The 112,962-nt window shown below is 71.5% G+C and carries 107 protein-coding genes and 3 pseudogenes (1 of these 110 running past the window's edge); 72 read left to right on the plus strand and 38 right to left on the minus strand.

The features are described from left to right. From AB0O15_RS07385 to AB0O15_RS07395, 3 genes and pseudogenes are all read right to left on the minus strand, one after another. Positions 1–487 (minus strand): annotated as a pseudogene (locus tag AB0O15_RS07385) (hypothetical protein); the annotation flags it as partial. Continuing rightward, a complete protein-coding gene (locus tag AB0O15_RS07390) occupies positions 484–1,986 on the minus strand; it encodes a DUF3492 domain-containing protein (protein ID WP_364315277.1) in 1,503 nt (500 codons plus the stop codon). The pseudogene AB0O15_RS07385 and the gene AB0O15_RS07390, both read right to left, overlap by 4 nt. A gap of 125 nt (positions 1,987–2,111) precedes the next feature. Continuing rightward, positions 2,112–2,915 (minus strand): CAP domain-containing protein, encoded by an 804-nt coding sequence (locus AB0O15_RS07395; protein WP_364315280.1) that lies wholly within the window; start codon positions 2,913–2,915, stop codon positions 2,112–2,114. A gap of 455 nt (positions 2,916–3,370) precedes the next feature. Between AB0O15_RS07395 and AB0O15_RS07400 the strand changes: the two genes are divergently transcribed. The 14 genes from AB0O15_RS07400 (at position 3,371) to AB0O15_RS07465 (ending at position 20,808) form a co-directional block, all read left to right on the plus strand. Next, the gene (locus tag AB0O15_RS07400) at positions 3,371–3,565 is read left to right on the plus strand and encodes a hypothetical protein (RefSeq protein WP_127497323.1); all 195 of its coding nucleotides are present in this window, start codon (positions 3,371–3,373) and stop codon (positions 3,563–3,565) included. Between the two features lie 284 nt (positions 3,566–3,849). Then, on the plus strand, positions 3,850–7,431 hold the full coding sequence (gene smc / locus AB0O15_RS07405) for a chromosome segregation protein SMC (protein ID WP_364315283.1): 3,582 nt from the start codon (positions 3,850–3,852) through the stop codon (positions 7,429–7,431). 5 nt (positions 7,432–7,436) lie between these two features. Continuing rightward, positions 7,437–8,048 carry an HAD-IA family hydrolase gene (locus tag AB0O15_RS07410; protein WP_364315286.1) on the plus strand — a complete coding sequence of 204 codons (612 nt, stop codon included), beginning with the start codon at positions 7,437–7,439 and terminating at the stop codon, positions 8,046–8,048. 53 nt (positions 8,049–8,101) lie between these two features. Continuing rightward, positions 8,102–9,790 carry an alkaline phosphatase D family protein gene (locus AB0O15_RS07415; RefSeq protein WP_364315288.1) on the plus strand — a complete coding sequence of 563 codons (1,689 nt, stop codon included), beginning with the start codon at positions 8,102–8,104 and terminating at the stop codon, positions 9,788–9,790. Between the two features lie 44 nt (positions 9,791–9,834). After that, positions 9,835–10,356 carry a DinB family protein gene (locus AB0O15_RS07420; protein ID WP_364315291.1) on the plus strand — a complete coding sequence of 174 codons (522 nt, stop codon included), beginning with the start codon at positions 9,835–9,837 and terminating at the stop codon, positions 10,354–10,356. Positions 10,357–10,378: 22 nt separating this feature from the next. Beyond that, positions 10,379–10,897 carry a DinB family protein gene (locus AB0O15_RS07425; RefSeq protein WP_364315294.1) on the plus strand — a complete coding sequence of 173 codons (519 nt, stop codon included), beginning with the start codon at positions 10,379–10,381 and terminating at the stop codon, positions 10,895–10,897. A gap of 219 nt (positions 10,898–11,116) precedes the next feature. Next, positions 11,117–12,295 (plus strand): signal recognition particle-docking protein FtsY, encoded by a 1,179-nt coding sequence (gene ftsY / locus AB0O15_RS07430; RefSeq protein ID WP_364315297.1) that lies wholly within the window; start codon positions 11,117–11,119, stop codon positions 12,293–12,295. Between the two features lie 22 nt (positions 12,296–12,317). Next, a complete protein-coding gene (locus tag AB0O15_RS07435) occupies positions 12,318–13,142 on the plus strand; it encodes an aminoglycoside phosphotransferase family protein (RefSeq protein ID WP_364315300.1) in 825 nt (274 codons plus the stop codon). A 211-nt stretch (positions 13,143–13,353) separates the two neighbouring features. After that, positions 13,354–14,721 (plus strand): ammonium transporter, encoded by a 1,368-nt coding sequence (locus AB0O15_RS07440; RefSeq protein ID WP_364315302.1) that lies wholly within the window; start codon positions 13,354–13,356, stop codon positions 14,719–14,721. A 29-nt stretch (positions 14,722–14,750) separates the two neighbouring features. Next, positions 14,751–15,089: a P-II family nitrogen regulator gene (locus AB0O15_RS07445; RefSeq protein WP_364315304.1), complete on the plus strand. Its 339-nt coding sequence runs from the start codon at positions 14,751–14,753 to the stop codon at positions 15,087–15,089. Between the two features lie 4 nt (positions 15,090–15,093). Continuing rightward, positions 15,094–17,304 carry a [protein-PII] uridylyltransferase gene (locus tag AB0O15_RS07450; RefSeq protein WP_364317111.1) on the plus strand — a complete coding sequence of 737 codons (2,211 nt, stop codon included), beginning with the start codon at positions 15,094–15,096 and terminating at the stop codon, positions 17,302–17,304. A 44-nt stretch (positions 17,305–17,348) separates the two neighbouring features. Next, entirely contained in the window at positions 17,349–19,439 is a 2,091-nt protein-coding gene (locus AB0O15_RS07455) for a glycosyltransferase (RefSeq protein ID WP_364315307.1), read from the plus strand. Next, entirely contained in the window at positions 19,436–20,398 is a 963-nt protein-coding gene (locus AB0O15_RS07460; RefSeq protein ID WP_364315310.1) for a class I SAM-dependent methyltransferase, read from the plus strand. The genes AB0O15_RS07455 and AB0O15_RS07460 overlap by 4 nt, the downstream gene beginning before the upstream one ends. Further along, positions 20,368–20,808: a hypothetical protein gene (locus AB0O15_RS07465; protein ID WP_364315312.1), complete on the plus strand. Its 441-nt coding sequence runs from the start codon at positions 20,368–20,370 to the stop codon at positions 20,806–20,808. Before AB0O15_RS07460 ends, AB0O15_RS07465 begins: the two co-directional genes overlap by 31 nt. Positions 20,809–21,242: 434 nt before the next feature. Here the strand turns inward: AB0O15_RS07465 and AB0O15_RS07470 are convergent, their stop codons facing one another. Next, on the minus strand, positions 21,243–21,728 hold the full coding sequence (locus AB0O15_RS07470; protein WP_364315315.1) for a CAP domain-containing protein: 486 nt from the start codon (positions 21,726–21,728) through the stop codon (positions 21,243–21,245). 173 nt (positions 21,729–21,901) lie between these two features. Further along, positions 21,902–23,512 carry a glycosyltransferase family A protein gene (locus AB0O15_RS07475; RefSeq protein ID WP_364315317.1) on the minus strand — a complete coding sequence of 537 codons (1,611 nt, stop codon included), beginning with the start codon at positions 23,510–23,512 and terminating at the stop codon, positions 21,902–21,904. A gap of 62 nt (positions 23,513–23,574) precedes the next feature. On the opposite strand from AB0O15_RS07475, the gene AB0O15_RS07480 reads away from it, so the two are divergent. Genes AB0O15_RS07480 through AB0O15_RS07490 form a run of 3 tightly spaced genes read left to right on the plus strand, consistent with a single transcriptional unit; the run spans position 23,575 to position 26,281 of the window. Beyond that, positions 23,575–24,519, plus strand: coding sequence for a glycosyltransferase (locus tag AB0O15_RS07480; protein ID WP_364315319.1), 945 nt, complete (start codon positions 23,575–23,577; stop codon positions 24,517–24,519). Then, positions 24,516–24,875: a hypothetical protein gene (locus tag AB0O15_RS07485; protein WP_364315322.1), complete on the plus strand. Its 360-nt coding sequence runs from the start codon at positions 24,516–24,518 to the stop codon at positions 24,873–24,875. The genes AB0O15_RS07480 and AB0O15_RS07485 overlap by 4 nt, the downstream gene beginning before the upstream one ends. Before the next feature lie 14 nt (positions 24,876–24,889). Beyond that, entirely contained in the window at positions 24,890–26,281 is a 1,392-nt protein-coding gene (locus tag AB0O15_RS07490) for an FAD-dependent oxidoreductase (protein WP_364315324.1), read from the plus strand. Here AB0O15_RS07490 and AB0O15_RS07495 read toward each other — a convergent pair. Further along, on the minus strand, positions 26,240–28,252 hold the full coding sequence (locus AB0O15_RS07495; RefSeq protein ID WP_364315327.1) for an acyltransferase family protein: 2,013 nt from the start codon (positions 28,250–28,252) through the stop codon (positions 26,240–26,242). The genes AB0O15_RS07490 and AB0O15_RS07495 overlap by 42 nt on opposite strands. Before the next feature lie 186 nt (positions 28,253–28,438). Here AB0O15_RS07495 and AB0O15_RS07500 point away from each other — a divergent pair, with 186 nt between their 5' ends. The 3 genes from AB0O15_RS07500 (at position 28,439) to AB0O15_RS07510 (ending at position 30,938) form a co-directional block, all read left to right on the plus strand. After that, complete coding sequence (locus AB0O15_RS07500; protein WP_364315329.1) at positions 28,439–28,678, plus strand: hypothetical protein; 240 nt, start codon at positions 28,439–28,441, stop codon at positions 28,676–28,678. Between the two features lie 30 nt (positions 28,679–28,708). After that, the gene (gene ffh, locus AB0O15_RS07505) at positions 28,709–30,262 is read left to right on the plus strand and encodes a signal recognition particle protein (protein WP_364315331.1); all 1,554 of its coding nucleotides are present in this window, start codon (positions 28,709–28,711) and stop codon (positions 30,260–30,262) included. 61 nt (positions 30,263–30,323) lie between these two features. Continuing rightward, entirely contained in the window at positions 30,324–30,938 is a 615-nt protein-coding gene (locus tag AB0O15_RS07510; protein WP_364315334.1) for a Uma2 family endonuclease, read from the plus strand. 59 nt (positions 30,939–30,997) lie between these two features. Here the strand turns inward: AB0O15_RS07510 and AB0O15_RS07515 are convergent, their stop codons facing one another. Continuing rightward, the gene (locus tag AB0O15_RS07515; RefSeq protein ID WP_364315336.1) at positions 30,998–31,408 is read right to left on the minus strand and encodes a hypothetical protein; all 411 of its coding nucleotides are present in this window, start codon (positions 31,406–31,408) and stop codon (positions 30,998–31,000) included. Positions 31,409–31,509: 101 nt separating this feature from the next. Here AB0O15_RS07515 and AB0O15_RS07520 point away from each other — a divergent pair, with 101 nt between their 5' ends. From AB0O15_RS07520 to AB0O15_RS07585, 14 genes and pseudogenes are all read left to right on the plus strand, one after another. Then, positions 31,510–32,586: an amidohydrolase family protein gene (locus AB0O15_RS07520; protein WP_364315337.1), complete on the plus strand. Its 1,077-nt coding sequence runs from the start codon at positions 31,510–31,512 to the stop codon at positions 32,584–32,586. 21 nt (positions 32,587–32,607) lie between these two features. Beyond that, complete coding sequence (gene proS, locus AB0O15_RS07525; RefSeq protein ID WP_364315338.1) at positions 32,608–34,014, plus strand: proline--tRNA ligase; 1,407 nt, start codon at positions 32,608–32,610, stop codon at positions 34,012–34,014. Then, entirely contained in the window at positions 34,014–34,661 is a 648-nt protein-coding gene (locus AB0O15_RS07530) for a DUF402 domain-containing protein (protein WP_364315341.1), read from the plus strand. Before proS ends, AB0O15_RS07530 begins: the two co-directional genes overlap by 1 nt. Positions 34,662–34,820: 159 nt before the next feature. Beyond that, positions 34,821–35,342 carry a 30S ribosomal protein S16 gene (gene rpsP / locus AB0O15_RS07535; protein WP_364315344.1) on the plus strand — a complete coding sequence of 174 codons (522 nt, stop codon included), beginning with the start codon at positions 34,821–34,823 and terminating at the stop codon, positions 35,340–35,342. Next, entirely contained in the window at positions 35,320–35,577 is a 258-nt protein-coding gene (locus AB0O15_RS07540; protein ID WP_014447131.1) for an RNA-binding protein, read from the plus strand. Before rpsP ends, AB0O15_RS07540 begins: the two co-directional genes overlap by 23 nt. A gap of 17 nt (positions 35,578–35,594) precedes the next feature. Next, positions 35,595–36,092, plus strand: a complete 498-nt coding sequence (rimM, locus tag AB0O15_RS07545; protein WP_364317113.1) for a ribosome maturation factor RimM — start codon at positions 35,595–35,597, stop codon at positions 36,090–36,092. 9 nt (positions 36,093–36,101) lie between these two features. Beyond that, complete coding sequence (gene trmD, locus AB0O15_RS07550; protein ID WP_364315347.1) at positions 36,102–36,866, plus strand: tRNA (guanosine(37)-N1)-methyltransferase TrmD; 765 nt, start codon at positions 36,102–36,104, stop codon at positions 36,864–36,866. Between the two features lie 123 nt (positions 36,867–36,989). Beyond that, on the plus strand, positions 36,990–37,349 hold the full coding sequence (gene rplS, locus AB0O15_RS07555; protein ID WP_364315350.1) for a 50S ribosomal protein L19: 360 nt from the start codon (positions 36,990–36,992) through the stop codon (positions 37,347–37,349). 204 nt (positions 37,350–37,553) lie between these two features. Further along, the gene (gene lepB, locus AB0O15_RS07560; RefSeq protein ID WP_364317116.1) at positions 37,554–38,414 is read left to right on the plus strand and encodes a signal peptidase I; all 861 of its coding nucleotides are present in this window, start codon (positions 37,554–37,556) and stop codon (positions 38,412–38,414) included. Further along, entirely contained in the window at positions 38,411–39,058 is a 648-nt protein-coding gene (gene lepB, locus AB0O15_RS07565) for a signal peptidase I (protein ID WP_364315353.1), read from the plus strand. The genes lepB (AB0O15_RS07560) and lepB (AB0O15_RS07565) overlap by 4 nt, the downstream gene beginning before the upstream one ends. 47 nt (positions 39,059–39,105) lie before the next feature. Next, positions 39,106–39,561, plus strand: coding sequence for an NUDIX domain-containing protein (locus AB0O15_RS07570; RefSeq protein ID WP_364315356.1), 456 nt, complete (start codon positions 39,106–39,108; stop codon positions 39,559–39,561). Next, the gene (locus tag AB0O15_RS07575) at positions 39,561–40,370 is read left to right on the plus strand and encodes a ribonuclease HII (RefSeq protein WP_364315359.1); all 810 of its coding nucleotides are present in this window, start codon (positions 39,561–39,563) and stop codon (positions 40,368–40,370) included. Before AB0O15_RS07570 ends, AB0O15_RS07575 begins: the two co-directional genes overlap by 1 nt. Further along, positions 40,367–40,690, plus strand: coding sequence for a DUF2469 domain-containing protein (locus AB0O15_RS07580; protein WP_285682857.1), 324 nt, complete (start codon positions 40,367–40,369; stop codon positions 40,688–40,690). Before AB0O15_RS07575 ends, AB0O15_RS07580 begins: the two co-directional genes overlap by 4 nt. Positions 40,691–40,820: 130 nt before the next feature. After that, positions 40,821–41,192, plus strand: a pseudogene (locus tag AB0O15_RS07585) (peptidoglycan DD-metalloendopeptidase family protein); the annotation flags it as partial. 20 nt (positions 41,193–41,212) lie between these two features. Here the strand turns inward: AB0O15_RS07585 and AB0O15_RS07590 are convergent. The 3 genes from AB0O15_RS07590 to AB0O15_RS07600 all read right to left on the minus strand — a co-directional run bounded on the left by AB0O15_RS07590 (position 41,213) and on the right by AB0O15_RS07600 (position 44,110). Then, entirely contained in the window at positions 41,213–41,656 is a 444-nt protein-coding gene (locus AB0O15_RS07590) for an AAA family ATPase (protein WP_364315361.1), read from the minus strand. Positions 41,657–41,972: 316 nt separating this feature from the next. Beyond that, positions 41,973–43,154, minus strand: a complete 1,182-nt coding sequence (locus AB0O15_RS07595; RefSeq protein WP_364315364.1) for an aminotransferase class V-fold PLP-dependent enzyme — start codon at positions 43,152–43,154, stop codon at positions 41,973–41,975. A 17-nt stretch (positions 43,155–43,171) separates the two neighbouring features. After that, entirely contained in the window at positions 43,172–44,110 is a 939-nt protein-coding gene (locus AB0O15_RS07600) for a tyrosine recombinase XerC (protein WP_364315366.1), read from the minus strand. A gap of 54 nt (positions 44,111–44,164) precedes the next feature. On the opposite strand from AB0O15_RS07600, the gene AB0O15_RS07605 reads away from it, so the two are divergent. Further along, complete coding sequence (locus tag AB0O15_RS07605) at positions 44,165–44,602, plus strand: DUF6636 domain-containing protein (protein WP_364315368.1); 438 nt, start codon at positions 44,165–44,167, stop codon at positions 44,600–44,602. 325 nt (positions 44,603–44,927) lie between these two features. Here AB0O15_RS07605 and AB0O15_RS07610 read toward each other — a convergent pair whose 3' ends face one another. Together AB0O15_RS07610 and AB0O15_RS07615 are read right to left on the minus strand one after the other, a co-directional pair. Next, the gene (locus AB0O15_RS07610) at positions 44,928–45,332 is read right to left on the minus strand and encodes a winged helix-turn-helix domain-containing protein (RefSeq protein ID WP_364315370.1); all 405 of its coding nucleotides are present in this window, start codon (positions 45,330–45,332) and stop codon (positions 44,928–44,930) included. A gap of 569 nt (positions 45,333–45,901) precedes the next feature. Further along, on the minus strand, positions 45,902–46,156 hold the full coding sequence (locus AB0O15_RS07615) for a hypothetical protein (protein ID WP_364317118.1): 255 nt from the start codon (positions 46,154–46,156) through the stop codon (positions 45,902–45,904). A gap of 909 nt (positions 46,157–47,065) precedes the next feature. On the opposite strand from AB0O15_RS07615, the gene AB0O15_RS07620 reads away from it, so the two are divergent. Next, positions 47,066–47,251, plus strand: coding sequence for a DNA-binding protein (locus AB0O15_RS07620; RefSeq protein ID WP_364317120.1), 186 nt, complete (start codon positions 47,066–47,068; stop codon positions 47,249–47,251). A 19-nt stretch (positions 47,252–47,270) separates the two neighbouring features. Here the strand turns inward: AB0O15_RS07620 and AB0O15_RS07625 are convergent, their stop codons facing one another. The 3 genes from AB0O15_RS07625 to AB0O15_RS07635 are packed head-to-tail and all read right to left on the minus strand — an operon-like array spanning position 47,271 to position 50,545. Continuing rightward, complete coding sequence (locus AB0O15_RS07625) at positions 47,271–48,533, minus strand: DNA-protecting protein DprA (RefSeq protein WP_364315372.1); 1,263 nt, start codon at positions 48,531–48,533, stop codon at positions 47,271–47,273. Positions 48,534–48,535: 2 nt separating this feature from the next. After that, positions 48,536–50,128, minus strand: a complete 1,593-nt coding sequence (locus AB0O15_RS07630; RefSeq protein ID WP_364315375.1) for a YifB family Mg chelatase-like AAA ATPase — start codon at positions 50,126–50,128, stop codon at positions 48,536–48,538. Between the two features lie 57 nt (positions 50,129–50,185). Continuing rightward, positions 50,186–50,545: a YraN family protein gene (locus tag AB0O15_RS07635; RefSeq protein ID WP_364315378.1), complete on the minus strand. Its 360-nt coding sequence runs from the start codon at positions 50,543–50,545 to the stop codon at positions 50,186–50,188. A gap of 146 nt (positions 50,546–50,691) precedes the next feature. On the opposite strand from AB0O15_RS07635, the gene AB0O15_RS07640 reads away from it, so the two are divergent. From AB0O15_RS07640 to AB0O15_RS07675, 8 genes are all read left to right on the plus strand, one after another. Continuing rightward, the gene (locus tag AB0O15_RS07640; protein ID WP_364315381.1) at positions 50,692–51,285 is read left to right on the plus strand and encodes a hypothetical protein; all 594 of its coding nucleotides are present in this window, start codon (positions 50,692–50,694) and stop codon (positions 51,283–51,285) included. A 213-nt stretch (positions 51,286–51,498) separates the two neighbouring features. Continuing rightward, positions 51,499–52,479: a 30S ribosomal protein S2 gene (gene rpsB, locus AB0O15_RS07645; protein ID WP_364315383.1), complete on the plus strand. Its 981-nt coding sequence runs from the start codon at positions 51,499–51,501 to the stop codon at positions 52,477–52,479. A 36-nt stretch (positions 52,480–52,515) separates the two neighbouring features. Beyond that, positions 52,516–53,346, plus strand: coding sequence for a translation elongation factor Ts (gene tsf, locus AB0O15_RS07650; RefSeq protein WP_364315385.1), 831 nt, complete (start codon positions 52,516–52,518; stop codon positions 53,344–53,346). A 96-nt stretch (positions 53,347–53,442) separates the two neighbouring features. Continuing rightward, positions 53,443–54,219 (plus strand): UMP kinase, encoded by a 777-nt coding sequence (gene pyrH, locus AB0O15_RS07655; RefSeq protein WP_364315387.1) that lies wholly within the window; start codon positions 53,443–53,445, stop codon positions 54,217–54,219. A gap of 32 nt (positions 54,220–54,251) precedes the next feature. Beyond that, entirely contained in the window at positions 54,252–54,809 is a 558-nt protein-coding gene (gene frr / locus AB0O15_RS07660) for a ribosome recycling factor (protein WP_364315390.1), read from the plus strand. Continuing rightward, positions 54,809–55,855 carry a phosphatidate cytidylyltransferase gene (locus tag AB0O15_RS07665; protein ID WP_364315392.1) on the plus strand — a complete coding sequence of 349 codons (1,047 nt, stop codon included), beginning with the start codon at positions 54,809–54,811 and terminating at the stop codon, positions 55,853–55,855. The genes frr and AB0O15_RS07665 overlap by 1 nt, the downstream gene beginning before the upstream one ends. 44 nt (positions 55,856–55,899) lie before the next feature. Further along, positions 55,900–57,078 carry a 23S rRNA (adenine(2503)-C(2))-methyltransferase RlmN gene (rlmN, locus tag AB0O15_RS07670; RefSeq protein WP_364315395.1) on the plus strand — a complete coding sequence of 393 codons (1,179 nt, stop codon included), beginning with the start codon at positions 55,900–55,902 and terminating at the stop codon, positions 57,076–57,078. Positions 57,079–57,115: 37 nt separating this feature from the next. Beyond that, on the plus strand, positions 57,116–58,192 hold the full coding sequence (locus AB0O15_RS07675; RefSeq protein ID WP_364315398.1) for a DivIVA domain-containing protein: 1,077 nt from the start codon (positions 57,116–57,118) through the stop codon (positions 58,190–58,192). Between the two features lie 39 nt (positions 58,193–58,231). On the opposite strand, the gene AB0O15_RS07680 is transcribed toward AB0O15_RS07675, so the two are convergent. After that, on the minus strand, positions 58,232–58,489 hold the full coding sequence (locus tag AB0O15_RS07680; protein WP_364315401.1) for a hypothetical protein: 258 nt from the start codon (positions 58,487–58,489) through the stop codon (positions 58,232–58,234). Between the two features lie 102 nt (positions 58,490–58,591). Between AB0O15_RS07680 and AB0O15_RS07685 the strand changes: the two genes are divergently transcribed. Next, a complete protein-coding gene (locus AB0O15_RS07685) occupies positions 58,592–60,142 on the plus strand; it encodes a Rieske 2Fe-2S domain-containing protein (RefSeq protein WP_364315404.1) in 1,551 nt (516 codons plus the stop codon). A 112-nt stretch (positions 60,143–60,254) separates the two neighbouring features. Here AB0O15_RS07685 and AB0O15_RS07690 read toward each other — a convergent pair whose 3' ends face one another. Beyond that, positions 60,255–61,853 (minus strand): NAD(P)/FAD-dependent oxidoreductase, encoded by a 1,599-nt coding sequence (locus AB0O15_RS07690; RefSeq protein ID WP_364315407.1) that lies wholly within the window; start codon positions 61,851–61,853, stop codon positions 60,255–60,257. A 73-nt stretch (positions 61,854–61,926) separates the two neighbouring features. Between AB0O15_RS07690 and AB0O15_RS07695 the strand changes: the two are divergent. Then, positions 61,927–63,894 (plus strand): annotated as a pseudogene (locus tag AB0O15_RS07695) (MMPL family transporter); the annotation flags it as partial. A 6-nt stretch (positions 63,895–63,900) separates the two neighbouring features. Here AB0O15_RS07695 and AB0O15_RS07700 read toward each other — a convergent pair. Next, positions 63,901–64,770, minus strand: a complete 870-nt coding sequence (locus tag AB0O15_RS07700) for a YhjD/YihY/BrkB family envelope integrity protein (protein WP_364315410.1) — start codon at positions 64,768–64,770, stop codon at positions 63,901–63,903. A 59-nt stretch (positions 64,771–64,829) separates the two neighbouring features. Between AB0O15_RS07700 and dxr the strand changes: the two genes are divergently transcribed. The 3 genes from dxr to ispG are packed head-to-tail and all read left to right on the plus strand — an operon-like array spanning position 64,830 to position 68,474. Next, entirely contained in the window at positions 64,830–66,038 is a 1,209-nt protein-coding gene (gene dxr, locus AB0O15_RS07705; protein ID WP_364315413.1) for a 1-deoxy-D-xylulose-5-phosphate reductoisomerase, read from the plus strand. Continuing rightward, on the plus strand, positions 66,038–67,294 hold the full coding sequence (locus AB0O15_RS07710) for a site-2 protease family protein (protein ID WP_364315415.1): 1,257 nt from the start codon (positions 66,038–66,040) through the stop codon (positions 67,292–67,294). Before dxr ends, AB0O15_RS07710 begins: the two co-directional genes overlap by 1 nt. Positions 67,295–67,301: 7 nt before the next feature. After that, positions 67,302–68,474, plus strand: coding sequence for a flavodoxin-dependent (E)-4-hydroxy-3-methylbut-2-enyl-diphosphate synthase (ispG, locus tag AB0O15_RS07715; protein ID WP_364315418.1), 1,173 nt, complete (start codon positions 67,302–67,304; stop codon positions 68,472–68,474). Here ispG and AB0O15_RS07720 read toward each other — a convergent pair. Beyond that, the gene (locus tag AB0O15_RS07720) at positions 68,461–68,601 is read right to left on the minus strand and encodes a hypothetical protein (protein ID WP_364315420.1); all 141 of its coding nucleotides are present in this window, start codon (positions 68,599–68,601) and stop codon (positions 68,461–68,463) included. The two genes, ispG and AB0O15_RS07720, sit on opposite strands and share 14 nt — an antisense overlap. 134 nt (positions 68,602–68,735) lie before the next feature. After that, positions 68,736–69,575 (minus strand): GNAT family N-acetyltransferase, encoded by an 840-nt coding sequence (locus AB0O15_RS07725; RefSeq protein WP_364315423.1) that lies wholly within the window; start codon positions 69,573–69,575, stop codon positions 68,736–68,738. Between the two features lie 124 nt (positions 69,576–69,699). Between AB0O15_RS07725 and AB0O15_RS07730 the strand changes: the two genes are divergently transcribed. The 3 genes from AB0O15_RS07730 to AB0O15_RS07740 all read left to right on the plus strand — a co-directional run bounded on the left by AB0O15_RS07730 (position 69,700) and on the right by AB0O15_RS07740 (position 71,675). Next, on the plus strand, positions 69,700–70,302 hold the full coding sequence (locus tag AB0O15_RS07730; RefSeq protein WP_364315426.1) for a PadR family transcriptional regulator: 603 nt from the start codon (positions 69,700–69,702) through the stop codon (positions 70,300–70,302). Between the two features lie 157 nt (positions 70,303–70,459). Further along, on the plus strand, positions 70,460–71,050 hold the full coding sequence (locus AB0O15_RS07735) for a DUF998 domain-containing protein (RefSeq protein ID WP_364317123.1): 591 nt from the start codon (positions 70,460–70,462) through the stop codon (positions 71,048–71,050). Positions 71,051–71,165: 115 nt separating this feature from the next. Further along, complete coding sequence (locus tag AB0O15_RS07740; RefSeq protein WP_364315428.1) at positions 71,166–71,675, plus strand: ArsR family transcriptional regulator; 510 nt, start codon at positions 71,166–71,168, stop codon at positions 71,673–71,675. 77 nt (positions 71,676–71,752) lie between these two features. On the opposite strand, the gene AB0O15_RS07745 is transcribed toward AB0O15_RS07740, so the two are convergent. The 4 genes from AB0O15_RS07745 to AB0O15_RS07760 form a co-directional block, all read right to left on the minus strand. Continuing rightward, positions 71,753–72,670, minus strand: coding sequence for an NAD(P)-dependent oxidoreductase (locus tag AB0O15_RS07745; protein WP_364315430.1), 918 nt, complete (start codon positions 72,668–72,670; stop codon positions 71,753–71,755). Between the two features lie 170 nt (positions 72,671–72,840). Then, positions 72,841–73,431 carry a TetR family transcriptional regulator gene (locus AB0O15_RS07750; RefSeq protein WP_364315433.1) on the minus strand — a complete coding sequence of 197 codons (591 nt, stop codon included), beginning with the start codon at positions 73,429–73,431 and terminating at the stop codon, positions 72,841–72,843. Between the two features lie 9 nt (positions 73,432–73,440). Continuing rightward, a complete protein-coding gene (locus AB0O15_RS07755) occupies positions 73,441–75,567 on the minus strand; it encodes a YhgE/Pip domain-containing protein (RefSeq protein ID WP_364315435.1) in 2,127 nt (708 codons plus the stop codon). Further along, positions 75,564–76,301 (minus strand): ATP-binding cassette domain-containing protein, encoded by a 738-nt coding sequence (locus tag AB0O15_RS07760; protein WP_364315437.1) that lies wholly within the window; start codon positions 76,299–76,301, stop codon positions 75,564–75,566. The genes AB0O15_RS07755 and AB0O15_RS07760 overlap by 4 nt, the downstream gene beginning before the upstream one ends. A gap of 133 nt (positions 76,302–76,434) precedes the next feature. Between AB0O15_RS07760 and AB0O15_RS07765 the strand changes: the two genes are divergently transcribed. Further along, positions 76,435–77,400, plus strand: a complete 966-nt coding sequence (locus AB0O15_RS07765) for an LLM class F420-dependent oxidoreductase (RefSeq protein ID WP_364317125.1) — start codon at positions 76,435–76,437, stop codon at positions 77,398–77,400. Positions 77,401–77,415: 15 nt separating this feature from the next. On the opposite strand, the gene AB0O15_RS07770 is transcribed toward AB0O15_RS07765, so the two are convergent. From AB0O15_RS07770 to AB0O15_RS07795, 6 genes are all read right to left on the minus strand, one after another. Continuing rightward, positions 77,416–77,997: an SMI1/KNR4 family protein gene (locus AB0O15_RS07770; RefSeq protein ID WP_364315439.1), complete on the minus strand. Its 582-nt coding sequence runs from the start codon at positions 77,995–77,997 to the stop codon at positions 77,416–77,418. A 72-nt stretch (positions 77,998–78,069) separates the two neighbouring features. Next, positions 78,070–79,143 (minus strand): ABC transporter permease, encoded by a 1,074-nt coding sequence (locus AB0O15_RS07775; RefSeq protein ID WP_364315442.1) that lies wholly within the window; start codon positions 79,141–79,143, stop codon positions 78,070–78,072. Continuing rightward, positions 79,140–80,036 carry an ATP-binding cassette domain-containing protein gene (locus AB0O15_RS07780; RefSeq protein ID WP_364315445.1) on the minus strand — a complete coding sequence of 299 codons (897 nt, stop codon included), beginning with the start codon at positions 80,034–80,036 and terminating at the stop codon, positions 79,140–79,142. The genes AB0O15_RS07775 and AB0O15_RS07780 overlap by 4 nt, the downstream gene beginning before the upstream one ends. A 61-nt stretch (positions 80,037–80,097) precedes the next feature. Continuing rightward, positions 80,098–80,754: a response regulator transcription factor gene (locus AB0O15_RS07785; RefSeq protein WP_364315447.1), complete on the minus strand. Its 657-nt coding sequence runs from the start codon at positions 80,752–80,754 to the stop codon at positions 80,098–80,100. Continuing rightward, positions 80,751–82,040 (minus strand): sensor histidine kinase, encoded by a 1,290-nt coding sequence (locus tag AB0O15_RS07790; protein WP_364315450.1) that lies wholly within the window; start codon positions 82,038–82,040, stop codon positions 80,751–80,753. The genes AB0O15_RS07785 and AB0O15_RS07790 overlap by 4 nt, the downstream gene beginning before the upstream one ends. A gap of 10 nt (positions 82,041–82,050) precedes the next feature. After that, complete coding sequence (locus AB0O15_RS07795; RefSeq protein ID WP_364315452.1) at positions 82,051–82,422, minus strand: MerR family transcriptional regulator; 372 nt, start codon at positions 82,420–82,422, stop codon at positions 82,051–82,053. Positions 82,423–83,059: 637 nt separating this feature from the next. Here AB0O15_RS07795 and AB0O15_RS07800 point away from each other — a divergent pair. From AB0O15_RS07800 to AB0O15_RS07830, 7 genes are all read left to right on the plus strand, one after another. Then, positions 83,060–84,589 carry an amino acid permease gene (locus AB0O15_RS07800; protein WP_364315455.1) on the plus strand — a complete coding sequence of 510 codons (1,530 nt, stop codon included), beginning with the start codon at positions 83,060–83,062 and terminating at the stop codon, positions 84,587–84,589. Between the two features lie 18 nt (positions 84,590–84,607). Continuing rightward, entirely contained in the window at positions 84,608–85,954 is a 1,347-nt protein-coding gene (locus AB0O15_RS07805) for a glutamine synthetase family protein (protein ID WP_364315456.1), read from the plus strand. 1 nt (position 85,955) lies between these two features. Then, positions 85,956–87,311, plus strand: a complete 1,356-nt coding sequence (locus tag AB0O15_RS07810; RefSeq protein ID WP_364315459.1) for an aldehyde dehydrogenase family protein — start codon at positions 85,956–85,958, stop codon at positions 87,309–87,311. A 1-nt stretch (position 87,312) separates the two neighbouring features. Beyond that, positions 87,313–88,077: a 3-oxoacyl-ACP reductase gene (locus tag AB0O15_RS07815; protein ID WP_364315462.1), complete on the plus strand. Its 765-nt coding sequence runs from the start codon at positions 87,313–87,315 to the stop codon at positions 88,075–88,077. A 224-nt stretch (positions 88,078–88,301) separates the two neighbouring features. After that, positions 88,302–88,991: a gamma-glutamyl-gamma-aminobutyrate hydrolase family protein gene (locus AB0O15_RS07820; RefSeq protein WP_364315465.1), complete on the plus strand. Its 690-nt coding sequence runs from the start codon at positions 88,302–88,304 to the stop codon at positions 88,989–88,991. Positions 88,992–89,009: 18 nt separating this feature from the next. Then, the gene (locus AB0O15_RS07825) at positions 89,010–89,759 is read left to right on the plus strand and encodes a gamma-glutamyl-gamma-aminobutyrate hydrolase family protein (RefSeq protein WP_364315467.1); all 750 of its coding nucleotides are present in this window, start codon (positions 89,010–89,012) and stop codon (positions 89,757–89,759) included. 71 nt (positions 89,760–89,830) lie between these two features. Then, positions 89,831–93,487, plus strand: a complete 3,657-nt coding sequence (locus tag AB0O15_RS07830; protein WP_364315469.1) for a SpoIIE family protein phosphatase — start codon at positions 89,831–89,833, stop codon at positions 93,485–93,487. Here AB0O15_RS07830 and AB0O15_RS07835 read toward each other — a convergent pair. After that, the gene (locus AB0O15_RS07835) at positions 93,444–93,758 is read right to left on the minus strand and encodes an STAS domain-containing protein (RefSeq protein ID WP_364315472.1); all 315 of its coding nucleotides are present in this window, start codon (positions 93,756–93,758) and stop codon (positions 93,444–93,446) included. The genes AB0O15_RS07830 and AB0O15_RS07835 overlap by 44 nt on opposite strands. 98 nt (positions 93,759–93,856) lie before the next feature. Between AB0O15_RS07835 and map the strand changes: the two genes are divergently transcribed. After that, positions 93,857–94,714, plus strand: coding sequence for a type I methionyl aminopeptidase (map, locus tag AB0O15_RS07840; RefSeq protein ID WP_364315475.1), 858 nt, complete (start codon positions 93,857–93,859; stop codon positions 94,712–94,714). 3 nt (positions 94,715–94,717) lie between these two features. Here map and AB0O15_RS07845 read toward each other — a convergent pair whose 3' ends face one another. Genes AB0O15_RS07845 through AB0O15_RS07855 form a run of 3 tightly spaced genes read right to left on the minus strand, consistent with a single transcriptional unit; the run spans position 94,718 to position 96,291 of the window. After that, positions 94,718–95,419 carry a nucleotidyltransferase domain-containing protein gene (locus AB0O15_RS07845; protein WP_364315478.1) on the minus strand — a complete coding sequence of 234 codons (702 nt, stop codon included), beginning with the start codon at positions 95,417–95,419 and terminating at the stop codon, positions 94,718–94,720. A gap of 51 nt (positions 95,420–95,470) precedes the next feature. Further along, a complete protein-coding gene (locus tag AB0O15_RS07850; RefSeq protein ID WP_364315481.1) occupies positions 95,471–95,893 on the minus strand; it encodes a ferritin-like domain-containing protein in 423 nt (140 codons plus the stop codon). Further along, on the minus strand, positions 95,890–96,291 hold the full coding sequence (locus AB0O15_RS07855) for a hypothetical protein (RefSeq protein WP_364317127.1): 402 nt from the start codon (positions 96,289–96,291) through the stop codon (positions 95,890–95,892). Before AB0O15_RS07855 ends, AB0O15_RS07850 begins: the two co-directional genes overlap by 4 nt. Before the next feature lie 243 nt (positions 96,292–96,534). Here AB0O15_RS07855 and rimP point away from each other — a divergent pair, with 243 nt between their 5' ends. From rimP to infB, 4 genes are all read left to right on the plus strand, one after another. After that, complete coding sequence (gene rimP / locus AB0O15_RS07860; RefSeq protein ID WP_364315484.1) at positions 96,535–97,134, plus strand: ribosome maturation factor RimP; 600 nt, start codon at positions 96,535–96,537, stop codon at positions 97,132–97,134. Next, positions 97,131–98,147: a transcription termination factor NusA gene (gene nusA / locus AB0O15_RS07865; RefSeq protein WP_364315487.1), complete on the plus strand. Its 1,017-nt coding sequence runs from the start codon at positions 97,131–97,133 to the stop codon at positions 98,145–98,147. Before rimP ends, nusA begins: the two co-directional genes overlap by 4 nt. Further along, the gene (locus tag AB0O15_RS07870; protein ID WP_364315489.1) at positions 98,125–98,511 is read left to right on the plus strand and encodes a YlxR family protein; all 387 of its coding nucleotides are present in this window, start codon (positions 98,125–98,127) and stop codon (positions 98,509–98,511) included. The genes nusA and AB0O15_RS07870 overlap by 23 nt, the downstream gene beginning before the upstream one ends. A gap of 106 nt (positions 98,512–98,617) precedes the next feature. Further along, entirely contained in the window at positions 98,618–101,692 is a 3,075-nt protein-coding gene (infB, locus tag AB0O15_RS07875; RefSeq protein ID WP_364315492.1) for a translation initiation factor IF-2, read from the plus strand. Between the two features lie 84 nt (positions 101,693–101,776). On the opposite strand, the gene AB0O15_RS07880 is transcribed toward infB, so the two are convergent. Next, a complete protein-coding gene (locus AB0O15_RS07880) occupies positions 101,777–102,799 on the minus strand; it encodes an SAM-dependent methyltransferase (protein ID WP_364315495.1) in 1,023 nt (340 codons plus the stop codon). 52 nt (positions 102,800–102,851) lie between these two features. On the opposite strand from AB0O15_RS07880, the gene AB0O15_RS07885 reads away from it, so the two are divergent. From AB0O15_RS07885 to fliQ, 5 genes are all read left to right on the plus strand, one after another. After that, entirely contained in the window at positions 102,852–103,145 is a 294-nt protein-coding gene (locus tag AB0O15_RS07885; protein ID WP_364315496.1) for a DUF503 domain-containing protein, read from the plus strand. Between the two features lie 110 nt (positions 103,146–103,255). Continuing rightward, the gene (rbfA, locus tag AB0O15_RS07890; protein WP_364315498.1) at positions 103,256–103,723 is read left to right on the plus strand and encodes a 30S ribosome-binding factor RbfA; all 468 of its coding nucleotides are present in this window, start codon (positions 103,256–103,258) and stop codon (positions 103,721–103,723) included. Beyond that, a complete protein-coding gene (locus AB0O15_RS07895) occupies positions 103,720–104,760 on the plus strand; it encodes a bifunctional oligoribonuclease/PAP phosphatase NrnA (protein WP_364315501.1) in 1,041 nt (346 codons plus the stop codon). Before rbfA ends, AB0O15_RS07895 begins: the two co-directional genes overlap by 4 nt. Positions 104,761–105,112: 352 nt before the next feature. Continuing rightward, positions 105,113–106,441, plus strand: a complete 1,329-nt coding sequence (locus AB0O15_RS07900) for an MATE family efflux transporter (RefSeq protein ID WP_364315502.1) — start codon at positions 105,113–105,115, stop codon at positions 106,439–106,441. Positions 106,442–106,627: 186 nt separating this feature from the next. Then, on the plus strand, positions 106,628–106,897 hold the full coding sequence (gene fliQ, locus AB0O15_RS07905; protein WP_364315505.1) for a flagellar biosynthesis protein FliQ: 270 nt from the start codon (positions 106,628–106,630) through the stop codon (positions 106,895–106,897). Positions 106,898–106,907: 10 nt separating this feature from the next. Here the strand turns inward: fliQ and truB are convergent, their stop codons facing one another. Continuing rightward, positions 106,908–107,789, minus strand: coding sequence for a tRNA pseudouridine(55) synthase TruB (truB, locus tag AB0O15_RS07910; protein ID WP_364315508.1), 882 nt, complete (start codon positions 107,787–107,789; stop codon positions 106,908–106,910). Positions 107,790–107,866: 77 nt separating this feature from the next. Here truB and AB0O15_RS07915 point away from each other — a divergent pair, with 77 nt between their 5' ends. Next, on the plus strand, positions 107,867–109,417 hold the full coding sequence (locus AB0O15_RS07915) for a glycoside hydrolase domain-containing protein (protein ID WP_364315510.1): 1,551 nt from the start codon (positions 107,867–107,869) through the stop codon (positions 109,415–109,417). Positions 109,418–109,439: 22 nt separating this feature from the next. Here AB0O15_RS07915 and AB0O15_RS07920 read toward each other — a convergent pair whose 3' ends face one another. Further along, a complete protein-coding gene (locus AB0O15_RS07920; protein ID WP_364315512.1) occupies positions 109,440–109,832 on the minus strand; it encodes a response regulator in 393 nt (130 codons plus the stop codon). Next, entirely contained in the window at positions 109,829–112,465 is a 2,637-nt protein-coding gene (locus AB0O15_RS07925) for a response regulator (RefSeq protein WP_364315514.1), read from the minus strand. Before AB0O15_RS07925 ends, AB0O15_RS07920 begins: the two co-directional genes overlap by 4 nt. A 55-nt stretch (positions 112,466–112,520) precedes the next feature. Between AB0O15_RS07925 and AB0O15_RS07930 the strand changes: the two genes are divergently transcribed. Next, on the plus strand, positions 112,521–112,962 hold the start of the coding sequence (locus AB0O15_RS07930) for a bifunctional riboflavin kinase/FAD synthetase (protein WP_364315517.1). 491 nt of this gene lie beyond the right edge of the window; only the first 442 of its 933 coding nucleotides appear in the window; the start codon lies at positions 112,521–112,523; its stop codon lies off the right edge, out of view.

Consider the following 112,962-nt stretch of genomic DNA (forward strand, 5'->3'; position numbering starts at 1 on the left):
CCGGCGAAGCGTCAGGCGGGGAGGCACGTGTCGGAGCGGCGCCAAACGGCGAAGCGTCAGGCGGGGAGGCACGTGTCGGAGCGGCGCCAAACGGCGAAGCGTCAGGCGGGGAGGCACGTGTCGGAGCGGCGCCAAACGGCGAGGCGTCGGGCAGGGAGGTGGGCGACGCGGTAGGGGAGACGTCCGTTCCCCGGTCGCCGAGAGCGGGCGGGACGGGGGCCGCGTCGAGCAGAGCCGGGTCGGCCTGCTCGGCCTCGACCGCGGCCAGATGCTCGGCCAGCAGGCTGCCCAGGCTGCGCCCGCCGCGCCGCTCGGCGGAGAGCCGCTCGGCGTCCGCCACGATCGCCTCTTCGGCCGGGAAGGGCGCGGGGGATGAGGTGGCGGGGAACAGCGCGGAGGGTGAGCCCGGCGGGAAGGGCGCAGGAGATGAGCCGGCTGGGGCGGGCGGGCCGGAGCTGGGGAACGGGTGTGGCGGTGAGAGTGTCATGAATCCTCCCGGACCAGCCAGCGCATGGTGGCCGGCAGTTCGGTGCGTGGGGCCGGCACCGACAGCGCCAGCTCGAACGCCGGCGGGGGCGGGGGTGCGGCCAGGTCGGTGTAGAGGGCGCGGTAGACGCGGAGCACCCGGTCGGTGGTGAAGTGGGTCAGGGCGCGGCGCCGGGCGGCCTCGCCCAGGGATCGGCGGCGGGCCGGGGCTCGGAGCAGCGCCACGACGGCCCGGGCCAGCTCGCCGGGATCGCCGGGCTTGACCAGCACCCCGGTGTCGCCGAGGGTCTCGGCGGCGGGGCCGATGTCCACGCCGACCACGGCCCGGCCGGACATCATGGCTTCGACCAGGCGGTACGGCGGGTCGGCGGGGCCCGGCAGGTGGATGACGACGTGCGCGGCCGCGTACCGCTCGCCGGGGTCGGCCGGCAGCGGGTGGAGCCGGACCGCCCGGCCCAGGCCGCTGCGTTCGATCTCCTCAGCGGCGTGGTCGACGTGGGCCGCGGTGACGCCGACCAGGTGCAGCACCGTGCCGGGGACCTGGGCCACGACGGAGCCGAAGGCGTCCAGCAGGTGGGTCAGGCCGCTGTCCGGTCCGCCGCTGCCCGACCACACCAGCGCGGGGTCGGGACTGGTGACCTCCAGGACGCCGACGTCACCGGGATCCACCCCGGCGGGCACGGACACCAGGCGCGACGGCGTGGCGCCGTGCTTCAGGGCCCAGCCGTGGTGGTACGAGCTCAGCGGCGCGATCAGCGACGCCTCGGCGTACCCGGTGCGGGCCACCGCCCGCCGGAACCGGCGCAGCACCGTGCGTACCGCCGGCGACAGCCTCTCCTCGGCCGGCCGCAGCCGGGCCACGGGGGCGCGCGCCTCGGTCAGCAGCAGCGGGGTGCCGCTGCGCCACCGCCCGGCCAGCGCGGCCAGCAGCGGCGTCGTCCCGCCCACGCAGTGCACCAGGTCGGCGGGCGGCGGCTGGACGGCCAGCGCCTTGACCGCGTGCCGCAACAGCGTGGTCGCCGTGCGCGCGTCGCGGACGCTGAGCCGGGGCAGCGGCAGCCGATCATTCGCGGTCATCAACTGCCCGGTCCGCCAGGCGTCGAGGAGCACGTCGGCCAGCGTGACCCCGGCCAGCGGCGACGGCGATTCACAGGGCAGGGGGTCGATCATGGTGGCGAGCCGGCTCAGCCCGTCGGCGAACATCTGGTCGGCGTTCTCCTGCTCGCCGAGCAGCCCGCGGCACAGCAGCACGGCCGCGGCGGTCGCTCCGTCGTCGGGGGCGCCGGCCCGGCGGGGCTCCGGCAGGTGCGGCGCGATCGCGCTCGCCGTTCGCACATTCCGGGGCAGTGGGTACGCCGGACCGCCCGCCGGCTCCCGGTCAACCACCGTGAGCAGGTCGAACGTGACCTCGGGCAGCCCTTCGACGACGGTCCGGCACCAGCCGCCGAGCGCGTCACGACGGAACGGATACCCACCACCGGTGAGCAGACAGATGCGCATGCGCCGGGCTCAGGTGCGCGTCGTGGTCGGCGATATCACGCAGGGCGCAACGAGACAGCAGCGAAAAGTTACGGGAACCTGTCACCCGGACGACACAACTCGCACTATTTGTACGATTTGTGGGGTTAACTGCGGCCGAAGATCTGGCCCCACACGATCGTCCCGTCGGACGACGCCTTGACCGCGCCGACCCCGATCGCCTTGAACGAGCAGTTGAGGATGTTGGCCCGGTGCCCCTCGGAGTTCATCCACGAGTTCATGACGTCGGCCGCGTCGCGCTGTCCCCGCGCCACGTTCTCGCCGCCCGGGTCGTCGTACCCCTGCGCCTTGGCCCGGTCGACGAACGACCGCCCGTCGTCGCTCACGTGGCTGATGTAGAGATTCCCGTGCTCGCCCAACTCGGTCACGTGCAGGCGCATGGCCGTACGCAGCTCGGTGTTGAGCGTGACCGGCCGGCAGCCGGCCTTGCCCCGCTCGACGTTGGTCAGCCGGATGACCTCGGCCTCCTGCCCGGTGAGCCCGGCCGCCACCTTCGGCGCCGAGGTCGTCTTCCTGGTGGTGACCGTGGGCTTCCGGGTGGTCGGCTTGACCGTGGGCTTCCGGCTGGGCGTGCTGCTGGCCGACGCCTTGGCCGGCGGCGAGGTCGGAGCGGGAGCGGGGGCGGCGGATGACGTCGCGGGCGCGGGCGGAGCCGCCCGGACGCCGGGTGCCCCGCCACCGGCACCCGGCGCCAAGGCGTCGGCACCGGCTCCGGCCGCCTGGAGAGGCATGCCTGAGCCGGTGAAACTCGCGGGAAGCAGGGCGGCGCCGCCACCGAACACGGCCAGCAGCCCGATCACGGTCAGTCCGAGGGCGACCGGGGCCGGCGGCGTGCGCCGTCCGCGGTGATGACGCCCATGGCCGGCGTTGACGGCGATCGGCTGGTACACGCGACTTCCTCCGGGTCCTTCGCCTGACCGGGCGAAACCTCGCTCCGTGAGCGCCGGGCGAGGTAGGTCGTGCTGACGGATCGAGAGGACTCGACCCGGGGCACCGTAGGACGCGAAAAAGTAAAGAATCCAGCCGGCTAAGAAAGATATAAGCCTGCCGAAAGGCGGGTCGGGTGGCGAGATTCACTGCCGAACGGCAGGTCGAGCCCGTGTCCTCCGCTTGACGCAGCGTGCGTCTCGGCGGACTATGGAGGAGTCGCCAGTCGCGCCCATCCGTGTCCAGGTAACCCTTGGGCATGGGCGATCTGCACCTCAAGCATTACCTCCGCGGTGCAGGATTCTGTGCTCACGCGTGCCCGTGAGCGTGGTGTGCGCCTCATGCTGGGCGTGCGACGGCCGGCCGTTCCCGGCATCACATTTCACAAAGAGACAGCCAGTCTCACTAGGAGTTCATGATGGCGAAGGCCCTCTTCGGCCACGTAGGTGCGGCGCCCGATCGGCGTCTGCTCGACGAGGTCACCCGACTGCGTTCCCGGGTGCAGGCTCTGGAGTTCGAGGTCACCCGTCTTCGGGCGGAAAACGATCGTCTCGCGGCGGCCGCCGCCGAGGCCGACGATTTCGCGCGGCTGACCGAGCCCGCGCTGACCTGAGAATCTCGCTGAGTGATCGGGGCCGCTCAGGCCCCACCCAGCACCAAGGAACCACCCCCCAAACAGCGCGCCTCCACTCCTGTGGCGGCGCGCACCTTTTTGCCCAGCGCGCCCGCCGGCCGGGAAACGGCCCAGGGGGCGGTTGCAGACAGCCGCCCGCGGGGGTGGTCGGGGACGGCCCGCGAGAGCGGTCAAAAACGGCCTGCGACGCGCCGAAACCAGAGGTCCGGGCCGGGTGCGGGTAGCCTGCACCCCAGCAGACGACAACCGACCCTCGGAGATCCGTGCACCTCAAGAGCCTGACGGTCAAGGGCTTCAAGTCCTTCGCCTCCGCCACGACGCTGCGGCTGGAGCCGGGAATCACCTGTGTGGTGGGTCCCAACGGCTCCGGCAAGTCCAACGTCGTCGACGCCATCGCCTGGGTGCTCGGTGAGCAGGGAGCCAAGGCGCTGCGCGGCGGCAAGATGGAGGACGTCATCTTCGCCGGCACGGCCGGTCGGGCCCCGCTCGGCCGGGCCGAGGTGACGCTGACCATCGACAACGGCGACGGCGCCCTGCCGATCGACTACACCGAGGTGTCGATCACCCGCCGGATGTTCCGCTCCGGCGAGAGCGAGTACGAGATCAACGGCAGCTCCTGCCGCCTGCTCGACATCCAGGAGCTGCTCAGCGACTCGGGCATCGGCCGCGAGATGCACATCATCGTCGGCCAGGGCCGGCTCGACGCGATGCTGCACGCCAAGCCGGAAGATCGTCGCGCCTTCATCGAGGAGGCGGCCGGTGTCCTCAAGCACCGGAAGCGGAAAGAAAAGGCGATCCGCAAGCTCGACGCGATGCAGACCAACCTCAACCGGCTCAACGACCTCACCGCCGAGCTGCGCCGCCAGCTCAAGCCGCTGGGCAAGCAGGCCGAGGTGGCCCGGCGCGCGGCCGGCATCCAGGCCGACCTGCGCGACGCCCGGCTCCGGCTGCTCGCCGACGACCTGCACACGCTGCGCACCACCCTGGACAAGGAGATCGCCGACGAGTCGGCCATGCGGGACCGCCGCCAGCAGGTCGAGGCGGAGAACCGCGAGGTCCAGCGGATGCTGGCCGACCTCGAGCTGGCCCACGCCGAGGACGCGCCGCTGCTCCAGGCCGCCCAGGACACCTGGTACAAGCTGTCCGCCCTGCAGGAGCGGTTCCGGTCGACCGAGCAGCTGGCCGGCGAGCGCCTGCGGCACCTGTCGGCGGCGCCCGAGGACGAGCGTCCGGGCCGCGACCCCGAGCAGCTGGTCGCCGAGGCCGAGCGGGTCCGCGAGCAGGAAGAAGAGCTGCGCGAGGCGCTGACCGAGGACCAGATGCGGCTGGCCGAGGCGGTCGAACATCGGCAGGAGCTGGAACGGCAGCTCGCCGCGGCGGAGAACTCCCTGCGTACCGCCGCGAAAGCAATCGCCGACCGGCGTGAGGGCCTCGCCAAGCTGACCGGGCAGGTGAACGCGTCCCGGGCCCGGGCGAGCAGCGCCGGCGAGGAGATCGAGCGGCTCGCCGCCGCCCACACCGACGCCTTGCAGCGGGCCGAGGCCGCGCAGGCCGCCGTCGACGAGGTGTCGGCCGAGTCGACCGAGGCCGATCGGGACAACGCCGACCTGGACGCCCGGCACGACGAGGCGGTGGCCGCGCATGATCGCGCCGCCGCGGTGGTCAAGGAGCTGTCCGACGCCGAGCGGGCCGCCGAGAAGGACGCGGCCAGCTGGAAGGCACGGGAAGAGGCGCTCGCGCTCGGGTTGAAGCGCAAGGACGGCGCCGGCGCGCTGCTCGGCAAGGCCGACCAGGTCCCGGGCCTGCTGGGCAGCCTGGCCTCGATGCTGACCGTGCGGCCCGGACATGAGGCGGCGCTGGCCGCGGCGCTGGGCAGCCTGGCCGACGCGGTCGCGCTGGCCGGTGTCGACGAGGCCGTCGAGGCGATGCGTACGCTCAAGATCGCCGACGCCGGCCGGGCCGCGCTGGTGGTCGGCGGTCCCGCCGCGCCCGGCATGCAGGGGTCGCTCGACTCGCTGCGCCCGGCCCTGCCCGATGGCGCGATCTGGGCGCCGGACGTCATCGGGTGCCCCGACTCCATCCGCCCCGCGCTCAACCGCACGCTGCGTGACGTCGTGATGGTGCCCGACCTGGCGGCGGCCACCGCGCTGGTGGCGGCCAACGCCGAGCTGCGCGCGGTCACGCCGGACGGCGACGTGCTGGGCGCCTACTCGGCCGCCGGTGGCTCCGGCAAGCAGACCAGCTACATCGAGGTGCAGGCCGCGGTCGACGAGGCCCGCGCCAACCGGGAGGCCGCCGAGCAGTCCATCGGGGAGCTCAAGGACCGGCTGGGCGAGGCCCGGGCCGAGGTGGCCGAGCACAAGGAACGCGTGAACGTGGCGGCAGCCGCCAAGCGGGCCGCGGAAGGCGAGCGCAACGCCGCCGCCCGCCGCCTGGCCGAGCTGGGCGCGGCGGCCCGTTCGGCGAAGGCCGAGACCGAGCGCCTCGGCTCGTCCCTCCAGCGCGCGCAGGCCAACCGCGATCAGGACCTGGCCGGGCTGGACGAGCTCGAGGAGCGGCTGCGGCTGGCCGAGGACTCCCCGATCGACGAGGAGCCGTCCACCGAGGAACGCGACATGCTGGCCGGCATGGTTCCGCAGTCGCGGCAGAACGAGATGGAGGTGCGGCTGGCCGTCCGTACCGCCGAGGAGCGGGTCGCGTCGATCTCCGGCCGCGCCGACTCCCTGCTCCGCCAGGCCAACCAGGAGAAGCAGGCCCGGGAACGCGCCGCGGCCCGCCGGGCGGCACGGGCCCGCGGCGCCGAGATCGCCAAGGCCGTCGCGATCGGCGCCGCCCACGCGATGCGCCGGGTGGTGGTCTCGCTGGAGGCCGCGGTCGAGGTGCGCGACGAGCTGGCCCGCGCGCGGACCCAGCGCGAGGCCGAGCTCCAGGAGGTCCGGGCCGGCGCCAAGCGCCTGGTGTCCGAGCTGGAGCGGCTCACCAACGAGGTGCACCGCGACGAGGTGGCCCGCGCCGAGCAGCGGATGCGCATCGAGCAGCTCGAGGCCAAGGCCGCCGAGGACTTCTCGCTGGACGTGGACACGCTGGTCAGTGAGTACGGGCCGGACCAGTGGGTGCCGCCGACCCAGGCCGAGGTGAACGCGGCCGAGTCGGCCGGCGAGCCGATGCCCGACCCGGTGCCGTACCACCGGCCGACGCAGGAGAAGCGGGCCAACAAGGCGGAGCGCGAGCTGGCCCTGCTGGGCAAGGTCAACCCGCTGGCGCTGGAGGAGTTCGCCGCGCTGGAAGAGCGTTTCAAATTCCTCTCCGACCAGCTGGAAGACCTCCGGGCCACCCGCAAGGACCTGCTGACCGTGGTCAAGGACGTGGACGACCGGATCCTCGAGGTGTTCACCACCGCGTTCGAGGACACCGCCCGCGAGTTCCAGGTCGTCTTCCAGGTGCTGTTCCCGGGCGGCGAGGGCCGGCTGGTGCTGACCGACCCCGAGGACATGCTGGCCACCGGCGTCGAGGTCGAGGCGCGGCCGCCGGGCAAGAAGATCAAGCGGCTGTCGCTGCTCTCCGGTGGCGAGCGCTCGCTGACCGCGGTGGCCATGCTCTGCGCGATCTTCCGGGCCCGCCCCTCGCCCTTCTACATCATGGACGAGGTCGAGGCGGCCCTGGACGACGTCAACCTCGGCCGCCTGATTACGCTCTTCGAGCAGTTGCGGGAGAAGAGCCAGCTGCTGATCATCACGCACCAGAAGCGCACCATGGAGGTCGCCGACGCCCTCTACGGCGTGACCATGCGCGCGGGTGTGACCCAGGTGATCAGCCAGCGGCTCAAGAAGGAAACCGAGGAGTAGTCAGCGTGCTGCGCAAGCCGGCCCAGGCCCTGCTCATCGACCTGGACGGCGTGCTGCGCCACTGGGATCCGGCCGTGCCCCGGGCGGTCGAGGAGAAGTACGGCCTCGAACCCGGGTTGCTGCTGCGCACCGCGATGACCTGGGAGCTCTATCGCCCCGCGGTGGCCGGCGAGATCATCGACGCACAGTGGATGGAGCTGGTCGCGTCCCGCCTCCCGCTCCCGCCGGCCGAGGCCGCCGTGGCGGTGGCCGAGTGGCAGACCCACCGCGGCGCCGTCGATCAAGAGGTTCTCGATTTCGTACGCGAGGTGCGAGCCGCCGGCCGCCCGGTCGGCCTGGCCACCAACGCCACCGACCGGTTGCGTGCCGACCTGGCGTCGCTCGGGCTGGCCGACGAGTTCGACGTGATCCTCAGCTCGTGGGAGCTGAAGATCCACAAGCCGGCCCCGGAGTTCTTCGCCCAGGCCGCCGAGGCCCTGGCCACCGAGCCGCCGTGGGTGATGGTGGTGGACGACGACGACCGCGTCATCCGAGCCGCCCGGGCGGCCAAGATGGTGGCGTTGCGCTGGACGGCCCGCCGGGACTTCGGCTACCTCCGCCCCGCCCTCGGCCTCTGACGAACCCGATTGCCCGCTGGCGGAAATCAAGATCGATAGGAAGACTGGGGCCCGTGACGGCGCACCTGCTCATCGGGCCGGTCCTCCGACGGGTCGTGGGCAACCGCGCGACCGTCTGGGTCGAGACCACAGAGCCCTCGTTCGTGCGGGTCGAGGCCGAGGGCGGGGCTTCCGGCTCCGCGCCGACCTTCTCCGCGTACGGCCACCACTACGCGATCGTGGTGGTCGAGGGCTTGCTCCCGGACGCCGACCACCCGTACACGGTGACGCTCGACGGGCGCGAGGTGTGGCCGCTGACCGACTCGCCGTACCCGAAGTCCTTCATCCGCACCCGCCCGGCCGACGACGCCGAGCACCCGGTCAGGCTGATCTTCGGGTCCTGCCGCGAGGCCACCCCGCACGCGACCGCCCGCAAGCTGCCGCCGGACGCGCTCGACGCGTACGCCCGCCGCCTGATGACCGACCCGCTGAACCCCGAGCTGCGACCGGATCTGATCGTGCTGCTCGGCGACCAGGTGTACGCGGACAAGCCGACCGCCAAGGTCCGGAAGTTCCTCAAGCGCCGCCGCGCGGCCGGCTTCCACGGCCCGGACGACGAGGTGGTGTCGTTCGACGAGTACACCAAGCTCTACCTGGAGTCGTGGCGCGACCCCGAGGTGCGGTGGCTGTTCGCGACCGTGCCGAGCGTGATGATCTTCGACGACCACGAGATCATCGACGACTGGAACACGTCCTCGTCGTGGCGCGCCGAGATGGCCGAGGAGGGCTGGTGGCGGGAGCGGATCTCGGCCGGCCTGGCGTCGTACTGGGTCTATCAACATCTCGGCAACCTGAGCCCCGACCAGTTGGCCGCCGACCCCCTGCTCCAGAAGGTGACGACCGTCGACGACGCCACCGACCTGCTGCACGACTTCGGGCTCGCGGTGGACCAGCCGGATTCGGCCGACAACACCGACCGCCCGTACCAATGGAGCTTCGCCCTTGATCTGGGTCGCACCCGCCTGGTCATGCTCGACAACCGCTGCAACCGGGTGCTGGTCCGCGGCGGGCGCGAGATGCTGCCGGCGCCGGAGTGGAACTGGTTCGTCGACCAGGCCCACGGCGACTACGACCACCTGGTCGTCGGCTCGTCGCTGCCGTGGCTGATGCCGCCGGCGATCCACCACCTCGAGGCGTGGAACGAGCAGAGCGCCGACTCGCCGAACCGCCGCCGCAGCGGCGCCGCCGAGCGTCTGCGCCGGATGGTCGACCTGGAACACTGGGCCGCCTTCCAGAAGTCGTTCGGGGCGCTGGCCGAGCTGTTCCGGCGGCTGGGCGAGGGTGGCGAGGGCGCGCCGGTCCACCGGGTCGGGCTGAGCGGGGCCTACCGCGCGCCCGAGACGATCAGCGTGCTGTCCGGTGACGTCCACCACTCGTACGTGGCCAAGGCCGACCTCGGCCCGCGGGTGACCACGCCGGTCCACCAGCTCACCTGCTCGCCCATCCACAACCAGGTGCCGGCCTTCATGCGCCCACTGATGCGGTTCAGCTGGTCCCGGGCCGCGGCGCGGAGCACTCGCGGCATGGCCAAGGGCGCCGGGGTGGCCGAGCCGGCGCTGAGCTGGGCACGGCTGGCCGGGCCGTACTTCGGCAACGCGGTGAGCACGTTGCGGCACCGCGGCCGGCACGCCGAGATGACCATCGAGGGTACGAGTCCCGACGGCACCCTCTTCGAGGTGGCGAGCGTCGAGCTACATCGCTGAAACTCGGTCGCCCGCCGCCGTGGCGAGCGGCACGATGAGCCGCGATGACTAACTGGATCGCACCCCCCGTTGATCGACAGTCCGAGCCGATGACCGGCGACGAGCGCGCCATGCTCGAGGGCTGGCTCGACTGGCACCGCCAGACCCTGCTGGGCAAATGCGCCGGCCTGACCGCCGACCAGCTGAAGCAGGCGGCGGTCGAGCCCTCCAACCTGACCCTGCTGGGCCTGGTGCGCCACATGGCCGAGGTCGAGCGCAGCTGGTTCCGCACCCGCGCCGCCGGCCAGGACGTGTCCAGGCTGTTCGGCACCGAGACCAACCCGGACGGCGAATTCGACGACGTGGGTGACGCCGATGCCGAGTCCGACTTCGCCACCTTCCAGGCCGAGGTCGACCTGGCCCGGCAGGCGGCGGCCGGGCTGCCGCTGGAACACGAGTTCGCCACGAGCCGGGCGCCCGCGATCAGCCTCCGCTGGGTCTACCTGCACATGATCGAGGAGTACGCCCGCCACAACGGCCACGCCGACCTCCTGCGCGAGCGCATCGACGGAGTGACCGGCGACTGACCTTGGCCATAGGCTGGCGGTCATGACCACCTGGACGGCGCCGGTTGTGGACCGGCAGCACAAGGCCAAGGCCGGCGACGAGCGCACGATGCTCGAGAGCCTCCTCGACTACCACCGTGCCACCCTGCTGACGAAATGCGCCGGCCTGACCGCCGACCAGCTCAAGCAGCACGCGACCGACCCGTCCAGCATGTCCCTGCTCGGCCTGATCCGGCACCTGACCGAGGTCGAGCGGGGCTGGTTCCGCCGGGGCGCGGCCCACGAAGACCTCGACATGTTCTACTGCTCCGAGGCCAACCCGGACGGCGACTTCGACGACGTGGGCGACGCCGACGCCGAGGCCGACTACGCCAACCACCTGGCCGAACTCGACAAGGTCCGCGCCGTGGCGGCCGGCCTCTCGCTCAACCAGACCTTCACCCGCAACGACACGACCTTCAACGTCCGCTGGGTCTACCTCCACCTGATCGAGGAGTACGCCAGCCACAACGGCCACGCCGACCTGCTGCGCGAGCGCATCGACGGCGTGACCGGCGAGTAGGGCGCCGAGGCGTCTGCCGATGCCGGCATCCAGCTGGGCGACGATCACCTAACAGCGCGGACGTCGTCACGTGGGGTGATGGAGGATACGGCGCCCTGCGCTGTCTTCCGGCCGATCTTCGGGATGTGCTTCTCGAGTGGGGATTGCCCGCTCGGCCAGGAAGCGGGTCAGCGGTGGGGGTGTGACACGCGGCGGTCGCGGATCTGTCAGGCTTTGGGCATGGAATACGTGATCGTCGCGGTGATCTTGCTGGTGGTGCTGGTTGTCGGCGCGGTGGGGCTGGTCGTGCCCCGGATGCGGCGCAAGCAGATGCCGCCGCCGCAAGCGCCGACGATCGCCAAGCCCGACACGCAGGTGATCACCAGGCCGGCGGAGGGCGAGTCGGCCGAGACCGGGCCGGTGGAGACCGCGCCGGTGGAGGCGCCCGTCGAGGCGGAGACGCCGCCGGCCGCCGTGGTGGAGACGCCGCTGCCGACCGCGGGGCGGCTGGTGCGGCTGCGGGCCCGGCTCAGCCGCTCGCAGAACGCGCTCGGCCGCGGCCTGCTGGCCGTGCTGTCCCGCGACCACCTGGACGAGGACGCCTGGGAGGAGATCGAGGACAGCCTGATCACCGCCGACGTCGGTGTCGAGGCGACGCAGGTGCTGGTGGCCCGGCTCCGCGAGCGGGTCCGCGTGCTCGGCACCCGGACCGTCGCGGAGGTCCGTCAGCAGCTGGTCGAGGAACTGACCGACGCCCTCGAGCCCGACCTCGACCGCAGCCTGCGGACCGCCCCGCACGACGGGCGCCCGGCCGTGGTCCTGGTGGTCGGCGTCAACGGCGCCGGCAAGACCACCACCTGCGGAAAGATCGGCCGGGTGCTGATCGCCGACGGCCGGACCGTGCTGTTCGGCGCGGCCGACACGTTCCGCGCCGCCGCCGCCGAGCAGCTCGCCACCTGGGGTGAGCGGGTCGGCGCCGAGACGGTCCGGGGGCCCGAGGGCGGCGACCCGGCCAGCGTGGCCTTCGACGCGGTCAAGCGGGGCATCGACTCGGGCGTCGACACGGTGCTGATCGACACCGCCGGCCGGCTGCAGAACAAGGTCGGCCTGATGGACGAGCTGGGCAAGGTCAAGCGGGTGGTGGAGAAGCACGGGCCGGTCGACGAGACCCTGCTGATCCTGGACGCGACCACCGGGCAGAACGGCCTGGAGCAGGCGCGGGTGTTCACCGAGGTGGTGGACGTCACCGGAGTGGTGCTGACGAAGTTGGACGGTACGGCGAAGGGCGGCATCGTCATCGCCGTGCAGCGCAAACTGGGCATCCCGGTCAAGCTCATCGGTCTCGGCGAGGGCCCGGACGATCTGGCGCCGTTCGAGCCGGCGGCGTTCGTCGAGGCCCTTCTTGGGAGCGACGGGTAGTCTCGAATCTTCAGGTGGACGGATGTCGGACAAGGGCGGGAGGTCGTGGGTGACGCAGGATCCCGTGCGTGAGATCCCCCTGCACGGCGGGAACGTCAGCACGGTGTCCCGGGCCGGCGACACCGTCCGGCGCAACGCGGGCCCGTGGACCCCGGCCGTGCACTCCCTGCTCAATCACCTGCAGCGGGTCGGCTTCACCGGCTCACCGCACGCGCTCGGCATGGACGACCGTGGTCGCGAGGTCCTGTCGTATCTCGACGGCGAGTGCGGCGAATACCCGCTCGCACCCCACTGGGTGACCGACGAGGCGCTGACCACCGTGGCGACCATGTTGCGGATGTTTCACGACGCTCAGTACGGCTTTCAGCCGCCGCCGGGCTCGGTGTGGCGCTCGTTCGGGCCGCCGCCGCCCGACGCCGAGGTGGTCTGCCATCACGACGCCGCCCCGCACAACGTGGTCTGGCGGCCCGACGGCACCCTGGCGCTGATCGACTTCGACCTGGCCTCGCCGGGCGCCCGGATCTACGACGTGGCCTACGCCGCCTGGACCTGGGTGCCGCTGTTCAGCGACCGCGACTCGTACACGCTGGGCTGGAAGCGGCCGAACCGGCCGCGCCGGCTGCGGATGTTCGCGGACGCGTACGGCCTGATCCCGCGTGACCGGCACCGCCTGGTCCGCACCATCCGGAAGCGGATCGTCGACCACGTCGAGGGCATCCGGCGGATGGCCGCGGCCGGCGACCCGGCCTTCGTGCGCATCGTTCACAAAGGTCATCTGCGCCGTCCGATGCGCGATCTGCGTCTGCTCGATTACGAGCGACACACCCTCGAGTACGCCCTGCGTTAACCCCCGAGCGGCCGGATTATGCCAGTAGCATCCGATTTGCCGCAGTACCTGTGAGGGTTTCTTCACACGCCGGAAACAACCCGTCACACCCCGGAAATCGCGGGTTGACCGTGCTCGAAACAGCCCCCCGGAAAGCTTCCGCCCGAACCGGCACACGCGGCGATGACGCCAGTGGGCCGTGCGGGAGGACACCTATCCGAGAGGAGGCAGCGTGGAGGTCAACACCGGTAACACCGCATGGTTGCTCCTGTCGTCTGCGCTCGTTTTGCTCATGACACCCGGTCTGGCGCTGTTCTACGGTGGCCTCAACCGGTCCAAGGGCGTGCTCAACATGATGATGATGAGCTTCTCGTCCATCGGGCTCATCTCAGTGTTGTGGGTTCTTTACGGCTTCACCCTGGCCTTCGGCTCGAACGAGTCCGAGGGCGCCAACAACATCATCGGTAGTTTCAGCCAGTACTTCGGCACCGGCACCAGCTGGATCGGCGACGAGTGGATGCTCGGCGACACCGGCACCGGCATCCCGACGTACGTCTTCATGGTCTTCCAGATGATGTTCGCCATCATCACGGTCGCCCTGATCAGCGGCTCGCTCTCCGACCGCCTCAAGTTCGGCGGCTGGATCCTGTTCGCGCTGGGCTGGTTCTCCCTGGTCTACGTCCCGGTCGCGCACTGGGTCTGGGGCGGTGGCTGGATCGGCGCCAAGCTCGGCGCGCTCGACTTCGCCGGTGGCACGGCGGTGCACATCAACGCCGGTGCGGCGGCTCTCGGCGTCGCATTGGTGCTCGGTAAGCGGATCGGCTGGCCGCGGGAGAACATGCGCCCGCACAACGTGCCGTTCGTCGCGCTGGGCGCCGGCCTGCTGTGGTTCGGCTGGTTCGGCTTCAACGCCGGCTCCGAGCTGACCGTCGACAGCGTCACCGCCGTCGCCTTCGTGAACACCCAGGTCGCCACGGCCGCCGCCCTGCTGGGCTGGGTCATCGTGGAGTGGCTGCGGGACGGCAAGCCGACCCTGGTCGGCGCGTCCTCCGGCGCGGTCGCCGGCCTGGTCGCCATCACCCCGGCGTGTGGCTTCATCGCCCCGCTGCCGGCCGCCCTGCTGGGCATCATCGCCGGCGTCGTCTGCGCGCTGGCCGTGGGCCTGAAGTACAAGCTGGGCTACGACGACTCGCTCGACGTCGTCGGCGTGCACTTCGTCGGCGGCTGGATCGGCTCGCTGGGCATCGGCTTCTTCGCCACCACCCAGGTGAACGCCCTGGCCGCGAACGAGAGCCTGTTCTACGGCGGCGGCCTCACCCAGCTGTGGAAGCAGTTCGTCGGCAGCGCGGCGGTCACCGTGTACTCGTTCGTGATCGCGGCCGTCATCGCGCTGATCCTCAAGGCCATCAAGGTCTTCCGGGTCAGCGAGGAGGCCGAGGTCGGTGGCATCGACATCGCCGACCACGGCGAGACCGGGTACGACTTCACGCCCTCCGGCGGCTCCGGCGGCGGTGGCGCCTTCGCCATGGCGGGAATCGGCAAGTCCGAGGCAGTGGACGCTGACGGTAAGGCCGACGTCAGCCAGAAGGTTGCCGGTTAACTTCTCTTATGGCGATGGAGGGACTGAGCATGAAGCTGGTGACCGCGGTCATCAAGCCGTACCAGCTCGACGCGGTGAAGGAGGCTCTGCACGCGCTCGGCGTCGCCGGCCTCACCGTGAGCGAGGTGCAGGGGTACGGACGTCAGAAGGGCCACACCGAGGTGTACCGGGGGGCCGAGTACACCGTCGAGTTCCTGCCGAAGATCAAGGTCGAGGTGCTGACCGACGAGATCGACGTGGACAAGGTCGTGGACGCGGTGGTCACCGCGGCCAAGACCGGCAAGATCGGTGATGGCAAGGTGTGGGTCACGGCCGTCGAGGACGTGATCCGGGTACGTACCGGCGAGCGCGGCCTCGACGCGCTCTGAGCATCTGATCACCTTGGGTGACAACATCGGCGCCGCCGCCCGTGAACAGCGGGCGGCGGCGCTCGACACCTGGCTGGGCGACCTGTTCCCCAGCCATCTGCCCGGGGTCAGCCTGCTCGCGGTGGGCGGCCTCGGCCGGCGCGACTGCGCGCCACACAGCGACCTCGACCTGGTCCTGCTGCACGACGGGCAGGCCGGCATCGACCGGATCGCCGCCGGGCTCTGGTACCCGATCTGGGACGCCAAGCTCGGTCTCGACCACTCCGTCCGTACCCTGCCCGAAGCTCTTTCGGTCGGGCACGACGACGTGAAGGTGGCGCTGGGCCTGCTCGACGCCCGGCACGTCGCCGGTGACACCCGGCTCTCGGCCGAGCTGATCGGCGCGGCCGGCGACCAGTGGCGGCGCACCGCGGTCCGCCTGATGCCCCAGCTCAAGGACCTCACCCAGGCGCGCTGGGCCCAGCACGGCGAACTCGCCTTCCTGCTCGAGGGCGACCTGAAGGAGGCGGCCGGCGGCCTGCGCGACGTGACCGTGCTGCGGGGCATCGGCCGGGCCGGGATCGCCGACACCATGCGCCCCGCGGTCCGGGCGGCCGGCCTGCGCCTGCTCGACACCCGGGACGCGCTGCACATCGCGGTCGGCCGGCGGGTCGACCGGCTGGTCGCGCAGGAACGCGGCACGGTCGCCGAGATGCTCGACCTGGACGACGGTGACGCGCTGCTGCGCCGGGTCGCCGGTGACGCCCGGACCGTCGCGTACGCGCTGGAGGACGCCTGGCGGGCCGCCGACCGGCTGCGCAGCGGGCGTCGGCGAGGTATGCCGCCCGGAAAGCCGGCCCGTCGCCCGATCGCCCGTGACGTGGTCGAGCAGGACGGTGAGCTGGTGCTCGCGCGGACCGCGATCGGCCCGGTGCCCGACCCCAGCCTCTCCCTGCGCGTTGCCGCCGCGGCCGCCACCGTGGGCCTGCCCATCGCCCGCGCCACCTGCGAATGGCTGGCCGCGTTCAGCCCGCCGCTGCCCGCCCCCTGGCCACCGGCCGCCCGCGCCGCGCTGGTCTCGCTGCTCGGTTCCGGCGCCGGCCTGCTGCCCACCTGGGAGACCTGCGACCGATACGGGCTGATCGACGCCTGGCTGCCCGAGTGGGCCCGGATGCGCAGCCTCCCGCAACATCACCCGGTGCACCGCTTCACCCTGGACCGCCATCTGGTGCAGGCCGCGTACGAGGCGACCGCCTACGCCCGCGAGGTGGACCGCCCCGACCTGCTGCTGATCGGCGCCTTCGTGCACGACGTCGGCAAGGGGCTGGACGGCGACCACAGCGTGGTCGGCGCCCCGGTGGCCGGTGAGATCGCCACCCGGATCGGCCTGCCGCCGGAGGACGTGGCGACCATCGAGAAGCTGGTCCGGCTGCACCTGCTGCTGCCGGATGTGGCCACCCGCCGCGACCTGTCCGACCCGGTGACCATCTCCTCGGTGGCCGCGGCGGTGGGCGACGTCGCCACCCTCGACCTGCTGCACGCGCTGGCCCGGGCCGACTCGCACGCCACCGGCCCGGCCGCCTGGTCCGACTGGAAGGGCCGGCTGATCGCCGACCTGGTGGCCAAGGTGCGCACCGCGCTGGACAGCGGCGCGCTGCCCGCCCCGCCGCGGCCCGACCCCGAGCTGCTCAGCGGCGACCTGCCCGCGGTGCACCTGGACGGCGACCGGGTGGCGGTGGCCGCGGCCGACCGCCAGGGCCTGCTCGCCGCGGTGACCGCCTGTCTGGCCATGCACCGGCTGGAGGTGCTCGGCGCGGACGCGTCCAGCGCGGACGGCCGGGCCATCGTCTCGTTCCTGACCCAGCCGCGGTACGGCTCCCCGTACGACCCGGTGGCCCTGGCCGCCGACCTGCACCGGGTGGCCGCGGGCGACGTGTCGGTGACCCAGCGGGTGCGCGCCCGCGCGATGAGCGCCCGTGGCCACGCGGCGTCCCCGCGGGTGGTGTGGCACCGCGACATCGCCACCGACGCCTCGGTGCTGGAGTTGCGCGCGGCCGACTCGCCGGGCCTGCTCTACCGCGTGGCGACCGCCCTGGACGACACCGGCGCGGTGCTGCGCGCCGCCCGCATCTCGACCCTGGGCGGCGACGTGGTCGACGCGTTCTACCTGGTCGGCGACTGGTCCGAGGAGGCCGCGCGAGCCCGCGTGGAGGCGGCGGTGCTGGACGCGGTCTGACCGGGTGAGCATCACCTCGGGGTGGTCGCGGGCGTTGGGCAGGTGTGCAGGCGGCCGAGTTGCTCGACGACCACGTCACGGCGATGGGGCCATCGCTGCGGGCGGCGGTCGGCGCTACCGCCGTGCGGGAACGGTCGGTTGACGCGCGGCATCTGCTCGCCCGCGCGGCCGGGGCCGGCCTCGACGATCTGCTCGCGGCGGCCCGGGCCGGGGACCGGCGCTGGCTGCGGCGGGTGCGGCCGCGCCGGGCGATGCTCGCCACCCTGGCCCAGACGATCGCGTTGCAGGACCTTCGACCGGCCGACCGGGCCGACGCCCTGGCGCTCTACACGTTGCTCGGTCCCCGCGCGCTCTCGGCCGCGCATCAGGGGCTGCACGCCCAGCTGACCCTGGTCTGGGCCGGACCGGCGGCCGTGCCGGGGCTGCTGCGGCGCTACCGGAGGATCCGGCCCGAGGTGCGCGCCGCGATCGAGGCCGACCTGGCCAACCCGTTCGTCGCCGACCGGCCGGTCGGGCCGTGGCTGGAAGCGTTCGGCGCGCTGCTCCCGGCGCCGGGGCCGATCCTCGACGGCAACACCTCGGTGCCGCCGTTCGACCGGCTCGTGCCGGCCACGCCGCCGGCGAAGATCGCGGCGACCCAGCCGATCTCGGTGGTGATCCCGGTCCGGAGGAGCGGCCCGGAACTGCTGACGGCGATCCGCTCGATCCTCGGTCAGACCTGGCCCGACCTCGACGTGATCCTGATCGCGGCCGAGGTCGACCCGGCCCTGCGCCGGGCGGCGGCGATGGGTGACACCATCCGGCTGGCCCGCACCCGGGAGGAAGCGCTGGCCGTGGCCACCGGTGACTTCGTCGCCTTCCAGGACCCGGCCGGGTGGGCGCATCCGCGCCGGCTGGAACGCCAGATGGCGCCGATGTGCGACCCGGAGGTGGTGGCGACCACCTCGGACGGTCTCCCGGTGACCGACGATCTGCTGTTCACCCGGGCCGGCCTGCGAACCGGGCGGATCGAGGCGTCGTCGCTGCTGTTCCGGCGGTCGGCCGTGGCGGGGCGGATCCACCATGTGGCCGAGCCGCTGGCGCTGGTCCGGCCTCGGGAACAGCCGAGGACCGAGGCCAGGAGAGCCGCGTACGACGTGGTGCTGGCCGGTGACTGGCGGTTCGCGACCGGCCCGGTCCGCTCGGCCGTCGACGAGATCCGGGCCCTGCGCGACGCCGGCATGCGCGTCGGGATCGTGCAGCAGGACACGTTCCGGGCCGCGTACCGGCGCCGCCTCCCGCTCTGCGCCGCGATCCAGGGCCTGGTCGACGCCGGTGTCGCCGACCAGGTCGGGCTGAGCGACGCGTGCACGGCCGAACTCCTGCTGGTGCGTCAGGCGGCGGTGCTGCAGTTCGCCGCCGACGAACCGGCCCAGCTGCGGGCCGGGCGGGTGCTCGTGGTCGCCGATCGCGCCCCTCAGGGCCACTACGACACCAGGACCTGCACGGCCCGGGTACGCCGGGTGTTCGACCTGACGGCCGTGTGGTGGCCGCGCGACCCCGGGGTACGCGCGGCCCTCCGGGCGGCCGACCCCGACCTGCCGATCGCCGAACGGGACCTGCCCGCGATCATCGACGCGGACGGCTGGGTCGCCACCCGCGCCGGCGCCACCGCGGACCGGCCGATCGCCGGGGCCGACCTGTGCGACACCGAGGCGGCCGGCCCGATCGGCGTGCTCGGGCGGCTGTCCGACATGGACGTCCGGCTGCGGCTGGCCGACGGGCCGCCGGGAACGAGCGCTCCGGGCGTACCCACCTCGTGGTTGATCTTCCCGGCCGGCGCCGTGGCGCCGAAAGCGTTCCTCCACCAGCTCGACTTCTACCTGCACGTGCCCGGCCCGGCGGCGGCCGGAACCTTCTCGCGCCCCGCGCTGGAAGCCGCGGCCGCCGGGTGCGTCGTGGTGCTGCCGGAACGGTCGGCGGCGCTCTACGGCGACGCCGCGATCTATGCCGAGCCGGAGGCCGTGCCCGACCTGATCCGCCGGTACGCCGCCGACCCGGCCCTGTTCGCCGAGCAGAGCCGCCGGGCCCGCCAGGTCGTGGCCAAGGCGCACCGGCCGGAGCAGTTCGCCCTCACCGTGGAAGGTTGCCGATGAACGAGCTGGTCCGGCGGTTGCTGCGACTGCCGCCGCACACGATCGGGGTGGCCGTCGCGGCCCTGGCCGGGGCGGGCGCGGTGGTGGCGGCGCTGTCCGGGCGTACGCCGATCGCCATCGCGCTGCTCGCCGCCCTGCTGACGGCGGTGCTCGCGGTGGCCGTACGCCTGCATCGCCGCACCACCGCCCAGCACGACGCCCAGCGTGCGTCCCTCGGCGAGCTGCGCGACATCCTCGATCAGGTGCAGCGCCGGGTGGTCGCCGCGGTCGAGAAGGAACGGCTGGAGGCCGGCGACCGGCACCTCGAGCTGACCGGCACCATCGCCCGCCTCGACCGCCTCACCCCCGGCGGCGCCGAGACGTTGCTGCGCGCCCAGAACCGTGAGCTCAACGCCGTGATCCAGCTCTCCCGGACGATCGCGCCGCGCGCCCCGATGCCCCTGCCGGAGTCCGGGCCGGCCCCCTCCGACCTGCTCGGCCTGCTCCACCTGACCCGCGGCCGCAAACCCGGTCTGACGGTCGCGCTGGGCGCGGGGCCGGTCGCAGTCTGGCTGGGGTACGCGGCGGAGCACGGCGGCCGCCTGGTCGTGGTCGAACACGACGCCACCCGGGCCGACCGCCTGCGCGCCGACCTGCTGGCCCACGACCTGACCGGCATCGAGGTGCTGCGGGTGCCACCGGCCGAGCTGGCCTGGGACGGCCGGACCGCGGACTGGTACGACGTGGACGCCCTGGCCGGCCTCACCGACATCGGCCTGCTGCTGGTCGACGGCCCCGGCCCCGACCCGCTGCCGCCGGCGCTGCACGTGCTCGGCCGCCGGCTCGCGGCCGACGGGGTGGTCGTGGCGGCGGCCTCGCCGGTGCCCCGCCAGGGGAACCTCGACGGTTTCGTGGCGTCCCCCTCGTCGGCGGGCGGCTGGACGGTGCTGTGCCGCGCCTCCTCCTCCGTCGCCCGGTAGCGCCGCCGGCGGCCCCTGCTCTCCGCCCGGACATCGAGGGCCTGCGCGCGCTGGCCGTCCTGCTCGTCGTCCTGGGCCACGCCGGGCTGCCGTTCCTCGCCACCGGGCCGCCGTCCGATCGGTCGCCGGTCCGTCCTTCGCCGACCCCGTCCCGTGGCTGGGCGCGGCCCGCTGTCCCGTGGTGCTCGGCAACGTCCTCGTCTACCGCGACGACCATCACATCACCGGCGCGTACGCCCGACTGGCGGCCGACCGCCTGGGCGACGCGGCTCGACTGTGACCTGAAATACCTCGAGCCCTACGCCGAGGCGGCCCGCACCTGGCTGCACCAGGAGGCCGAGGTCATCGACACCACCCACCTCACCCAGGCCCAGGCCGCCGCGCAGATCGTCGAGGCCCTCGAGAAGTGACGTGGCCGCCCACGCATGCCTCGCTCCCCCGCGAGTGGTAGCCGCCAGCGGTGGCGGGGACCAGCAATACCGTCTTGCCCTACCACCGTTGCGGCCATCAAAGCGGCATCGGGGCCTGATATGCCATCGGGACCTACCTCTGACCTGAACGGTGGCAGGGCGAGACGGCGAAAGGGCGATCGTCGCGAGGCCCGGGAGTTTGTCGTGCCGGGCGGCGAACACCGAGGCGGCGCTGCCGGCCGGGGCGAAGGCCCGGGCGTGTCGCGCTCGGCGTCGGCGAGGATCCGGAGCCGCGCGCACCATTCTCAACCCGCGCGCCGATGGGTGACCTCGGGAAAGACAGCGCGCCCTCGCCGCGGGGGACGGCGAGGGCGCGGTCGTGGGGCGTTACCCCACGTCGGGCCCGCGGGGGCGGGCCCGGAGACTGCGACGGCTCAGCGGGTGCCGAAGTCCTGGGTGTAGTACGGGGTGCCGTTGGCCGCGTAGATGGCGCCGACGCCGACGGCCTTGGCCCGGCAGTTGACGATGTTGGCGCGGTGGCCGGGGCTCTTCATCCACCCGGCCACGACCTCGGCGCCGGTGCGGTAGCCGTAGGCCACGTTCTCCGACAGGGCGCCCACGTAGCCGGCGCGGGAGGCGCGGACGGCGAATGTCGAGTTGCTCGAGCCGGTGTGGCTCATCCTGTTGGTGCGGGCCTGGTAGGCGCTGTGGCCGCGGGCCGCGTAGCCGAGCTTGGCGTCGTTGCGGAGCCGGGCGCAACCGGCCTTGACCCGCTGCACGTTGGTGGCGTTGAAGATGTCGACCTGCAGCTGCCCGACCGTCGGCGCCGCGGCCTGAGCCGGGGTCGCCAACGCCATCACGCCGAACAGGGCGGCGGGGACGAGGGCGATCTGGGCCAGGCGGCGGACGATCGAGCGCATGTGAGCTGCCTTTCGGAGTGCGGCGCCTGGCTCGTGTCCGCCAGGTTCAGCATTCCGATCGGCCCGCTCCGGGGCGCCTGAAGGCCGCTACAGGTGCCTTGCCGTGACCTCTGAGTTGCGGGACGGGTGAGTAGCGCCCAAGGCTGTCCAGCACGGGAACAGCCCGGTTGCGATCACGGTGTCAAGGCCTCGATCCGGGCGGCGTAGCGGCCGTGGTGGTGGTGGGTACGCACGAACGCCACGCCCCGGTCGCGCTGCGCGGTCAGATCGGTTCCGTGCAGCGCGGTCATCGCGCCGGCCGGGTCGGTGGTGTAGACGGCGGCGTCGCCGAACGCGGGCCGGTGGCTCGGTGGCAGCAGCACCACACACCCGGCGGCCAGCGCGGCCAGCACGGCCGGATCGGGATCGGCCGGCGGCGGCAGCGGCAGGTAGAAGTCGAGCTGGTGCAGGAAGGCGCGCTGGTCCAGGTCGGTGGGGCGATAACGCAACCATCCGGGTACGCCGTGACAACCGTCCAGCAACCTGACGTCGACAGCCGGGTCCCGCGGAAGGCCGGCGCCGCCGCCGATGCAGCCTGCCACCGGACGGCCGGGTCCGGCGGAACGCCGGTCCAGCCGCCAGTCCTCGGCCGCCACGGTCGCGGGCAGGTCGACCGGGGTGAGCGGCAGCCCGGCCAGCGCCTGCCGGGTGCGCGGCCCGGCCGGCGCCAGCAGCGGCTCGGCGTGGAAGAGCCGGCGCGAGGCGTCGACGCAGCGGCGCGGCGACCGGGACGACTCCACCACGACCCGGGTGGCCCGCACGCCGCTGGGCGCGTCCGGCGGATGGATCAGCACGGCTGGGTCGCGGACCACGACCAGCCGGGCCCGGATGTCGTCGGTGATGTCGACCTGCTCGGCCGCACCGTCGTTGACGGCCTGCTGGACGGCCGGGTCGAGGTCGGCGGGACCGAGCCGCAGCCGGGCCGGGTCGTCCAGGTGCAGCAGGGCGACGCGCAGGCCGCGGGCCTTGAGGGCGTGGAACTGGCCGAGCCCGCCGTCGGGCCGGGTCCAGTCGGCGGCGAGCACGACGTCGTAGGCCCGCCGGCCCCGGCGTTCCAGCAGGGGCCACGGGCGGCCGGGCGAGGCGGCGGGGTGGCGGTGCCATCTCCGGTACGCCGAGCGGTACGACCGCAGCGCCGGAGCGAGATGCGGCGGCGGCGCGGATCGGGTCAGCGCCAGCAGGTCGGGCCGGGCGGCCAGGGACAGCCGCTCGACGTACTCGTCGTCCCCGCCGTGCCGGACCTCGTCGAACCGGCCGGCGCCCCGCCGTACCAGAAAAGGGCCTCGAAGCGCGCGGGTCACGGTCAGGTCGCCGGTCACGTGCAGCGCGCGGCCCACGACGCCGGCCCACGACGACGCGCGAAGGGCGGCGACCTGCACCGCGAGCCGGGACGGGTGCGACCAGGCGTCCGGGTCCTGGAAAGTGACGTAGTCGCCGGTGGCCCGGTCGAGGGCGGCGTTGCGGGCGGCGTACACGCCGAGGTTGGCGTCGAGCCGGAGCAGCCGCACCCGCGGATCGAGGCCGGTCGCCTCGGCGAACACGCGGTCGTGCCCGTGCGGCGACCCGTCGTCGACCAGCAGGATCTCCTGGTTGGTCCAGCTCTGCGCGGCCAGCGAGCGGATCGAGGTGATCAGTTCCGGTCCGGGGGCGTACGCGACCACGATGCTGGTGACCCGCTCCGGGTCGCCGATCCGATGCACGATCGGCGGGGTCCGGGCCGCCTCGAGTAGTTCGCGCGCCTCCACCACTCAATGATCAACTACGGAAGGGGAGTTTCGTACGAGACGCGCGTGTCGTTCAACCAGGTGTGAACGCCCGGGTCCTGCTGGTCGGCGACATGACCGACCGCCTGCTCGCGGTGGCCGCCCGGTTGCCGGCCGCGCCGATCCTGTTGACCAGCGCGGCGGAACTGCCGCGGGCGCCGCTGCTGATCGAGCACCTGCCCGAGACGAACAGGCCGCGCCGCGAGACGCTGCTGCGGGACCGGCTGCGTCACCTGATCGAGGTGCACGAGATCGGCACCGTGGTGCTCGACGGCGTACCCGAGGACGGTCTCCTCGCCGCGACCGCCGACCATCCGGGGGTGACCTGGCTCTGGCTGCGCCCGGCGATGTGGCGGCGTGGTCAGGGGCTGCGGTGGCGCGGTCGGTCGGCGGCCTTCGACGCGGTGCTGGAGCCGGGTGAGTTCGCGACCGCGGGCGACGAGGGCTGGACCGTGTACGACCGGGAGGGGGTCACCACGGTCGCGCCGATCACCGCGCTCGACCGGGCCGACCTGCTCGACCGGGCGGCGGCCCGGGAGCGGCTCGGGCTGGGCGACGAGCCGGCCGTGGTGTGCCGGGGCCTCACCACCACGGTGCCCGGCTTCACCGTCATCGAGCCCGAGGCGCGGGCGTTGCGGGCGGCCGACCTGGCCGTCGCCACGGCCGGCTACACCGCGTACCACGAGCTGCTGGCGGCGGGGGTGCCGACGGTGTTCGTGCCCGACGAGGACGCCGGACCCGACGACCAGCTCGCGCGGGCCCGGTTCGCCGCCGCGGCCGGTGCGGCGCTCTGCGCCGAGCGGGCCGCCGACCTGGCCGACCTGCTCGCGCTCGCGGCGAGGCCGGAGGTACGGGCGGCGCTGGCGTCCCGGTGCGCGGAGGTGGCGTTCGAGAACGGCGCCTCGGCCGCGGCCGAGTGGGTCGGGTCGCGCGCCTCGCCCGCCTCGCCCGCCTCGCCGGCGCCGACCGGCCGGGGGCCGCGGTCGTGAGCGAGCGGCTGCGCTGGGAGCTGGCCGGGGCGCGGGCCGAACGGGACTGGTGGCGGGGCCGGGCCGCGGAACCCGGACCGGATGCCGTCGAGGTGGTCGTGGCGGCCGGGCTCGGCGTCGAGGAGCTGCGGGCGCTGACCGCGGGGCTGGCCCGCGAGACCGGTCCGGCCACCGTGGTGGTCACCGACTGCCCGGAGTTCCGCCTGGCCCGCGCGGCCGGGGTGGTGCTGGAGTACCTGCCGGACGCGGCCACCTGGGAACGGCATCGGCCCGGCGTGCCCTGGGACGATCTGCTGACCCGGCGGCTGACCCGGATCCTTCTCGATCACGGGCCGGGTCACATCCGCCCGGCGTGAACCACAATGGAGGCATGCCGTCTGCCGCCGCCACGTTCGCCGAGATCTCCGACACCACGCCACCGCCGGGCACCCCGGCCCGCCTGGGCACGGCCGTCGTGCTCGGCGGCAGCATGGCCGGGCTGCTCGCGGCGCGGGTGCTCGCCGACCACGCCGACACGGTCCTGATCATCGAGCGGGACGAGGTCTCGGGCGCAGAGCCGCGCCAGGGCGTGCCCCAGGGCAGCCAGGTGCACGCGTTGCTGGAGGGCGGGAAGCTTCAGCTCGAACGCTGGTTCCCGGGTTTTGCCGACCGGGCCGTGGCGGCCGGGGCGGTGCGGGTGCCGACGCAGCGCATGGTGTCGTACTCGCTGGGTGTGCCCAAGGTGGCCGGCGCCGACCTCGACCTGCTCACCTCGACCCGGCCGTTCCTGGAGAGCCGGGTCCGCGCCGAGCTGGCCCAGGTCCCGAACGTCAAGGTGATCACCGGCCGGGTCACCGGGCTCGAGTTCGGCGCCACCGCGGTGACCGGTGTGCGGCTGGAGACCGGCCGAGAGCCGGCCGACCTGGTCGTCGACGCGATGGGCCGGGCCAGCAATGTCAGCGGCTGGCTGGCCGAGGCCGGCTGGGACAAGCCGCCGATGACCCGGGTGACCACCGGCATCAACTACGCCACGGCGTTCTTCCGCCGGCCGCCGGGCGGCTACGACGTCGACCTGGGCCTGGCCTTCCAAGCACCCGACGCCTTTCTGCGCGGCGCGAACTTCACCCCGATCGAGGGCGACCGCTACATCATGATGGTGGCCGGGGTCGGCGACGACCGGCCCGGTCGCACCGTCGAGGACATGGTCCGGCGCTGCCGCACCGAGCTGCCCGAACCGTTCGGGGTCGTGGCGAGCGGCGAGGTGGTCCGTGACGTGCTGACCTATCGGCAGGCGGACAGCCGGCGCCGCGACTACACCGCCTGCGAGCGGCTCCCGGCCCGGCTGGTCCCGGTCGGCGACGCGGTGGCCTCGTTCAACCCGATCTACGGGCAGGGCATGTCGTCGGCCGCCCTGCACGCCTCCTGCCTGGCGAAATACCTCCGCACGGACCCCGATCTGGACGCTCCGGCCCGCGCCTTCCTGGAATTGCAGAGGGTCGTCGTGGACGCGGCGTGGGGCATCTCCACCTCCGGGGACGGCGCCGAGGTGTCGTGGCTCGGCCGGCTCCGGCGCCGGATGGTGCAGCAGGTCGTCGAGGCGACCACCACCGACCGCGAGGTCAACAAGCTGTTCCAGGCGGTCATGCAGATGGAGGCCCACCCGACCGTGCTGGCCCGGCCCGACGTGCTGTGGCGCTCCTTCCGCGCCCGCGGCAACCCGCTCCCGCCGGTGACGCCGTCGCTAGTCGACGAGCGGGGCGAGCTGCGGCGCGAGCAGCCGTGACCAGGTGGCGGTCATGTGGCCCGGGTCGCGGAAGACCAGTACGTTCCCGACGATGACCGGGCAGCGGGCCGGCGTGCAGAACCACGGCGTCGGGTCGATCACGGTCACGCCCTTGGTGCGCAGCTTGGTGGCGATCGCCCGGCGGCGGTCCGGCCCCGGCAGCGCGCTGTCCGCCGCCACCTCGCAGGCGCGCGGGTTCGCCGGGTTCCGCGACAGGCATGCCAACGGCGGTCGCGCCTGATAGGGCGTGTCCTCCAGGAGGAACAGCCGGGCGCCGCTCGACGCGAGCTGGTCGGTGGTCTCGGCCCAGCCGGCGAGCCAGGCCCGGTCGGTCCAGGTCGGATCGGTCAGCGGTACGCCGGAGGCGTCGACCACGGTGCCTCCGACGGCGGCCGACGCCATGAACACCCGCGACGGCCGCCGCGCGGCGATGTACGCCCACGCGTTCCGCCGCCACGCCACACACTCGTTGAAGGGCCGGTTGAGCTTCACCTGGAAGATCCGGGTGGCCGCGGCCGAGCAGGAGTTCTTGGTCACCACGAGCAGGCGCCAGTGCCGGTCGCGGGCGATCGCCTCGAGCGCCGGGAACCAGTGCGCGGCGTGCGAGTCGCCGTAGAGGACCACGGTCTCCGGTGAGGTCACGTCGCCGTACGCGCAGGGCCGCCGGACCGTCGGGTCGGTGAGCTCGGACGCGCAGCCGTCCGGGTAGACGCGCGGCAGGTCCTTGTTCGCCGTACGCAGCGACGGGGTGAGGTTGGCCGGGACCGCCGGAATCCTCGCGGCCAGGCGCTCGGCGGACCAGGCGGTCAGGACCGGCGCGCGATAGCGGGTCACCGGCGCCCGGTCGACCCGGGTCACGGCCAGGTATGCGGCCGCGGCGAGCAGGCTCACGACCAGGCCGGCGGCCACGGTCCGGCGTGGGCGGTCGCGCAGGGCGGTCAGGTGACGGAGGGGATTTTCGATGATGGCGTACGTCAGGGAAGCGGCGACCAGGGCCGAGGCGGCCAGGGCGAGCTTGACCGGCAGCGTCGCGGTCACGCCCAGCGCGGCCGGGCCGATGGTCAGGAACGGCCAGTGCCACAGGTACCAGGAGTAGGAGAGGCGCCCGACGGCCTGCAGCGGCGATTCGGAGAGCAGGCCGGACGGCGCGGTGATGCCCCCGGCCAGCACGGCCAGGGCGCCGGCCACGGGCAGCGCGGCGGCGTACCCCGGGAAGGGGGTTTGTGAATCGAGAACGACGGCGGCCAGCGCGATGGCGACCAGGCCCGCCCCGCTCAGCGCCGAGGCGAACCGGCGGGGAACGCGCGGCGCCAGCACCGCCAGCAGCGCGCCGGCCCCCAGCTCCCAGGCCCGGGTATGCAGTCCGAAGTAGGCCCACGTCGGGTTGGCCGCGGTCTGCCACAGCGACACCGCGAACGAACCGGCCACCACCACGATCAGCGCGACGGTGACCCCGCGCCGCCGGCCCAGCGCCCACCCGGCCAGCAAGAGCATCGGCCAGACCAGGTAGAACTGCTCCTCCACGGCCAGCGACCAGAAGTGCTGGAGCGGCGACGGGGCGGTCTCGGCGAACAGATAGTCGGCGCCCGTGGCGGCCAGCCGGTAGTTGATGCCGTAGAGCGCGGCGAACAGCCCGTCACCGGCGATCTCCGGTGTCCGCAGGGGCGGCAGCCAGCGTGCCGCCGCGGCCACCGTGACCCCGCTGACCAGCAGCGCGGCCGGCAGCAGGCGGAGGAAGCGCCGCGCGTAGAAGCGGGCCAGCCGGCGCTCGCGGACGAGCTGCCCGGTGATCAGGTAGCCGGAGATGACGAAGAACACGTCCACCCCCGCGAAGCCGCCGCGCACCACCGGGACGCCCGCGTGGAAGAGCACCACCAGCAGCACCGCGATCGCGCGCAGCCCTTCGATGTCGCGGCGCCTGGTCGGCTCGGCGGCTTTTTGCCGGTGTTGCCGCGGATAGGTGACCGTCACGTGTCACCCCTTCCGCTCCCGGTGTCCGATCTCAGACCCTCAACGGACACGTGCCGGGCGGGGTTGCGGTCGATATCGACCCATCTGCGTCGGTGCCCCCTAAGGGTGCGGCTCAGGCGACAGACTGATGCGGGACGTTGCGTCGAGAGCGCATGGTGGAGACCGGGCCAACCGACGGAGGCAATGATGGGCAAGGGCATCGCATACCTGGTGGCGCTGATCGCCGGCGTGGTCGTGGTGGGGTGGGTCGCGGTCAACGTGCTGGGCGCCCTGTTGGGCTGGGTCTGGTACCTGATCATCGGCGCCGCGGTGATCGGTGGCGGCGCCTGGCTCTACAGCCGGGTCAAGCGTGAGATCGCCCCCGGAACCCGCACCCAGCGCCGCATCGAGGCGGCCGCCAAGACCTATCGGATGCGCAACCGGTAAGGGCGGCGGCGGGAAGCTAGGCTTGCGGACGTGTTCGACAACCTCAGTGACCGCCTCAACGGCATCTTCACCAAGCTTCGCGGCAAGGGGAAGCTGACCGACGCCGACATCGACGCCACCGCGCGCGAGATCCGCCTTGCGCTGCTGGAGGCGGATGTCGCGCTGCCCGTGGTCCGGTCGTTCATCAGCTCGCTCAAGGAGAAGGCGCGCGGCGCCGACGTCTCCCAGGCGCTCAACCCGGCCCAGCAGTTCATCAAGATCGTCCATGAGGAGCTCATCGAGATCCTCGGCGGCGAGGGCCGGCGGCTCCAGTTCGCCAAGCAGCCACCGACCGTGATCATGCTGGCCGGCCTCCAGGGCTCCGGCAAGACCACGCTGGCCGGCAAGCTGTCCCGCTGGCTCAAGGGCCAGGGACACCAGCCGCTGCTGGTCGCGGCCGACCTCCAGCGGCCCAACGCGGTCAACCAGCTCCAGGTGCTGGCCGGCCGGGCCGGTGTGGACATCCACGCCCCCTCACCCGGCAACGGGGTCGGCGACCCGGTCCAGGTCGCCCGCGAGGCCATCGACGTGGCCCGGCGCACCGCCAAGGACATCGTCATCGTCGACACCGCCGGCCGCCTCGGCATCGACGCCGAGATGATGCAGCAGGCCCGCGACATCCGCGACGCGGTCAACCCCGACGAGGTCATCTTCGTCATCGACGCGATGGTCGGCCAGGACGCGGTGGCCACCGCCGAGGCCTTCCGCGACGGCGTCGGCATCACCGGCGTGGTGCTCTCCAAGCTCGACGGTGACGCCCGCGGTGGCGCCGCGCTCTCCGTCCGGCATGTCACCGGCGAACCCATCCTGTTCGCGTCGACCGGTGAGAAGCTCGAGGACTTCGACGTCTTCCACCCCGACCGGATGGCCAGCCGCATCCTCGGCATGGGCGACGTTCTGACCCTCATCGAGCAGGCCGAGACGGCCTTCGATGACGATCAGAAGGAGAAGATGACGGCGAAGCTGCTCGGTGGCGAGCAGTTCACCCTGGAAGACTTCCTCGACCAGCTGATCGCCGTCCGCCGGATGGGCCCGATCGCCAACATCCTCGGCATGATGCCCGGCATGGGCCAGATGAAGGACCAGCTGGCCGAGCTCGACGACAAGCACTTCGACCGGGTCACCGCGATCATCCGCTCGATGACCCCCGGCGAGCGCACCAACCCGAAGATCATCAACGGCTCCCGCCGCGCGCGCATCGCCAGCGGCTCCGGCGTCACTGTGATGGACGTCAACCAGCTGCTCAACCGCTTCACCGACGCCCAGAAGATGATGAAGCAGATGGGCGGCATGATGGGCCTGCCCGGCGGTGGCCGGCGCAAGGCCACGAAGAGCCCGAAGAACAAGCGCAAGGGTACGAAGGGCGGCAGCCGCGGTCCTCGTCCCGGCGGCCTGCCCCGCGGCGGCGGAATGCCCCAGCTGCCGCCCGGCTTCGACCCGACCGCCCTGGCCGGCGACGGCGCCCAGGGCCTGCCGCCGGGCTTCAAGCTCCCCAACCTCGACTTCAACAAGCTCATGAAGCCCAAGAAAGACGACGACAAGTAGTCAGGCGACAGCTAGTCTCATGTCTAGTAACATCGACGGCACCCCTCGTGAGGAGCTGTCGATGACTACTGCCTTCAGCCGTCCCGATCTCCACCCCGACGTGCAGGACCTGCTCAATCGCACCGATGTGACCGTCGCTGAGCTGGCGCGCCTTCCCGAGGATCTTCGCTATGAGTTGATCAACGGAAGGCCCGTCTTGTCCCCCGCAGCGCCGACGGTTCACAGCATCATCTGCCGCGCGATCGCCAACGCCATCGATGTCGGCTGCCCGTTCGACTACGCGGTCGGCGAAGAGCGGGCGGTCATGGTGGACGAACACACCGAACGACGACCGGACATCCTGGTGATCGAGGCGAGCGCATCCCTGGACTCGCTGATTCATCACACCGACGTCCTGCTCGCGGTCGAGGTCGTGTCGCCCAGTTCGATCAGCCGGGACTGGAAGATCAAACGCAAGCAGTACGCGGTGAGCGGCATCCCGTCCTACTGGATCGTCGATCTGTACACCAAGCAGATCTCCTTCACCCAGTTCCTCCTCGGCGACAACAACGTCTATCACCGGCACACCGAGACGACCGACGTGGTGACGGTCGACGTGCCGTGGGAGGTCACGATCGATCTGCCGGCCCTCACCCGTCGCCGCAACGAGTACATCGCGCGGGCCTCACGGCGCTGACGTCGGCCGGATCGGGTAGGAACGGCCCATGGTCGGGCCGTTCCCGTCCGTCGGGTGGGTCAGAGGTCCTGGATGGCGATCGGGCGGGCGCCCCACGGGCAGTACGTGGTCGAGGTGATGGCGTGGGTTTCGACGTCCTCGGGGGTGCCGTCGCAGATCTCGATGTCGGCATCGACCTGGCGGGTGCCTTCGAGATGCCAGGTCCAGCCGATGTTCTCGTTCGCGGCGCCGTAGACGATGCGGCCGCTCGGGTGGCTGGCGTTGTCGCCGCCGGCCAGCTGGTCGCGGGCCGCGGCGATCGAGTCGGTGTCGTTCAGGATCGACTTGAAGGTCGAACCGTTCTCATGCACGTACGTGACCAGCACGCTCGAGGCGGTGGTGGGTTCGGCGGCCATCGCGGGTGTCGCCGCCATCGCGCCGGTGGTCAGGGTGGCTGCCATCAGCAGGGTTACGGCTGTGCGCTTCTTCATGTCTCTCCACAACGGACCGAGCCCGAGGCGGTTCGGACGAAGTAACGCGATTCATATTTTACGGACATCTAGGTAAGCGGTGATCGTGGTAGGAACGACCCGTGGCGTTGCATGTGCGTGGGGTGGTTCTCCCCGAGGGTGTAGTCCGGGATCTGTGGCTGGTCGGAGACCGGGTGACCTACGAACCGGTCGCGGGGGCGGAGACCGTCGCGAGCGAGGGCTGGGTCCTGCCGGGGCTGGTCGACGCGCACTGCCACCTGGGCATCGCGCGGGGGCCGCGGCCGATCACCGGGCTCGACGAGGCCCGGGAGCTGGCCTACATCGACCGGGACGCCGGTGTGCTGGCCCTGCGCGACGCCGGGTCGCCGTACCCGTACCCGGAATTGGACGACGAACCAGGCATCCCCCGCCTCGCCCGCGCGGGCAAACACGTGGCCGCGCCCCGGCGGTACCTGCGGGACATCGGGATCGAGGTGGCCGGGGACGACGTCGCCACGGCCGTCGCCGAGCAGGCCAAGGCCGGCACCGGCTGGGTGAAGATCGTGGGGGACTGGCTCGATCGGGAGACCGGTGACCTGGCGCCGAGCTGGGACGAGGCGACCATGACGGCCGCGGTCGAGGCCGCCCACGCCAACGGGGCGCGGGCCGCGGTGCACACGTTCTCGGAGGAGGGCGTGGCCATGATGGTGCGCGCCGGCGTCGACTCGGTCGAGCACGGCACGGGCATCACGCTGGACCTGATCGACGAGATGGCGCGCCGGGGGACGGCGCTGGTGCCGACGATGATCAACATTTTGACGTTCGGGACGATCGCCGACAAGGCAAGGGCGAAATTCGGCGGGTACGCCGACCACATGATCGCGCTGCGTGACCGGTTCCCCTCGGTCGTGTCGGCGGCGTACGAGGCGGGCGTACCGATCTTCGTCGGCACCGACGCGGGCGGCGGCATCGAGCACGGGCTGGCCGCCGACGAGATGCTCCTGCTCCAGCGGGCGGGGCTGCCGGCCGAGACCGTGCTGGCCGCCGCGAGCTGGGGCGCGAGGGCGTGGCTGGGCTTCCCGGGCCTGGTCGAGGGCGGGCCGGCCGACCTCGTCGTCTACCCCGCCGACCCGAGGAAGGACCTCGCCGTGGTGAAGGCGCCGAGCCGCATCGTGCTCCGGGGGCGAGTGATCAAGTAGCCCGCACTAGGATGCCTTCCCATGGCTCGCGTGCTCACTCCCCGTGCGGAGGACTTCCCCCGCTGGTACCAGGACCTGATCGCCAAGGCGCAACTGGCCGACAACGGGCCGGTGCGCGGCACGATGGTGATCCGGCCGGCCGGCTACGCCATCTGGGAGCGCATGCAGTCCGAGATGGATGCGCGGATCAAGGAGGCGGGCTCCGAGAACGCCTACTTCCCGCTGTTCATCCCGGAGTCCTACCTGCGCCGCGAGGCCGAACACGTCGAGGGCTTCTCGCCCGAACTGGCCGTGGTCACCCACGCGGGTGGCAAGCAGCTGGCCGAGCCGCTGGTGGTCCGCCCGACCAGCGAGACGGTCATCGGCGAGTTCATGGCCAAGTGGGTCGACTCGTACCGTGACCTGCCCCTGCTCCTCAACCAGTGGGCGAACGTGGTGCGCTGGGAACTGCGACCCCGCACGTTCCTGCGGACCACCGAGTTCCTCTGGCAGGAGGGGCACACCGCGCACGCCACCGAGGACGACGCCCGGGCCTACGCGCGGCAGATCCACTCCGACGTCTACGAGGACTTCATGGTCCAGGTGCTGGCCATGCCGGTCGTGCCGGGCCGCAAGACCAAGGGTGAGCGCTTCGCCGGCGCCACCAACACGATGACGCTCGAAGGCATGATGGGCGACGGCAAGGCCCTTCAGATGGGTACGTCGCACGAGCTCGGTCAGAACTTCGCGAAGTCGTTCGACATCACGTACACGTCGCCGGCCAGCACCGTCGAGCACGCCTGGACCACGTCCTGGGGCACGTCCACCCGGATGATGGGCGGCCTGATCATGACGCACGGCGACGACAACGGGCTACGGCTGCCGCCCCGGCTGGCGCCGATCCAGGTGCAGGTCATGGTGGTCAAGGCGGGCGAGGGTGTCGTCGAGGCGGCGGCCCAGCTGCGCGACGAGCTCAAGGCTTCCGGCGTACGCGTCAAGCTCGACGACCGGGCCGACGTGCCGTTCGGCCGCCGGGCCGTGGACGCCGAACTGCGCGGCATCCCGATCCGCATCGAGGTCGGGCCGCGCGACCTGGCCAGTGGCAACGTGGTGGTGGCCCGGCGGATCGACGGCACCAAGTCGTCCGTCCCGCTGACCGGGGTGCTCGCCGAGGTGACCGCCGCGCTCACCACCGACCAGCAGCGCCTGTACGACGACGCGCTGGCCTTCCGCGCCGAGCGCACGGTCGAGGTGAAGACGCTGGGTGAGGCGCTCGAGGCGGCCCAGACCGGCTGGGCCCGGCTGCCCTGGTCGGCCGTCGGCGACGAGGGTGAGAAAGAGGCCAACGGCAAGGCGGTCACGGTCCGCGCCCTGGTCCGCGAGGACGGGTCGATGCCCGACTCGGACACCGAGGACGGGCTCGTGGCGATCCTGGCGCGTTCGTACTGATGGGGTTCGAACCCGGCCAGGTGATCGTGCACCGCAACACCCGGCGCGGGCGCATCGCGTTCGCCCGCCCGGTCCGGGTGGTCTCCGACACGCCGCTCGGGCTGCTCGTCTGGCTGGAGCGACACTCGCCGGCCATCGGTGAGGTCTCGGCCGACGGCCGCGGCACCCGGGGCATGCCGTTCGCCGAGTGGGTGACGCTCGACTACACCCATCGCCCCGGCACGTGGATGGGCCCGGGCATCCTGATGCTCTTCCCGCCGGACGCGGACCACTCGGTCTGGTGGTTCTGGACCGACGAGGGCGTGTTCGACAGCTGGTACGTGAACCTGGAGGAGCGCGGCGTCCGGTGGGACGACGGCGCCGTGGCCGGCATCGACGTCGTCGACCAGGACCTCGACGTGGTCGTGCACCCCGACCGCACCTGGGAGTGGAAGGACGAGGACGAGTTCACCGAGCGCCTCGGCTTCCCCGACCACTACTGGGTGGCCGACGAGGCCGCGGTCCGGGCCGAGGGCCGGCGGGTCGTCAAGATCGCCGAGGCGGGGGAGTTCCCGTTCGACGGCACCTGGACCGACTTCGTCCCCGACCCGTCCTGGGAGCTGCCCGGCCTGCCGGACGGATGGGATCGTCCCCCGGTTCCTCGGTAGCTCCGGGTGTCTGGCACAATGGTGAGCTGGTATCGGTCCGCGCGAGGCGCCCTCTAACCCCTCGGTGCGCGATCAGGTCCAGACGAGGCATCGGTCCCGCAACCCCACGTGGGCTCCGTCGACTCACCCCACGCAAATCATTCGGGAGCGTAAAGAACCGTGGCCGTTAAGATCCGGCTCCTGCGGATGGGCAAGATCCGCAACCCGCAGTACCGCATCGTCATCGCCGACGCACGCACCAAGCGCGACGGCCGTGCCATCGAGTACGTCGGCATCTACCACCCGAAGGAGCACCCTTCGCTGATCCAGGTCAAGTCCGACCGGGTTCAGCACTGGCTCTCCGTCGGGGCGCAGCCCAGCGAGGCCGTGCAGCGCATCCTGGAGAAGACCGGCGACTGGCAGCAGTTCAAGGGCCTGCCCGCGCCGCCGCCGCTGCTCGTCGCGGCCGAGAAGACCGACCGCCAGGCGACGTACGAGGCCGAGGCCAAGGCGGCCGCCGGTGTCGAGGCGCCGGCCAAGGCCACCAAGCCGGCGAAGAAGGCCACCAAGGCTGCCGCCGCCCCGGAGGCCGCTGAGGCCAAGCCGGCGCAGACCAAGGCCGTCGACCCGGCCGAGCCCAACCGCGAGGCCGTCGCCGAGACCGCAGAGGACCCGGCCGGTGCCGGCGCCGACGCGAGCTGACGGGGCGCTCCGGCCCGCGCTGGAGCACCTCGTCAAAGGCATCGTCGACAACCCGGACGACGTCCGGGTGCGTCTGGTCGACTCGCGCCGCGGCAAGCGGCTCGAGGTCCGTGTGCACCCCGAAGACCTGGGAACGGTCATCGGGCGCGGCGGACGCACGGCCAAGGCGCTTCGGCAGGTCATCGGGTCGATCGGTGGGCGCGGTATCCGCGTCGACATCGTCGACGCCTACTGACCCGCGCCGGTCAGATGCTGCTCGTCGTCGGACACATCGGTAAGGCGCACGGCATCCGGGGCGAAGTCCTGGTCACCGTGCGTACGGACGAGCCGGAGCGACGTTTCGTGCCGGGGGCGGTGTTCACCACCGCCTCCGGCACGCTCACGCTCGAGGCTCTGCGCTGGCATCAGGGTCGGGTGATCGCCCAGTTCGAGGGCATCGCCGACCGGAACGGCGCCGAAGAATTACGCGGCACGGAACTGCGGGTCGACTCGGCCGGCATCCCGGAGCCGGAAGACCCGGACGAGTTCAACGACCACCAGCTCGTGGGTCTTCGGGTCGTGTCCGTCGGCGGCGATGAACTGGGCACGGTCGCTCGGATCGACCACGCGCCCTCCTCCGATCTGTTGGTTCTCGACAAATCGGGCGGCGGGTCGGCGTTGATCCCGTTCGTCACCGCGATGGTGCCGACCGTCGACCTGGCCGGTGGCCGGGTGGTCGTCGACCTTCCCGAGGGCCTGCTGGACCTCTGAGAGGCTCTTGTGCGCGTCGACATCGTCTCGATCTTCCCGGAGTACTTCGCGCCGCTGGAACTGTCGCTCATCGGCAAGGCGCGCGGCACCGGCCTGCTCGACCTGACCGTGCACGACCTGCGGACCTGGACGTCGGACGTGCACCGGACGGTGGACGACACCCCGTACGGCGGCGGGCCGGGCATGGTCATGCGGCCGGAGCCGTGGGGCCAGGCGCTGGACGCTGTCGCTTCCCCCTCGGCCACCCTCGTGGTCCCGTCCCCGGTGGGTAAGCCGTTCACCCAGGCCGACGCGCACGAGTTGGCCGGGCTGGACCACCTGATCTTCGCCTGCGGGCGGTACGAGGGCATCGACCAGCGGGTGATCGACGACGCGGCCACCCGGATGCCCGTGCGCGAGGTGTCGCTCGGCGACTACGTGCTGTTCGGTGGCGAGGTGGCGGTCATCGTGGTGCTGGAGGCGGTCACCCGGCTGCTGCCCGGGGTGCTGGGCAACGCCGACTCGCTGACCGAGGAGTCGTACGCGGCCGGTCTGCTCGAGGCGCCGGTCTACACCAAGCCGGCGTCGTGGCGGGAGCGGGACGTCCCGGAGGTGCTCCGCTCGGGCGACCACGGGCGGATCGCGCGCTGGCGGCGTACCCAATCACTGCTGCGCACGGCCTCGCGCCGCCCCGACCTGATGGACGTTTACCCGGCCGAGAATTTGGACAAAAAGGACAGGGCGGCGCTGGACGAGTACGGATTTCAGATCCCGCCTCCCGGTGTGGCAAAGTAGTGAGGTTGCCGTTCGCCCTCACGCCGTGAGTGGCGAGCGAGGACTCCGGTCAGCCGGGGTCAGTGGTACCCCATCTGCGCATCGAACTCCCGGTGCGCTGTGAGTAAGCAAGGATGCAGCGAAATGAACACGCTGGACGCTCTCGACGCTCAGTCGCAGCGCACCGACATCCCCGACTTCCGCGCCGGCGACACCATCAAGGTGCACGCCCGGGTCGTCGAGGGCAACCGCTCCCGGGTCCAGGTCTTCCAGGGCGTCGTGATCAGCCGTCAGGGCGGCGGCCTCCGTGAGACCTTCAAGATCCGCAAGATCAGCTTCGGCGTCGGCGTCGAGCGTACGTACCCGATCCACAGCCCGCAGATCGACCGGCTCGAGGTCGTGACCCGCGGTGACGTGCGCCGGGCCAAGCTCTACTACCTGCGTGAGCTCCGCGGCAAGAAGGCCAAGATCAAGGAGCTGCGGGAGAAGCAGAACGTCGGCTGACGGCCGTCGATCCGTCGGATGCGCCGAGAGCGAACTACTCTTGCGCCAGTGACGGATGAACTTCGTTCGCACTGCCGCCCGTATTCGTCTGTCGAGGACGTCTCCGGGCGGTAGTGCTGTATCCGGGGCCTGTAGTCCGGACGGCGGCGGGAGATGCGTAGCGTGGGACAGATGGGCGGCTATTCAGGTGGCTATCCGGGTGGGATGTCGCCGGGCCGGCGACCCCGCCGGGGCCGGATCATCCGGCGCAAGGAGATGCCCCTGTGGCAGGAGCTGCCGCTCCTGCTGATCGTGGCCTTCTGCCTCGCGGTTCTGATCCGCACGTTCCTGGTCCAGGCGTTCTTCATCCCCTCCGGGTCGATGCAGCAGACGCTCGAGATCAAGGACCGGGTCCTGGTCAACAAGGTCATCTACGACGTCCGTGACCCGCTGCGCGGTGAGATCGTGGTGTTCCGCGGCCCCGAGACCTGGGCCAGCGAGACGCCGACCGAGCCGATCAGCCAGACCTTCTCGGCAAAGCTCGGCCGCACGATCGGCGACCTCGTCGGCGTCAGCCGCCCGGGGGAACGCGACTTCATCAAACGGGTGATCGGGGTCGCCGGCGACAAGGTCGCCTGCTGCGATCAACAGGGCCGGATCACCGTCAACGGCGAGGCGATCGACGAGCCGTACATCTTCGAGAACTCCTCGCTGGAAGCCCCGCCCAACCCGAAGCAGTGCACCAGCCGGCGCTTCGCCGAGGTCACCGTTCCGAGCGACCAGCTCTTCGTGATGGGTGACCACCGCGGTGTCTCCCAGGACGCCCGCTGCCAGGGCCCGGTGCCGGTCGAGAACGTGATCGGGCGCGCCTTCGTGATCGTCTGGCCGACCAGCCGGTTCACCAGCCTGGACGTGCCGGACAACTGGAAGAACTTCGCCCTGGAGCCGGTCGGGATGCCGCCGGCCAAGGAACCCGACCCCGATCCGGAGACGGGGGCACTGATGCTCCCATTCCTGTTAACTGCGGGTTTGTCCGCGCGTTCCGGACTGCCGTTCGTGCCCCGGCGACGTAGGCTCCGATCGTGATTGACGAGCAGACCGAGAAGCGCTCCGGCTCCTTCTGGCGTGAGTTGCCGATCCTCATCGGCGTGGCGGTCCTGGTCGCCGTCCTGGTCCGGGCGTTCGTGCTGCAGACCTTCTACATCCCGTCGCCCTCGATGGAGCACACCCTCAACGTGCTCGACCGCGTGCTCGTCAACAAGCTCGTCTACGACTTCCGCGACCCGCGCCGCGGCGAGATCATCGTCTTCGAGGCGCCGAAGACCTGGCAGAGCGGCACCGAGGGCGAAGACTTCATCAAGCGCATCATTGGCCTGCCCGGCGACCACGTGATGTGCTGCGACGACAAGCAGCGCCTGACGATCAACGGTCACGCGATCGACGAGCCGTACATCTACACCGACGCCGACGGCACCCGGAACGCCGTGGCCGACGAGCCGTTCGACATCACCGTGCCGGCCGGTCGTCTGTGGGTCATGGGTGACCACCGGGAAGCCTCGGCCGACTCGCTGGAACACTGGGAGACCTCCCAGAACATCCAGGAGGCCACGATCGAGGACAAGTCGATCGTGGGGCGCGCGTTCACCGTCTTCTGGCCGGTGAACAGGGCGACCTGGCTGTCGGTGCCGGACACCTTCAACGGCGTACCGGAGCCTGCCGCCGCCAAGTGACCGCCCGCGGTCGAGAGATCGACCGTCGGCGCAATAAGGTGGGTGCCGTGACCGTCCTCGACCGCCGTGCCGCACGAGTCGTGCTCGTCGATCGGGCCGACCGTACCCTGCTGCTGCGCGGGAGTGATCCGGCCCGGCCCGGCCTCCGCTGGTGGTTCACCCCCGGCGGCGGCCTCGAGCCGGACGAGACGTCGGCCCAGGGCGCCGCCCGCGAGCTGTTCGAGGAGACCGGCCTCCGGGTCAGCCCGGACGATCTCGGCCAGCCGGTCTGGCACCAGGTGACCGAGTTCAGCTACGACGGCCGGACCTTTCGGCAAGATCAAGACTTCTATTTCGTACGGATCGACGAGTGGGAAGTCGACACCGCCGGTTTCGACCCGGAGGAGCGTGCCACCATCGACGCACATCGGTGGTGGTCGGCCGACGAGATCGCCACCTCGGACGAGCAGATCTTCCCCGCCGAGCTGGCCGACCTGCTCCGCCGGCTCGTCGGTGGTGCCTGATGCTGACCCCCGCACGCACCGTGATCCGCCGGGAAGGCGGCCTCTACGCCCTCGAGCGGGCCCTGCAGCGCCGCGGCTTCCGCAACGTGGCCGGGGCCGACGAGGCCGGTCGTGGCGCCTGTGCCGGCCCGCTGGTGGCCGCCGCGGCCATGCTGCCCGAGGGCAAGCGCGGCGAGATCGCCGAACTGGCCGACTCCAAGCTGCTCACCCCGCTGGCCCGCGAGCGGGTCTACGCCGAGGTGGTCAAGCGCGCCCTCGCCTGGTCGGTGGTCGTCATCCCGCCCGCCGAGGTCGACCAGCGCGGCCTGCACGTGTGCAACCTGGCCGCGATGCGCCGGGCGCTGGCCTCGCTCACCACCCGGCCCGACTACGTGCTCACCGACGGCTTCCCGGTCGACGGGCTGGGCGCGCCCGGCCTGGCCGTCTGGAAGGGTGACCGGATCGCCGCCTGCGTGGCCGCGGCCAGCGTGCTCGCCAAGGTCACCCGGGACAGAATGATGGTCGAGCTCGACGGGCAGTACCCCGACTACGGTTTCGCGGAACACAAGGGCTACATCACCGACGAGCACAGCGCGGCCCTGACCAAGCATGGGCCGTGCGCCGAGCACCGTTTCTCGTACGTGAACGTGGCCGCCGCCTCCGGCCGCGGCAACCGCCCGCCCCGCGCTCGGCGCCCGGCGGTCACCACGGCCGAGCCGCTTACGCTGTGGCCTGCGGAGGGGGGTACCGTCGGCGTGGCGTCGGGCGAGCCGCCGGGGCGATCGCCAGCGGTGGGGGAAGATGAGGTTATGGAGGGCGAGAAGCGATGAGCGCAGAAGATCTCGAGAAGTACGAGACCGAGATGGAGCTGCAGCTCTACCGGGAGTATCGCGACATCGTCCGCCAGTTCTCCTACGTCGTGGAGACGGAGCGCCGCTTCTACCTCGCCAACCAGGTCGACCTGCACGTCCGCAACTCCGACGGCGAGGTCTACTTCGAGGTCGAGATGCATGATGCCTGGGTCTGGGACATGTACCGGCCGGCGCGCTTCGTCAAGAACGTCCGCGTGATGACGTTCAAGGACGTCAACGTGGAAGAGCTCGAGAAGCCCGACATCTCGTTGCCGGACAACGCCGGGTTCGGCGGCTAGTTCTTCGGTCATCCGGCTAGTTCTTCGGTTATCCACAGGGCCCCCTCGGGGGCCCTTCTGGTTGGGCATGCTTTCCCGCATGCTGTTGCTGCTTCTCGCGTTGATCTTCGGGCCGGTGGCGCCCGGGGTGGTCGTTCGTCCCTTCGACCCGCCGGCGGCGCCGTGGCTGGCCGGGCACCGCGGGGTTGATCTTTCTGCCGTGGTCGGGGCGGCAGTGGTGGCGCCCCGGGACGGGACGGTCCTGGTCGCCCGGGTGATCGCCGGCCGCGGGGTGATCACCGTGTCGCATGCCGGTGGGCTGCGGACCACCTACGAGCCGGTCACGGCCGCGGTTGCCGTCGGTGACGTGGTCCGGGCCGGCGACGTTCTGGGGCGGGTGGATGCGGGGCATCCGGGGTGTCCGTCCCCGGCCTGCCTGCACTGGGGGCTGCGGAGCGGTGATGTCTATCTCGACCCGATGGTTCTGCTGGGGCGTGGGCGGGTGCGGTTGCTTCCGCTCTGAGATGCGTGTGGTCGTGTCTGTCACTGACACAGGCAGTTCTCCACGCGGTCGGCCAGCGCGGAGACCGACAGCCGGCCATCGAGTTCGAGGGTGGCGGTCCGGCGGATCAGGGGTTCGACCTCGGCGACGTAGCGGGTGATGTCGGCCTGCTGCTCGGCGGTCTTGCCGTAGGGGTTGTTGGTCCGGGCGCGCACCCGGTCGAGCAGCACCTCCAGCGGGACGCGGAGGTAGATCACGTGCTCGAACCTGTCGTAGAAGCGGCCCTGATTCTGCGCGGTTCCGCCGACGGCGATGGTGGGGTGCTCGGCGAGCAGCGCGCTCATCCTGGGCTCGTCCCACAAGGCGCCGGGCAGCTCCCAACCGTCGTAGTCGGTGTCGACGGTGGTGTAGCCGCGCCGGGCGACGGCCTCGAGGAGGGTGCTCTTGCCTGCGCCTGACATTCCGGTGAGCAGCACTCGCGCCATGCCTAAGGCTATGTCCCGCCCACCGCCAGGCGGCTTTGGTGTCGCCCGTTGCGCTTGGCGGTGGTAGGTCTGGGCGGTATTAGGGGGCGGGATGGCGCTTTGGGCTACCACCCGGTGGGTGGGTGGACCCTAGCGGCGGCGGGGGCGGTGCGGTGGGCCGCGTTAGCGGTGGGGGTGACCACTCACTCAGGGTGCAGGGAGGGCGGGCGCGGAAGCGGAGCGTGTGGCCGCCCGGACTGGCCTCGGCGGGAGCAGCGGTCTGTACCCACCACCCCGCTGCGACATCTGGTTCTTGATCTTGGGTTGGGAAGGGCGGTCAGCGTTGGAGGGGGCGTAGGAAGTCGGGGAGGCGGGCGGCCAGGCGGTGGTAGTCGTCGGGGGTGTTGTAGATCTGGGCGCTCAGCCGCAGGTAGCCGCGGCCGCCCCAGGCGTTGATGGCCGTTTCGATGGAGAGCTGGTCGGCTATGTGGTCGCGTAGGCCGTGGGCCTCGGGGGTGGTGGTGGCCAGGCCGGCGGGCAGGGGGACGACGCGCATCGATACGTGGGGGTCGCCGGGGTCGGGAAGGTCGTCGGGGGCGTAGCCCAGGGACTCGCCGACCACGCGTTGGCCGTAGGCGGCCAGGGCGGCGTTGTGGGAGCGGACGGCGTCGGCGCCGAGGGTGCGCAGGACGAACAGGCCGGTGGGGGCGGAGAGCCAGGCGGTCGGGTCGAGGGTGCCCTGGAACTCGACGTTGTGGGGGAAGCCCTTCTCCTGAGCCCAGGAGACGACCAAAGGGTCGATCTTGCGGCGCCACGGGGAGGCCACCGACAGGAGGGCCGTGCCGCGCGGGGCGAAGGCCCATTTGTGCAGGTTGCCGACCCAGAAGTCGGCGCCGAGGGCGGACACGTCGACCGGGAGCATGCCGGGGACGTGGGCGGCGTCGACCAGGATGGGGATGTCGTGTTCGCGGGCGGCGGCGGCCAGGTCGCGAACCGGGAAGGCCTTGGCCGTGGGCGAGGTGATCTGGTCGATCACCAGGAGTTTGGTGCGGCCGGGCCGGAGGGCGTTGCGGATGCGCGAGACCACCTCGGTGTGGGTGGCGGTCAGCGGAAGGGCCACGGTGCGGGCGGTGGCGCCGGCGCGGCGGCACTGGCGGCGGACGGCCAGGGCCACGGCGCCGTAGGCGTGGTCGGTCATCAGGACCTCGTCGCCGGCGCTGATGCGCACCGACTGGAGGATCAGGGAGACGCCGATCGTGGTGTTGCCGACCAGCGCGCTGCCGTCGGGGTCGGCGCCCAGGAAACCGGCCACGTGCCGGCGGGTGTGCACAACACGGTCGTCGAGGCCCTGGTGGAAGAACTTCATCGGGTTCGACTCGGCCTCGTCGCGCAGCCGCTGCTGGGTTCGCTGCACGCTGATCGGGACGGCGCCGAACGAGCCGTGGTTGAGATAGGACACGGCCGGGTCGAGCGAGAACAGCAGGCGCGCGCCGGGGATGGCGGGTGGCGGTTCTCTCATCACTGAAGGGTAGATGATCAGGCCCGGGGGTGGGCCTGCTTGAATGCCGCGCGCAGCCGCTCGGTCGAGACGTGCGTGTAGATCTGGGTGCTGGACAGCGACGAATGCCCGAGCAGGTCCTGCACGGCGCGCAGGTCGGCGCCGCCGTCGAGCAGGTGGGTGGCGGCGGAGTGGCGGAGGTCGTGCGGGCTGGTGTGCGGCAGGCCGCGGGCCTGGGCGGCGGCGGCGACGATGCGGCGCACGACGGTCTGCTGCAGGCGGCCGCCCTTGAGGCCGACGAACAGGGCCTCGCGCTGGGTGGTCAGTCGAGGGCGGCCCCGGTCGCGCCAGCCGTCGAGGGCGCGCTGGGCCGGCAGGCCGTACGGAACGGTCCTCTCCTTGGCGCCCTTGCCGAAGACCCGGAGCACGCGGCGGCCGTCGTCGATGTCGGACAGGTCGAGGCCGCACAGTTCGCTGACCCGGATGCCGGTCGCGTAGAGAACCTCGAGGACGGCACGGTCGCGCAACTCGATCGCGGCGGCCACCGGATCGTCGGTGACCGCGGCCGCCGGGGCCTCCACCAGCTCGGCCGCCTGGTCGCTGCGCAGGACGGTCGGCAGGTCACGATGTGCCCGTGGGCTCGACAGCATGGCGCCGGCGTCGTCGCCGGCCCGGCCCTCGCGATGGGCCCACGCGGTGAACGCCCGGGCCGCGGCCGCCCGCCTCGCCTGGGACGTCCGCGCCGCGCCCTCCCGCAGCCGCGCCGCCAGCCAGCTCCGGAGAACAGCGATGTCCAGGTCGGCCGGCGACGCGCAACCCTCCCGCGCGGCGTGATCAAGGAGCGAGACCACATCCCCGAGGTACGCCCGGACGGTGTGCGCCGACCGGTTCTCGACCCGTGCCAGGTGCAGGCCGAACTCGTCGGCCGCCTCGCGCATCGCCGGCGGCAGCGCCTCGTGGATCTCCCGCGTGCTCATCGCCCTTGACGGTCCGCGCTCGACCCGCGGGCGTCAAGGACCTATCCTGCCGTGGTGCGGCGCGCCCTGGTGATCATCGGCATGGCCCTGTCCCTGGTGGGCTGTTCCTCGAACGAGGAACCAGAGGCCAAGACCGGGCTGGGCGAGCGCAACACGGCCACCCGCCAGTTCACCCTGCCGTCGAAGAACATCGGCTGCCTGGTGACCGCCGAGTCGGCCCGCTGCGACATCGGCGAGAAGACGTGGCAGCCGCCGGCCAAGCCCGCCGACTGCCAGCAGGCGTGGGGGAGCGCGATCACCGTCACGGCCGAGGGGGCCACGCTGACCTGCGCCGGCGACACGGTGATGGGCGCGGCCGAGATCCTCGACTACGGCAAGGCGGTCCAGGTCGGCGACTTCGTCTGCAACAGCGCCAGCGCCGGCGTGCGTTGCACCCATGCTCCGTCGGGCCGGGGCTTCACGCTTGCGCGGGCCGAGTTCAAGATCTTCTAGCTGGGGTACGCGCGCCGGATTGTCGTACCCGCTTCTTACGGTGTTGCCATGGAGCCTTCGCCTTCCCCTTCGCCTTCGCCTGTGGTGCGGACGCCCAGGGGCAGACTTCGGGCGACCGCACCACAGGGGTCGGTCCACCGTCTCAGATGGACGGTGCATTGATGCCGACGCTAGGCGTGATTGGTGAGCTTCGACAACCCTCCGGATGGTTGCGAAAACCGTCCGCTAGGGGTGCCGATCTTCCCGAAGATGTGGCCCGTCCACCCCATCGGCGGCGGTCGCGGGTTCGGCTGGCGGGCCATGGTTATGGCCTGCGGGGCTGCTGTTACGGCCGGCGGAGGTGGACGCGATCGGCTGGGTGGACCTTGATGGTGCCGTCGGTCGACGTGACCACGAGCACGGGGACGCCTTCGCCGAGCCGGTACGACCGGCGTTCCGCGTCGGTGGGCATGCGGGCGCCGACCCGGTCGCCGCGGGCGAGCACGATGACCTCGACCTGTTCGGGCACCCGCACGAACGTGCCGCGCGGCCGCTCGACGCTGACCAGCCCCTCGGTGCGCAGCTGGGCAATGGCCTGCCGAACCGTGGTGCGGCTGATGGTGAACTCCTGCGCCAGCCGCAACTCGCTGGGCAACGGGTCGCCGGGACCAAGCTCGCCCGACTCGATCTGGTTCCGCAAGATGTCGGCGAGCTGCCGGAAAACCGCGCGGTCGGCCGAGGGGTCGATCATGTTACCCAGCTTACGTGGCCACGATGCTCCATCACGTTGTACGTACAGTCCCATGTAGGTATGATAGTTCTGCCGCACTGAGAAGGCCGAGCTAGATCGGGCGGCGGGTGGCGACGGTCGGTTGGCTCCATCGCGAGGGCGCGTCCCGAGCGGTCTCCTCCGGCCGTCGCCCACCTTATCCAGACCACTGTGGATTCCCGATGCGACAGGCCGTGCCTGCGCTGCCTTAGAGCATCGCGGCCGTGACTGGCGAGTGTGGACTTTCGGTTCTTCATCGCTTTGATGCGACCGAGTTGATCGCGTTGGGCCTTGGACTTGGCCGGACCTTGTCTTGCTGGACCTTGTCTTGCTGGACCTGCCGGGCTGGGCCGACGGGGTGGGCCGGGGCCGGGGCCGGGGCCGGGGCCGGGCTGGGCGTGGCTTGGAACGGGCTGGGGCGGCGGGCCGGCTATGGCCTCCAAGTGTTCGCCACCTCGTGGACTCGTCGCCTGGGCGGTCCCCGGTGGTTACTGCGATGGAGGCTCTGGAGCCGGACTTATCGTCTTCGCCGTGTCAGCTCGGTGGCGCGGTCAGGGTTTCGGCCCTGGGATCGCCCACTCCAGGAACCGTTCGAACAGGTCGGGCGGCGGACTCTGCCCGTTGGCGGTCATGTCTTCCACGGCATCCGTCAGCTGGTTGACCAGATAGATGCACAACACGGATGGGAAGTGCCGGAACTCGTCCAGCAACATCTCCTTCGCTTGTGGGCAGGGCCAGGGCTGCTCGCAGGTGCGGCAGTCCCATGAGGGGCGGACCCAGAAGTGCTCGATCCGCTGCGCTTCCATCACCAGGCGCTGGCTGGTGGCGCGGGTCGATCAGCTTGCCGGGATCTGCTGGCCTGCGCGGGAGTGAGGTTCCCTGCCCGCCCGACCTGGTGCCCGTCATCGTCGTTGTCGCGTGTCCTGCTCCGCATCGCAGGACGACCCTTCGCCGACTGTCGACTATGGGCGGTCGACTGGTCTCTGCCGGAACTGGGTTGGTTGGACCGGGGTCTCGGCCTGGCGGCTGCTCTGTCTCCGGTGCTGAGCCGCGAGGGATGTGGCAACGGTCTTGCAGCGGCTTCGCTTCTGGGCGGGAGGCTTGGGGAGGCCGCGTCTGGCGCGATGGGCGCCGGGGGTGCGGTTGGGCGGCTTGGGGTGGTGGGGCGTTGTGGTCGGGAGTGGTTGAGGTGGGGGCAGCGCTGGGTTGTCGGGTGCGTCGCCTTGGTGGGGTTGGTGAATGTGGCGGCCGTGTGGGCCATCGGGTTGAAGGGGGGACTCGAATCGGTTCGGTTGTGTGACGGGTGGGTGGTGGGAAGGATTCCGGCAATGGCTGGAATGGACGGTCGTGGCATTGGCCGAATGGTTTCGGCAATGGTTGGTGAGGCGAACCAAGGAGGGGCGACGGCGCATTCCGGTGTTGGTTCGACACCTGTTTCGGCAGTGATCGCGGGGAGGACCAGCGTGGGCTCTACCAGCGCGGTCTCCGTTGCCCTGTCGACGCAGGGCTCGGGGAGGCCGCAGGAGCAGCGGCGCCAAAGGGTGCGCCAGCTGCGGCGGTGTAGTGGTGCCAACGGCACCGGCGAGGGTGACTCGCGTCTGGTGTTCATGAGGCTAGCCTAGTTGACCGACGACTAGCTGTCTCCCGTGAAGTTGATAAAAGACTAATAGTCTCGCGCCTACGGTGATCTCGTGGCAGCGAAGCAGATCCGACTGATGGGTGCGCACGAGATCCGCATCCGCCTGGGTGGGGTCAGTCGGCAGCGGGCGTACCAGATCACCAGCCGCGCCGACTTCCCCAAGCCCGTCGCCGATCTCGCCCAGGGCAAGGTCTGGCTGACCGAGGACGTCGAGGGGTGGATGAAGGTCCATCGCCGCGACATCGACGACCCCGAGGACTGAGCCGGCCGGCTCCCGCGAGTCACTCACTGACAGCCTCCTGATCTTCTGACTTCCCCGGCGCCGGGGAAGCGGTTGCCGCTGCGCCGCGGTTCCGGGGCGCCGATGGGCGCAGCGTGACTCGGCCGTTGGGGTGGCGGGTTATCAGGTTGAGGGTCTCCAAGAGGGACAGGCGGCGGAGAACCGTGCGCAGGCTCAGGCCGGCCTTGGCCGCCAGCTCGGCCGGGTCGGCGGGGCCGCGGCTGGGAATCGCCTCCAGCAGCAGGGCCGACTCTTCGTCGAGATGGTCGCGCTGGTGTTCGGGGCCGCGCGGGCGCTCCGCCTCGTAGTCGCCGATCTTCCCGATCTCTTCCAGCACGTGGGGGAGGCCGGTGACCATGCGGACGGCCGGGTTGGCGCGGATCAGCTCGTGGCAGCCGACCGACATGGCCGACGTGACCGGGCCGGGCACGACCATCGCCTTGCGGTGCAGCTCCAGGACCCGGCCCAGCGTCTGGACGGCGCCGCTGCGGGCGGCCGCCTCGACCATCACCGTGCCGTGGGTGGCGGCGGCGATCACCCGGTTGCGGATCAGGAAGCGGTGCCGCAACGGCTCCGAGCCGGGCGGCCACTCGCTGATCAGCAGACCGGTCTCGGCGATCCGTTCGAACATGGAGGCGTTCCCGGACGGGTACGGCCGGTCGACCCCGCAGGCCAGCACGGCCACGGTACGACCGCCGGCCGCCAGCGCCGCCCGATGAGCCGCCGCGTCGATGCCGAACGCCCCGCCCGACACCACCGTCCACTCGTGCTCGGCCAGCCCGTACGCGATATCGGTCGTGACATGGGTCCCGTACCCGGTGGCCGCCCGCGCGCCGACCACCGCGACCGACTTCTCCAGGATCTCGCCCAACGGCCAGCCGCCGCGCACCCAGACACAGAGCGGCGGCCGGACGTCGCGGTTGATCTTCCCGGGCGTGGGCACCTCGAGCGTGGCGAGCGCCTCCACCCCGGCCGGCCACTCGTCGTCGGTCGGGATGACGATCCGCGTCCCCAGCCGCTCCGCATGGCGCAACGCCGCCTCCGCCAGCCGCCGCGCGTCACCTTTGGCACTGCGCGCCGCCACTCCCGTACGCAGAGCCGAGTCCTGAGCCCGCCCAGCGAGCAGCACGTCCAGTGTGGACGGAGCACCGACCTGTTGGACCATCGTCCAGATCGCGCGATTGCCGGGCTCGGCCAGCCAGGTCAGCGCGACCCGGGCGGCCACATCCTCGTCCCGATCCGCCGGCGAGCTGTCCCCAGCCACGATCACGGCTCCTTCCAAGCTGTGGTCCGGTTCGCAGAGGGGGAGAATGAGAACGGCCGGTTGATTCGGTCGGCTCGTTCCTCGCCCATCCGTAGCTGTGCCGCCTCGTCCACGTCTTCTCGGCTCGGACGCTGTCTGCCGTCCAGGTCGGCGATGGTCCAGGCCAGCCGCAAGACGCGATCGAAGCCTCGGACCGACAACCGGCCCCGGTCGAGTCCGGTGCGCAAGACCTTGGTGTCGTTGTTCGGCAGCCGCCAAGGTGGTCGGCGCAGCTGAGGGCCGGGTACTTCGGCGTTGGTCTGCCAACCGTTCATGGACCAACGAGCCGCCGCCGCGGCCCGTGCCTTCGCCACCCGCTCGGCGATGATCATCGACGAGTCGGTCGGCGCGTCGTTGGTCATCAATTGGGCCGCGCTCAGTGCGCGTAGGTGGACCTGGATATCGATCCGGTCGAGCAGCGGCCCGGAGATGCGGGCCAGATAGCGGCGGCGTATCGCCGGCGCGCAGATACATGCCTGATCACCGGCGGGTTGAGCGCACGGACAGGGATTTGTGGCGACGACCATCTGCACGCGCGCCGGAAACTCCGTTGTCCCGTTGGCCCGCGCCACGATGACTCGGCCGCTTTCGAGCGGCTGTCGAAGCGCCTGCAGCGTGCTGGGAGCGAGCTCGCCGGCCTCATCCAGGAAAAGCACACCGCGATGTGCGAGTGACATCGCGCCAGGCTTGGCGATGCCGGTGCCACCACCGACAAGTGCTGACGTGCTCGCGGTGTGGTGTGGTGACTGAAAGGGGGGTCGCCGGACCAAGGTCGAGTGCGGCGGGAGCACTCCGGCGATCGACTGGATGGCGGTCACCTCGAGCGCCGCGTCGTCGTCCAGTTCAGGAAGGATCCAAGGCAGCCGCTCGGCCAGCATGGTCTTGCCGGCGCCGGGCGGACCGAAGAACGCGACGTGATGGCCACCGGCCGCCGCGACCTCGATCGCGTACTTGCCCAGTTCTTGACCGGCGACATCGGCGAGATCGAGACCGGGTGAAGCAGGTGGCGGCTCGGGGATGTCGGGCAGGTCCAGAAGGTGTGCCTCGCTACGGAGGAAGGAGATCAGTCGCTCGAGGGTGTCGACGGCGCGGACGTCGATCCCAGGGACGGCCGTAGCTTCGCGCGCGTTGGCAATCGGTACGACGACCCGGCTCACCCCATGGCGAACGGCGGCCGCGACCATCGGCAGAACACCACGTATCGACCTGACCCCGCCGTCGAGACCTAGCTCGCCGAGCAGGACCACCCCGTCCAGCGGAGCTGCCGGCAGGTCACCCGCCGCCGTGAGTAGAGCGCACGCGATAGCCAGGTCGAACCCGCTGCCGTGCTTCGGCATGGTTGCCGGTTGGAGATTGACCGTGATGCGCCTCTGCGGCCACGTCTGTCCGGAATTCACCACGGCGGCCCGAACTCGCTCCCGGGCCTCGTTCAGCCCCTTGTCCGGCAGGCCGGTCAGGATCACGGCCGGCAGACCGGGAGCGAGATCAGCCTCGATCTCAACGATCCGGCCCTCCATCCCGAGGAGGCCCGCGCAAAGAACACGTGCGTAGCTCATGCGATGCGGCCCTCCATGCCGATCAGGCCGGCGCACAGCACCCGTGCGTAGCTCATCTCAGAACGCCGCGCGGATGTGTTCGACCATGGCGGCGCCCTGGGGCTGGGGCATCACCTCGACCACGTCGAAGCGGACCTCGCGCGGATGGGTTGTCGCCTCGGCGAGCCAGCGGGCCGCCAGCCGCCGCAGGCGCCGCGCCTTCTGCCAGTGGACGGCCTCGACCGGGCGCCCGAAGGCCCCGCTGCGCCGGGTCTTGACCTCGCAGAACACGATGTCGTCGCCGTCCTGGAGGACCAGGTCGACCTCGCCGTCGGAGCATCGCCAGTTGCGGTTCAGGACGACCAGCCCGGCCGCGGTCAGGTATCGCTCCGCGACGTGTTCGCCGTACTCGCCGACCGCTTTTCGCACCTTTGTCATGGCGGACACGGTGGCTCGGCGGAGCGGGCGACGGCCTGGGGGGCTGTGGACGGAGAGCTACTGTGGACAACCGCTCAGTGATCGGCCCGATGTGATAACCGGTCAGCGGTGGCGTTGCGGAGCGTGGTCGCCTAAGTTCCCATCTCGTGGACGGAAACCGCCGGTACCCCGACGAGCCGCAGCCCAGTTGGTACACCGGTCAGAGCACCGGTAACCCGTACGACTCGGGCGTGTATCAGCGGCCGCCGGCGGGCAGCCACGCGATCGAGGAGACCCGGGCGCCGGTGCGCGGGCCGGAATACCCGGCCGTCCGCCCGCCGGGCGCCACCTCGCTGGCCGACGCGCCGGCCCCGGCCACCTACGGGCAGACCCAGCCGTACAACGAGGCGACCAGCGTGGTGCCGCCGGTGAACCGTTACCAGCCGGCGCCACCACGGGCGAATCGGATGTTCCGTACCCGCCGTACCCTTTCCGCCCTTCTGATGCTCGCCGTCACCGGCGTCCTGATGATCCCGGCGATCATGCTGCTGATCAACGCCACCTTCGGTGACGGGCCGATGCAGGCCGGCGGGGTGGTGCCGGCCGTGCTGCTCACGCTGGGTCTCCCGCTCACCGGCGGCGGCCTGTACGCGCTGGCCGGCGCCGTCCCGGCCGACCGCAACGAATGGCTCCGCCCGCCCCACGTGTACCTCCCGATCGGCCTTCTGGTGCTCCTGGCCGCCGGGTTAGGGGCGGCATAAGCGAGGGCGTATGCTTGGCCACGGCGACCGCCTCGTGCGGTCGACCTCGCGCGCCCTCTGCACGCCGCCCATCGGCTCCTCGCCGGTGACGCAGCGCAGCGGCGGCCCTCCCTGGTCCCGTCTTCTCGGGTCCGCCTGCGGCCGACGACCGGGCGCCAGGACGCCCACCGGCCGGTGGGCGTGTCAACCAGGGATAACAAGGAGCAATTCACCATGGCCGTCGTGACCATGCGCCAGCTGCTGGAGAGCGGTGTCCACTTCGGGCACCAGACCCGGCGCTGGAACCCGAAGATGAAGCGATTCATCTTCACCGAGCGCAACGGTATCTACATCATCGACCTGCGCCAGACCCTCGACTACATCGAGAAGGCCTACTCGTACGTGCGGGACACCGTCGCCGAGGGTGGCCACATCCTCTTCGTCGGCACCAAGAAGCAGGCTCAGGAGGCCATCTCCGAGCAGGCCACCCGGGTGGGCCAGCCGTACGTGAACCACCGCTGGCTGGGCGGCATGCTGACCAACTTCCAGACGGTCTACAAGCGCCTGCAGCGGATGAAGGAGCTCGAGGGCCTGGGTGACCTGACCGGCACCGCCGCCGGGTACACCAAGAAGGAGACCCTGCAGCTCTTCCGTGAGAAGACCAAGCTCACGAAGACGCTGGGTGGCCTGCGGGACATGACCAAGGTGCCGTCCGCGATCTGGGTGGTCGACACCAAGAAGGAGCACATCGCCGTCGACGAGGCCCGCAAGCTGGGCATCCCGGTGATCGCCGTGCTCGACACGAACTGCGACCCGGACGAGGTCGACTTCCCGATCCCGGGCAACGACGACGCGATCCGCTCGGCCGAGCTGCTGACCCGGGTGATCGCCACGGCGGTGGCCGACGGTCTGATCGCCCGGTCCGGTCGCAAGTCCGGTGACGCCAACGCCAAGCCCGAGCCGGGTGCCGTCGCCGCCGGCGAGCCGCTGCCCGAGTGGGAGCGCGACCTCTACGAGGGCGCCGAGAAGAAGGCCGCCGACGTCGAGGCCGCGCCGGCCGCTGAGGCTGCTCCGGTCGCCGCTGAGGCCGCGCCGGCCGCTGAGGCCGCTCCGGTCGCCGCTGAGGCTGCCACCGAGGCTGCTCCGGCTGCTGAGGCCGCCCCCGAGGCCGAGAAGAAGGCCGAGCCGGTCGCCGCGGCCCCGGCCGCCGAGTAAAGACGCCGCTGAGCACAGACATCAAGAGAGCGAGTCATGGCTAACTACACCGCCGCGGACGTGAAGAAGCTCCGCGACCTGACCGGCAGCGGCATGATGGACTGCAAGAAGGCGCTCGAGGAGTCGGGCGGCGACTTCGACGCGGCCGTCGAGTTCCTGCGCGTCAAGGGTGCGAAGGATGTCGGCAAGCGGGCCGGCCGGACCGCCGCGAACGGCATCGTCGCGCACTCCGGCAAGGCGCTGCTCGAGCTCAACTGCGAGACCGACTTCGTCGCCAAGACCCCGGACTTCGTGGCCCTGGGTCAGCAGCTGGTCGAGCTGGGCGCCGCGAGCAAGGTCGCCGACGCCGCCGCGCTGAGCACGGCGACGCTGCCGGACGGCCGTACGGTCGCCGACACGATCCAGGACTTCTCGGCCAAGATCGGCGAGAAGATCGTGCTCAACCGGTTCGCCGAGGTCGACGGCAACGTGGCGGTCTACCTGCACCGCAAGGCGCAGGACCTGCCGCCGCAGGTCGGCGTCCTGGTCGAGTACTCCGGCAAGGACGACGAGGCCGCCGACGCGGACGCCCGCGGCGTCGGCATGCAGATCGCCGCGATGCGGCCGAAGTTCCTGAGCCGGGCCGACGTCCCCGCCGAGACGGTGGAGTCGGAGCGCCGGATCGCCGAGCAGACCGCTCGTGAGGAGGGCAAGCCCGAGCAGGCGCTGCCCAAGATCATCGAGGGTCGGGTGAACTCCTTCTTCAAGGACTTCGTCCTGCTCGAGCAGCCGTCGGTGACGGACAACAAGAAGACCGTGGCCGCGATCGCCAAGGAGGCCGGGATCGAGATCACCCGGTTCGTCCGCTTCGAGGTCGGCCAGGAGTAAGCAAGAGCACGGAGAGGAGGTCGGGTACGCGATTCTGCGCCCGGCCTCCTGTTCACATAGGGTCTCTGCAGTAGCCGGATGGGGAAGGCGGATTCCATGACGATGGTGACCGAGCAGGCCGTTCGGATCGATGACCCAGCGCCGCCGGCCGTGCGCCCGCGGCGGGTCGTGCTGAAGATGTCCGGCGAGGTCTTCGGCGGCGGCGAGGTCGGCGTCGACCCGGATGTCGTGCAGGGCATCGCCCGGCAGATCGCCACCGTCATCCGGCGCGGTGTGCAGGTCGCGGTCGTGATGGGCGGCGGCAACTTCTTCCGCGGCGCCGAGCTGCAGAAGCGCGGCATGGACCGGTCCCGGGCCGACTACATGGGCATGCTGGGCACGGTCATGAACTGCCTCGCGCTCCAGGACTTCCTGGAGAAGGAGGGCATCGAGACGCGGGTGCAGACCGCGATCACGATGGCCCAGGTCGCCGAGCCGTACATTCCGCTCCGCGCCATCCGGCACCTCGAGAAGGGCCGCGTGGTGATCTTCGGGGCGGGCGCCGGTATGCCGTACTTCTCCACCGACACGGTGACCGCGCAGCGTGCCCTCGAGATCCACGCCGACCTGGTGCTGATGAGCAAGAACGGCGTCGACGGCGTCTACACCGCCGACCCGCGCACCGACCCGACCGCCCGCAAGATCGAGACGATCACCTTCGCCGGGGTCCTCCAGCAGGGTCTGCGGGTGGCCGACCAGGCCGCCTTCAGCCTGTGCCAGGAGAACGACCTCCCGATGCTCGTCTTCGGCGCACAGGGTGATGACACGATCGTCCGCGCCGTCAGTGGCGAGAAGATCGGTACGTTGATCACCGCCGAGCAGCAGGACAACTGAGCAAGCAGGATCGAGCCAAGGAGGCGACGGCGGTGATCGAGGAGACCCTCTTCGAGGCCGAGGAGAAGATGGAGAGCGCGGTCGAACACGCCAAGGAGGAGTTCGCCGCGATCCGCACGGGACGCGCCACACCGGCGATGTTCTCGAAGATCGTCGTCGACTACTACGGGGCGCCGACGCCGGTGACCCAGATGGCGTCGGTCGGCGTGCCTGAGCCGCGCATGGTCATCGTCAAGCCGTACGACCAGACGCAGCTCGGCCCGATCGAGCGCGCGATCCGCGATTCCGACCTCGGGGTCAACCCCAACAACGAGGGTACGCAGCTGCGCATCCACCTGCCGCAGATGACCGAGGAGCGGCGCCGCGAGATGATCAAGGTTGCCCGCGGTAAGGCGGAGGAGGGCCGGGTGGCCATCCGTAACGTCCGTCGCAAGGCCAAGGAGCAGCTCGACCGCCTGGTCAAGGACGGCGAGGCGGGCGAGGACGACGGCCGCCGGGCGGAGAAGGAGCTGGACGACGTCACGCACCGGTACGTGGCCGTCGTCGACGACCTGGTGAAGCACAAGGAATCAGAACTGCTCGAGGTCTGATGTCATACCTCGATCCCCGTGGCGGGCCGCCCCACCCCGGCTCCGGTGACCGGTCGTCCCCCGCGGGCGACCCGGATCCGTACGCCGCCTACTGGGCGCCCGCCGCGGAGGAGCCGCCCCCGGCCGCGCCCTGGGTCGCGCCCACCGCCGCTACCTCGACCTCGGAGGCGGAGTACGAGTTGACCGCCGGACCGCGGGGCAAGGGCAAGCGCCGGGCCGGCTCGAGCACCTCCGGCCGGGCCGGGCGCAACCTGCCCGCGGCCCTGGCCGTGGGCACCGGCCTCGGCCTCACCGTGCTGGCCTCGCTGGTCATCTGGCGACCGGCCTTCCTCGCGGTGATCGCCGCGGCGGCCACCGTCGCCATCTGGGAGATGGTCCGCGCCCTGCGGGTCACCGGGGCCGAACCGCCGATGGTGCCGCTGATCGGCGGCGGCCTGCTGATGACCGGGCTGGCCTGGTTCGCCGGTGAGGACGCGGTCGTCCTGGGCCTGGTCGTGACCGTGCTCGCCGCGATCGTCTGGCGGCTGGCCGACCGGCCGCGACAGTTCCGCATCGACTTCCGCGCCAGCCTCCTGATCGCGGTGTACGTGCCGTTCCTGATCAGCTTCGGCGTCCTGATGGCGCTGCCCGAGAAGGACGGTCACTGGCGGGTGCTGTGCACCCTGATCGCGGTGATCCTCTCCGACACCGGGGGCTACGCCGCCGGCGTCTTCCTCGGCAAGCACCCGATGGCCCCGGCGATCAGCCCGAAGAAGTCCTGGGAGGGCTTCGGCGGCTCGGTGTTCGCCTCGGCGATCGGCAGCGGCCTGCTGCTCTACTTCCTGCTCGACGCGAAGGTCTGGTGGGGCCTGCTGTTCGGCGCGACGATCGCCGTCGTCGCGGTGATCGGCGATCTGGCCGAGTCGATGCTCAAGCGCGACCTCGGCATCAAGGACATGAGTCAGCTCCTGCCCGGCCACGGTGGCCTGATGGATCGGCTCGACTCGATCCTGTTCGCGGTGCCCACGGCCTATCTGCTGCTGACACTGATCGCGCCGCCGGGGTAAGCGATGAGTGACGACATGCCGGGGCGTGGGAGACTGGACACGCCATGACGACTCTCCCGGTCATTCCGACCAGTCCCGATTCGCCGGACGCCGTGCGTACGCGCCGTCGGGCCAGCATGCCCCCGCGCCACCTCGCCGATCTCGACCTGGCCGGCCGTCAGGCCGCCGTCACCGGTCTCGGCGAGCCCGCCTTCCGGGCCAAGCAGATCTCCACCCACTACTTCGGCCGGCTGGTCCGCGACCCCGGCTCGATGACCGACCTGCCCGCGGCCACCCGCGAGCGCCTGACCGGCGACCTGCTGCCCACCCTGCTCACCCCGGTGCGCGAGCTGGCCTGCGACAACGGCGCCACCCGCAAGACGCTGTGGCGGCTGCACGACAACGCGCTCGTCGAGAGCGTGCTGATGGGCTACCCCGACCGCGTGACCGCCTGCGTCTCCAGCCAGGCCGGCTGCGGCATGGCCTGCCCGTTCTGCGCCACCGGCCAGGCCGGCCTGACCCGCAACCTGTCCGTCGCCGAGATCGTCGACCAGGTGGTCTACCTGGCCGGGGTCGCCGCGTCGGGCGCGGTCACCGGTTCGCCGCCGCGGCTGTCCCGGGTCGTGTTCATGGGCATGGGCGAGCCGCTGGCCAACTATCCGCGGGTGCTCGAGGCGGTCCGGCGGCTCACCGCGCCGGCTCCCGAAGGGCTCGGCCTTTCGCAACGGCACATCACCGTCTCCACCGTGGGGCTGGTGCCCGCAATGCGCCGGTTGATCGCCGAAGAGCTTCAGGTGACCCTTGCACTCTCACTGCACGCCCCCGATGATGATCTGCGCGATGAGCTAGTGCCTGTCAACCAGCGTTGGAAGGTGGCCGAGGTGCTCGGAGCCGCGTTCGATTACGCGGCGCAGACCGGACGCCGGATATCCATCGAGTACGCCCTGATCAGGGACGTAAACGATCAGCCCTGGCGCGCCGACCTGCTTGGCAGGCTGCTGCGCGGCAAGCTGGCTCATGTGAATCTCATCCCGTTGAACCCGACTCCGGGCAGCAAGTGGGATGCCAGTCCCAAACCGGCCGAGCGGGAGTTCGTCGCCCGGCTCCGCGCGGCGGGTGTGGCGACGACGGTCCGCGATACCAGGGGCCGCGAGATCGATGGCGCCTGCGGCCAGCTGGCCGCGGGCGAGGTGACGGAGGCGGGCGCTGGGGGCCCCGCCGCCGACGCGGAGGTGGCACAGTGACTGGGCCGAGTACCCAGCAGCAGGATTGGGAGACGTTGTGACGAGTCAGGGGCAGCGTTTCCGACGGCGCGCGCTGCGGCGCGGCTACAAGGTGGACGAGGTCGACAGCTTCCTCGACCGTGTGGAGGCCACCCTGGCCGGTGAGCAGGTCGGCCCTCCGGTCGGCGCTCAGGAGGTGCACGACGTCGTCTTCCGGGTGCGCTTCGGCGGCTACGACGAGTGGCAGGTCGACCTTCACCTCGACCGCGTGGAACGGCAGCTGGCCGAGTTCGAGGAGCGTGGCGGCGGCCGGCAGCCCGACCCGCGGATGGCGCCCGAGCCGATGCGCGGCGGGGCCGGGGCGATGCCGGTCGACCGGATGGGTCAGTCGATGGGCGCCGGCGGGATGGGCCGCGGTGCTCCGCCCACCGAGCGGATCCAGATGCCCCCGCAGATGCCTCAGCGCCAGCAGCAACAGCTTCCCCCGCCGCCCGACCAGGGTTACGGGCGCGGCGGTTACGAGGAGCCTTCGTACGGCGGCCAGCGCGAAGAGCCTTCGTACGGCGGCCAGCGCGAAGAGCCTTCGTACGGCGGCCAGCGCGGCCAGATGGGCCCCGGCGGTCCCGGCCCCGGTCAGGGTCCCGGCCCCGGTCAGTACGACACCGGCAGCTACGAGTCGTTCGAGCCCGGCCGGCACGGCAAGGCGGACATGACCGCCGAGATCCGGATGCCCGAGCGCGACCGTGGCGGCTACGGCCCGTCCCCGATGAGTGGCCCGCCGTCCCCGATGAGTGGCCCGCCCTCGCCGATGAGCGGCCCGCCGATGGGTGGCGGCCCGGGCATGGGCGGCGGCCCGCCGATGGGTGGCGGTGGCGGCCCGAACGGTGAGCTCTACCGCGTGGACCAGCTGCGGCGGACGTTCCAGCCGCGCCGGTTCGGCAGCGGTTACGACCCGATGCAGGTCGACCGGCTGTTCGAGAGCATCCTGCAGGCCATGTCCGGACGCGGCCCGATGCCGGTCCCCGAGAACGAGCTCGACACGCTGCAGTTCGGGCTGGTTCCGGGTGGCTACTTCGAGGCCGAGGTGGACGCCGCGCTGCGCGAGGTCAAGGACATCCTGCTGCGCCGTCGCTGAGTGGTGAGGGGCCCGGCCCGGGCCCCTCCACAACAGCGGTTACTGGTCGTTCGGCTTGAGGCCGTTACGACGCAGGACCACGTCCGCGATCACCAGGCCCACCAGCGCCAGGGCGGTGATGGCGAGATAGAGGTTCTCGGTGTTGCCCTCGTGGTTGCCCCAGAAGTAGAGCAGCATGATCGCGGCCGACCCCAGTGCTCCACGCCGGCCCCACTTGCGGTTGCCCGGCTTGAGCTGATCGGGAGCGTAAACCGGCTCTTCAGCCACGATTCGGTCCTCCTGCGCGGCGGTGATCATTTCTCCCGGTCATTTTCGCACGGCGGCTCCGCGCGCAGCCCACCAACCCGCACCCGGTACCTTCGATGCCGTTGGGACACCCGGCAGTGAGGGAGAGCAACGGTGCGGATCACGGGCACTGGCCACGCGAGCATGCGGATCGACACGGCCGCGGGCAGCATCTTGTGTGACCCCTGGGTGAACCCGGCGTTCTTCGCCTCGTGGTTCCCGTTCCCCGACAACTCCCAGCTCGACTGGGACCAGCTGGGCGACGTCGACTACCTCTACGTGTCCCACCTGCACCGCGACCACTTCGACGCGAAGAACCTGAAGCAGCACATCAGCAAGAAGGCGACCGTGCTGCTGCCGGAGTACCCGACCAGCCAGCTCGAGGACGAGTTGCGTGAGCTGGGCTTCACCAAGTTCTTCAAGACGCGGTCGAACGAGGTGCACGAGCTCGACGGCGGGCTCAAGGTGATGATCCAGGCGCTGATCAGCCCGACCGACGGCCCGATCGGCGACAGCTCGCTCTGGGTGGAACACGACGGCATCCGGGTGCTGAACCAGAACGACGCCCGGCCGAGCGACCTGACCACGTTCGCCGAGCTGGGCCACGTGCACGCCCACCTGCTCCAGTTCTCCGGCGCGATCTGGTACCCGATGGTCTACGAGCTGCCGCAGAACGCGAAGACCGCGTTCGGCAAGCAGAAACGCGACCGGCAGTTCGACCGCACCTGGCGCTACATCAACGACCTCAAGGCGTCACACGTCTTCCCGATCGCCGGCCCGCCGTGCTTCCTCGACGACGAGCTGTGGCAGTTCAACGACATCCACGGCGACGAGGGCAACATCTTCCCCGACCAGTCGGTCTTCATGTCGGAGTACGCGAAGGTCGGCGGCACCAACGGCGTCGTGCTCCTGCCCGGCAGCGTGTCCGAGCTCACCGAACACTCGATCGACACGTCCCACCCGACCGACGTCGACGAGTTCTTCGCCAACAAGCAGCAGCACCTCGAGGAGATGCGCGAGCGCAAGCGCCCGATCATCGAGGCCGAGAAGGCGTCCTGGCGGCACCCCGAGATCGACGTGCTGGGCGAGCTCAAGAAGCGCATCGAGCCGCTGCTCGAAGAGTCGCTGTTCATGGCCAACGGCGTCGGCGGCCCCGTCCGGTTCGACCTCACCGACTCGTTCGGCTCGGGCGGCGAGGTGGTCGAGTCGATCGTCGTCGACTTCCCGGGCAAGCAGGTCCGGCCGTACGCCGACGAGAAGGTCCGCTACCGCTTCAAGACCGGCCGCGCCCTCATCGAGCACCTCATCCACATCGACGAGGGCGACTGGGTCAACTCGCTCTTCCTGTCCTGCCGCTTCTCCGCCGCGCGCATCGGGCAGTACAACGAGTTCGTCTACTCGTTCTTCAAGTGCCTGTCCGAGGAGCGCCTGCAGTACGCCGAGGGCTGGTACGACGAGCACGAGCGCTCGGTCGACGCCGAGGACACCGTGATCGGCGACTGGAACGTGCAGCGCCGCTGCCCCCACCTGAAGGCCGACCTGTCCCGCTTCGGCGTCCTCGACGGCAACACCCTGACCTGCCAACTCCACGGCTGGAAATTCGACCTCCCCAGCGGGAGGTGCCTGACCAGCGTCGGCCACAAGATCCGCGCCGAGAAGAGCTGATCAAAGGCCAGATCAAGAGCTAGATCAAGATCAGGTCGTAGCGGGGTGGGTGGTCCAGACCGCTGCTCCCGCCGAGGGTCGCTGCGCTCCACGTGCGTGAGCGGTTGCGCTCCTAAGACCTCCCCAGGTCTTTCAGGATGCGCATGGCGGCGTTGTGGCCGGCGGCGCCGATGACGCTGCCGGCCGGGTGGGTTCCGGCGGAGCCGGCGTAGAGGCCGTCCAGGCCCGTCGCGTAGGGCATGCGCTGGTTGAAGGCGACCGTGTTGTCGACGTGGTGGATGTGGCCACCGGTGATGCCGAAATGCCGTTCGATGCCGGGTGGCGTGAGCGGCATCGTGTCGGCGACCAGGTCGCTGGTGCCGGGGGCGTACCGGTCACAGATGGCCAGCAGCTTCTCGACGTAGCCGGGCAGCGCCTCGTCCCATGTGGTGCCGGCCAGCGTGTACGGCACCGACTGCACGAACAGCGCCGACGAGTGGTGCCCCGCCTCGTCCTGCAGGCTCGGGTCGACGGTCGTGTGCAGGTACCACTCGATCGTCGGCTCCTCGGGCAGCCGCCCCGCCTGCACGTCGGCCCACATCGCGCGCAACGCGGCCATCGGCGACTCGCCTTCCGCGCCCCCGGCCAGTCCGGCCGAACCGGGCAGCAGGTGGATGGTCGAGCCGAACGGTGACGCCGCGCCGGGCGGCAGGCAGGAGAAGGCCGGCAGGTCGCGCAGCGCCAGGTTGACCTTCATGGTGGTGCCCGGCTTCTTGATCGACGCCAGGTGGTCGGTCAGGGTGGCCGGCAACGCGCCGGGCGGCACGAGGTCGATGAGCCGGAACGGGTCGCAGGCGCCCAGCACGACGGGGGCGGCGACGGTCTGCCCGTCGGCCAGGGCCACCCCGCTGGCGGCGCCGCCGTCGACGGTCACGGCGCTCACCGGCGTAGCCGTGAAGATCTGGGCTCCGGCCGACCGGGCGGCGTCGGCGAACATGCGGGACACCGTGCCCATGCCGCCGGCCGCGATCATCCAGGTGCCGTCAGCGTCGGGCAGCCGGCACATGTTGTGGGCCAGGAAGTTGTGGCCGGTGCCGGGGTCGTCGGGGCCCGCGTTCAGGCCGGAGATGCCGTCGGTCACCGCGTACATGCTCATCAGCAGCTCGGACTTGAAACCGAAGCGCGAGAGGTAGTCGGCGACCGACCCGCGCACCAGGTCGATGAACGTGCTCTGCAGGGCCGGGCGGATGTGCCGGTCGGCGACCTCTTCGATCGAGCCCGGCTCGCGCAGCCAGGCCGGGGCCAGGTCGGACCGCAACGCCGCGACCTCGACCGCCATGGCCTCGTCGGCCGCCACGTCACGCGGCGAGAAGAACCGCTCCATCTGGGCCCGGGTGGCCGCGCGGTCGCTGCCGAACAGCAGGTAGGGCGAGCCGGCCGGACCGGGCGTGGGCAGGAAGTAGTGCGGGTCGCGGCGCAGCACCGGAATGTCCACATCCAGCTTCCGCAGCAGCTCGGGCGGCATCAGCCCGAGCAGGTAGGACCCGGTCGACTGGCCCAGACCGGGCACCCGCGGGAACGGGTGTTCCGTGCGCGTGGCGCCGCCCAGCACCTCGGCGGCCTCCAGGACCACCACGTCGAGGCCGGCCCGCGCGAGCAGGATCGCCGACACCAGGCCGTTGTGGCCGGACCCGATGATGACCACATCGGCACGCTGCGGAAGAGACGTCATGGCGTGGACCCTAGCGCTGAAATCTGCCTCACGTTCCGGTCTGTGGATAACGGACGTCCAGTAGGTTGGCGGCATGTTCGGGTGGTGGGGACGCGCCGTCGTACGCGTCCGCGGAGCGGTGATTGTCGCCGCGCTGGCTCTGGTCGCGGCCGGCGCCACCTGGGGTCTCGGCGTCTTCGGCGAGCTCACCGGCGGCGGCTACGACGACCCCGGCTCCGAGTCCAACCGGGCGCGCGACGCGATCGCCGAGCGCCTGCACCGGCCCGACCCCGACCTGGTGGTGCTCTGGTCGAGCGGCGACACAACCGTTCAGGACGCTCGGGTACGCGCGGCGATCGGCGCCGCGGTCGCCGACATCCGCGAGCAGCCGCAGGTCACCAACGTGGCCAGCTATCTCGACGGGCGTATCCCGGGGCTGATCAGCAACGACGGCCGGGCCACCTACGCCACCGTCTGGCTGGCCGGCGACGACGCGGACGCCAAGCTGGCCGCGTACGAGGCGGTCGAGCCCCATCTGGAGGCGGCCGGGCTGCGCACCGACGTCGGCGGCGAGGTGGCGTTCAACCAGCAGGCCAACGAGCAGACCGAGCGGGACGTGACCCGGGCCGAGCTGTTCTCGCTGCCGGTCCTGCTCCTGCTGCTGATCCTGATCTTCCGTGGCGTGGTGGCGGCGCTGTCCCCGCTGGTCATCGGTGGCATCGCGATTCTCGGCGCGTTCCTGGCCGTACGCGGGCTGACCTATCTGACCGACATCAGCGTCTTCGCGATCAACGTGATCACCCTGCTCGGGCTGGGCATGGCGATCGACTACTCGCTGTTCGTGGTCAGCCGTTTCCGCGAGGAGCTGGCCAACGGGCGGGACGTGCCGGAGGCGATCCGGATCACGGTCGTGACGGCCGGCCGTACCGTCGTGGTCTCGGGGTTGACCATCATGCTGGCCCTGTCGTCCCTGCTGATCTTCCCGCAGCCGTTCCTGGGCGGGATGGCGATCGGGGGCATGGCGGCGGTGCTGGTCGCCATGCTCGCCGCGCTGACCGTGCTGCCCGCGGCGCTGTCCCTGCTCGGGCACCGCATCGACCGCCTGCGCATCCCGCTGCCACACCGTCGTGACGCCGTACCCGGCGCCGGCTGGGCCCGCCTCGCCCACAGCGTGATGCGCCGGCCGGTGCCCTACCTGCTCGGCGTCCTCGCCCTGCTGGTGCTGTTCGCGGTGCCGTTCACCAGGGTGGAGTTCGGCGGGTTCGACGCCCGGGTGATGCCGGCCGACACCCCGGCCCGGATCGTGGTCGAGACGCTGCGTGACGATTTCCCGGGCGGCGGCGCCACCCCGATCGATGTGTACGCTCCCGCGGGTAACGCCGCGGCGCTGGCCGGGCGCATCTCCGGGCTGCGTGGCGTGACCGACGCCCAGGCGACCGACCCGTCCCTGGTCACCGTGATCACCGCGTACGACCCCAGCAGCGAGGCCGCGCGCGAGGTGGTCCGGCAGATCCGTGACCTGGCGCCGGACGCCCTGGTCGGCGGCCGCGCGGCGATCGACCAGGACCTGCTGGAGAGCCTGGCCGAGCGGCTGCCGTGGATGGCGCTGATCATGGCCGTGGCCACCTTCCTGCTGCTCTTCCTGGCCTTCGGGTCGGTGCTGCTGCCGATCAAGGCGGTGGTGATGAACGCGGTCTCGATCGGCGCGTCGTTCGGCGTGGTGGTGTGGATCTTCCAGGACGGCCATTTCGAGAGCCTGCTGCGCTTCGAGTCGACCGGGTTCATCGAGCCCAGCAACATGATCCTGGTCCTGGCGGTGCTGTTCGGCCTGGCCACCGACTACGAGGTGTTCCTGCTCTCGCGGGTCCGTGAGGAGTGGGACCGCACCGGCGACAACACCACCGCGGTCGCCACCGGCCTGCAGCACACCGGGCGGATCATCACCGCGGCCGCGCTCCTGCTCATCGTCGTGGTGGCCGGGTTCGCGACCGGCGGCGTCTCGATCGTGAAGACGATCGGCGTGGGCATGATCGTGGCCATCCTGGTCGATGCCACGCTGGTGCGGGCGCTACTCGTGCCGGCCACCATGCGCCTGCTCGGCCGGCTCAACTGGTGGGCGCCCGGCCCGCTCGCGCGCTTCCGCTCGCCTTTGCTGGAAGGCGCCGGCGCTGAGGGTGGCGCCGTACCCCACCAGCATGAGGACGTGGAAGAGGTAGAGCCAGAGGCCGATCGCGACCATGCCGCCGATCTCGGTGAAGCCACCGAACGGGACACCGAGGTCCAGCGGTAGCGAGCAGAACAGCACGAAGCCGTGCAGGAAGCCGGACAGGTTGGCGGCGGTGAACGAGCCGACCACGACGGTGGCGAGCCACGGCGGGCGGCCCGGGGCGAGGTAGCGGTAGACCCAGATCACCATCGGGGTCAGCACCAGCCAGCAGGCCAGGAACGACAGGACCACACCGCCGACGGCGTACCAGCCGCCGCGTACCCACAGACCGCTGGTCACCGGGAGCGCCAGGAACACGGCGAGCAGCAGGGCGGGCGCCGCGGCCAGCAGCGGCAGCCAGAGGATCCGCCCGCGCCAGCCGACCATCGTCTCGTCCCGGCTCCGGACCGAGACGAACGCCCGGCGCAGCCCCTCGCCGTAGAGCGTCGCCGGGAGCAGGCTGGCCAGGGCGAACCAGGGTGACAGCTGCAGCCCGGCGCCGATCAGCGCGGAGAGCGCCCGGGGCGCGCCGATCGCGTCCGGCAGCGCCTCGATGGTCAGCCCGGTCAGCCGCCGGATCCGGTCGGCCCCCGCCACCAGCCCGGTGACGTAGATCGCCAGCAGGCACACCGGCACCACCGCGATGCCGGCGTAGAACGTGACCGCGGCCGCGTGCAGCGACACGTCCCGCCCTCGGAGCGGACGGAGGACGGCTTTCAGGGTGGCCAGCACGCTGGACTGATACCCAGTTGTCCACAGGCAAATTCGGACTTCGGCCCGCGTCCGGGAAGATGGTCGTCATGCGGGAGCTAGTACTGCTCGGGTCGACCGGTTCGATCGGGACCCAGGCCATCGACATCGTCCGGCGCAACCCCGAGAGGTTCCGGGTGGTCGCGCTGGGCGCCGGCGGCGGCAACGTCGCGTTGCTGGCCGAGCAGGCCCTCGAGCTGGCCGTCGAGGTGGTCGGGGTGGCCCGGTCGTCCTGCGTCCAGGATCTTCAGCTCGCCTTCTACGCCGAGGCGCAGAAGCGCGGGTGGTCCAGCGGCGACTTCCAGCTGCCCAAGATCGTGGCCGGGCCGACCGCGATGGCCGAGCTGGCCGAGTGGCCCTGTGACGTGGTGCTCAACGGCGTCGTGGGCAGCCTCGGTCTCGCGCCCACGCTGGCCGCGCTGCGGGCCGGCCGCACGCTGGCGCTGGCCAACAAGGAGTCGCTGGTCGCCGGCGGGCCGCTGGTCCGGGCCGCGGCGGCGCCCGGGCAGATCGTGCCGGTCGACTCCGAACACTCGGCGCTGGCCCAGTGCCTGCGCGGCGGTCGCCGGGACGAGGTGCGCCGGCTGGTGCTGACCGCGAGCGGGGGCGCCTTCCGCGGCCGATCGCGCGACGAGTTGACGCATGTCACACCGGAAGACGCGCTCAAGCACCCGACCTGGGACATGGGCCCGGTCGTCACGATCAACTCGGCCACCATGGTGAACAAGGGACTCGAGGTGATCGAGGCCCACGAGCTGTTCGACGTGCCGTACGCCGACATCGAGGTGATGGTGCACCCCCAGTCGGTGCTGCACTCGCTGGTCGAGTTCGCCGACGGCTCCACGCTGGCCCAGGCCAGCCCGCCCGACATGCGGCTGCCGATCGCGCTGGCGCTGGCGTGGCCCGATCGGGTGCCCGGTGCGGCGGCCGGGGTCGATTGGCGTGAGGCTCACAACTGGGAGCTGCGACCGCTCGACGACCAGGCCTTTCCGGCCGTACGGCTGGCGAAACAGGCGGGTGAGGCGGGGCATCTGTTGCCCGCTGTCTACAACGCGGCCAACGAAGAGTGTGTGGCCGCGTTCGTGTCCGGTCGGCTACCTTTTCTGGGCATCGTCGACACCCTGGAACGGGTGCTCTCGGCGGCGCCCGGTTTTGCTGATCCGGGTACCGTCGATGACGTGCTGGCCGCGGAGTCCTGGGCGCGGACCCAGGCGCAGCGGATGATCGCGACTGCGGCAGAAGGAGCCTGATGCTGTATTGGGTGGGTGTGGCGGCGTTCGCGCTGGCCATCCTGATCTCGGTGAGCCTGCACGAGGCGGGCCACATGATCACTGCCAAGCGGTTCGGCATGAAGGTCAGCAAGTACTTCGTCGGCTTCGGCCCGACGGTGTTCTCCTTCAAGCGCGGTGAGACCGAGTACGGCCTGAAGTGGATCCCGCTCGGTGGCTTCTGCAAGATCGTCGGGATGACGCCGCAGGACGACGACGTCGACCCGGCCGACCAGCCGCGGGTCATGTGGCGGTTCCCGGTCTGGAAGCGGACGATCGTGATGGCGTCCGGCTCGATCACCCACTTCCTGCTGGCGCTCGTGGCGATGTGGTTCGCGGCGGTCTTCGTCGGCCTGCCCAACCCCGCCCTGCCGACCGACGCGGCCGAGCAGCGGGCCGCGCCGGCCCAGATCCAGGTCGGCGACTGCGTGCAGATCAGCCTCCGCGAGACGCCCTGCGCGGTGGGCACCAACGGCGACCTGAAGGGCCCCGCGGCCGCCGCCGGGCTCAAGACCGACGACATCATCACCGCGATCAACGGCAAGCCGATCGACAACTACGGCCAGCTCACCGACACCATCCGGGCGCTGCCGGCCGGGCCCGCCGAGTTCGCCTACAGCCGCGCCGGCCAGCCCGGCACCGCCTCGGTCGACCTGGTCGCGGCCCAGCGCCCGCCGCTGGACGACCCGAGCGGGACCGTCACCCAGGTGGCCGTGGCCGGCATCAGCTGGACCACCACCGAGCCCGGCCTGATGACCTACGGCCCGATCGACGCCTTCGGGGCCACCGGCGAATACACCGTAACCATCCTCAAGGGCACCTTCGAGGCGATGAAGCGGATCCCCGAGAAGGTCCCGGCCCTGTGGAACTCGATCACCGGCGACACCCGCGACCCCGACACCCCGATCAGCGTGGTCGGCGCCAGCCGCCTCGGTGGCGAGGCGATCGCCGCCGGCCTGCCCCAGGTGTTCCTGATGATTTTCATCTCGCTGAACGTCTTCATCGGCATCTTCAACCTGCTGCCGCTGTTGCCGCTCGACGGCGGACACATCGCGATCGCGTGGTACGAACGCGTCCGCTCGTGGCTCTACGCCAGGCTCAAGCGACCCGATCCAGGGCGTGTCGACTACTTCAAGTTGATGCCGTTGACCTACGCCGTCATCCTGATCGGTGGGGCGTTCACCCTGCTCACCATCACGGCGGACGTCGTCAATCCGATCTCGATCTTCTCCAGGTGATGTGACAGTGACCGCAGTAAGTCTCGGCATGCCGGCCGTTCCGCCGCCGCCGCTCGCCCCCCGCCGCAAGAGCCGCCAGCTCATGGTCGGCTCGGTTCCCGTGGGTGGTGGCGCCCCGGTCAGTGTCCAGTCGATGACCACAACCCTCACCGCCGACGTGAACGCCACGCTGCAACAGATCGCCGAGCTCACGGCGTCCGGCTGCCAGATCGTCCGGGTCGCGGTGCCGTCACAGGACGACGTCGAGGCGCTGCCCGCGATCGCCAAGAAGTCGCAGATCCCGGTCATCGCCGACATCCACTTCCAGCCCAAGTACGTGTTCGCGGCGATCGACGCCGGGTGCGCGGCGGTCCGGGTCAACCCGGGCAACATCCGCAAGTTCGACGACCAGGTCAAGGAGATCGCGAAGCGGGCGGGCGACGCCGGCATCCCGATCCGGATCGGCGTCAACGCCGGCAGCCTCGACAAGCGGCTGCTGGAGAAGTACGGCAAGGCCACCGCCGAGGCGATGGTCGAGTCGGCGCTGTGGGAATGCTCACTGTTCGAGGAGCACGGCTTCCGCGACATCAAGATCTCGGTCAAGCACAACGACCCGGTGGTGATGATCCGGGCCTACCGTCTGCTGGCCGAGCAGTGCGACTACCCGCTGCACCTCGGCGTGACCGAGGCCGGGCCGGCCTTCCAGGGCACGATCAAGAGCGCGGTGGCGTTCGGCGCGTTGCTGGCCGAGGGCATCGGCGACACGATCCGGGTGTCGCTGTCGGCGCCGCCGGTCGAGGAGATCAAGGTCGGCAACCAGATCCTCGAGTCGCTGGGGTTGCGCGAGCGCGGGCTGGAGATCGTCTCCTGCCCGTCGTGCGGCCGGGCCCAGGTCGACGTCTACACGCTGGCCGAGCAGGTCACCGCGGCGCTCGAGGGCTTCCCGGTGCCGCTGCGGGTGGCCGTCATGGGCTGCGTGGTGAACGGGCCGGGCGAGGCGCGCGAGGCCGACCTGGGCGTGGCCTCCGGCAACGGCAAGGGCCAGATCTTCGTCAAGGGCCAGGTCATCAAGACCGTGCCCGAGTCGATCATCGTCGAGACGCTGGTCGAAGAGGCGCTGCGGCTCGCCGACCAGATGGGCGCCGACCTGCCCGACGAGATGCGCGAACTGCTCCCGGGGCCGACCGTCACGGTGCACTGAGCCGGGCCGTCACGCCGAAGTGGTCGCCGGCCCAGACGCCGTCGACGGGCTGGTCCAGAACCAGCTCGCACTCGTCGACGGCGAGGGCCGGGCCCCACTCGTCCATCCGGACGAAGATGTAGTCCATCCGGCGACCGAGTTCGTGGCGGATGCTGCCGTGGGCTCGCAGCGGGTTGTCCGCGGTGAAGGTCAGCCCATCGTGTGCGGGTTCCCGGCGCGGCGCCGGGCAAACGGTGGCGGGCGCTCAGAACAGCCGGGCGCTCAGAACAGCACGGTGGCGAAGGTGCCCGCCGGCCGGAAGCCGCAGCGGACGTAGGCCCGGCGGGCGGCGGTGTTGTAGTCGTTCACGTAGAGGCTGACCGTCGGGGCCACGCGATGTAGCGCGTCGAGGGTGACCGCTGCCATCGCCGGGGCGGCCAGGCCTCGGCCGCGGAACTCCGGGTCGACCCAGACGCCCTGGACCTGGGCGGTGTGCCGGGTGGTGATGGCCAGCTCGGCCTTGAAGATCACCCGCCCCTCGTGGAAGCGGGCGTAGGCGCGCTTGCCGCGGACCAGCTCGGCGATGCGGCGACGGTAGCCGCGGCCGCCGTCGTCCTGGAGCGGGGAGACGCCGACCTCCTCGGTGTACATCGCGACGGCGGCCGGGAACAGCAGATCGACCTCGTCGTGGCGGACCAGGCGTACCCCCGGATCGGGCTTGATCTCGGGGTCTTGATCGGTCACGAGCAGGGGCTGGTCGGGGCGCACGTCGCGGGCCGGGCCCCAGTGCGCCGCGAGCCGGTCCCAGAGGTCGAGCACCGCGTCGGCGCGGCCGATGATCGACGAACAGATGCGTGGCTCGCCGGCCAGCAGCTCGGCGAAGGCGGTCACGGCGGCCGGGGTCGCGCACACCGGCACCAGATGGGCGCCCGACCAGATCAGCGACTCCACGCCGTGGCTGGGGCCGTAGCCGTAGACGCGGCCGTCGGATCGCCACCAGCTGAGCCCATGAGCAGCCACACGCTCGGCGATCTGGGCGCCGGCGTAGGGGTCTCGGTCGAGGATCCGCTCGACCGTCGCCCGCTCGGACTCCCCGAGCTGGCGCATCGGCACCGTCAGCACAGCTACCAGATTGCCAGATGACGCCTAGCTCACGCGCGACGTACCCCACTCCGCCAAGAAGGGGTTGCAGCCGATCGTTCGCCGATATATCGTCTAACTATCGACGACAGATTGGTGAAACATCATGAGGCACGAAGCATTCCGTCATCTGCACGAGGCCCGCATGCGTGGGTTCGGCTTCCCTCCCGGCTTCCCGTTCGGTCCCGGTGGTCCTGGTGGCCACGGCGGCCCCGGCTGGGGCGGCTGGGGCGGCGGGCCCGAAGGCCGCGGCGGCCGGCGTGGCGGTCGAGGTAGCCGGCCCAACGTCCGGCCCGCCGTCCTGGCGCTGCTCCTCGAGCGGCCCATGCACGGCTACGAGATCATCCAGGAGCTGGAGAGTCGCACCGGCGGCATCTGGCGCCCCAGCCCCGGCTCGGTCTACCCCACCCTCCAGATGTTGGAGGACGAGGGCCTGATCGAGGCCGAGGCGGCCGGCAGCCGCAAGAGCTACCGGCTCACCTCCGACGGCCGGCCCGAGGCCGAGACCGCCGCGCAGAACCCGCCGTGGGCGCAGTTCAGCGAGGACAGCATGTCCCAGGTGCACGACTTCCGTGACGCGGCCGCGGGCATCTTCGACGCGCTGCGCCAGATCGGCTTCAACGGAACGCCGGAGCAGCGGCAGAAGGCGCTGGAGGTGTTGGGGGACACCAAGCGCCGGCTGTACGCGATTCTCGCCGACAGCGAGTGACCGGCACCTTCGAGCGGCCCGCACCGAGCTTCGGTGCGGGCCGCTCCTCTTTGTGACGCTTGCCGCCTGTGGATAACCGTCGGTTCGGCGATTTCGGCGGCTACGTTGTTGCCCCACCCAGTGACGGGGTGGGGGGAGGAGGTGGGGGGCGCTGACGATCCAAGAATTTCGATCGGTTGGCCGTCGGCGGCTCGCCGCGGTCGCGGCGGCCGCGGTTTTCGGTGGCGCCCTGGCGATGTTGGCCGGGCTGATCGCGGCGCCCGGACCCTGGGAGCAGGGGTACGTGAGCGAGGCGGGAGTCACCGGCCTGCCGTTCGCCGGGGTGTATCGGACGGGGCTGGTGGTGCTCGCAATCGGCGTCGGCTGTCTCGGGCTGAGTCTGCGGGCGCGCCTTCTGCTGGTGGCGGCGGTGCTGGCGGGGATTTCCGGGGCGGTTCCGTGTACGGCGGGGTGCCCGCTGCCGCCGTACGAGGTGAGCACGTTCGGCGACGTGGTGCATGCCGGAGCCGCGATCCTCGGGATGGCGGTGCTGGCGGGGGCGATGGCGGTCAGGTGGTGGACCGCCGACGATCGGTTGTCCGGCTTGGCGGCGGGAGTCGTGGTTCCGGTCGGCGGGGCGCTCGGGCTCACCATGGTGTTCGCGGGGCGGGTGCCGCTGGGGGCCGTTCTGGAGCGGCTGCTTCTGGTGGTCGCGGTGGCCTGGCTGATCGGGACGGGGCTGCGGCGTTGGCTCGACCCCTCTCCGTAGCGTCAGGTGGGTGGCTCCTTCTGAGCGCCAGGATCGCCACGTCGCCCGGTGGGACGAAATGATCAACTCGCGGCTCCGTCTTGCTGCTTCTCCGTAGGTCCGTAATTATGGAGTTATGGAAGAGCGGAGCCTGGAAGAACGTGTCGCGGCGCTGGAGGAGCGGGTCGCCGCCCTGACCGCACGGCCGGAAGAGATCGTCGCGCCCAACCGGCACGAGCAGACCTTCTGGGCGCTGGAGGGCCTCCGGGCGCAGATCGGAGACCTCGAGGGCGGGGCGGTGCTCTACACCGGCATCGTCGAGCTGTCGCCGACCGAACACTACGAGTGGCAGATGGGCCTGCCCGTGCAGGGCCTGCTGGAGGACGACTGGTCCGGCCCGGCCACCACGCTCGCCGCTCTGGGCCATCCGGTGCGGCTGATGCTGCTCAAGCGGGTGCTCCAGGGGGTCCGCAACCCGGCCGACCTGGCCGAGCAGGAAGGGCTGGGCACGACCGGGCAGATCTACCACCACCTGCGGCAACTGGTCAGCGCCGGGTGGCTGCGTGCGTCGGCGCGTGGGGTCTACGAGGTCCCTGGCGAGCGGGTGATCCCGCTGCTGGCGCTGGTCATGGGAGCCAAGCGGTGAGGCGGGTCGACCGCGGTGATCGTGCGCTGGTGCTCGCTGCCGACGGTGGGCCGCGGCAAGCCGCAATGGCGCCGGCTTCAGTCGGGGCTGTCCGCCGCGATCTGCGTGGCCGTGCTCGCCTTCCTGGTGTGAGAGATCTGATGGGTACGCGCTTCCAGCGCCGTGACGACCGCGGCCATGTCGTCCGGGCCGTGGCCCAGCGCCACCGCCTCGCCGAACAGCTGCTCACACGCGTCGAGCAGCGGTGACGCGATCCCGGCGCGACGGGCGGCGTCGGCCACCAGCTCGCTGTTGTAGTGCACGTCCCGGATCGCGGCCTGCACCCCGAACTCCCGGTCGCGCAGCTTCACCGTCTTGATCCGGGAGATGTCGCTGGCCATCTGGCCGGCGTTCAGCACCGCGGTCAGCCGCTCCAGGTCGAGGCCGCCGCGCTCGGCGAAGTGGTACGCCTCGGCCAGCCCGGTCACCAGGTTGATCAGGTAGAGGTTGACCGCCAGCTTCATCAGCAGACCCTGCGGGACCGGGCCGCATTCCACGGCCTCACGGACCATCGGCGCGATCAGGGGCCGCACCACCGCCACGTCGTCCGGCGCCCCGGCGAGCATCGCGACCAGTTGCCCCGCCTCGGCCGGTTTGCGTGAGCCGGAGACCGGCGCCTCGACGTAGCGGCCACCGGCGGCGATCACGTCCTCGCCGAGGCCGGCCGAGTATTCCGGCGCGGTCGTGCCCATGTGGACCACGATGCGGCCCTTCAGCGCGGCGAAGTCGTCGGTGCCGCGGCCGAGCACGGCATCGATGGCCTCGCCGTTGGCCAGCATGAGCAGGACGACGTCGGCGCGGGCGATCACCTCGGCGGCCGAGGGCGCCATCAGGGCGGCCAACTCGTCGTCGGCCGGCGGGCGGCGGCTCCACACGACCAGGGGAGTGCCGGCGCGGGCCAGGTTGAGAGCCATCGGCACGCCCATCACGCCGAGCCCCAGAAATCCAACGATCATGGCCGAGACGATATGCGTCGTGGCCGGCGGAGGTCGCGAGCCAATCCAGCGATCGCGGATGCGGAAAAAAGAGTTGATCTTGGCCTTCCGCCGCCGCCCCCGCCCCGGAACTGGGTGGGTGGAAAGTAGGGCATGGGTACGACAGGTTTGGGTGGCTGTCCACAGGTCGGTCAGCCGACGCGGCGGACGATGGCCAGCAAGGACGCCTCGACGTCGTCGATCGGGCGCTCGGGGGAGAAGACCAGCCAGTCGACGGCCACGACCAGGCCCACGCCGAACAGGGCCGAGGACGCTACCCGGACGTCGAGGTCGGCGGGCAGGTCGCCGGAGTCGACGCCGGCCTGGAAGGTCTCGGCGATCACGCCGATCGCCTGTTCGCGGAGCAGGATCAGGGTCTGCTGCCACTCGCGGTTGGTGCGCCACATCTCGGAGAGCAGCAGCTGGGCGAAGGCCCGGTAGCGGCGGATGTAGTCGAGCTGGGCGTGCACCAGCGCCGCCACCGCCTCGCGGGCGGGCTTGCCGGCCACGGCCGCGCGGAACTCGTCGGTCAGCAGGCCGATCCCGTGCCGGAGGAGTTCCTCGAAGAGGGCGGTCTTGGAGGCGAAGTTGTAGTAGACGGTGCCCTTGGCGACCTTGGCCCGCAGCGCGATGTCGTCGACCGTGGTGGCCGAGAAGCCCTGCTCGGCGATCAGCTCCACGGCCGCCTCGAAGAGCTTCTGCCGGGTGTCGGTACGCCGTTTAGTGCGCCCGTCGACCGTCACGTCGTCCCCTCAGATCACCAGCGAAGGATGCAGCGCGGACGGGGTCAGCCGCCGGCCGCGGTGGGCCACCAGCACGGTCAGGATCAGGGCGCCCGCGCCGTAGCCCAGCAACGCCAGCGCGCCGGTCATCACGGTACCGGCCGCGCCGCCGTCGATGGCGTGGCGCAGCGCGCTCACCGCGTACGTCATCGGCAGCAGCGGGTGGACCGCCTGGAAGAACCACGGCGTGGTCTGCACCGGATAGGTGCCGCCGGAGGACGTGAGCTGGAGCATCAGCAGGACCAGGGCGACGATCCGGCCGGCGGGGCCGAGCGCGGCGCCGAGCAGCTGCATGATCGCGGCGAACACGGCGGCGGCCAGCATCAGCAGCCCTAACATCGCCCACGGGTGCACCGGGTTCAGCCCCAGCCCCAGGCAGACCACCCCGAACAGGAGGGTGGCCTGGGCGAAGCCGATCGCCACGGCGGGCAGGAGGCCGGCCAGCACGATGCGCGGGGTGGGCGCGCGCGAGGCGACGTGCCGGCGGTTCAGCGGCTTCAGCACCATGAAGGTGATCATCGCGCCGACCCAGAGGGCCAGGGCCAGGAAGTACGGTGCGAAGCCGACGCCGTAGGTGGCCGCCGGATGACGGGTGACGCGATCGAGCGCGACCGGGTCGCCGAGCACCTCCGAGCGTTCGGCGGCGTCGTCGTAGCCGGGAATCTGCTTGGCGCCGTCGGTCAGGCCGGTGGCCAGCCGTGCGGCGCCACCCTCCAGGTCGCCCAGCCCGGCGGCGAGCTTGCGACCGCCCTGGTCGAGCGTGGTCAGGCCGTCGTCGAGCTGCCGGGCGCCGGTGGCCAGGCGGTAGATGCCGCCGCTGAGCCGGTGTGCGCCGACGGCGGCACTGGTCGCGCCGGCATCGACCCGGTCGGCGCCGGCGGCGAGGTCGGACAGGCCGTCGGCCAGGGCGTCCACCCGGGTCCGCGCGGCCGCCACGTCGTCGGCCAGATGCGGTGCCGCCGCGGCCACCCGGTCGGCGGTGGCGGCCAGGGCCCGCAACCGCTTCTGGAGCTGGGCCAGGTCGGCGTTCTGCGACCGGAGCTCCTTCGCGGTGGCCACGAGCTGGCGTGCGGTCGCCCGGGCGTCGTCGATGCCCTCGGTCGTGTCGGGCAGGCCGTCCAGGTAGTCGCTCAGCGTCTCGGCGTCGTCCTCGGCCTTCCGCAACCCGGCGTCGAGGGCGCCGAGGTTGTCGGCCAGCGCGTCGGCGCCGGCGGCGACCTGCCGGGCGGCCGTCTGGATCAGGGCGGTGTTGTCCCGCAGCACCGGCCCGATGCGGTCGGCGGCGTCGTCGACCGCGGTCTTCAGCTGCTGCCCGCCGTTCGCGGCCCGTGCGGTGCCGTCAGCGAGTTGCCGGGTGCCGGCCTTGAGCTGGTCCAAGCCCGCGGCCAGGTCGCTCGCGCCCTTCCGCGCCGTGCCGAGCCCGCGGTCGAGCTGCCCGGCGCCGTCGGCCGCGGTGCCCAGACCGTCGGCCAGCCGGTCGGCGCCGGCCGACGCGTCGTGGGCGCCGTCGCGCAGCTGCCCGGCGCCGTCGGCGGCCTGCTCGGTCTGCTGCTTGAGGTCGGTGAAGCCGACCAGCATCCGGTCGAAGTAGCCGGCCGACGCCGAGGCGGCCGCGGCCGCGCGCACCTCGCTGAACGCGGTGCGGGAGAAGACGCCGGACAGGTAGTTGGTCGCGTCGTCGGTCACCACGTGCAGCTGCGCGGCGGTGGGCTCGGCGTCCTGGTCGGGGCCGGTGACCAGGTCGGCCGAGAAGTCGGCCGGAATGCGCAGAGCGATGTGGTACTCGCCGTCGTTCAGGCCCCGCTCGGCGCCGCGCTCGTCGGTCACGTGCCAGTCGAAGATCTGCCGCCGCTCGAGTTCGGCGGCGAGGTCCCGGCCCGCGTGCACGCTCGTGCCGTCGGTCGCCGTCGCGGGACGGTCCTCGACGACCAGGGCGGCCGGGATGTGGTTGAGCCGGCCGTACGGGTCCCAGAACGCGTAGAGGTACAGCGCCCCGTAGAGCAGCGGGATCACGGCGAGCACGACGATGGCGGCGGCGGTGAGCCGGCCGCGGAAGAAGCGTCGCAGCTCCAGGCCGGCCAGGGTGAGCGCGCTCATGCCGGGATTCCGAGCTCGATCACGCGGGTGGCGGCGTGCGGATGGGTGCGGGCGGTGATGATCACGGCGAGGGCTTCGGCGGTGAGGTCGGTGAGGGTCTGCAGCAGGTCGGCCCGCTCGGCGTCGTCGAGGCCGAGGTCCCAGTCGTCGAGCGCGACGACCGCCGGGTTCTCGACCAGGGCAAGAACCAGACCCAGGAGCTGTTTCTGGTACGGGCTGAGCTCGCGACCGCGGAGCCCGGGTGGGAGGCCGAGAAGCGGGACGGCTTCGAGGTCGGTGTTGCCTATAGGTGCGCAGAGCAGCTCTGCGCACCTATAGGCAACACCCCTGCGCCGGGGCCGGCCCAGCAGGGCGAGGCGCTCCCGGACGTGGTCGGCGACGGTCGCGGTCGGCTCGGGATCGGTGACCCCGGCGACGTGACCGAGAGACACGCCGCGCCGCGTCGGTGGCGGAGGCGCCTCGGTCTCGTCGACCGGCTCGGCCTTGTCGATCGGCTCGGTCTCGTCGGTGGCGGGGGTTTCGCGGGCTGACGGAGGCGTACCCGGCGGGGTGTGGATCTTGCCTTCGGTGAGCCTGAAGCGACCGGCCAGGGCGAGGAGCGCGGTGGTGCGGCCGCTGCCGGGCGGGCCGGTGAGCGCGACCAGGTCGCCCGGCTCGACCACCGCGTCGAGGCCGCGGACGACCCAGCGGCGGTGATGGCGGACGCCGGCACCCTCGGCGACGAGCACTGACATGACGGGCTCCTAATTGCACTGACTGGTCAGTACAAAAACCTACCCGCATCGCGGCCCGGGCTCCCAGTGAAGAACTTCACAGCTCCGGCGAAGGGCCACGCCTAGGATCAGCGCCATGGCCAAGCGCTGGGGTATGACCGTTCCGCTCGGCGGGATCCCGCTGTCCGAGCACGCCGAGGTGTTCAAGGCCCTGGTCGACGCCGGGTTCACCGACGCGTGGACGTCCGAGGTGGCCGGCTCCGACGCGTTCACGCCGCTCACGCTGGCCGCGGCCTGGGCGCCGACGCTGCGGCTGGGCACGGCGATCGCGCCGGTCTTCACCCGGGGGCCGGGGCTGCTGGCGATGACCGCGGCCGCGCTCGCCGAGACCGCGCCGGGGCGCTTCCAGCTCGGCATCGGCGCTTCGTCGCCGGTCGTGGTCGGCGACTGGAACTCCGTACCCTTCACCAAGCCGGTCGCCCGGAGCCGCGACATGCTGGGCTTCCTGCGTCCGGCGCTGGCCGGGGAGATGGTCGACCGCGAGTTCGAGACCTTCGCGGTACGCCGATTCCGGCTCGAGCGTCCGCCGGCGACCCCGCCGCAGGTGTTGCTGGCGGCGTTGCGCCCGGGCATGCTCCGGCTGGCCGCGGCCGAGGCGGACGGCGTGATCATGAACTGGCTGGCGGCCACCGACGTGCCGACCGCGCTGGCCGAGACCAAGGGCGCCGCCGCGGCCGACTTCGACGTGGTGGCGCGGATCTTCGTCTGCCCGACGGCCGACCGCGCCTATGCGCGCAACGTGGGGCGGCGCATGATCACGTCCTATCTGAACGTGCCGGCGTACGCCGAGTTCCAGAAGTGGCTCGGGCGCGGGCCGGCCCTGGCGGGCATGTGGACGGCGTGGCGGGCCGGGGACCGCAAGGGCGCGCTGGCGGCGATCCCGGACCAGGTGGTCGACGACCTGATCGTGCACGGGTCGCCGGCCGAGTGCCGGGACAAGATCCAGGCCTACGCCGACCACGGCATCCGCGTGCCGGTGCAGGCCCTGATCGCGACGCCCGAGTGGGAGTCCGGTGACACCGCCGCCAAGCTCGCCCTGGTCACCGCCCTTGGCGCCTGACCTCGACGACCGGCCTCAGCGGAAGTGCTCGCGCCCGGCCAGGACCGCGTCCAGCCAGCGCTCGTACCAGGACAGGAAGTCCGGGTCGCCGGTGAAGGTCGGCCCGGTCTCGTCGTTGTTGCCGACGACGCGGCCGCGGGCCGGCCCGCTGACCACGAGCAGCGACATGAAGCCGCATCCTTCGTCGCTCAGGGCGAGCGTGCCGCGGAAGGGTTCCTGATAGATGTCGTCCACGTCCCAGTCGTCGGGCACGTGGCCCGGTTCGACCGGGAAGGGCCGGGCCAGCAGGAAGGCATCGGACAGGTTGAGGTAGCCGTGGAACCAGTCGTCGAGGGGGTGCAGCCCGTAGTAGGGGCCGGCGCCACCATATGGTCCCGGGCCGCCGTGACCGATGGTCGTGATGAAGGCGCGATAGTCGGCCGGTAGCTCGACGCCGCCGTGGCCCCGCTCGAACTCGGCGACCGCGTCGTCGCTCAGCGGCGGGCCCAGCCGGAAACCGTGACTGCTCGCCCCGAACATCACCGGCTCACCGGGCTGGGCGGCCGCGTCACGCAGCTTGGCGGCCACCCGCGCGAGCCGCTCCGGCAGTTCGTCCATCACCCCAGTCAACCAGCAGCGGTCACGCCCGCCGAGGGGCGTGACCGCAACCGGCCGTCGCCGGGGCGGCGGTCAGTTGATCAGGGAGCGGCTGCGCCACGCGGTGGCGAACGAGGTGCGGCCGTTCGTGCGCAGCAGGGAGCCCTCGTAGAGCCGGGCGCCGATGCCGAGCGTGGCCAGCGCGGTGAGCGCCAGAAGGGCCAGGGAGACGAAGGGTTCCCAGGCCGCCAGGTCGCCGGTGAAGGCCCGGACCGGCATGGCCAGCGGGGCGCTCAACGGGATGTAGGACAGCACCTTCATCGCCAGGGCGTTGTCGGACAGGAAGATGGTCAGGAAGAACGGGATCATCACGATCATCTGCAGCGGTGCCGAGACGCCGGCCAGATCCTCCTGACGGGCGGCCAGGGCGCCGGCGCCGGCCCACAGGGTGGCCAGCATGATGAAGCCCACGATGAAGAACGGCAGGAACCAGCCGATCGCCGGCGCGATCAGCGACACGATGGTCGTGTCCACCCCGGCGAGCTGCATGCCGGCGAAGGCGACCAGGGTGATCAGGGCGATCTGACCGAACGCGAGCAGGCTCATCGCGGCCACCTTGCCGGCCAGCATGGCCCGCGCCGGGATGCTGGCGACCAGGATCTCGACGATGCGGGTGGCCTTCTCCTCGGTGACGCTCTGCGCGATCTGCAGGCCGAAGGTCAGCGACGTGGTGAAGAAGATGAAGGCCAGGACGAACGGGACCAGGAACTCCACCGCCGGGTCGCGGTCGCTCGGCTCCAGCAGCTCGACCGGCGGCGCCTCGCTCAGCGCCTTCACCACCGGGCTGGGCGCCTCGTCCAGGGCGATCACCTTCGGGCCGCCGACCACGGCCGCGTCGGCGTCGCCGTCCCGCACCATCCGGGTCGCCTCGGCGTCCGACGACGCCGGCAGCACGGTCAGACCGGCCCGGCTCAGCGCCTCGGACGACGCCGTGGCGCTGGTCGAGACGGCCACGTTCTGCGGGTCGTCGTCCAGCAGGATCGGCAGGGTCACCGAGCCGATCGCGATCAGCAGGAAGAAGACCGTACTGAAGAGGAAGGTCTTGTCGCGCAGTTTGACCTTGATCTCGCGCGCGGCCACCAGGCGCGCCGCCTCGAACGTGGTCACGAGGTCACCACCTCTCGGAAGATCTCGGCCAGCGACGGCCGCACCGGACCGAAGCTGCGGACCGGGCCGCGGGCCACGGCGGCCCGAAGCACCTCCTGGTCGTCATGGGCGCCGTCCAGGTCGAACACGGCGCTCGGGCCGTCCAGGCTGACCAGCGTCACGCCGGGCTGGTCGCGCAGCCAGCCGGCGTCGGCGGCCACCTCGATGGCGAAGCGGGGGAGGGCGTACGACGAACGCAGCTCGGCCCGGCTGCCGGCGGCCCGGATCACCCCGTCGGCGATGATCACCAGGTCGTCGCAGAGGCGTTCGACCAGTTCCAGCTGATGGCTGGAGAACAGCACCGGAGCGCCCGCGCCGGCCCGCTCGCGGAGCACGCCGACGACGGTCTCGACGGCGATCGGATCCAGCCCGCTGAACGGCTCGTCGAGCACCAGCACCTCGGGGTCGTGCACCAGCGCGGCGGCGATCTGCACCCGCTGCTGGTTGCCCAGCGACAGCTTCTCCACCTGGTCGCCGCCACGGTCGGTGAGCTGGAGGCGCTCCAGCAGGGCGGCCGTGCGCCGGCGGGCGTCCTCGCGGCTCAGGCCGTGCAACTGTCCGAGGTAGACGATCTGGTCGGTGACGGTCATCTTCGGGTAGAGGCCGCGTTCCTCCGGCATGTAGCCGAACCGCTGCCGGGTGGGCCGGTCCAGCGGCGCGCCGCGCCAGGAGACGGCGCCCTGGTCGGCGGCGAGCACGCCCAGGATGATCCGCATCGTGGTGGTCTTGCCGGCCCCGTTGGCGCCCACGAAACCGGTCAGCCGGCCCGCGGTCACCCCGAAAGTGACGTCCTTGAGCACCTGTCGATCGCCGAAGCTACGGCTCACGGCGTCGACGGTCAGAACATCGGTCATGCTGGTCAACGCTAGTGAAGAGGGGTGGGCGGCGCGTCCGGCGGCAGGACGACGGCCGGGGTCATCCGCGCGGAGGACCCGGATGGACCACCCCCAGTTCGTAGGCGAAGACGACCGCCTGGGTCCGGTCGCGGGCGCCGAGCTTCATCAGCACCCGGCTGACGTGGGTCTTCACCGTGGTCTCGCCGAGGTGCAGGGCGGCCGCGATCTCGGCGTTGGTCGCGCCGCCGGCCAGGTGCACCAGCACCTCGTGCTCGCGCGGGGTCAGGTCGGTCAGCCGGCGGCCGGGCGCGGGACCGGACGGCCGGGCGAACTCGGCGATGACCCGCCGGGTGATCTCGGGCGCGAGCAGGGCGTCGCCGCGGGCCACCACCCGGACCGCCTCGGTCAGCGCCTCGGGCGTGCCGTTCTTCAGCAGGAACCCGGACGCCCCGGCCTGCAGCGCCTCGAACAGGTACTCGTCCCGGTCGAAGGTGGTCAGGATCAGCACCCGCGGCCCGTCCCGCGTGGTGATCCGGCGGGTCGCGGCCAGCCCGTCGGTGCCGGGCATCTCGACGTCCATCAGCACCACGTCCGGCCGCAGCGAGCCGGCCAGGTCGATCGCCTGCGCGCCGTCCGAGGCCTCGCCGATCACCTCGATGTCGTCCTCGAGGTCGAGGATCACCCGGAAGCCGGTGCGGACCATCTGGTGGTCGTCCGCGAGCAGGACCCGGATCACGCGTGGGCCGCCGGCTCGGCGGAACGCTGCGCGGGGATCGAGGGCAGTTCCAGAGGCAGGCGTACGCGAACCCGGTAGCCCCCGTCGGCCCGCGGCCCGGCCTCGATCGACCCGTCGTGCACGGCCACCCGTTCGCGCATGCCGATCAGGCCCATGCCGCCGGTCGCCGGCACCGCGGACCCCCGGCCGTCGTCGGCCACGTCGACCTCCAGTTCCCGGGACAGATAGCGGATGCGTACGTCCACCGTGGACGCGTGCGCGTGTTTGAGCACGTTGGTCAGCGCCTCCTGGACGATCCGGTAGGCCACCTGCGTCACCGAGTCGGGCAGCGGCACCGGCTCACCGTACGTGGTCAGCTCGGCGGTGAGCCCCGCCTCGCGTACCCGGACCAGAAGTTCCTCGACCCGGTCCAGCCCGGCGGCGGTGAACGGCGTCTCCTCCGGCGCGGTGTCGCCCGCGCGCAGCGCGCCGAGCATCCGCCGCAACTCGGCCACGGCGGTGCGGGCGCTCTCTTCCACCGCGGTCAGCGCGGCCCGGGTCTTGCCGGCATCCTTGTCCAGCGCCTTGCGGGCGGCCGACGCCTGGATGCCCATCACCGACACGTGGTGGGCGACCACGTCGTGCAGTTCCCGCGCGATGCGCACCCGCTCGCCGAGGACGGCCCGCTCCTCGGCCTTCTCCTGGGCGGTCCGCAGCTGCTCGGCCTGCTCCTCGAGCTGGTGCTGGCGGCGGGCGGCCAGCCAGGTGCCCTCGCCGGCGAGGTACGCCCCGGCGAAGATCCCGACGTTGACCAGGAGCAGGTTGACCAGCGTGGCGAAGGTCGGGGTGAACGGGCCGCGGCCGTCGGTCACCCGGTCGAGCATGTCCAGCGAGAGCAGCCAGGAGACCAGGACCCAGCCGAGCATCCCGGTGATCACGATGATCCGGGTCCAGCGGGCGACCTGGCGATCGCGGCCCCAGGCGCCGAGCGCGTACATCGACGCGAACAGGACGCCACCGGCGAACTGGGTCTCCTGGGCGCCGCGGATCTGGCCGGCCAGGAAGAGCAGGGACACCACGATGAACACGGCCGTGGGGTGGGCCCGTCGCCAGACCAGCGGCACCGAGATGGCCACCGCCCAGGCGTAGTGCTCGGGCGCGCCGGGCTGGAAGTGCCAGATGAACATGCCCGCGCTGCGCGCCATGGCCACGTTGAGCACCGCGCCGGCCGTGACGCCCAGCGCGATCCACAGATCGATGCGGCGTTGCCGCGGGGTGGGTCCGGGGCGCTGCCATTCGTCGGGCATGCGCTGGAAACTACCCGGCCTGGTCGTACTCGTGGGGGGTCTGCGGCTGGTGGGTGTGGGTGGGGACGTCGGCGTCGTCGTCGGGGGTGAGAATGCCGCCGAGGTCGACGATGGTCCGGTGGGCGGCGGCGAGCCGGTCCTCGAGCGTGACGATCCGGCAGGCCGGCGTGAGCTGTACGCCCTCGTCGAGCAGTTGCCGTACGCGTGCGGCCAGCGTCAGCTGGTGCCGGGAGTAGCGGCGGTGGCCGCCGTCCGAGCGTTCGGGCTCGATCAGCCCGGCCGCACCGAGGCTGCGCAGGAAGGCGGGGGTCACCCCGATCATCTCGGCCGCGCGGCCCATGGTGTACGCGGGGTAGTCCGCGTCGTCGAAGCTGCTGCTCATGCGCCTTTCCGGGGGATCGAGGGGTTATCCGCACACTCCAGGGCCCCGGCGGGTAACCGGGGCCCTGGATTTTCAGTTCTGTGGCCGTCTCACCGCACGCGTGCCGCTAGCGGTGGGCCGGAGTGAAGGGCATCGGCTGCGATCACCTCTTGTCGGGTCGGGGACGTGGCGAGTTCCGCTTCCACTTCGCTGTGGTATCTCGTCCTCCTTCTCCAACTCCAGCGTCTTGCCTGTTGCGAGTCGGTTCGTGCGTTACCGACTCCACCGATGTTAGGCCGGTCACAAACAGATTTCTAGTGTCTCCGCTGTAGATTTTCTCCAGCAGCGCGGGAGCGGGCGTGACCGATAACGGCGATGCCGTCGTGAGAGAGGTGACCGCGCTCCCGCGCCGCCGCGGGAAGGTGTTCGTGGGGCCTGCCGAGGGCCCGCGCCGGAAGTCGGCGTCAGAACACCGGCAGGGCCGCATCCGTAAGGATCGCGTCTATCTGAGGCCCTGACATGGCAACGAGTCTGCCGTCAGCCGAACGGCCGGGCAACGCAATTAACCCGGCGCATTGACGCTGGTAACACCACGGGGAGATCATCACGGCACGGCCGTGGCTTGCGTCACAGTCGACCCCCTGGCTGAGGGAGACACATGAGTACGCAACAAGTCCCCAGCACCGACGAAGAACGCCTCGCCCAGCTCGGCTACCAGCAGGAACTGCATCGCCGGCTGTCCGGATTCTCGAACTTCGCGGTTTCCTTCTCGATCATCAGCATCCTGGCCGGCGCGATCACGTCGTACGGCATAGCCATGAACGCCGGCGGTCCGCTCGCGATCACGCTCGGCTGGCTCTTCGTCGGCGTCATGGTCACCTTCGTGGCGCTGGCCATGGCCGAGGTCTGTTCCGCCTACCCGACCGCGGGCGCGCTCTACTGGTGGGCGGCCGCGCTGGCCAAACGCAACAAGGCCGCCTGGGCCTGGTTCATCGGCTGGTTCAACTTCCTCGGCGAGGTCGCGGTCACCGCGGCCATCGACTTCGGCGCCGCGATCACCACGTCGGCCTTCCTGAGCCTGACCTTCGACATGGAGGTCACCAAGCTCCGGACCTTCCTGATCTTCCTCGTCATCATCATCGTGCACGGGCTGCTGAACACCTTCGGCGTCAACCTGGTGCGGTTGCTGTCCGACGTCAGCGCCTGGTGGCACCTGGTCGGCGTCGCGGTCATCGTCATCGTGCTGGCCGTGGTGCCCGACCAGCACAAGCCGATCTCCGAGGTGTTCTTCGAGGTCAAGAACGAGACCGGGTTCACCTTCGGCGGCGCGGCGTTCTACGCGGTGCTGGTCGGTCTGCTGATGGCCCAGTACACGTACACCGGCTACGACGCCTCGGCCCACGTGGCCGAGGAGACCCACGACGCGGCCCGGGCCGCGCCGCGCGGCATCGTGATGTCCGTGGTGGTCTCGGTGATCGCCGGCTTCTTCCTGCTCACCGCGATCACCTGGGCCATCCAGGACTACGACGCGGAGCGGACCACCGAGCTCGCCCTGCCGCCCGCGCAGATCTTCATCGACGCGGCCGGCCACAACCTCGGCACCTTCCTGCTCTTCATCTGCATGGTGGCGCAGTGGTTCTGCGGGATGGCCTCGGTCACGGCGAACTCCCGGATGTCGTACGCGTTCGCCCGCGACGGCGCGCTGCCCGGCTCGCGGCTGTGGAAGCAGGTCAACCCGCGCACCGGCACGCCGACGAACTCGATCTGGCTGTGCGTGACCCTGTCCACGCTCCTGGTGGTGCCGTCGCTGGTGAACACCACGGCGTACGCGGCGGCCACCTCGATCGCGGTGATCGGCCTCTACGTCGCCTACGTGGGACCGGTGTTCCTGCGCCGCATGCTCGGCGCCGAGTTCCAGGTCGGGCCCTGGAATCTCGGGAAGTGGAGCGCGCCGATCGGCTGGATCGCCATCGTGTGGGTAGGAATCATCTGCGTCCTCTTCATCCTGCCGGTGGCCGGGCCGATCACCGCGAGCAACTTCAACTACACGATCTTCGCGGTGGCGGTGGTGCTGGCCTTCGCGACGATCTGGTGGTTCGCGAGCGCTCGCAAGTGGTTCACCGGCCCCAAGCAGAACGTGATCGAGAAGGCCGCGCACGGCGAACAGACCATGCCGACCGCCGAGTAAACAGGGGGACGACCGAAGATGAACCTCGAGGACCTGGATGTTGCCGTGGACAACGGCAGCGTCGACACGGTGCTGCTCGCCCTGACCGACATGCAGGGCCGGTTGCAGGGCAAGCGCCTGCACGGCCGCTACTTCATGGACGAGGTGGTACAGGGCGGCAGTGAGGGCTGCAACTACCTGCTCGCGGTGGACGTGGACATGAACACCGTCGACGGGTACGCGATGTCGTCGTGGAACAGCGGATACGGCGACTTCGTGATGAAACCGGACTTCAGCACGCTGCGTCCGGTCCCGTGGCAGCCCGGCACCGCGATGGTCCTCGCCGACCTCGAGACCACGAGCGGCGAAGCGGTCTACGCGTCACCCCGTCAGATCCTGCGCCGCCAGCTCGACCGGCTGGCGGCGCACGGCCTGACCGCGTACGCGGGGACCGAGCTGGAATTTGTGCTCTACAAGGACTCCTACGAGCAGGCGTCGGACAAGAACTACCGCGACCTGATCCCGGCGAACCAGTACAACGTCGACTACTCGTTGCTGGGCACCGCGCGGGTCGAGCCGCTGCTGCGCCGGATCCGCAACGAGATGTACGGCGCCGGCCTGCTCCCGGAGAGCGCCAAGGGCGAGTGCAACTTCGGGCAGCACGAGATCGCCTTCCGCTACGACGAGGCGCTCAAGGCCGCCGACAACCACGTCATCTACAAGAACGGGGCCAAGGAGATCGCCGCCCAGGAGGGCATGGCGCTCACCTTCATGGCCAAGCCGAACGCCCGCGAGGGCAACTCCTGCCACATCCACTTCTCGCTGCGCGGCGAGGACGGGAGGTCGGCGATGCTCGGCGACGGGCCGGCCCACCTGAGCGTGACCGGGCAGCGGGTGCTGGCCGGTCTGCTCGCCACGATGCGCGAGTTCAGCCTGCTCTTCGCGCCGAACATCAACTCCTACAAGCGCTACGCGCCCGGGTCGTTCGCGCCCACGGCGCTGCGCTGGGGCGTGGACAACCGCACCTGCTCGCTGCGGATCGCCGGGCACGGCCAGGGCATGCGGGTGGAGAACCGGGTGCCGGGCGGCGACGTCAACCCCTACCTGGCGATCGCGGCGCTGGTCGCGGGGGCGCTGCACGGCATCGAGAACGACCTTCCGCTGGAGGACGAGTTCGTCGGGAACGCGTACGACGACGCGACCGCGGGACGGGTGCCGGCGACGCTGCGCGAGGCCGCCCTGCTGTGGTCGGCCGGCAGTGTGTCCGAGGCCGCATTCGGTGCTGACGTGCGCGATCACTATGCCAACATGGCGTCGGTCGAACTGGCCGCATTCGACGCCGCGGTGACCGATTGGGAGCTGCGGCGCGGCTTCGAAAGGCTCTGACTTGACCGACGTGATCAACCCCTCGACCGGGGCGGTGCTCACCTCCGTACCCGGCCTGGGTGTGGAAGAGACCGACGCGGCGATCGAGCGTGCCCAAAAGGCCTTTGTCTCCTGGCGCAAGGTCGCCCCCGGCGACCGGGCCCGGTTGTTGCGCCGCTTCGCCGCGGTGGTCGACCAGCACATCGACGAGCTGGCCGATCTGGAGGTACGTAACTCCGGGCACACCATCGGGAACGCGAAGTGGGAGGCCGGCAACGTTCGGGACGTGCTCGACTACTACGCGGGCGCGCCCGAGCGGCTGTCCGGCCGGCAGATCCCGGTGGCCGGCGGCCTGGATGTGACGTTCCACGAGCCGCTGGGCGTGGTCGGCGTGATCGTGCCGTGGAACTTCCCGATGCCGATCGCCGGCTGGGGTTTCGTGCCCGCGCTGGCGGCCGGCAACACCGTGGTGCTCAAGCCGGCCGAACTGACCCCGCTGACCGCGCTGCGGCTCGGCGAGCTGGCCCTGGAGGCCGGCCTGCCGGAGGGCGTATTCACCGTCGTCACCGGCCGGGGCAGCACGGTCGGCCAGCGGTTCGTCACCCACCCGGCGGTCCGCAAGGTGTGCTTCACCGGCTCCACCGAGGTCGGCAAGGCGATCATGGCGGGCGCCGCCGACCAGGTGAAACGGGTGACGCTCGAGCTCGGCGGCAAGAGCGCCAACATCGTCTTCGCCGACGCCGACCTGGAGAAGGCGGCCGCGTCCACGCCGGCGAGCGTGTTCGACAACGCCGGCCAGGACTGCTGCGCCCGCTCCCGGCTGCTCATCCAGGAGTCGGTGTACGACAAGTTCCTCGCCCTGCTGGAACCGGCCGTGCGGGCGTTCCGGGTCGAAGACCCGGCGTTGCCCAGCGCCGAGATGGGACCGCTGATCTCGGCCACCCAGCGGCGCTCGGTGTCGACCTACGTCGACGACGCCGACGTGGCGTTCCGGGGCAGTTCGCCGGACGGCCCCGGCTGGTGGTTCGCGCCGACCGTGCTGCTCGCCCGCTCGACCGCCGACCGGCACTGGCGCGAGGAGGTGTTCGGCCCGGTGCTGTCGGTGCTGCCGTTCCGCGACGAGGAAGACGCGGTCCGGCTGGCCAACGACACCGAGTACGGCCTGTCCGGCAGCCTCTGGACCCGCGACGTCGGCCGGGCCCTGCGGGTGTCCCGGGCGGTGGAGACCGGCGCGCTGAGCGTCAACTCGCACTCGTCGGTGCGCTACTGGACGCCGTTCGGCGGCATGAAGCAGTCCGGCCTCGGCCGCGAGCTCGGCCCGGACGCGCTGCTCTCGTTCACCGACGTCAAGAACGTGTTCATCGCTACGGAGGACTGATTTGGAACGACTTCAGGACCGGGTCGCCGTGATCACCGGCGCCGGCAGCGGCATCGGGCTGGCCACGGCACGGCGCTTCGCTCTTGAAAAGGCGAAGGTCATCTGCGCGGACATCTCGGTTGCCGCGGGAGAAAAGGCGGTCGAGGAGGTAGGCGGCGAGTTCGTCCAGGTCGACGTGGCCGACGAGGAGTCCGTTCGCGCGCTGATGGACGGCACGGCCGAGCGGCACGGGCGGCTGGACATCGTCTTCAACAACGCCGGCATCTCGCCGCCGGACGACGACTCGATCCTGGAGACCGGGCTGGACGCCTGGGAACGGGTGCTCAAGGTCAACACCACGTCGGTGTTCTTCGGGTGCAAGTTCGCCATCCCGCACATGCGGCGGCAGGGCAAGGGCTCGATCATCAACACCGCCTCGTTCGTGGCGCTGCTGGGCGCGGCGACGTCGCAGATCGCGTACACCGCCAGCAAGGGTGGCGTGCTGGCGATGACCCGGGAGCTGGGCGTGCAGTTCGCCCGCGAGGGGATCCGGGTGAACGCGCTGTGCCCCGGCCCGGTGGCCACGCCGCTGCTGATGGAGCTGTTCGCCAAGGATCCGGAGCGGGCCGCCCGCCGGCTGGTGCACGTCCCGATGGGCCGGTTCGCCGAGCCCGCCGAGATCGCCGCCGCGGTCGCCTTCCTGGCCAGCGACGACGCCAGCTTCATGACGGCCAACCAGTTCGTGGTGGACGGCGGCATCACCGGGGCGTACGTGACGCCTCTGTAGCAAGTCGGGTGTTTAACACCTGTGAACCCTGGGCAGAGTTTGTGCACGTCCGATGTAATGGATGCAGGGGTCACATCCCCGCTCGTGTGTGCCCAGAGGCGCCGCGTGGGCGGGCCGATGGGCCCGGTGCGCGGCGCCCTCCGGATTCCGGGGAGGCGCCGCGTTCCGTTTTTCCTCCCCGCGTGGCACTTGATCGGTAACGAGTGATCCGTAACGTGGGGGTTATGCGCCGCCCGATCATCGGCATCACCACCTATGTCGAACCCGCCGCCTGGGGCGTGTGGCAAGACCTGCCCACGACGCTGCTGCCGCACGCCTACGTGGAGGCGGTCACCCTGGCGGGTGGACGGGCCGTGCTGTTGCCGCCGGACGACGCGGACGTCGACTTTCTGCGTACGCTGGATGGGTTGGTGCTCTCCGGCGGAGCCGACCTCGACCCGGCGCTCTACGGCGCCGAGGCCGAACCGCTCACCGTCGCCCGCACCGACCGGGACGCGGCAGAGTTGCCGCTCACCCGCGCCGCCCTCGAGGCCGACCTGCCGATCCTCGGCGTGTGCCGGGGCATGCAGGTGCTCGTGGTGGCCGCCGGCGGGACGCTTCATCAACACCTGCCCGACGTGCTCGGCCACGAGAAACACCGGCCGGCGCCGGCCGTCTACGGCACCCACGCCGTGACGCTCACCGCCGGCAGCCGGATCGCCGGCCTGATGGGCGACGACCTCGAGATCGACTGCTATCACCACCAGGGCGTGGCCGATCCCGGATCGCTGCTGGTCACCGGCCGGGCCGAGGACGGTCTGCCCGAGGCGGTCGAAGACCCGGCCCGCCGGTTCGTGCTCGGCGTCCAGTGGCATCCCGAAGTACACCGGGACAAGCGGCTGTTCGGCGCCCTGGTCGACGCGGCCCGCCCCTGAGGAATGCGAAGGAGGAACATGGTCAGGCCCCTGATCGGACTCACCGCGTACGCACAGCAGGTGAAGTACGGCAACAACGATCTGCAGGCCGGGATGCTCCCGATGACCTACGTCAAGGCGGTGCACGCCACCGGCGGCCGCGCCGTGCTGATCACCCCGGACGACCCCGGCACCGACGTGCTCGACTCGCTGGACGGCATCATGTTCTCCGGCGGCGGCGACATCGACCCGGCCCACTGGAACGAGGAGCTGCACCCGGCCGCCGACATCGACGAGGCCCGGGACACCTCCGAGCTGATGCTGATGAAGGCCGCGCTCGACCGTGACCTGCCGATCCTCGGCGTGTGCCGCGGCCTCCAGGTGATGGCCGTGGCCTCGGGCGGCTCCCTGCACCAACACCTGCCCGACGTGATCGGCCACGACCGCCACCGCGCCTCCCCGGGCACCGACCCGCTGGCCGCCGACGCGTCCGCCTACGGCCGGCACGACGTCGTGACCAAGCCCGGCTCCCAGGCCGCGGCCCTGCTCGGCGAGCGCCTCACCGTGAACTCGTTCCACCACCAGGGCATCAACGACCCCGGCACGTTCACCCCGACCGGCTGGTGCCCGGACGACCAGGTGATCGAGATCATCGAGGACCCGGACCGGTACTTCGCGCTGGGCGTGCAATGGCACCCGGAGCGCACCGGCGACCTCCGCGTCTTCGCCGCGCTGGCCGAGGCCGCGTCCCGCCGGTACCGCGCCGGGCGGCCGGTGCTCGCCGCCTGACGGTCGCCGACCGGTCGGTCGCGCCTCGCGGTGTTACCGTGCAAACCCTGGTCGGGAGCTAGTTTCGGGAGGTGGGTGTGACCTCGGACGACCATCTGCCGCAGCGGCTGCGGACGGCGTTCGAGCGGGGCGGCGAGATGGGCCGCCGAATGCGCGAGCTCGACTGGACCAGCACCCCGCTCGGCCCGCCGCAGGACTGGCCCGAGGAACTGCAGACCGCGGTGGTGGCGATGCTCGCCTCCCGGGCCCAGATCGTCATCTTCCACGGGCCGGAGTACTGCGCGCTCTACAACGACGCCTACATCGTCACGATGGGCGTGAAGCACCCCGGCTACCTGGGCCGGCCCGGCCGCGAGATGTGGGCCGAGGCGTGGGAGGTGCTGCAGCGGCTGTTCGACGGGGTGGTGCGCTCCGACGCGGCCTTCTGGGCGAGCGACCACCCGTTCCTGCTCGATCGGTACGGCTTCCTCGAGGAGACGTACTTCGACATCTCGTCCGACCCGATCCGGGCCGCCGACGGCACGGTCACCGGGGTCAACTGCATCGTCACCGACACCACGTCCCGGGTGCTCGGCGAGCGGCGGGTCCGCACCCTCAGCGCGCTCGGCCGCCGGCTGGCCGACCAGGTCGACCAGGCCGGGCTGGGCGCGCGGGTGGCCGAGGTGCTGGGCGAGAACCGGGGCGACATCCCGTTCGCGGCGCTCTGGCTGGACGACCCCGAGACCGGCGGCGAGCTCACCCTGGCCGGGTCCAGCGGCGCGGCGCCGGCCCCGCTGACCCGGATGACCCCGGCCGACCGGGCCACCGTGGCCGCGGTGCTGCGGACCGGCCGGCCTAACCGGGTGCCGACCCGCGCGGTGTGCGACCCGCCGCCGCACGCCGCCACGGACAGTTCGCTGGTGGTGCCGATCGGGGTCGGCACCGGCCACGCCGGCGTGCTGGTCATCGGGCTCAGCCGGCACCTGTCCATGGACCGCGACTACAGCGACTTCCTCGACCTGGCCGGCGCCCAGATCTCCCAGGCCGTGTCGGCCCACCGGACCTACGAGCTGCAACGCCGCCGGACCGCCGAGCTGACCGCGCTGGACACCGCGAAGACCAACTTCTTCGCCAATGTCAGCCACGAGTTCCGTACCCCGCTGACCCTGATCCTCGGCCCGCTGGAAGACCTGCTCGGCGAACGCCTCGAGCCCGACCTCGCCGACCGCCTGCGGCTCATGCACCGCAACGGGTTGCGCCTGCTCAAGCTGGTCAACACGGTGCTCGACTTCTCCCGGCTGGAGTCCGGGCGGATCCGCGCGGCCTACCGCCCGACCGATCTGGCCACCTACACCGCCCGGCTGGCCGGCACGTTCCGTTCGGCCACCGAGCGCGCCGGGCTGCGGCTGACCGTCGAGACGCCGCCGCTGGCCGCGCCGGTGCACGTCGACCGCGAGATGTGGGAGAAGATCGTCTTCAACCTGCTCTCCAACGCGGTCAAGTTCACCCGCGAGGGGGGCGTCACGGTTCGCCTGACGGCCGACGGCGACGAGGCGGTGCTGACCGTCGAGGACACCGGCGTCGGCGTCCCGCCCGAGGAGCAGTCGCTGCTGTTCGACCGGTTCCACCGCGTCTCCAGCACCTGGTCGCGCAGCCACGAGGGCACCGGCATCGGGCTGGCGCTCGTGCGTGAGCTGGCCGAGCTGCACGGCGGCAGGGTGGGCGCGGCCAGCGAGGTCGGGGTCGGCAGCCGGTTCACCGTCCGCGTCCCGTTCGGCACCGCCCACCTGCCGGCCGACCGCCTGGTCGCCGACCCGCGCCACCTCGCCGACGAGGTCGACCCCCGGCTCTACCTCGGCGAGACCCAGAGCTGGTCGGCCGAGCCACAGCCGGCCCCGGCCGAGAGCGCGCCGGGCGGGCGGATCCTGCTCGCCGACGACAACGCCGACCTGCGCGAACACGTCACCCGGCTGCTGCGCGGGCACTTCCGGGTGACCGCGGTGGCCGACGGGCGGGCCGCCCTGGAGACCGCGCTGCGCGAGCCGGTCGACCTGGTCCTGACCGACATGATGATGCCGCGGCTGGACGGCTTCGGGCTGATCCGCGCGCTGCGCGCCGACGAACGGACCCGGGACGTGCCGATCGTGGTGCTGTCGGCCCGGGCCGGCGAGGAGGCCTCGGTCGAGGGGCTCACCGTCGGCGCGGACGACTACCTGGTCAAGCCGTTCTCGGCCCGCGACCTGATCGCCCGGGTGCGGGCCAACCTCGGCCTGGGCCAGGTGCGCCGGCAGATCATCAGCCGGTTGCGCGGGCTGGTCGACGCGGCGGCGGCGGTCAACACGGTACGCACGACGGCCGAGGTGCTCGACGTCGCGGCCCGGCACGTGCGGGCAATGACCTCGGCCGGCCGCGTGGTGGTCACCGCGGCCGGGGCCCGGGCCGAGGTGGACGGTGGCGCCGCCCCCGACGCGACCCCGGTGTCCGTGGTGCCGCTGCTGGACACGGCCGGGGTGGAACACGGCGAGCTGAGCGTCTGGGAGGGCTCCGACGGGGTGCCCGACTCGGGCGTGATCACCCAGCTCGCCCGGCTGATCGGCCTCCGGCTGGAGAACGCCCGGCTCTACGAGGCCGAGCACCGGATCGCCAGCACGCTGCAGCACAGCCTGCTGCCGGCCTACCTGCCGCGGATGCCCGGCGCCATCGTGGCCGTCCGCTACCTGCCCGGCAGCACCGAGGCCGAGGTCGGCGGCGACTGGTACGACGTGATCAGCGCCCCCGGCGAGAAACTGTTCCTGGTCATCGGCGACGTGGTGGGCAAGGGCGTGCAGGCCGCCGCCGGGATGGGCCAGCTGCGCAACGCGCTCCGGGCGTACATCCTGGAGGGTTTCGGGTGTGGTGAGAGCCTGAGCCGCCTCAACCGGCTGGTCGACAACCTGGGCCGGCGGCAGTTCGCCACCGTGGTGTGCGTCTGCTTCGACCCGCGCACCCGGACGCTCACCTACTCGTCGGCCGGCCATCCGTCGCCGGTGCTGTTCGACCTCTCCCAGGAGGAGGGCACCTTCCTCTACTCCTCGGCGATGGGCCCGCCGATCGGGGCGCTGAGCGACATCACCTATCCGACCCGGACGGTGGAGCTGGAGGCCGGGACGCGGCTGCTGCTCTACACCGACGGGCTGGTCGAGGACCGCCGCCGGGGCATCGACACCGGGCTGGCCGAGCTGACCAGCGACGTCGCCAAGCCCGTCGAGCACATCGAGGACCTGCTCGACGCGCTGCTGGCCAAGGCGTCCCAGCAGAACCGGCGGGACGACATCGCGCTGCTCGCGCTCCAGGTCACCGAGCCGCGCGAGTTCGTGCTGCGGCTGCCAGCCGACCCGACCCGGCTGAGCGTGCTGCGCCGCCGGCTGGACGACTTCCTCACCGCCCACGAGGTGCCCGAGGCCGACGTGTTCGACCTCACCGTGGCGGTGTCCGAGGCGGCGGCCAACGCGATCGAGCACCCGATCGACCCGGTCGAGCCGTTCATCACGATCGAGGCGTCGCTGGACCGCGAGGCGGTGACGGTGACCGTCCGCGACACCGGGACCTGGCGGCCGTCCGCCGGGCCCGGCTTCCGCGGCCGGGGGCTGGCGCTGATCGGCGCACTGTCCGAGATGGCGCTGGCCCGCTCCGAGTCGGGCACCTCGGTGACGTTGCGCCGGCCGCTCACGCGGGACGTGCCACCCATGGCTGAGCGGCCAGACCGCTGATGTCGAGCACCCGGTAGACCTGGCCCGACGGGATCACGTGCAGCGAGCCCGGGAAGCGCTCGTTCAGGCGGATCAGGGCGTGCAGCGCGGCCGAGTCGAAGAAGGTGACCGCGGTCAGGTCGAGGGTCGCTCCGCGTACGCCCTGCGGGGTCGCCGCCCGGAACATCGCTTCCGCGGTCGACATGTCCACCTCGCCGGTCACCGTCACGGTGACCCGGTCGTCGTGCACCGCACCGACGGCCGAGAAGGAGCCGATCCCGTCTTGATCCACGAAAAGCACGATGACACAGGGGCCTAGGGGCGGCAACAACCGGTTGTGCCACCCGAGGCTTCGCCGGGCGGCTCCGGCACGGCGATAAACTCGGTGCCATGACCGTACGAGCCCCGCTCACGCCGGGTAAGCAGTCGGCCCGGCGTCAGGTGCCGGCGCAGATCACCCGCCCGGAGTACGTCGGGAAGGCCCGCCCGAAAGAGTGGCGCGGATCGCACGTGCAGACGCCCGAGACGATCGACAAGATGCGTCTGGCGAGCCGGCTCGCGGCCCAGGCCACCCAGCTGGCCGGCGAGCACTGCAAGCCCGGCGTCACCACCGACGAGATCGACCGGGTGGTGCACGAGTTCCTCTGCGATCACGGCGCCTACCCGTCGACGCTGGGTTACAAGGGCTTCCCGAAGTCCTGCTGCACCTCGATCAACGAGGTGATCTGCCACGGCATCCCGGACAGCACGGTGCTCGACGACGGCGACATCATCAACGTCGACGTCACCGCGTACATCAACGGCGTGCACGGCGACACCGACGCCACGTTCCTGGTCGGCGAGGTCGGCGAGGAGGCCCGGCTGCTGGTCGAGCGCACCCACGAGGCGATGATGCGCGGCATCCGCGCGGTCGCCCCCGGCCGCCCGATCAACGCCATCGGCCGGGTCATCGAGGCGTACGCCCGCCGCTTCGGCTACGGCGTGGTCCGCGACTTCACCGGGCACGGCATCCACGAGACCTTCCACAGCGGCCTCTACATCCCGCACTACGACAACCCGAAGCTCGACACGGTGATGGAACCGGGCATGACCTTCACCATCGAGCCGATGATCACGCTGGGCACCTACCAGTACCGGATGTGGGACGACGGCTGGACCGTGGTCACCAAGGACGGCTCGTGGACGGCCCAGTTCGAGCACACCCTGGTGGTCACCGAGGACGGCTACGAGATCCTGACCCTGCCCTGACCGTCACTCGAAGAGGCTGGTGAGCGGGCCGTCCACCGGTCGTCCGCGGGCCGTCAGGTCGTCGGCCTGCGCCTTCAGCACCGCCGCCAGCTCCTGCATGTCGGCGCCGGCCAGGCCGGTCCGCCGTACCGCGTCGGCCCGGTTCCGGAAGTACGTGCGGCTGAGCAGCCCGGCCACCATCGAGGCGTGCAGGCGCGCCTCGGACATCAGCACCAGGGCGGCGTCGGTGTCGTACCACTCGGCCAGGCGGGCCGCCCGGGCGTGCGCCGCCGACGCCACGCACCAGTTGCGCCGGGCCAGCGCCGAGAACTCGCCCGGCCGGGTCTCGGCCAGCTTGGCCAGGTGCACGTCGCGCTGCTCGGCGAACCAGCCGTGCGGGTCGTACAGCGACTTCGCCGAGAGGTAGCGGTCGGCCTCCAGCGGCCAGCGCGGGGTCAGCTCGCGCGCCCGGCGCAGGCCCTCGTCGGCGTTCACCACGGTCAGGTCGACCAGGACGCCGTCCACCCGGCGCAGCACCGGCCGCGGTCCGGTCTGCCGATAGGTGGCCACGACCAGGTTGATGTCGCTGCCGTCGGTGTCGTCGCCGTGGGCCAGTGAACCATGCACGCCGATCGCCCGGACCTCGGCCGGCCAGCGCGCCTGGATCACGTCACGCAGCCGGACGGCCAGGTAGCCGCGCGGGCCGGCGACATCGATCTCGCTCACCCGGACATTGTCACGGATTCATGTTCCCGCGGCTACGTCGTGTGGTTCTCGTTATTGCGGGCGACCGGGGAAGGCCATGGTCAGCGGGGCGACCCCGGCCACCCGGCGCCACTTGACCGCCTGGATCGCGGCGCCGGTGAGCGCGCCCAGCGCCGTCGCGCGGTCGGCGGCGCTGGTCACCGCGAGGGTCGCGCGCCAGGCCTGGGCCACGCCGTCCTCGATGTGGATGGCCAGCTTGAGCGCGGACGCCCGGTCGGTCACCGGGAACGGCAGGTCGTAGCCCGCGGGGGCCGGGGCCGGGCTCGCCTTGAGCTGGTCGAGGCGGCTGACCAGCTGGTCACGGCGCGTGCGGTGGTCGGCCTCGGCGGTCCGGGCCAGGGTCTGTTCGCCCTTGCTCAGGCGAACCCCGATCAGCGCGTACGCGTAGATCGCCGCTTCCTCGGCCGCCAGCGCGGCGGCGAGCTGCTCGTTCACCGGAGGGCCTCGACGTGGGTGGCCCGGCAGGCGGCGATCGACCCCATCAGCGCCGCCCGGTCGGCGGGGGCGGTGCGGGCCGAGGCGCTCGCGGTCTTCATGGCGGCGCTCTCGGCGGCCCGCAGGCCGGACAACGCGGCCGGCGCGGGAGCGCTGGGGACGGGCGCGCCGGCCGAGGGGCCGGCCGCCCCGATCAGGATGGCCAGCGCGGCCGCGTGAGCGCGGTGGTCCTCGGCCAGCGGGGTGATCCGGCCGGACAGGTCGGGCTGGGCGGCGGCCAGGCGGTCGTAGGCCGCGGCCAGCGCCCGCGCCTCGTCCAGCACCGGCTGGAGCGGGTCGGGCTCGGGGATCGGCTCGGGATCACTGTCGAAGAGACCGCAGCCGCCGGGCGCCGTCACGGCCACCGCCCCGATCACGGTCGCGCCGAGCACGCGCCGCCGGTTCCACATCCCCACAGCGGACAGTCAACACCATCACCACGGCCTGTATCGACCCCGTCGTTGACCAGCGCATGACGGGGATTCGGAGCGGCGCTGGCGGGGCTCCGGGAGCGAAGCGTTACGCTCTGCGCAGCCGCCGGGGGTTTTCGGCCCGGCGGCATGCCGGTGTTTCCGGCGGATGCCAGGAAGGGGTGGAGATCGATGACGCAGCGTGGTCGTGCGGGTTCTCGCCCGGGTCATCGTCGCCCCGGCGGCGACCGTGGCCGTGACACCGCGCCGGACGACCGTCCCGTGGCGCCCCGCGTCGACCTGGCCGCGGCCAAGTCCCGGGTGCTCGCCGTGATCGAGCCGGTGGCCGCCGCCGCCGGGTACGACCTGGAGGACGTCCATCTCTCCCGGGCCGGCCGGCGGCACGTGCTGCGCGTCCTGGTCGACACCGACGGGGGAATCAGCCTGGACGACGTGGCGTTGGTGTCCCGGGCGATGTCCCAGGCGCTGGATGCCGCCGAGGAGGCCGGTGGCGAGGTGCTGGCCGGTGAATACCAGCTCGAGGTGGGCTCGCCCGGTGTCGACCGGCCGCTGACCCTGCCCCGGCACTGGCGCCGCAACGTCGGCCGCCTGGTCGCGGTGAACGGCCTGACCGGCCGGATCACCGCCGCCGACGACACCGGGATCACCCTGGACGACCGTGTGATCCCGTTCGCCGATCTGGGCCCGGGCAAGGTGCAGATCGAGTTCAAGCGGATCGACGAGGCCGAATTCGAGGACGTCGACGACGAGGATGAGGAGGGCGAGGAATGAACATCGACCTCGCGGCGCTGCGCGCCCTGGAGCGCGAGCGGGAGATCCCGTTCGACACGATCCTCGCGGCGATCGAGACCGCGCTGCTCACGGCCTACCGGCACACCGAGGGCGCGGAATCACACGCGCGGGTGGAGATCGACCGGAAGAACGGCGCGGCCCTGGTGTTCGCCCAGGAGACCGACGACGAGGGCACGGTCGTCCGGGAGTGGGACGACACCCCGCACGACTTCGGCCGGATCGCGGCGATGACCGCCAAGCAGGTGATCCTCCAGCGGTTGCGGGAGGCGACCGACGAGGCCCACTTCGGCGAGTACGCCGGACGCGACGGTGACCTGGTGACCGGCATCGTCCAGGCCGACGCCGCCCGGGCCGAGAAGGGCATCATCATCGTCGACCTGGGCAAGCTCGAGGCGGTGCTGCCGCAGTCCGAGCAGGTGCCCGGCGAGACGTACCAGCACGGCGCGCGCGTCCGGTGCATCGTGGTGCACGTGGTGAAGGGCTTCCGCGGCCCGCAGATCACCCTGTCCCGCTCGCACCCGGCGCTGGTCAAGAAGCTTTTCGCGCTCGAGGTGCCGGAGATCGCCGACGGAACCGTGGACATCGCCGCGATCGCCCGTGAGGCAGGTCACCGCACCAAGATCGCGGTCCGGTCCACCGTGCCCGGGGTGAACGCCAAGGGCGCCTGCATCGGCCCGATGGGCCAGCGGGTCCGCGCCGTGATGAGCGAACTGCACGGCGAGAAGATCGACATCATCGACTGGTCGGACGATCCGGCGCAGTTCGTCGGCAACGCGCTGTCGCCGGCCAAGGCCCTGCGGGTCGAGGTGGTCGACCTGGCCACCCGCACCGCCCGGGTCACCGTCCCCGACTTCCAGCTGTCCCTGGCGATCGGCCGCGAGGGTCAGAACGCCAGGCTGGCCGCCCGGCTGACCGGCTGGCGGATCGACATCAAACCGGACAACGAGTCCGCCGGCGTCTCGGAACACGATGCCGCCGAAGCCGGAAGCTGACCGAATACGCGCAGCGGTAGGCGGGGGAGTAGACTTGCCAGAGGCCGGACCGACACGAACCTGTGTCGGCTGTCGTTCACGCGTTCCGGCCTTCGCGTTGTTGCGGTTCGTCGTGGCAGGGTCCGGGGATGATCTCCGGCTCGAGCCCGATCCGGACCGCCGACTGCCGGGACGGGGAGCACATCTGCATCCCGATCCGGCTTGCTTCGCGCTGGCGGAGCGGCGCCGTGCCTTCGGGCGGGCGTTGCGATTCACCGGTGTTGCTGACACCGGTCCGCTTGCCGAGCACATCCGGGCGGTCTTTCGACCCTCCGGAGCCGCCGATGGTGGGGCGTCGGAGCCCCATCACGACCCAGCAAGGTAGGACGACCGACATGAGCACACGATGAAGTCCCTGAAATGAACAGGCTTCTAGTGCACGAGTGAGGTCGCTGCGGGTCCGCCTGCACGACCTCGAAGTGAGGAGTGCAGTGCCAGGTAAGGCCCGCGTACACGAGCTCGCGAAGGAGCTCGGGGTCGACAGCAAGACCGTTCTCGCCAAGCTCAAAGAGATGGGCGAGTTCGTCAAGTCAGCTTCCAGCACCGTCGAGGCCCCGGTGGCCCGACGGCTTCGCGGCGCCCTGGAGACCTCGAACGGCAGCGCTTCGGCGCCCGCCGCTCCGGCTCCGAGCGCACCCAAGTCCCCGACGAGCGCGCGGCCCGCGCCGCCGCGTCGTCCCACCGCGCCGGACGCGGGCACCAAGCCCGACGCCCCGTTGTCACCGGCGTCCACACCCGGCTCGCCCGGTTCGATGGTCCGGCCCAAGCCGGCGCCTCGTCCCGGCCCGACGCCCGGTCCGGTCGCCAAGCCGGCCAGCGCGCACGACATCGAGGTGGCGGCCGCCGAGGCGCGCGCCTCGGCGCTGAAGGCCGAGCAGGAGGCCTCCGTCAAGGCCGCCCAGGCGGCTCAGGCCGCACGGACGGCCCGGGAGACCGAGCGCCGGCAGCAGCAGCCGCCGGCCGACGGTGCCTCCCGTCCGGGTCCCGGTCCGCGTCCCGGCCCCGGCGCGGTTCCCCCGCGTCCGGGTTCCCCGGCGGCTCGTCCCACCGGCCCCGGTGGCGGCAACGCGCGTCCCGGCCCGGGCGGCAACGCTCCGCGGCCGCCGCGCAGTCCCGGTAACAACCCGTTCGGTGTCTCCGGCGGCGGTTCGTCCCGTCCGTCCCCGAACGCCATGCCCCGGCCCGGTCAGTCCGGCCCCGGCATGCCTCCTCGTCCGAGCCCGGCCTCGATGCCGCCTCGGCCGAGCCCCTCGTCCATGCCGTCGCAGCGCCCGGCCCGGCCCGCCGGTCCCGGTGGCGCCGGCGCGGGTCGTCCCGGCGGTCCCGGTGGCGGTCGTGGCGGTCCCGGTGGCGGCGGCGGCGGTTTCCGCGGCGGTCCCGGTGGCGGTGGCGCCGGCGGCGGCTTCCGTGGCGGCCCTGGTGGCGGTGGCGGTGGCGCCGGTGGCGGCTTCCGTGGCGGTCCCGGTGGCGGCGGTGGCGGTGGCTACCGTGGCGGCCCCGGTGGCGGCGGCGCCCCCGCGGGTGGCGGCGCTCCCGGACGTCCGGGTGGCGGCGGTCGTGGCCGTGGCGGCGGTGCCGCGGGTGCCTTCGGGCGTCCGGGTGGCCGGCCGACGCGTGGCCGCAAGTCCAAGAAGCAGCGGCGTCAAGAGTTCGACAACCTCAGCGCCCCGGCGATGAGCTCGGGCGCGCCGCGCGGCCAGGGTCAGGAGATCCGGCTGTCGCGTGGTGCGTCGCTGTCCGACTTCGCCGACAAGATCAACGCGAACCCGGGCTCGCTCGTCCAGGAGATGTTCAACCTGGGCGAGATGGTGACCGCCACGCAGTCGGTGTCCGACGAGACGCTGCTCCTGCTCGGCGAGCACCTGGGCTTCACCGTGGTGATCGTCAGCCCCGAGGACGAGGACCGCGCGCTGCTCGCGCAGTTCAACATCGACCTCGACGCCGCGGTGGACGAGGACCGGCTGGTCACCCGGCCGCCGGTGGTGACCGTCATGGGTCACGTCGACCACGGTAAGACGAAGCTGCTGGACGCGATCCGCAAGACCAACGTGGTCGCCGGCGAGGCGGGTGGCATCACCCAGCACATCGGCGCCTACCAGGTCGCGGTCGAGCACAACGGCGAAGAGCGGGCCATCACCTTCCTCGACACCCCGGGTCACGAGGCGTTCACCGCCATGCGTGCTCGTGGCGCCAAGGCGACGGACATCGTGATCCTGGTGGTCGCGGCGGACGACGGCGTGATGCCGCAGACGGTCGAGGCGTTGAACCACGCCAAGGCCGCCGAGGTGCCGATCGTGGTCGCGGTCAACAAGATCGACAAGCCCGACGCCAACCCGGACAAGGTGCGTCAGCAGCTGACCGACTACGGCCTGCTCGCTGAGGAGTACGGCGGCGAGACGATGTTCGTCAACGTCGCGGCCAAGCCCGGCATCGGCATCGACGAACTGCTCGAGGCCGTCCTGCTGACCGCCGACGCGGCGTTGGAGCTGACCGCTCCGATCGACGGGCCGGCGCAGGGTGTCGTGGTCGAGTCGCACCTGGACAAGGGTCGCGGCGCCGTGGCCACCGTCCTGGTGCACAAGGGCACGCTCCGGGCCGGCGACTCGATCGTGGCGGGCGGCGCGCACGGTCGCGTCCGCGCCATGCTCGACGAGAACGGCAACACCGTGTCCGAGGCCGAGCCGGCTCGTCCGGTCCTGGTCCTGGGTCTGACCTCGGTGCCGGGTGCGGGTGACACGTTCCTGGCGGCCGAGGACGACCGCACGGTGCGGCAGATCGCCGAGCAGAGGCAGGCCCGCCGTCGTGCGGCGACCTTCGCCAACTCGCGTCGTGGCCGCACGCTCGAAGACCTGGTCAACGAGCTCAAGGAGGGCGAGAAGACCTCGCTCACCCTGGTCATCAAGGGCGACAGCTCGGGTTCCGTCGAGGCCCTCGAGGACGCGCTGTTCAAGATCGATATTCCGGACGAGGTCCAGCTCAAGGTCATCCACCGCGGTGTCGGTGCGATCACCGAGAGCGACGTGAACCTGGCGAGCGCGACTTCGGACGCGACCGCCACGATCATCGGCTTCAACGTCCGGGCCTCGAACAAGGTCAAGGAACTGGCCGACCGCGCCGGCGTGGAGATCCGCTACTACAGCGTCATCTACCAGGCCATCGAGGAGATCGAGGCGGCCCTCAAGGGCATGCTCAAGCCCGAGTACGAAGAGGTCGAGATGGGCACCGCGGAGATCCGCGAGGTGTTCCGCTCGTCCAAGATCGGCCTCATCGCGGGTTGTGTGGTCCGTTCGGGTCTGCTCAAGCGCAACGCCAAGGCGCGCATCCTGCGTGATGGGGTTGTCGTCTCCGAGGGCACCGTCACGGTCAGCTCGCTCAAGCGGTTCAAGGACGACGCTTCCGAGGTCCGTGAGGGCTTCGAGTGTGGTCTGACGCTCAGCGGGTTCGGTTCGCCGCAGGTCGGCGACGTGATCGAGACCTTCGAGATGCAGGAGAAGCCGCGAGGCTGATCCACGGCTGACGAGGACGGCCCCGCACCGGTTCGGTGCGGGGCCGTTCTCTTTCCACTTCCGTGTTTTCTGCTTCCGTTCTTCCTACTTGCGGGCGATCAGGATGTCGCGCTCGATCGACTGGTCGACCCGGTGCGCGACATCGTCGTGCTCGACCGGGGTCAGGCCGTTGGCGATCAGGATGTCCTCGGCCAGTTCGCGCTTGGCCACCTTGAGGTTCCAGGACAGCCCGATCGCGCCGCCCGGGCGCAGCAGCGTGGCCCACTGGGGCACGGCCCGCTCGAGCAGGTCGAGCGGGCGGCGGGACAGGCCGCCCTCCTCCTCGTAGCTGCCGTGCGTGACGCCGTAGGGCAGGTCGGCCACCAGCACGTCGGCACAGCGGGCGCGCAGCAGGCCGTCCAGCTGCGTGGTGTCGGCGTGAATCACGGTGACCTGCTGGGTGGCGCCGGCCTTGTGGTCGTCCTTGGAGGCGGCCAGCGTGATTTCGAGGCGGCGGGCGCTCTTGCGGCCCTGCCGGCGGACCGGGTGCAGGTCGGCGGTGTGCTTCAGGCGTTTGCGCTTCAGCCACGTCTGGAGGAAGGCCTTGTAGGCGTCCACGTCCTTGCCGTCGAGTTCGACGCCGATCGCGTGGTGGCCGTACATCAGGGCCTGGTTGAGGGTGGTGCCGCGGCCGCAGACCGGGTCGAGCACGGTCAGCCCGCCGGACAACATCTTGCCGGCCGAGGCGGAGGCCAGGATGGTCAGGTTGAGCACCAGCTTGGTGAACTGCTCGTTGGTCTTGCCGGCGTACTTGGGGATGGTGATCAGGTCGCTGTCGTAGCGGGCCAGCGGCGCCAGGGTGAGCGGCCGGAGCAGGTCGCCCTCCCGCCGGAAGAGCGCGTACGCCGAGGACAGGTTGGACAGCTGGGCGACATCGTCGTCGGTCAGGGCGTCGGCGGTGAACGTGAGATACGGCACGCCGCCGATCTCGGTGGTCCCGATCTCGTCCGGCCGGGTGGAGAGGACGCTCGTGAACGCCTTCAGTTCGGCCGTGGCCAGCCGGGGGGCCTGGTCGGCGTAGACACGGTTGGCGGACGGGGCCAGGAGCATCGCGTACGGATCGGGCATCGGGAAAGAATCCCACATGCCCTTTCCGGGGCTGACGCGTAAGGTGCCGCCCGTGTTCACGGAGACAGCAGTGTTCGACATCCTGTTGCCCGGCGACTCCCGGTCGCTGAAGCAGAAGCGGGGGTACGTCCGGCCGATCATCGCGATGTTGCGCAAGTTCGAGGTCAGCGTGGCCGAGGTGGGCCATCTCGAGCTGCACGGACGGGCGGCGATCGGGGTGGCCGTGGTGGCCGCCGACCTCGCCCACGTCCGCAGCGTGATCGACACCTGCGAGAACCAGGTGGCCGGTCGGCCCGAGATCGAGTTGCTGTCGGTGAAGCGCCGGCTACACGGTGATGACGACTGAGCGGGAGGTTATGCACAGTCGGACCGCCGGGACGTTCGGTCGTAACGGCACGTGGGTAGGCTCCAGGCGTTGGGATTACGCTGACTTTTGGACTGTCGGAGGTGGGCGATATGTCGGATCCGGCCAAGACTCGTCGGCACGCTGAACGCGTGCGCGAACTGGTCGCTTCATTGGTACGGGAGATCAAGGATCCCCGGCTCGGCATGGTGACGATCACGGATGCGCGGCTCACGGGCGACCTGCGCGACGCGACCGTCTTCTACACGGTGCTGGGCGACCCGACCGAGCAGGCGGCCACGGCCGCGGCTCTGGAGAGCGCCAAGGGGATGCTGCGCAGCCGCGTCGGGCACGCTCTGGGCCTGCGGCACTCGCCGAGCCTCTCGTTCATCCTCGACAACGTGCAGGAGCACGTGAAAGAGATCGACGACCTGCTGGCGGCCGCCCGTCATCGCGATGCCGAGGTGCAGCGCCTGGCGGCCGACAAGCAGTACGCGGGCGACCCTGATCCGTACAAGCCGGAACCGGACGACGAGGAGGGCGAGCCCGACCGCGTCGGCGCCCGCGAGGACCAAGGGTGACCGAGCTGGCCACGCGCCGGCCCTCCGCCCCGGCGGAGGCGGACTGGTCGGCGGCGGTCGCGGTGATCCGCGAGCTGGTGCCGGCCGGCCGGGTGCTGCTCATCTGCCACGTCAACCCCGACGGTGACGCGCTGGGCAGCATGCTCGGGTTCGCGCTCGGGTTGCGGCAGCTGGGCGTGACCCGGATGCAGGCGACCTTCCCGGGCGTCTTCGACGTGCCCGAGCCCTTCGCCGAGCTGCCCGGGGTCGACCTGCTCGTGCCCGAGGCAGAGGTCTGGGCCGACCCCGAACTGGTCATCACGTTCGACGCGGCGGCGGCGTCCCGGCTCGGCGCGCTGGCCGACCGGCTGTCCCGGGCGCGGGGCACCGTGGTGCTCGACCACCACGCGTCCAACGCCGGGTTCGGTGGCGTCAACCTGGTCGACCCGCAGGCGGCGGCCACCTCGGTGGTGGCCGAGGAACTGCTGGCCCGGCTCGGCGTGCCGCTCGACGCGGCGATCGCCGAGTGCCTCTACGTGGCCCTGGCCACCGACACCGGGTCGTTCAAGTTCGACATGACCACGCCCCGGGTGCACGAGATGGCCGCCCGGCTGATCGCGACCGGGCTGCGGCCGGGGGAGATCTCCCGCCGCACCTTCGACACTCGGCCGTTCGAGGCGGTCAAGCTCTTCGCCGAGGTGCTGGCCCGGGCCGAGCTCGACCCGGCCGCCGCGGCCGGGCACGGGCTGGTCTCGACCTACGTCACCCAGGACGACCTGGCCCGGCACGGCCAGCGGGCGTACGTGATGGACGCCCTCATCGACCCGGTCCGCACGGTGGCCGAGGCCGACGTGGCGGTCCTGGTCAAGCAGATCGGCGAGCAGACCTGGGCGGTGTCGCTGCGCAGCAAGGGCGCGGTCGACGTCAGCGGGGTGGCGGTGGCCCTCGGCGGCGGCGGACACCGGCTGGCGGCGGGCTACACCGGCCATGGCACCCCGGCCGAGATCGTGGCGGCCGTCCGTTCCCTCGTGCCCGACCACCTGCTGTCGCCCTCCTGACACCCCGGTTGTCTCGGAGTACGGGATCCGTCCGGCACGGAACCTAAGTTAACGCTAGTTTGGGTTAACGGTCATTTGGTTCTGTCGCGGTCGTGACCACCGCCCGTCGTCGGAGCCGTGAGCCACCGGCGTCCGGCGATCCCGGGCTGGTCCTGTTACTCGGGGCGCTGTTGATGCGCCCGCTCCGCCGTGGAAGGACCCACGATCATGGCTGCCAAGCCGAAGCCCCAGCCCTCCTCCGACGAGGCCCGCGAGGCCCTGCGCCGCGCCCTGCAGACGTCGATGGACACCCGCCAGTAAGCACCACACGGCTATTTGCCTCCTTACCGCTCGGCGGGCATCATGAGAACTCATGAGCCCGCCTGCCGAGCACGCGCCCGCGCCCGTCTCGGCGTCGGCGCGCCGGATCACCCAGCTGGCCCTGCCGGCGCTCGTCGTCCTGGCCGCTGAGCCGCTCTACGTCCTGGTCGACACCGCCGTCGTCGGCCACCTCGGCCCGGTCCCGCTCGCCGCCGTCGCGGTCGGCGGCACCGTGATGTCCCTCGCCGTCTGGTTCGGCACGCTGATGGCCTACGGGACCACCGGCCGAGCCGCCCGGCGGTACGGCGGAGGCGACCGCACCGCCGCCGTGGCCGAAGGTGTGCAGGCCTCCTGGCTGGCCCTCGCCACCGGCCTGCTGCTCGTCCTGGTCGTCCAGCTCGTCGCCGAGCCGCTCGGCCGGGCCCTGGCCGGCGACCCGACAGCCGCCGAGGCCGCCGCCGGCTGGCTCCGCATCGCCGTCCTCGGAGCACCCGGCCTGCTGCTGGCCGCCGCGGGCAACGGCTGGATGCGCGGCGTGCAGGAGACCCGGCGCCCGCTCTGGTTCATCCTCGGGGCGAACGTGCTCAGCGCCATCCTCTGCCCCCTGCTGGTCTACCCCGGCGGGCTCGGCCTGACCGGTTCGGCCATCGCCAACGTGACCGCGCAGACCGTGGCCGGCGGCCTCTTCCTGCTCGCCATCATCCGTGAGCGCGCGCCCCTGCGGCCCCTCCCGCCGGTGATCGTCAACCAGCTGGTCCTCGGCCGCGACCTGCTCATCCGGGGCGGCGCCTTTCAGGTCTGCTGGCTGTCGGCGACCGCGGTGGCGGCCCGATTCGGCGTGGCGTCGGTGGGCGCACACCAGATCGCGCTGCAACTGTGGTTCTTCGCCGCGCTGGCCCTGGACGCGGTGGCCATCGCGGCGCAGTCGCTGGTCGGCGCGGCGCTGGGCGCGTCCGACGAGGCCAGCGCGCGTGACGTGGCCCGCCGCGTGACGATCGCCGGGGCGGTCGCGGGCGTGGCGTTCGCGGTGCTGGCCGGCGCCGGGGCCGGGGTGATCCCGTCGCTGTTCACCGGCGACCAGGCGGTCCGCGACCAGGCCGCGGTGGTGTGGCCGTGGTTCGTGGGGCTGTTGCCGTTCGCCGGGGTGGTGTACGCCTTGGACGGAGTCCTGATCGGCGCCGGGGACGTGGGGTTCCTGCGCAACCTGACGATCGCGGCGGCGTTGCTCGGGTTCCTGCCGGCGATCTGGCTGGCCTACGCGTTCTCGTGGGGCCTCGGCGGCGTATGGGCCGGCCTGGGCCTGTTCACGCTGGTGCGGTTCGTCGGAATCGTGCACCGGTGGCGGTCGGCGCGCTGGGCCGTGCTCGGCGTCACCCGCTGACCCCTGTGGACAGTTCTCAGCATCGTCGAATTCGCCCGCTACGGTGGGCGCCCACCCAGTGACGGGTGGGGGAGGTGGCGGCGGGCGCGGCACGATTTCAAGATCGACTGCGGCGGCAACCGATCGGCAACCGTGGTGCCCCCGGTTCGCACTCCGGGAATCCTCAAGTCCCCCGAAGTGAGGAGCATGACGGACACGATGATTGTCGAGCTGGGACTGCAGGCCATGACCATCGCCGCCAAGATGTGCGCGCCGGTGCTGCTGACCGCGCTGATCATCGGCTTCGCGATCTCGTTGTTCCAGTCGGTGACCCAGATCCAGGAGGCGACGCTGTCGTTCGTCCCGAAGGCGATCGGTGTCGGTGTGGCGATCCTGTTCTCGGGTAACTGGATGTTGCACGAGATGATCTCGTTCACCCAGCAGCTCTTCGCGAAGATCCCGACGCTGCTGGGCTGACCACCGCCGGTCAGGCCGGTGCCAGGACGATCTCGGCGCGGGCCTTTCCGGACTTCTCGCTGACAATGGCGAGCAGGATGCCCTCGGGGGAGAAGACGGCGTAGGGGCCGGTGATGCCCACGGCGTCCAGGGGGCCGCCGTGACGAAGGACGCGGGTCTCCTCGGCGGTGGCCGTGCGTTCGGGGAAGGCGCGGCGGGCCGCCTCGGCCATCGGGAGGCTGATCACGTCGGGTGCGCGGGACTCCAGCGAGTCCAGGGTGGACGCCTCGGCCAGGGTCATCTGCCCGACCGCGGTGCGGCGCAGGGCGGTCAGGTGGCCGCCGACACCCAGCGTGGCGCCCAGGTCGCGGGCGATCGCCCGGATGTAGGTGCCGGAGGAGCAGGTCACGTCGATGTCCACGTCGACGACCGGGCCGGCCGGCCGGATCGCCAGCACGTCGAGTTCGGCGACATTGACCTCGCGGGGCGGCAGCGAGACGTCTTCGCCCTGGCGTACCCGCTTGTAGGCCCGCTCGCCGTTGATCTTGATCGCGCTCACCGCGCTGGGGACCTGGCTGATCGCGCCGGTCTGGGCCAGCAGCCCGGACCGGATCGACTCCTCGGTGACCGAGGCCGCGTCGGTGCGGGCGGTCACCTCACCCTCGGCGTCGTCGGTGACCGTGCTCTCGCCCAGCCGGATCGTCGCCCGGTAGCTCTTGCCGGCGCCGATCACGTACGTGAGCAGCCGCGTCGCCCGGTTGACCCCGATGATCAGCACCCCGGTGGCCATCGGGTCGAGGGTGCCGCCGTGCCCCACCCGCCGCGTCTTGGCCAGCCGCCGGACCCGCGCGACCACGTCATGCGACGTGATACCCGCGGGCTTGTCCACCACGATCAGTCCGTCAATCTCCATCCCGCTCAGCTTATGTGTCACCTGATTCGGCACATCCGGCCCATCCATAGATCGACGAACTTTGCTTTCATTCCGCGATGGACATCTATCGCGGCGCCACCGCCGCCGCCCTCGCCGCCGTGGCGATCGCGGTGACGGCCACCCCGGCTTTGGCCGATTCGGTGCATCCCGGCACGTACTCCGGCGAAGGCTTCGACGCCTGCACCGCACCGACCAGCGCGACCATGCGCGCCTGGGCCGCATCGCCGTACCGCTCGCTCGGCGTCTATTTCGGCGGCAGCAACCGGTCCTGCGCCCAGCCCCAGCTGACCGCCGACTGGGTGGAGGAGCAGACCGCGGCCGGCTGGCACCTGATCCCGATCTACCTGGGCATGCAGGCCTCCTGCACGCTCTCCACCAAACCCAACAAGATCGACAACACCCGGGCGTACGCACAGGGGCGCGAGGCCGCCGCCGACGCGGTCGTCCAGGCCCGGGCGATCGGCCTGGCCACCAACAGCACGCTGATCTACGACATGGAGGCGTACGCCGCCAACGACCCGGTCTGCACTGAGGGTGTCGTGCAGTTCATGGGTGGCTGGAGCGCCCGCCTGCACGATTCCGGCTACCTCTCCGGCTTCTACAGCAGCATGGGCTCGGGTGTCCGGGACCTGGTCGCCAACTACAACCGGCAGGGTTACGTCCGGCCCGACTATGTGGACTTCGCCCGCTGGGACCAGCTGTCCACGGTGAGCGACCCGGACATCCCAGCCTCGTACTGGTCGCCGCACCGCCGGATCAAGCAGTGGCGGGGCGATCACATCGAGACGCACGGCGGCGTCTCCATCAACATCGACAACGACCGGCTCGACGTGGCCCCGGCCCCGCGCTCGCCGCACGGCGACTTCACCCGCAACGGCTGGGTCGACCTGCTCACCCGGAGCGGCACCAACCTGCAGCTCCACCCGGGCAACGGCGGGGTGTTCGACACCACCCAGACGATCACCTTCGGCAGCGGGTGGAGCTCGATGAACTCGATCATCCGCTACCCCGACTGGGACGGCGACGGCAACGAGGACGTGATCGCCCGGGAGACGGCCTCCAGCAACCTCTTCTTCTATTCGGGTACGAAGACCGGGCTGGGCGCCAAGAAGCAGGTCGGCACCGGCTGGAGCGGGTTCCGCGAGCTGACCCCGATCGGCGACTTCAACGACGACGGCTACCCCGACCTGCTGGCCGTGCGGATCGCCGACAACAGCCTCTACCTCTACCCGGGGCGGGCCGGGGTGGCCTTCGGCTCGCGGGTGAAGGTCGGCGACGCCGGCTGGGACCTGATGAGCGAGCTGACCGGGATGGGGGACTTCGACTCCGACGGCATCAACGACCTGATCGCCCGGGAGACCGCGACCGGCGTGCTGTACTTCTACGCCGGCCGGGCGGGCGGCTTCGCCGAGCGCCGGCAGATCGGCACCGGCTGGAGCGGCCAGCACGACCTGGTCGGCGTCGGCGACGTCAACCGGGACGGGTTCACCGACCTGGTCTCGGTCAATGGCCAGGGCGTGGTCAACCGGTACGAGGGTGACGGCACCGGCTTCCCGCGCCGGTTCCAGATGGCCACCGGGTTCGACAGTAAGGCGCCGCTCTTCTGATCGGTCAGCACGGCAGGAGCGGTCAGCGCGGCAGGTGCTGCGCGACCACCGCGACGAGGTCGGCTGCGGCGTACGGCTTGTCCAGGAAGCCGTCGCAGCCGGCCTCGATCGCCGCCGCCCGGTCCTGTGGCAGCACGCTGGCCGTCACCGCGACCACCACCGGGCGCGGACCGGCCGGCGTGACCGTGCCCCCGGCCAGTTCCCGGGCCAGGGTCAGCCCGTTGCCGTCGGGCAGGTTCATGTCCAGCAGGACCAGGTCGACCGGTTCGCCGGCGAGCTTCTCGCGGGCGGTGGCCAGGCTGCCGGCGTCGACGATCTCGGCGTGCCGCACCGCGGCGATGTCCGCCCGGGCCAGCACCGCCTTGACCAGCGTCCGGTTGAGGTCCTCGTCCTCGACCAGGAGGATCTTGCTCACAGCGGTGTCCTTCCTCGACTGCGCCTGCCGAGCAGCGGCGCCAATGCCTCCCAGCCGGTTCCGCCGGCCATCGCCTCGGCCAGCACGCCCCCGGCCATCGCGGTGGCCACCAGCGGCGCCGCGTCGGCCGGGTCGGCGCCGGACGCCGCGGTGATCCCGATCACCGGCGTGTGCGCGGACTCCTCGGCCATCGCGGCCATCAGGCTGAAGCCGTCCACGTCGGTGGTCTGCATGTCGCAGACGATCAGGTCGAAGTGTCCGGCCCGGCTCAGCTCCAGCCCGTCCCGGCCCTCGGCGCAGGCCACCACGTCGGCCCCGCCGGCCCGCAGGCCCGCCTCGATCGCGTCGCGGACGTCGTCGTCGCGGTCGACCACCAGCACCCGCGGGCTGGACCGGTCGGCCACCGTCTGCGCCAGCGCGCCGAGCAGCGCCGCCTGGTCGACCGGCTTGACGAAGTAGTCCCGGGCGCCGAGCGCGAGGCCGGCCTGCCGGTCGTCGATGATGCTGGCGAAGAAGACCGGGATGCCGGCCAGCCGGGCGTCCGCCTTGAGCCGGCGGATCACCTCCCAGCCGTCGATGCCGGGCAGCGTCACGTCGAGCACGATCGCGTCCGGCGGGCAGGCGCCGGCCGCGGACAGCCCGTGCTCGCCGCTGCCGGCCACGTCGACCCGGTAGCCGGCCGCGCTGAGCTGGGCGGTGAGCAGCTCGGCGGACTGCGGGTCGTCCTCGATCAGCAGCACCAGCGGCGCGTCGTCGCCGGTGTCGCCGGCGGCCGGCACCGAGCGGATGGTCGGGGCGGCCGGCAGGCGTACGGCGAACGAACTGCCCTGACCCGACGCCGAGACCAGCGAGATCTCGCCCTCGTGGGCCTCGACCAGCCGCCGGGTCAGCGCCAGCCCGAGCCCGGTGCCGGCCCGCCGCCCCTCGTCGTCGCCGGCCTGCTGGAACTCCTGGAAGATGCGGGCTTGGTCGGCCGGCGCGATCCCGATGCCGTCGTCCTCGACCACCACCTCGACCGTGTCCCGGTCGGGCATCCGGGTGGTGACCGTGATCGTGCCGTCCTCGGGCGTGAACTTGATCGCGTTGGACAGCAGGTTCTCCACGATCTGCCGGAACCGCACCCGGTCGGCCAGGGCGATCGCCTCGCGCAGGTCGGTGACCACGGTCAGCCGCTTGGTGGTGATAAGCGGGGACAGGCCGGTGAGGAGCTCGGCCACCGCGGTGTCGGCCCGCAGCGGGGCCAGGCGCAGGTCGAGCCCGCCGGCCTCGACCTTGGCCAGGTCCAGGATGTCGTTGATCAGGCCGAGCAGGTGCCGCCCGCTGGTGTGGATGTGCTCGACCCACTCGGCCGGCACCCGGCGGCGGTCACCGTCCGGCTCCTCCAGCCGCATCAGGTCGCTGAAGCCGATGATGGCGTTCAGCGGCGTACGCAGCTCGTGGCTCATGTTCGCCAGGAACGTGCTCTTCGCCTGGCTGGCCCGGGTCAGCGCCTCCACCGACTCGCTGAGCTCGGCCGAGAGCCGGCGCTGGGCGGTCGTCACCGCCTGCCGCTCGGCCAGGATGCCGGCCTGCCCGCCGAGCGCAGCCAGGAGCCGCAGGTCCTCGTCGCTGAACAGGGTGCGGTGCCGGTTGAAGAGCAGCACCGCGCCGTCCACGTCCGGCGGCACCGGCATGCTGATCGCGGTGACGAAGTCGTCGCCCAGGTCGTCGCCGTAGTGCGCGACCACCGAGGGGGCGCCCTCACGCAGCCGGGCCGGTCGGCCGGCCCGGATCAGGGCGGTCAGGACGGCGTTGTCCAGGCTGTCCGGCGTGGGCAGGGACGGGCCGGAGTAGCCGATCGTGGCGAGCTGCCCGTCCGGCCGGGGCATCAGCACGGCGACCGCGTCGGCGCCGGTCTGCACCCGCATGACCTCGGCGTACGTCTGCCAGACCTGCTCGGGGGACTCGACCGGGGCGCGCAGCAGCCGCTCGGTGACCCGCTGCGCGGCGCCGGCCGAGAACGCCCGGCGCAGGAACCGCGGCGGGGCGAAGGCCACCAGGTAGCCGAGCCCGCTGACCATGGCCAGCAGCCGGCCGATGGCCTCCAGGCTCGGCGTCTCGGTGAACGAGCCGACGCCGATCAGCGCGACCATGCCGCCGAAGGCCAGGGTGGCGGCGGCCGCGATGGTCAGCCGGGCCTTGTTGGCGCCGGTCCGCCGGCGGGCCTTGCCGAACAGCAGGCCGGCCGCGACGCACTCGCCGGCCAGGAAGACCAGGACGACCAGCGCGAGCACCGGGTCGGTCGGGTCGGTGCCGGTGAACAGCCGCGCGCCGGCCACGAACACCCAGGTCAGCCACACGAAGAGCTCAAGCTGGCGGGGCACCGAGCGGAGCCGCGCGGCGAGCCGGACGGTCAGACCGGGCTGGGACAGCGAGATCGCCACGGCCATCGGCGAGATCCACCACGGCAGGTCGCCGGGCAGGGCCTCGGCCAGGCTCGCCACGAACAGCACGGTCGGCGGCAGGAAGACCCAGGTGATGTCCCGCTGGAGCGGGTCACGCCGGCGCAGGTAGTGATAGAGGGACCGGACAAAGAGCGCCGCGAAGGTCAACTCCGCGGCGAACAGGACGATGAGGCTCCAGTCGGTTCCCATATTGTCACTAATCGTAGCTTTTCGGCGCGTCGGACAATGCCGATACGCTGTGCCGATGCAGCGCTGGCGGGGTTATGAGGCGGTGCCGGGCGGCTGGGGCCGCTCGGTCGTGACGATCGGCGTCTTCGACGGGGTGCACCGCGGGCACCAGGCGATCATCGGCCACACCGTGAAGCGGGCGCGTGATCTGGGCGTGCAGTCGGTCGTGGTGACCTTCGACCCGCACCCCTCCGAGGTGGTGCGCCCGGGCTCACACCCGGCGGTGCTCACCGAGCCGGTCCGCAAGGCCGAGCTGATCGAGGAACTCGGCGTCGACGCCCTCTGCGTGGTCCCCTTCACCCCGGCGTTCTCCCAGCTCAGCCCCGAGGCGTTCGGCCACGACGTGCTGGTCGAGGCGCTGCACGCCTCGGTCGTCGTGGTCGGCGACAACTTCCGGTTCGGTCACAAGGCGGCCGGCGACGTGACGCTGCTGGCCGCGCTGGGCCGCTCGTTCGGGT

The organism is Actinoplanes sp. NPDC089786 (assembly GCF_040684855.1).
Lineage (GTDB): Bacteria > Actinomycetota > Actinomycetes > Mycobacteriales > Micromonosporaceae > Actinoplanes.

Excerpts from the sequence above, each read along its gene's own strand:
- rbfA (WP_364315498.1), top strand. The coding sequence starts at position 103,256 with ATGTCGGATCCGGCCAAGACTCGTCGGCACGCTGAACGCGTGCGCGAA.
- AB0O15_RS07620 (WP_364317120.1), top strand. The coding sequence starts at position 47,066 with ATGGGTGCGCACGAGATCCGCATCCGCCTGGGTGGGGTCAGTCGGCAG.
- AB0O15_RS07420 (WP_364315291.1), top strand. The coding sequence starts at position 9,835 with ATGACTAACTGGATCGCACCCCCCGTTGATCGACAGTCCGAGCCGATG.
- AB0O15_RS07825 (WP_364315467.1), top strand. The coding sequence starts at position 89,010 with ATGGTCAGGCCCCTGATCGGACTCACCGCGTACGCACAGCAGGTGAAG.
- AB0O15_RS07720 (WP_364315420.1), bottom strand. The coding sequence starts at position 68,601 with ATGGACTACATCTTCGTCCGGATGGACGAGTGGGGCCCGGCCCTCGCC.
- AB0O15_RS07510 (WP_364315334.1), top strand. The coding sequence starts at position 30,324 with ATGACTACTGCCTTCAGCCGTCCCGATCTCCACCCCGACGTGCAGGAC.
- AB0O15_RS07515 (WP_364315336.1), bottom strand. The coding sequence starts at position 31,408 with ATGAAGAAGCGCACAGCCGTAACCCTGCTGATGGCAGCCACCCTGACC.
- dxr (WP_364315413.1), top strand. The coding sequence starts at position 64,830 with ATGGTCGTCATGCGGGAGCTAGTACTGCTCGGGTCGACCGGTTCGATC.
- AB0O15_RS07800 (WP_364315455.1), top strand. The coding sequence starts at position 83,060 with ATGAGTACGCAACAAGTCCCCAGCACCGACGAAGAACGCCTCGCCCAG.
- AB0O15_RS07770 (WP_364315439.1), bottom strand. The coding sequence starts at position 77,997 with ATGGACGAACTGCCGGAGCGGCTCGCGCGGGTGGCCGCCAAGCTGCGT.
- AB0O15_RS07435 (WP_364315300.1), top strand. The coding sequence starts at position 12,318 with ATGTCGGACAAGGGCGGGAGGTCGTGGGTGACGCAGGATCCCGTGCGT.
- rpsB (WP_364315383.1), top strand. The coding sequence starts at position 51,499 with ATGGCCGTCGTGACCATGCGCCAGCTGCTGGAGAGCGGTGTCCACTTC.
- AB0O15_RS07400 (WP_127497323.1), top strand. The coding sequence starts at position 3,371 with ATGGCGAAGGCCCTCTTCGGCCACGTAGGTGCGGCGCCCGATCGGCGT.
- AB0O15_RS07580 (WP_285682857.1), top strand. The coding sequence starts at position 40,367 with ATGAGCGCAGAAGATCTCGAGAAGTACGAGACCGAGATGGAGCTGCAG.
- AB0O15_RS07600 (WP_364315366.1), bottom strand. The coding sequence starts at position 44,110 with ATGAGCACGCGGGAGATCCACGAGGCGCTGCCGCCGGCGATGCGCGAG.
- AB0O15_RS07820 (WP_364315465.1), top strand. The coding sequence starts at position 88,302 with ATGCGCCGCCCGATCATCGGCATCACCACCTATGTCGAACCCGCCGCC.
- rplS (WP_364315350.1), top strand. The coding sequence starts at position 36,990 with ATGAACACGCTGGACGCTCTCGACGCTCAGTCGCAGCGCACCGACATC.
- fliQ (WP_364315505.1), top strand. The coding sequence starts at position 106,628 with ATGACGGACACGATGATTGTCGAGCTGGGACTGCAGGCCATGACCATC.
- AB0O15_RS07900 (WP_364315502.1), top strand. The coding sequence starts at position 105,113 with ATGAGCCCGCCTGCCGAGCACGCGCCCGCGCCCGTCTCGGCGTCGGCG.
- AB0O15_RS07755 (WP_364315435.1), bottom strand. The coding sequence starts at position 75,567 with ATGAGCGCGCTCACCCTGGCCGGCCTGGAGCTGCGACGCTTCTTCCGC.
- AB0O15_RS07490 (WP_364315324.1), top strand. The coding sequence starts at position 24,890 with ATGCCGTCTGCCGCCGCCACGTTCGCCGAGATCTCCGACACCACGCCA.
- AB0O15_RS07445 (WP_364315304.1), top strand. The coding sequence starts at position 14,751 with ATGAAGCTGGTGACCGCGGTCATCAAGCCGTACCAGCTCGACGCGGTG.
- AB0O15_RS07795 (WP_364315452.1), bottom strand. The coding sequence starts at position 82,422 with ATGAGCAGCAGCTTCGACGACGCGGACTACCCCGCGTACACCATGGGC.
- AB0O15_RS07915 (WP_364315510.1), top strand. The coding sequence starts at position 107,867 with ATGGACATCTATCGCGGCGCCACCGCCGCCGCCCTCGCCGCCGTGGCG.
- AB0O15_RS07805 (WP_364315456.1), top strand. The coding sequence starts at position 84,608 with ATGAACCTCGAGGACCTGGATGTTGCCGTGGACAACGGCAGCGTCGAC.
- AB0O15_RS07790 (WP_364315450.1), bottom strand. The coding sequence starts at position 82,040 with ATGCCCGACGAATGGCAGCGCCCCGGACCCACCCCGCGGCAACGCCGC.
- AB0O15_RS07595 (WP_364315364.1), bottom strand. The coding sequence starts at position 43,154 with ATGAGAGAACCGCCACCCGCCATCCCCGGCGCGCGCCTGCTGTTCTCG.
- lepB (WP_364317116.1), top strand. The coding sequence starts at position 37,554 with ATGTCGCCGGGCCGGCGACCCCGCCGGGGCCGGATCATCCGGCGCAAG.
- AB0O15_RS07740 (WP_364315428.1), top strand. The coding sequence starts at position 71,166 with ATGGAAGAGCGGAGCCTGGAAGAACGTGTCGCGGCGCTGGAGGAGCGG.
- AB0O15_RS07460 (WP_364315310.1), top strand. The coding sequence starts at position 19,436 with ATGAACGAGCTGGTCCGGCGGTTGCTGCGACTGCCGCCGCACACGATC.
- AB0O15_RS07575 (WP_364315359.1), top strand. The coding sequence starts at position 39,561 with ATGCTGACCCCCGCACGCACCGTGATCCGCCGGGAAGGCGGCCTCTAC.
- AB0O15_RS07500 (WP_364315329.1), top strand. The coding sequence starts at position 28,439 with ATGGGCAAGGGCATCGCATACCTGGTGGCGCTGATCGCCGGCGTGGTC.
- AB0O15_RS07630 (WP_364315375.1), bottom strand. The coding sequence starts at position 50,128 with ATGAGCTACGCACGTGTTCTTTGCGCGGGCCTCCTCGGGATGGAGGGC.
- pyrH (WP_364315387.1), top strand. The coding sequence starts at position 53,443 with ATGACGATGGTGACCGAGCAGGCCGTTCGGATCGATGACCCAGCGCCG.
- ftsY (WP_364315297.1), top strand. The coding sequence starts at position 11,117 with ATGGAATACGTGATCGTCGCGGTGATCTTGCTGGTGGTGCTGGTTGTC.
- AB0O15_RS07925 (WP_364315514.1), bottom strand. The coding sequence starts at position 112,465 with ATGGGAACCGACTGGAGCCTCATCGTCCTGTTCGCCGCGGAGTTGACC.
- AB0O15_RS07690 (WP_364315407.1), bottom strand. The coding sequence starts at position 61,853 with ATGACGTCTCTTCCGCAGCGTGCCGATGTGGTCATCATCGGGTCCGGC.
- nusA (WP_364315487.1), top strand. The coding sequence starts at position 97,131 with ATGAACATCGACCTCGCGGCGCTGCGCGCCCTGGAGCGCGAGCGGGAG.
- AB0O15_RS07870 (WP_364315489.1), top strand. The coding sequence starts at position 98,125 with ATGCCGCCGAAGCCGGAAGCTGACCGAATACGCGCAGCGGTAGGCGGG.
- rlmN (WP_364315395.1), top strand. The coding sequence starts at position 55,900 with ATGACGACTCTCCCGGTCATTCCGACCAGTCCCGATTCGCCGGACGCC.
- AB0O15_RS07680 (WP_364315401.1), bottom strand. The coding sequence starts at position 58,489 with ATGATCACCGCCGCGCAGGAGGACCGAATCGTGGCTGAAGAGCCGGTT.
- AB0O15_RS07635 (WP_364315378.1), bottom strand. The coding sequence starts at position 50,545 with ATGACAAAGGTGCGAAAAGCGGTCGGCGAGTACGGCGAACACGTCGCG.
- rimP (WP_364315484.1), top strand. The coding sequence starts at position 96,535 with ATGACGCAGCGTGGTCGTGCGGGTTCTCGCCCGGGTCATCGTCGCCCC.
- AB0O15_RS07530 (WP_364315341.1), top strand. The coding sequence starts at position 34,014 with ATGGGGTTCGAACCCGGCCAGGTGATCGTGCACCGCAACACCCGGCGC.
- AB0O15_RS07730 (WP_364315426.1), top strand. The coding sequence starts at position 69,700 with ATGAGGCACGAAGCATTCCGTCATCTGCACGAGGCCCGCATGCGTGGG.
- AB0O15_RS07760 (WP_364315437.1), bottom strand. The coding sequence starts at position 76,301 with ATGTCAGTGCTCGTCGCCGAGGGTGCCGGCGTCCGCCATCACCGCCGC.
- AB0O15_RS07615 (WP_364317118.1), bottom strand. The coding sequence starts at position 46,156 with ATGGAAGCGCAGCGGATCGAGCACTTCTGGGTCCGCCCCTCATGGGAC.
- AB0O15_RS07590 (WP_364315361.1), bottom strand. The coding sequence starts at position 41,656 with ATGGCGCGAGTGCTGCTCACCGGAATGTCAGGCGCAGGCAAGAGCACC.
- map (WP_364315475.1), top strand. The coding sequence starts at position 93,857 with ATGACCGTACGAGCCCCGCTCACGCCGGGTAAGCAGTCGGCCCGGCGT.
- AB0O15_RS07765 (WP_364317125.1), top strand. The coding sequence starts at position 76,435 with ATGACCGTTCCGCTCGGCGGGATCCCGCTGTCCGAGCACGCCGAGGTG.
- AB0O15_RS07390 (WP_364315277.1), bottom strand. The coding sequence starts at position 1,986 with ATGCGCATCTGTCTGCTCACCGGTGGTGGGTATCCGTTCCGTCGTGAC.
- AB0O15_RS07880 (WP_364315495.1), bottom strand. The coding sequence starts at position 102,799 with ATGCCCGATCCGTACGCGATGCTCCTGGCCCCGTCCGCCAACCGTGTC.
- AB0O15_RS07780 (WP_364315445.1), bottom strand. The coding sequence starts at position 80,036 with ATGACCGATGTTCTGACCGTCGACGCCGTGAGCCGTAGCTTCGGCGAT.
- AB0O15_RS07710 (WP_364315415.1), top strand. The coding sequence starts at position 66,038 with ATGCTGTATTGGGTGGGTGTGGCGGCGTTCGCGCTGGCCATCCTGATC.
- AB0O15_RS07610 (WP_364315370.1), bottom strand. The coding sequence starts at position 45,332 with ATGATCGACCCCTCGGCCGACCGCGCGGTTTTCCGGCAGCTCGCCGAC.
- AB0O15_RS07745 (WP_364315430.1), bottom strand. The coding sequence starts at position 72,670 with ATGATCGTTGGATTTCTGGGGCTCGGCGTGATGGGCGTGCCGATGGCT.
- proS (WP_364315338.1), top strand. The coding sequence starts at position 32,608 with ATGGCTCGCGTGCTCACTCCCCGTGCGGAGGACTTCCCCCGCTGGTAC.
- AB0O15_RS07425 (WP_364315294.1), top strand. The coding sequence starts at position 10,379 with ATGACCACCTGGACGGCGCCGGTTGTGGACCGGCAGCACAAGGCCAAG.
- AB0O15_RS07665 (WP_364315392.1), top strand. The coding sequence starts at position 54,809 with ATGTCATACCTCGATCCCCGTGGCGGGCCGCCCCACCCCGGCTCCGGT.
- AB0O15_RS07470 (WP_364315315.1), bottom strand. The coding sequence starts at position 21,728 with ATGCGCTCGATCGTCCGCCGCCTGGCCCAGATCGCCCTCGTCCCCGCC.
- tsf (WP_364315385.1), top strand. The coding sequence starts at position 52,516 with ATGGCTAACTACACCGCCGCGGACGTGAAGAAGCTCCGCGACCTGACC.
- truB (WP_364315508.1), bottom strand. The coding sequence starts at position 107,789 with ATGGAGATTGACGGACTGATCGTGGTGGACAAGCCCGCGGGTATCACG.